Source organism: Pirellulales bacterium, assembly GCA_036499395.1.
Classification (GTDB): domain Bacteria; phylum Planctomycetota; class Planctomycetia; order Pirellulales; family JACPPG01; genus JACPPG01.
This window is the reverse complement of record DASYDW010000010.1, coordinates 57,672-173,014: the sequence shown is the minus strand read 5'-3', so window position 1 is coordinate 173,014 and position 115,343 is coordinate 57,672. Positions and strand designations below refer to the sequence as shown.

Genomic DNA, 115,343 nt, shown 5'->3' with positions numbered 1-115,343 from the left:
TGGGCTCACCCATCTCGACGCCGACAGGCATTTTGAACTTTTGAAACGGGGTGCCGTCGTAAAGCTTCGTATTCAGACCCAGCGCCGTGAACTGTTCGGCCAGATAGTCGGCCGCCTTGTCGATGCCGTCCGTGCCGACGCCACGCCCCTCGAGCGCGTCGTCCGAAAGGAATCGAGTGCTATCGGCCAGCCGTTTTTCGGCCGATGCCGTGGCCTCGGCCTCGACGGCCCCCGTCGGCCGCGCCGAAAACACGGCCACGAACAACAAGGCGGCGATAACTATCGCGTTCCAACCTCGGCGGGTCATTCGCGCGCATGACAAAAAATCCAGCGAAAAACGCGGATTGCTGGTTCCCTGTTTCGACGGTTCGAGCATCGAGGATCTCATTCCTGAAAATTTGAGAAATGGCAAAAGGGGGCGCCGCCGCAGCGGGTCTGCCCCAATTATCTCATGAAATTCTCAAGGGTTGCGCAGATCACGTCAAGCGCGGCCTCACGACGCGTGCCAGGCAACCGACGCCGCGAAAACCGTCTCAGAAAATCGCTTTTGACACGCCACCGCCCCCTCGCTATGCTTCCGACCCTTCTCGAACGTTACCGTCCTGTAAGGGCCATCGGGAGTTGCCGTCAGCTCCTCGGGTGGCGAGCGTAAGAACGAGGCGTTCGGGGTCGGGGGGGTCAGTGGTTGCCGACGGCGGTGACCAAGAGTGCGGGTTCCCACCATACCTAGCCTGCACGCCGACACGGAGAGGCTCCTTGGTCCCTCGCTATAGCGTGTTGATCGTCGATCCCTTGGAAGAGACCCACGAGGTGCTGCGCTCGGCGCTCGAACCGCGGGGGGTACGCGTATTGGCCACCGGCGAGCCGGTTCAAGGCCTCGCCCTGGCGCGCAAGCATATTCTCCACCTGATCGTGCTCGACGTCGAACATCTAGCCGCCGCGGCGACCGACGTCACCGACGATTTTGCCGCGCAATCACGCGAAAGGGCCACGCCGCTATTATTGATCGGCGGTCGCGGACGCCGGGCCGAGGGGACACCCCCCGGAGAGTTCGTTCGCAAACCCTACCACTACGGTCCTTTGATTCGTAAAATCGAAGAGCTGCTGGCTAGCTACCAGCAGCCGGTCGCTCGAGCCGCCTGAAATCATTCTCAGGCGCAAGACCGCGGATCGTCGACGCCAGGGATCGCCGTGACGTGCCGCGTTTTTCATTTGGCACGCGCTGGCGCCGCCGCGGAATCTCCCTCGCTTCTCGGCACTCCGCGAGTTCTTGTCCGCGGCCGCGTGATTAGGGGTCAACTGTGCCAGTAGACCGGCCCAGACCAGGCGGTCATGGAGTCGCGCCGTGCCTTCGCTGTTCGTGTTTCGAGGCAACGACCAGGGGTTGCGCTTCGAGCTTGCCGCCGATACGCTCGGCGTCGGCCGCGACACGGCCAATGGCGTCCAAATTCACGATACCGAGGTCTCGCGCCGTCATGCCGAACTGCGTCGCAACGGACTGGGCTACTTGCTGGTCGATCTAGGCAGCTCGAATGGCACCTATGTCAACGGTCGTAAGATCACGACCCACGCCCTGACCAGTGGCGACCAGGTGCAGGTCGGTAGCACGCAACTGCTATACACCGCCACCCCTGCCGGCGCTGAAAGCGACATCGGGCAAAAGATCGACATTATTGCCCGGCAGCAGGTCGACGACCGCTCGCGCATCGTCCGCTCGATGAGCCACGAGGCCGGCAGCCGGCTCTATGACCCCGAGTTCGACATCCCGGCCAGCATGCGTCTGGCCCACGGTGGTAACCACCTGCAGGTGATCTACCGCACGGCGCTCGCGGTGAGCCACACGCTCGATATCGATCAACTGCTGGATCGCATCATGCGATTGATCTTCGATTGGGTCGAAGCGGACCGCGGCTGCATGATGCTGGCCGATCCGACCACCAAAGAGCTCGCTCCCCGCGTACGGCACAATCGCAAAAACTCGACGGGCAACGATCGTCTCTCGATCAGCCAGACCATCCTCGACTATTGCATGCAGCGCAACGAGGGGGTGCTTACTAGCGACGCCCGCGAGGACGAACGCTGGAATCCCGCGGCCAGCATCGTGCGGGCCGGCGTGCGCGAGGCAATCTGCGTCCCCATGGCAGGCCGGTATGGCGTCGTGGGCGTCATTTACATCGACACGCTCTCCAGCCCCCAACAACTCAGCCTGCGGTCGGGCGCCAATAAGTTCAACGACGACCACTTGAAGCTGATGATCGCGATCGCGCATCAGGCGGCGTTAGCGGTCGAAGACACGCAATACTATTCCGCGATGGTGCAGGCCGAGCGGTTGGCCGCCGTTGGCCAGACCGTGGCGGCGCTGTCGCACGATATCAAGAACATTCTGCAAGGTATTCGCGCCGCCAGCTTCTTGATCAAAGACGGCCTGGCGCGCGCCGACGAAAATATGGTCCGCAAGGGCTGGGAATTCGTCGAGCGCAACCAGGAAAAGATTTCGAACCTGGTCATGGACATGCTCACCTTCAGTAAGGAGCGCGAGCCTGACTTGGTGCCGGGTGATCTTAACCTAGTCGTCGGCGATGTCGTCGAATTGGTCAAAGCCCGGGCGCATGAGAAGCACGTCGAGCTACTGTGGCAGCCGGCCGACGAGTTTCCCACGCTCACGTTCGATCCGGACGGGATCCACCGTTCGGTCTTGAATATCGCCACCAACGCCATCGACGCCTGCGCCGAGGCGGCTGACAGTTTCGATGAATCGAGCGATGATGATGCGACCTTGGAAACAGTAGCCGACACGATCCCACGCGCGCCGGGACGGGTCGTCGTTTCCACCTCGTACAGTGCGAACGAGAACCTGGCCCGCGTCACGGTCGAAGACAATGGCATCGGCATTCCGCCCGAAGAATTGCGAAACATCTTTTCGCTCTTCGTGTCACATAAAGGGAGCCGCGGTACAGGGCTGGGCTTGCCCGTCAGCGAAAAGATCGTGAAGGAACACGGCGGCCGGATCACGGTCGAAAGCCAGGTCGGCCGCGGCAGCCGCTTCACGGTGGAGCTGCCGGCGCTGCAACCGGACTCCCCGCGCCCGACGGCCGAGTTGCAAATCCATCCGCCAGCGAAGTAACGTTCCCATTCGGCGTCTTAGCGCCCGCAATCACCCGTACCCGCCGATATCGCGCCCGCGCTTTCCTGCATCGCGTCCCACGAACGGATTCCCGGCGTGCTCTTGCGCAACGGTCGTTGCCGGTCCGTGTCCGGGGAAGACGATCGTGTCGCCCGGCAGCGTGAACAGGATGCGGTGAATTCCCTCGGCCAGGGCGTCGAAGCTGCCACCGGGGAAGTCGGTTCGTCCGATGCTGCCGGCGAATAGCACGTCGCCGCCGAAGACGATCTTCGGCTGCAAGTGGTGCGCGATGAAGACCATGTGTCCCGAGGAGTGCCCCGGGATGGTTCGCGCTTCGAATTCGAAGCCGGCGATTTTGTACACCTCGCCTTCGTCGAGCAAGATGTCGGCAGGGGGACTGACCAGCGGCGCGCCGAAGCCGGCCGATAGGTTGAGTTCGGCGCTGGTCAACTTCGGCGCCTCCTCGCGACCGATCACGATCGGAACCTTCGGCCAGCGCTCTTTCATCGCCACGTTGCCCACGATGTGGTCCGCGTGCCCATGCGTGATCAAGAACGCCGCCGGTGCTAGCTGTTGCTCGTCAATGTAGTCGAAGATTTTCTCCGGCTCGAAACCGGGATCGATGACTACGCAATCGTCGCGTCCTTCAAAATGCGCGATGTACGAGTTCTCGGCGAAGGGAGCTGAGACAATGGTGGCGATAGCCGGTTTCGATCGATGCACTCGGTATTCCTCGTTTGTTCCTGGCAACGTATAGTTTGCCCAAAGATCAGCTGCGCAACCGTGCAAGGCTTGCTAGCACCGCGCAGGCCGATCGACCGTGTCGATCGGCTCAGCCATTGTAAATTCCGTACCAGCGATTGGCGATAACTACCCATGACAGCACCCCCGCATCGCCCGCCGCTGTTGCGCACGAATTGTCGCGAATCCGCTCTAAGATAGTGACTTAAGGCCAGACCGACACCGTACAATCCACTTCCGACTGCGCGGCGGCATGCCACTTGCTCGCGTAGGTCTGAACTTGCGGCGCTTGGTGCGAGGGGCGCACGGTAAAAAAATAATCTCAGGCGCGGCGCCGCAGCAATTCGCCACCGCGACCGAAAGGAGTCGGTTTGATGGCCTTCAGGATGAACGGCTGGAAGTCGTGGGCGGCAAGCATTGTCACCGCGATGGCCGCCCGCACCGCCGAAGCGCAGGTGTACAGTCAACCGCCGGCGCAAATGGTCCCCCCGACCAATCAGCAGCCGGGCGCGTACCCGCAATATCCGAATCAACAATTGCCGGCGCAGTCTTACCAAGCGCCGCGCAACGCTCCGCCGCAATACCCTGCGCCGGGCGCGCGCATGTCGGGTCCGCCGTCGTATCAGGCTCCTCCGTCGGCCCGCTTTCAAAGCCCGCAGGGACAATACACGCCTCCCGCGGCGCAGGGCGCGACGATGAACGCGCAAACGCAGTTCCAAATTCCGGCCGGCTCGAATCAGCAAGTCCCCGGCCAGCAATACCCCAATCAGCAGTATCAAAATCAGGCGGCCACGAACCCGCAGTACCCAAATCAAGCTGGCGCGGTTCCGCAGTATCAATCGCAGCCGAACGCGTATGGCGCGCAGCCTGCAAATCAGCAGCAGGCCGGCGGCGTAATGCCGAATCGCTTCAATAACGCTCCGGCGACGCAAGCGCCGGGCGTGGCGTCGTACCCCGAGAGGAATCGTGCTCCGGTCGCGGGGCGCGGTGGCGTTCGTCCGGCCCAGTTCGAGCAGCCCATCGATCAACAGCAGCAGCCTGCCGCGGCGCCGTCTGCGCCCACCGATCCGCCGGGCTTCCGTGCGACGGAAGTTTCGACGGCTGCGTCGATCCCCGGAACGGTCCCTGCGGCCGTCACGAGCGAGCAGACTCCGCAAGAGCATCCCTTGATGCCTGCCCTGCGCTGGGCCAAGCAAGGTCTTGGTGAATTCACCAAGATTCAGGATTACTCCTGTACGTTAGTCAAGCGCGAGCGCATCGACGGGACGCTGGGAGAGCACGAATACATCTTCGTAAAGGTGCGTCACCAGCCGTTCAGCGTTTACACCTACTTCCTGGGCCCTGCTCGCGTCAAAGGGCAAGAGGCCATCTTCGTGGACGGCGCCAACGACGGCAGCTTGCTCGCGCACGGAAACGGCATCAAGCATCGCTTGATCGGCACCGTGTCGCTCAAGCCGACCAGCACCCTGGCCATGAGCGGCAATCGTTACCCGATCACCGAGATGGGCATGCGTCGCTTGTTGGAACGCCTGCTCGAGATCGGCTCGAACGACGTGAAGTACGGCGAATGCACGGTGAATTGGATCCAAGGCGCCAAGGTGAACAATCGCACCTGCACCTGCATCCAGGTAGTACACCCGGTACCGCGCCGCAACTTCCTGTTCCACCTGGCCCGCATCTATGTCGACGACGAGATGCAAATACCGATCCGCTACGAAGCCTACGATTGGCCGACTGCCGGCTCGAACCAGCCGCAGTTGAACGAGGAGTACACGTTCCTCAACGTGAAGGTCAACAACGGCTTCACCGACGCCGACTTCAGCACCGAGAACCCCAGCTACGGGTTCAAATAGTCGACCGCAGGCAGCACGCGCCGGCGCCGTGAAGCATCTGCGTGGGGTGCTCTGCGAGCACCAACACTACCACGGGCGAATGCGGCGCGGGCCATCTCGGCGCGATCCTACTTTCCAAAAATCGGCCGTAGGGCCGCGACCGACGGCGCACACCTATTCGGGCGCAAGCGGAATGCCGGCCTTGGTCAGATAGCCGTTCAAGACAGCTTCGGGCGCGGCCGTGGTTGTTTTCATGATCGTCGCGTCATCGTGGATCACCTGCAGTTGCAGGCACTGGAAGCTGATGACGTAAGCGCTGCTCTTGTCGTGCCGCATCGCCTGGATTCCGTACCGTGGCGAAAAACAGACAGGTGGCTTGCCATTGCTCTGCGCGATCCCCTGTTCCACGGCGGACATAATCGCTTTGCGATCGTCGGCGTCTTCGATGTCCAGCCAGCCGAGAACCGGATACCCTTGAAATCGCTGTTCGGTGACGGAGTTCCGCCGCTCTTCCCTGCCATCGATGGAGTAGAGGGTCAACTGCTCGGGCGTATCGTTCGACGACCGCCCACATCCCGCAGCACCGGCCAGCACAGCGATCACCAGCGATACGATTATCAGCCCGAACAGGTTCCAGCCGCCACTGTGACCTTTATTCATGGGCCCGAGTCTATCATCACGGGCCCACGGACGAAAAGTGTCGCGAAAAGCCGACCTCATTCACGGCACGTCGAAAGTGCCGATCAACGAGTCGCGATTTGCCTGTAATTTCGGGTCGTGATTTGCCGCGGTTGGGTGAATTTCTCTATCCGCACTGCCGCCGGGAACTCGAATATCGCGTCAGTTGATCGAAACCGCGATCGATCATGGAACTAAGCGGCGACGCTCAAACATTCCCCTCAAAGACTCGCGATCGAGCGTTCGCGGCATCTATGGCGCGCCCCCACTGCGACAAGACCCACCAGCCCGCATGCGGCGAGCAAAGACGTGCCTGGCTCGGGGACGCGAGTCACCGTCAACGAGAGCACGCCGGCGTCGATCTGCGTCGTATATGCGAAACCCGGATCAACTCCCGTGACGTCGATGTTCAGCCCATCGGTCGTCAGGGTTCCACCAGCCGAGACCAGGTTATAGATCTCTCCAACCGCGAGCGGCAGGACATTAACCGCCGCAAATTCGACTTCGATGGTGCCGCCGAGGAGGGCGTTGCCGGACAACCTTAGTTCCTCCGAAGTAACGACAGAACCACCTACGGCAGTAAGCAACAACCGTCCATCGGCAGTCTGGGTGTATGAACCCTGAATACTACCCGGCGGCGAGGCAATGTTCCCATTGTTAAGAACATCACCCAGTATCTTCCCGGCACCTTTCAGGGTGCCGCCGGCTTCGACCTGGAGAGTACCTGATGCGACGGTAGCTGGCGCGGCGAACTGACCGCCCTGGACCGGTAATGTACCAACGATTACCGATCCGCCTTGAGACAAGTTGATCGTACCATTGTTGGACAACGTTTGGTCCACGTGCGCCAATCCGCCCGAGGAGACAACGAGTTGACTTGAACCGGCGATGCTAAGTGAGTTGGACAGGTGCCAAATTGACCCAGCTCCGCTGATCGTGACCCTGTCTGATATGCCGTCATCTTCGAGATCAATAATCCCAGCAGCGCTTTGCACGAATCCTCCCCCGCTAATCGTCATGCTTCCCTGGCCATTCCCGCCAACGACCAGCGTGCCATTCTGCGTCCAACTTGACCCGGTTCCGGAAACGGTCACGCTGCTCGAGGTTGCGCCAGAATTCTCGGCGATGAAAGCGCTTTCGCCATTCAAATCGGTCCCCACGGCCGAGGACAGCGTTGCGCCGCCGGTAATGTTGAGGGTGCCCGGAGAATTGAGGCCAACCGTGAGTCGCCCGCCCGAAGTCCAACTCGATCCCAGGCCATCGACCGAGAGCGTGGCGGTCGCATGACTGTTTTCCCCCAAGATCGTGGTCATGCCAATGGTAGCCGTGGCACCGGCAGCGATCGAGACGTTGGCCGGTGCCGCGGCGCCGATCGATGCATAGTTCGCAATCGCGATTTGCGATCCAGATCCACTGATGGTGAGCGTGCCCGACGAGTTCTCGCCGACGTTTAACGAGGTGGCGCTCGCCGTCGCGGCATTGGTGATCGTCATGGTTCCTTGGGTTCCGCCGCCGATGCCAATACCTGCGGATTGCCAATGGGAACCCTCGCCATCCAGGTTGACCGTCCCTGGTCGATTGAATTCGCCAATAGCGGCACCGCTAGTGAACGAAACCGTGGCGCCCTGATTGACGGTTACTGAACCCTGGCTGCCGGTGGCGATATACGCCGTGCCCGTCACATTCAATTGGCTCCCTGCGCCGCTGACCAGCACGGAGTCATTGGATGTATTGCCGTAGGCGCCAAGTTCCAAGGTACCGACGTTGACCGTACCCGCTGCGTTGATTGTCAACAGCCCTTGGCCCCCAAAGAGCAAGCTCGAAGAATTGAGTTGCGATCCGGCACCCGTGACGGTCAGGCTGCCTTGCGCGCCGCCGCTCGCGACACTGGTACTGCCCGCGATCGAGGCAATGGCGCCGTTTTTCACAGTCATTGTGGCGTCGCCAGTATTACCTGCGTACAGCGTTGACGTTGAAAAGTTGCTGCCTGCTCCGTCGAGCGTGAGTTGAGCGCTGCTGCCGTTGTTGGATGCCAGATTTGTTGCGCCAGTAACGGCAACGCTCGCTCCCTTTTCGACAAGCATGTTCGCCGTCCCGGTCGTCGCCATGTTTAGTAAGTCTGTATTCAACTGCGATCCAGCCCCGGTGATGGTCATATTGCCGGTACCGCTCGAGTCGAGCGACGTGCTCCCGGTGACATTAAGCACGGCCCCGGTCTGAACGAGCGTTGTACTCGAACCGAAACCGAAGCCGAGGCCATCCGACGCCGTCCAACTCGTGCCGCTGCCACCAAGCGTGACATTGGTGGTGGAGGTGGAGTAACTTCCCAACGCGACGGGACTGGCGCTTTGAATCGCGCCGCCGGCCGAGACATTGATCGTCGTGTTTCCCGGCCCCACGTTAACGCCCGCTTGCAACAAAGATCCGGCACCTGAAATGTTCAGCGTCGCCTGACCACTCCCCGTATGGAGGGAGGAGTTACCGGTGACCCGTCCCCCGCCGGTGATATTCAGCGCCCCGGTTCCGCCGCCAAGCTGAAGAGTTTTCGAGACGTCCAATACCGAGCCGCTTCCGTCGACCGTGGCCGTCGCCTGCGAACCGGCGATCAAGGCAATGTTCAGGATCGGCAAATGAGCCACACCACCGGCGGTGATACCGAGCGTCGCGTTTCCGTCGTCGCCGAGCTGGAACGAGGTCGAGGCGTTCAACGCCGATCCGTTGCCATCGACCGTGGCCGTGGCGTGCGAACCGGCGATCGCGGCAAGATCCAGGGTTGTGAAATTCGCCACACCACCGGCGGTGATGCTGACGGTCCCCGTGCCCTTCGTGACTGACAAGGGACCGCTGTAGGTCGACGGGAGCATCGTCACGGGACTGACGCCGCTGATGTCGAGTTCACCAATTCCCGTCGAGGTTGCGCCGAGGATGTTCGCCTGCGCGGACATTGATCCGCCATTAACAATTCGCAGCGTGCCGGTGCCCGCATTACCGATCGTGGACTGCTTGGCCAGCCATGTAGCGCCCTGGCTGCCGTCGATGTTCACGGTCCCGGCGCTGCCGGCGCTGTCGCCGACGAGCGTCGTGGCGTTCACGGTACCGTCGATCAGCGTCAGATTCGCGACGTCACCTGAGTTGTTACCGATATGGGCCGCGAACGTGAATTCCGATTGCTGCGGATCGAGCGTGATCGTGTCATGATTTACGAGTAACTCGACGACCCCAACCGTCGGGGAATTGACTGGCAACGATACGGTATAGCCCGCCGAACCCAGGTCGAAGATCGCATGATCGACTGAGCCCGGCACCCCGCTCGGATTCCAATTCGTGGGATCGGTAAAGCTGCCCGAGACGGGGGCAATCCAGGAAAAATCGGTCGCTTCCACCCGACGCTCGGCAAGCGCCAGCCAACCAACGAACAGTGCCAGGGCGAAGCGGCATCGCAAACTCGCAAATCGCACAAGAATAATATGGCAAAACATGGGACGCTCCCCGTTTGACAAATAGGTATAGGAATGAATCAGGCGTCGTCACGGCCTGCGCCAATGCTGCGCGATGCGCAGGACACGGCGGCAGCGGCCGGCCAGGAACGAATGGCGAGAACCATTCAGGCACGATCGCGATCGGAACCTTGGCATCTAAGCCACGGCTGCCGCAGGCAATCGTTGTGCGTCCAACAAGACGACGGGAAGGGACAACGGACGGATGTAAAGGAAATAAGAGCTAACTTGCCCAGCCCCATCGAAGCTGACGAATGCGCGGATGGCGTCTCGCCGTTAGTAAGTTTTCGCCGACATTCTGAACTAGCATTCCCTCGGTCCCCACTATGGCAGCCAGCAGAATCTGCATGGGTGCTGCACGTCTTCCCATGGTGCGACCTGTCGAATCCTCCAAACCGTTGGCCCTGCTAAGGTGCTAAAAAACGCACCATAAGTACGGGCAACCGCAGTACTACTTACTGCTGAGCGAGATTCGTGCGATGCGATTGGCATCGCTGCCGCACAATTGTGAGCGTCGGCGTAGAAGTCTGCAGCCGCGTTACGGCCGCAAGCACCGACATGAGAAGAAGCCCACTAGCTTTGCTCCGCCCTGTTTGAATCCGTTTCCCGCCGGCATCCCGGGAGATGCCCCGCTCGGCAGGGAACTACAGCGAACTCGTCCCGCGAGTTCGCCGCTACCTCGGTAGCATAGAGGCCATCAAATCGGGTGGCAAGGAAAATCCTGGACATTTCGAAAAGGTGATCTTCCAGATCGAATTCTGACCGAGGCGCTTACCGCGGGAATTGCGATCCCGGGCGGGCCGTGATGTTGTCGGTCGAGTTCATCACGTCGTCCGGCAGCACGAGCTTTGTGCCGGGCGCTAAGTAATCATAATCGTTGCCGAGCTGCCCGCGATTCAGTTCGTAGATCTCGGACCAACGCGAAGCCTTGCCCAATTCATAACGGGCGATATCGAACAGCGTGTCCCCTTCGGCGACAACGTACACCCGGCCGCCGTAGCCCCCTTGCGAACTGGTGGGCATCGTCCGCGCGCCCGGCGGCGGCACCGCGCGGCGCTTGGGGCACAGCTGCGGATAACGCTGTTCGAGTTCCTCGACCGGCGGCACCAGGATCCGCTCGCCGATCTCGAGGCCATCGGCGTTGCTGCCCGGCTTGCGATTGTGCTTTTGAATCGCTTTGAAGTAGCCGCCGGTGCAGTAAACCTTTTGCGAGATCGTCCAGAAGCTGTCATTCGGTACCACGGCATATGTGCCGTCGGGCGTGGGAACGTGCGCCGGATGATGTTGATGCCGCGAGATGTCGTCCTGCGGCGCGGCGAATTCCGCGGCCGGCGCGTCGAGCTCGCTCATGCCGGCTGGCGGCGGTGTGTGCTGCGGCTGCCCGGTGTGGCCTGGCGTGCGTGCGTTTTGCAACTCACGCTCCAGCGGCGTGCTGTACGGGTCGTCGGCCGGGGCGGCGCCCGGCGAATTCCAGCGCTGTGCCAGCGGGTTGTGCAATGGCGTGTGTTCGACCGAAGGACTCGCGCGCAGGCTGTCTTCGGCCGGAACGCCCTGCATGTTCGAATGCGGCGGAGGCGCGTTGGCATAGCGATCGCGTGCGCCGGGTCGGCCGTAGGGTGCATTGCGCGGCTCGGCCAGCGTCGGTTGCTGTCCTGCCGCATGCTGAACGGCGCCGGCGTCGTGCGGCACCAATGGACCACCCTCGGCGGGAGCGTCGGCCGGCAACTCAGTCTCGGGCTGCATTTCGGCTGGCTCTTCAGCTTCGCGTGTGCGCTCCTCGGCGACCATGCGAGGCGCCGCGAACGCCGGCGCCTCGGACTCGGGGCCCTGTTGCGGAATGGCTTCTTCCGGCGTCGCTTCTGTCTCGGCCGAAACTTGATCGATCGGCCCTTGCGCGGCCGAATCGACGACGGCAAAAGGATTGAGCGCTGGCGCGGCAGGCATCTCGGCCGGCGGGATTTCATCGGCCGCCGGCGCTTGCTCACCGACGGCGAGAGGCGCGTCGGCCGGTGGTTGTGCCTCGCCGCGGCCGGCGTAGCGATCGTTCTCCCACAGCGGCTTCGTGCTCGATGTCTCTTCCTGCGCCGGCGTCGGCGGAGCAGACGGCATTTCGGGTTCAGCGGACGCTTGTGCGGGTTCTGTGGCGGGGGGCTCTCCGGCCGGCTCGCTGCCGTCGGCGGCCGCCACTTCGTGACGGGCCCACGGCAGTCCGGGCGTTCCCAATTTCACATACAGCGCCGCACCCAGCATGGCCAGCAGAAGTGCCAGCAGCGAGATTCCAAAACGAACTTCGCGACCGAGCGCCGCGTTCGTGGCGGGGTTGTCGCTGTCCGCATCGTCGACGATGTCCGCGTCATGCTGCTTCAAATCTTCGGTCATAGTGCCTCGTTCTCCATAACTTGGCAGGGGGCCGGTCGGACCGGCGATTTGTTTTGTTGATGGCCGAGCCTTTAAGCCCGGCGCGCTGCGATGCGCAGTTTTGCGCTCCGTGATCGTGGGTTGTCGGCGGCTTCTCGTTCGCTCGCGCGGAGCGGTTTCTTGGTCAATCGTTCCCAACGTTCGTCGCCGCGAAACGCCTCTTTCACGCGCCGATCTTCGAGCGAGTGAAAACTGATCACCGCCATTCGTCCTCCCGGCGCTAGGCAATCCGGCACGTCCGCCAGCGCCTGATCAAGCGCCCCCAGTTCGTCATTCACCGCGATGCGCAAGGCTTGAAACGTGCGCGTCGCCGGATCGATACGTCGCGTGTCGGCCGAACGTGGTACGCACCGTCGCACGATTTCGGCCAGTTCGCTTGCCGTTTCGATGCGCTGTTTCTGTCGCTGCTCTACGATGCGCCGCGCAATTCGTCGGCTGAATCGTTCTTCACCCAGTTGAAATATCAGGTCGGCCAGGGCCGTCTCTTTCAGTCGATTCACCAGCGAGCTTGCCGGCTCTCCCTCGCTTGTATCGAACCTCAGGTCGAGCTCTCCGTCAGCCTCGAAGCTGAAGCCTCGCAAGCGGTCCGCCAGTTGATCGCTCGACAATCCCACGTCCAACAGCACGCCGTTGACCTGCGAGACTTCCAGCTCGGCCAGCACCTGCTTAATGTCACGGTAATTCGCATGCACCACCCGCACCGGCAAGCCTGCCAGACTCTCGCGTCCCGCGTCGATGGCCGCGGGATCACGGTCGAACGACACGACCAGGCCTGTCGGCCCGACTCGCTCGGCAATCGCGCGCGTGTGGCCGCCGCCGCCCAGCGTGCCATCGACAAAGGTTTGTCCCGATTGCGGATCGAGCCCTTCGAGAACCTCGGCGAGCAAGACCGGCACATGTTCGGAGCGCGGAGGCATTACTTCGTTCCCATCCGGACCCCGACAAGGTCGCACACAATGACCGAGTTTGCGAGGCAGGTCAAGCTAGATCGCTGGTTGATGCTGGCGCGTTGGACGCACCAACGAGCTTTGTATAAAGCGACGCGTATGCTAGCACGCTCGCTTCGAGGGAAAAATGGTCGCGCGCCCGTGCCTGATTGCCGGCGCCTAGTTCGGCTGCTAGCTGCGGGTCTGCCAACAAGTGTGTCAGCTTCGCGCCCCAGTCGTTTGTATCTTCGAGATGCGCGATCTGCGGCCCCGCGGCCGATCCGAGCAGTTCACGCACTCCCTCGACGTCCGCGGCCAGCACAGATCGGCCCGCGGCCATCGCTTCGAGCACGACGTTCGGCATTCCCTCCCAGCGCGACGGCAACACCATCAGATCGCTTGCCCTGAGAATGCCCGGCACGTTGCTTTGCCAACCCACCAGATGCACACGCCCCGGGGGCGCGACGCGCGATATTAACTGAGTCAGTTCGGCTCGCTCGGCGCCATCACCGACCAATAACAAATCGTGCTGCGGATGCGCGGCGAACCAGGTAGGCGTTTGCTCGATAAGCCAGGCGAGCCCCTTCTGTCGATCGAGCCGTCCGATGTAAGTGATCCAACGCCGTCCGGCGGGCAGGCCCAATTCACTCGGTTCGACGGGATGTGCCGTCGCATAACGCGCGATATCAACACCGTTGGGAATGACCAACAGCTTCGCGGCAGACAGTCCGCCGATGGTGTGCGAGAAATCCGCCACGCTCTGGCTGACGCAAACGTGACGCTCGACCAGCCGATCCGTCCAGCGGTCGAGTTGCAATCGCCATCGGCCGCGCCGCTCGGCCACGCGAATGCCGGAAACCACATGCGGAACACGCGCACGCCACGCCGCCAGACGTCCCAGAATGTTTGCATGGAACAGAAACGTTTGCACGACGTCAGGCCGCCAGTCGCGCCAAGCATTTGCCAGTGCGCGTACGACTCGCGGCGCGGCGCGCAGGGTGTCGGCATCAAGAGTCTCGGCGGGAATATTCGCGGCCTGCAACACCGGCAACAGCGATCGCTCGTCATCTTCGGTCGCCGGCGAAATGCCCCACACGCGGACGTCGAAGACGCCGCGATCGAGTCGCGTCGCAAGTTCCACCAGCGCGCGTTCGGCCCCGCCGACCTCGAGATCGGTAATGACACAGGCCAATCGGATTCGGCCGTCAGGGCCGCTCTGCGACGAGCCGCGTGAGGGACTGGCGATCTTTTGCTTCACGGTGGACTCACGCCGGCGGTCTGTTGCGATTACTGCCTTCGAAAAGCATCCCGGCGTCGAACCCATCGACGATCGGGCTGCCGTTCGTATACTCGATTTTAGTTCGGGCCGGCGCGCCACGCAGGGGCCCAGTTAAATCGGCCGAGTATTTCGCGAATCAATCCAGGGCCGCGATCACCGCCGCTGTCGAGAGGTGGTTGGAGCAGTATGTCCGAGTTGTCTCGCTATGACTATGAGCTGCCGAGGGATTTGATCTCGCAGCGTCCTCTATCTCACCGTGCCGACGCACGATTGATGGTGGTTGATCGCGCGAACCAGTCGCTTACGCACTCGCATGTTCGCGATTTGCCGACATTGCTGGCGCCAAACGATTGCCTGGTGATCAACGAGACGCGCGTCGTCCCGGCCCGCCTGGTTGGTACGCGCGCCGCGACGGGGGGCGCCTGGGAAGGTCTGTTCCTCGATCAACAGCCGCCGAACTTGTGGCGATTGCTGGCCAAGACGCGCGGTAAGCCCGCGGTCGGCGAACGGATCATTCTTAACGATCGGTCGGCACATCCGGAAATCGCGCTCCGTCTCGTCGAGCGGTTGCCCGGTGGGGTGTGGATCGTGCAGGCTGAATCGGACGAGCCGACGTTCGGGCTTCTCGAGCGCGTGGGACGCGTGCCACTGCCGCATTACATTCGTGGCGGCAATATGACCGACGACGATCGGCAAACCTATCAAACAGTTTTCGCCCGTAAGGCAGGATCAGTGGCTGCGCCAACGGCAGGCCTGCATTTCAGCGAAGCGCTGCTTAGCCAGATCGAGGCCGCGGGTATCGGCATTTGCCGGCTGGTGCTGCACGTCGGACTGGATACGTTCCGCCCGATCGCGGTCGAATCGCTGGCCGAACACGCGATGCACACCGAGCGCGGCGCGATCGACGAATCGGCCGTCGCCAAGATTCGCGCCGCCCGCGCCGCGGGGGGGCGCGTGGTCGCGGTTGGCACGACCAGCACGCGCGTCCTGGAAACCGCAGCCCAATCGGGAGAGCTGCAACCGTGGAGCGGCGCGACCGATCTGTTTATCCGCCCGCCGTACAAGTTCCACGCGGTCGACGTTCTGATGACGAATTTCCATCTGCCGCGGACCACGCTATTGGTGCTGGTCCACACGTTTGGCGGGGCCGAGCTGCTAAAGCGCGCCTACGAGGAAGCGATTCGCGAGCGATATCGCTTTTACAGCTACGGCGACGCGATGCTGATCGTTTGAGACGGAAGAGAAGCACGAATCGTACAAATAACGCGAATTGAACAAGGGCTCATTTTCACCTTGCCCATCGTGCATTTTTCTTCCGACGCTTGTGATTCGCATCGTTCGTGGCAGCAAAGTCCTCGCACTCGTCAGCCGTGCTAGCAATCCCTATACTGTTTCCGGTCAGGTGGTCGTTCCTCAATCGGCAATGCAACTTGAAGGGAGTCAGCGATGGTCGAAGTTTCGACGGAGCACGTGTTGGTTGTGCCGACCGAGTTATTCCACCGTCTCGGCCACTTCCAGGGCTTTTCGCCTGACGCCCCGCGCTATCTGGTCGAACTTCTGAAGCCGGCCCATACCAGCTACCGGCCACGCGGCGAAATGGAAGAAGACCCCTCGTTCAAGCAGTTGATCCCTTACTGCATCTTTCGCCACAAGGGCGCGGACGGCCGAGATATGGTCTTCGCGTACACGCGCGGCAAGGGGCAAGGCGAAGGACGTCTGCGCAGCAAACGGAGCGTAGGAATCGGCGGCCACATCTCGTCGGACGACATTCACGCCGGCGACAATGTTTATCAAGAAGGGATGCGCCGCGAGTTGGCCGAAGAGGTATTCATCGACACCGAGTATACGGAACGCTGCGTCGGCCTTATCAATGACGACCAATCGCCAGTTGGTCAGGTTCACTTGGGCGTAGTCCATCTGTTCGACGTCGCGTCGCCCGACGTCCGTCCGCGCGAAAGCGAACTGATCGAGTGCGGATTCTGTCCGGTCGAAGAATTATTGGCCGACCTGAGCGGTTTCGAAACGTGGTCGCAGTATTGTCTGCAGGCGCTGTTCGGCACGCGTTAATCGTCACTCCGGCCGCGTGCGTTACGCTCGAATTCCTGGTCGTGTTCGTGGAAGTGCTCGTACGCACATTACCTCGCTCTGCGGCCGGCTCACGTCTGGCTGACGAAAAACACAGGAAATCGCACACTCCTGTGAAACCGCCTTACGGCGAGTTGGAACAGCGAACCTGACGAGACGATCTCCGGTCCAATCAATGCGCTGACAAGCGGCGCGGCGTTCAGCCTTCGGAATCGCGAGCCCGTATACCCGCGGCGGAGCCGCAGGGGTCGAAAACCGGCAAATCCGCGAGGATTTCGCGTTCCCGCAGTTCAATGGGGGTCGTACTGCGGACACCGCTCGATATCCTCGATCGCCTTTGCACCTACCGCCATGCCGGGTGCGTAAGAAGTAAGACCGCTTTCATCGAACGTTCTGGCGCGATGCGAAAAGCCCCGCCCGCCGAGGCTCGAATTCACCTGATAGGCGCCGCTTTTGGCGTAGGCCGCGTTCGACGCGACCCTTAAAATTGACGTAAACTTATCAGATTCAGCGCCGCGACAAGGCGCGACCTCGACGGGGAACAAATCGAGGTCGTAGTTACCTTGGTGCTGAATTGGGCGTTTGTCCGGCTTCGGTCCGGACCCAGCCTGGGATGACATCCTTGTCGGGGAAGCTGGGTAATCATGGTCTCTCGCGCACTCAAAAAACAAGCGCAGCGATTCAGCGGCCTGCTGTTGGCCGTCGCGATCGTCGTTGTTGGTTGGTTGGTCTTCGACCGCTGGTTAAAACCTACGCCGGCAGACGATAACGCGTCGCGCGAAACTGTCGCGGCCGATCGCGACTCGAACGGGGTTCCGACCTCGATCGAGATTCCGCGCCAGGTTGCCGAGCTGAATCACATGGCGATCGCCGTCGCGCAACGTCCGACGCGCGAGCGTGAATTAGAGTTGCGCGGTGAGCTGGCGATTGACTTCAATAAGCTGGTCCACGTTCATGCGCTGTTCCCGGGACGGATCGTCGACCTAGGCACGGTCGAAGACCCTGACAACCCTCGCTCCCGCGACGGCCAAGGAAAGCGGCCCATCGGCTTCATGGATCATGTCGCTAAGGATCAGCCAATGGCCGTCATGTGGAGCAAGGACTTCGGCGAGAAGAAGAGCGAGTTGGTCGACGCCTTGGCAAATTTGCGCCTCGACCAGGAAGCCTACGAACGGGTCAAGGCGCTCGACACCCGTGGCGCCACGTCCGAGACCGCGGTGCGCGAGGCTGAGCGAAACGTTGCCACGGGCGAGATCGCGGTCAAGAAGGCCGTGTTGACGCTGCGCTCCTGGCAGGTGCCCGAGGAAGTGATCGACCACGTCAAACAGGAAGTCGAGAGCATTCGCAATCATCAGGACACCGGCAAGAAGGAAGACGCCGAATGGGCCCGCGTCGAAATCAAGGCGCCGATCGAAGGGACCCTGGTCGAAAAGAATATCAACATCGGTGACATCGTCGACACGACGACCGATCTGTTCAAGATCGCGGACCTCAGCGTGCTGACGCTGTGGTTGCACGCGTACGAAGAGGACTTACCCTACCTGGAGCGATTGCCCAAACCGATCCCGGTCCGCATCCGCCTGCCGGCGAATCCGGAAGTGGGCGAGCTACCGGCCGGTATCGAGAGCATCGGGGACATTATCAACCCGCTCGAGCACATGGCGGTGCTGGTCGGGCATGTCGACAACACGGCGGGGGACCTGCGCGCGGGACAATTCGTGACGGCCCGCGTGTCGCTCGCCCCGGAAGAAGGAATCGTCGAGATTCCCACGCGGGCCCTGGTGCAAGACGGCACCGAGAGTGTCGTGTTCATCCAGGAAAACCCCAACGAGTACCGCTTTCAGCCGCGCCGCGTTTCGGTCGCGCGAAAATACAATGACGTGGTGTACATCCGCAGCCAGTTGAACGACGAGCAACGGGCAACCGGCGCCCGCGAGTTGCACGAAGGGGACCGCGTCGCGGCCAGTGAGACCGTGCAATTGCAGGCGGCGCTGCGTCAGCGGCAACTCACCGCCACCGAAGCGAAGCCGTCCGTCCATCCGACTGCGGCACGGCCGTAGTACGCTTGCCGCCCACCGGGCTCGCCTGAGTGATCCGCCATGATCGCCAAACTCATTCACTGGTCCGTCAACAACCCACTGATCGTGGTGCTGTTGACCGTGGCGCTAGCGGTAGCCGGCGGGTATGCGTTCAGCCGCGTCAATGTCGAGGCTTATCCTGACCCGGCCCCCGCGATCGTCGAGGTGATTGCGCAATACCACGGGCGCTCGGCCGAAGAGATGGAACGGCAGGTCACGATTCCGCTCGAAGTGGCCCTCTCCGGCATGCCCGGCTTGAAGTACATCCGCAGCAAATCGTTGTTCGGTCTGTCGTACATCAATACGCAGTTCGAATACGGCTTCGATTACAAGGCGGCCCGGCAGGAAGTCATCAACCGGATGCAGATCGCGGACCTGCCGCAAGAGGTAACGCCGCAAATCTCGCCCCGCTCGCCGATCGGCGAGATTTTGCGTTACGCGGTCGTCGGACCGAAGGACGCGCACGGCAACAGCATCTATTCGCTGAGCGACTTGCGCGCATTGCAGAACTGGACGTTAGAACGCGAGTTCCGCCGCATACCCGGCATTGCCGACGTCGTCAGCTCGGGCGGGCTGATCAAGCGCTACGAAGTCCAGCCCGACCCCGACCGTATGAAGCGGTACGGCATCACGCTGGAACAATTGCAAAACGCGATTGCCAAAAGCAACGATAACGTCAGCGGCGATTACTTGATCCAGGGGGAAACGGCAGCGGTCGTGCGCGGCTTGGGATTGATCGGTCGGGGTCGCGATCCGATGCAGCGCATCCTGACGATGAATAACGCCGAAGAGGCGGCCCGCTACCTGCGCGAGGAGGAGCAGCGTCGACTGCGGCAAATCCGCGAGATCGTGTTGGCATCGACGAATAACCTCCCCGTCCGAGTGGGGGACATCGTCGAAGGGGGACCGCTCAAGCCCGGCGAACGGGATTCGACGCAAGGCGTCGTCGTCAGCAATCAAACCCGCCTGGGCAAGGTCGCCCTCAGCCGTCCTGAGGAAGACGAGCACGGTCGAGTCCTGGACGCGCAGGGCAACACGATCTGGGACGACGAGGACGAAGTCGTGCAGGGCCTCGTCCTATTGCGAAAAGGGTCCGAGTCGTTGCCGGCGCTGGAACTGGTGCAGGCCAAAATCGACGAACTGAATACGACTCCTGGTCGATTGCCGCCGGGGGTCCGAATCGAACCATTTTACGATCGCGCGGACTTGATCAATGCCACGACCGAAACGGTCGAAGAGAATCTGATCGTCGGTATCTTGCTGGTCAGCGTGATCTTGCTAATGTTTCTCAGCAATGTCCGCAGCGCGCTGATCATCGCGTTGAATCTGCCACTCGCACTGCTGTTCGCTTTCGGAGCGTTGTACGCGCGGAACGAGTCGGCGAATCTGCTCTCGATCGGCGCTGTCGACTTCGGCATCATCGTCGACTCGACCGTTATCATGGTCGAGAATATCTATCGCGTCCTCAGCTCGGGCAAGTACGCCAATCTGCCTCTTAAAGATCGTATTGTTCGCGCGGCGCACGAGGTCGAACGGAGCTTACTCTTCTCGACCTTGATCATGGTTTGTGCTCTGCTTCCCTTGTTCACGATGAAAGGGGCCGAAGGGCAGCTCTTCCGGCCGATGGCGGAAACGTACGCCTTTGCTCTGGCGGGCGCATTGCTGTTGGCCGTCACCATCGCGCCGGTGCTGTGCTTGCTGTTGTTCAAGAACCTGAAGCCGGCCCGCGACAATTGGCTGGTTACGTTTCTTAAGCGTGGCTACCTGAAGCAACTGGAAAGGCTGTTGAACAACCGCGCCCTGGCTGTCGGCGGCTTTTCCGGATTGATCGTCCTCACGGCGCTTTTGCTGCCGAACCTGGGGCGCGAGTTTATTCCCCCGTTGGAAGAGGGGCACATCTGGATTCGCGGTATTTTCCCGGTCAGCATCTCGCTCGATCAGACCTCGGAGCAGGCACGCTTGGCACGGGCCATCCTGCGCCAGTATCCCGAGGTCAATTCAGTCGTTTGCCAATTAGGACGCCCTGATTCTGGCGTCGATCCCACAGGCTTCTACAGCGCCGAATTCTTCGTTCCGCTCAAGCCGCAGCCCGAGTGGCCCGCAGAAGTCAAACGCGAAGGCTGGCTGGCCGGCATGCGCAAACGTACCAAGCCCGAACTGGTCGCGGAAATCAGTGCCGAACTCAATGAAGCGATCCCCGGCGTGAACTGGAATTTCTCGCAAGTCATTCGCGACAACGTCTTGGAAGTCCTCTCGGGCGTGCAGGGCGAAAACTCGGTCAAGATCATCGGCAACGATCTCGACGAGCTCGAGGATATCGGCCATGAGGTGGTCTCGGCCCTCAGCGGTGTCCCGGGCGTGAAGGACGTCGGCCTGTATCGCATTCGCGGGCAGTGCAATATCGAGTTGCCCATCGATCGCCAAAAGTGCTCGCTGTGGAACATCAGCGTGGCCGACGTTCACAACGTGATTCAAACCGCGATCGGCGGCAAAACTGTCTCGCAGATGGTCGAAGGAGAAAAGTCCTTCGATATCACGATCCGCTGGCCTTTGCGGTTGCGCGAAGACGAGAGCGATATTCTCGACATCCCGGTCGATGTCACTAGTCACCAGGTGACTCTGAACACGCAGGGGGGCACGCAATCCACGCCGGTTTCGGGAGCCCAGGTCGGCATCGCGTCGAAGGGCTCGAGCACGTCGCTGCCAACACCCACGGGCAGCATCCGCGGTTCCACGTCGCTGGAATCGATGACCACGCCCCGTGAGCGGTTGGGCGATTTGATTACGCCGCTAGGCGAGACTGCCGACGATCGGCTCGATCCCGAGGGACAGTTCGTACGCCCGGGGGCTTCGACGATCGCCCGCGAAGAAGGAAGCCGGCTGGTGGCCGTGAAATTCGGTGTGCGCGGGCGCGACTTGGCCGGCGCGGTCGCTGACGCGCAGGCCAGGGTCAACCCGCTCATCCCCAAGGGCTATCGCGCCGAGTGGAGCGGTGAATTCCAGCAGATGCAAGAAGGCGAACACCGCTTGATGATCATTGCGCCGTTGTCTTTGGCGCTCGTGTTCCTCTTGCTGTACCTCGCCTTCCGGTCACTCCTCGATGCGTTGGTCGTGCTGGCGAATGTGCTGGCCCTGTCGCTCGGAGGTATTTGGGCCCTGTTTCTGACGGGTACGAATTTCAGTATCGCCGCGGCCGTCGGTTTCACGTCGATCTTCGGCGTCGCGATCATGGACGGCCTGCTGTTGGTCTCCAGCTTCAACCAGCTTCGTCACGAAGGACTGCCGCTGCGGGCAGCCATCATGCAGGGGGCCGAGCGCCGTGTGCGGCCGGTGATGATGACGGCGCTGACGGCCATTTTTGGACTGTTGCCAGCCGCCGTCTCGACGAAGATCGGCGCGCAATCGCAGAAACCATTGGCGATCGTCGTCGTCGGCAGCATGCTAGCGACGCTGCTGCTCACTCGCTATCTGATGCCCATCCTGTACAGCTTCTATGGGCATCGCGATCCGCCGGATACCGGAGGCGGTTTCTCGCACGAATAGTCGCCGCCGGGGCTACGCTGGTCCGCCCGGCCAGCGCAGGTTCACCGCGGGGTGAACTGACGGAAAAACCGGCTAATCTTGCCTCGTCGCTACCACCGATAGACTGCTTAGGAAGCGGTAGGCGCTTCCCAAACCGAAGGGTCGCAACCGGCACGTCGCGCGCTGGTAATGCGCGATCCTGCGCGATTCATGTCGCCTGTTGGCGTGGAAATCGCGCCCGGTTCGCCACCGATTGTGGGCAGTCTTCGCGGGAATATTGCGTGATTCTCAGCAGCCGTGCGCAACTTGTCAGTGCGATACGGCCGTGCGCTCCCCAGCGCTCGGTTGTGTGGTGCTGCGCATTGCTGCTGACGGTTTTCGGCGTATGTTCTCCCGCGCGGGCGCAAACGCCGCAGCCGAGACTCGCGCCTCCGCAGACATTCCAGGCCGCGCAGGGTGCTCTGGCACCGGGCGCGCACGTTGTGCGACGTTTGCCGCCGATCGAAACTCAGCAGCGTCCGAGGGACGCAGCGCCGGCTCCTTTCGCTTTTGGACCGTCCGGGGCGACGGCCGCGATACAGAATCCCCCGGTACGTAGCGCCACGCCTGCCGCTGCGCCGCCTAGCGGAGTGCCCGTCACGTATCAAGAAGAGATTCCACGTCCGGTCATGGGTGCCCTCGGCCCGCACGCGCCGTCGCTCACTGAGCGATTGCAGATTCCTGCGGAGTTGCCGGGCACCAACGTACCGCCGCTATGGTTGCCGCCGCTCGATCAACCCGAGCGCCGCTTGCAAGCCATCGATACTTTGTTCCCTGATCTTCCGCCGATGCCGCGGTTGGCGCTGCCGACAGATCCGCGTCAGCTGTATTCGCTGACGGATCTCGAACAGATGGCGATCGCCAACAATCCGCTGATCGCTCAGGCCGAGGCAAGCATCACCGTCGCGATGGGACAGGCCATTCAGGCGGGGGTCTATCCGAATCCGATCATCGGCTACGAAGCGGATACGGTCGGTTCGGCCGGTACGCGCAACTACCAAGGTGTTTTCGGCACCCAGGTCATCAAGACCGCCAACAAGCTGGGGCTGGCCCGCTCGGTGGCGAACGTTAATGTGACGAACGCGCAGCTGGCGTATCGGCGTGCGCGCATTGATCTGATGGCGCAGGTCAAATCGGCCTATTTCGCGGTCCTCGTCGCGCAAGAGAGCGTGATGATCAACGAGGCCCTGGTGCGATTTACCGGTGAGGTCTATCAGATCCAAGATGACAAACTCAAAGGGGGCGTTATTACCCCTTACGAACCGGCGCAACTGCGCAGCCTGGCCGTGCAAGCGCGCACTGCATTGGTGCAGGCGCAAATGAATTACGTCGCCGCGTGGAAATCACTGGCCGTCGTGCTGGGCATGCCAGGCATCCCGCTCGCGCGGCTCGAAGGCAGCGCCGAGATGCCGGTGCCGAAGCTCAGCTATGAAGCGGCCCTGGCACGAATGCTGAACGTGCATCCTGACTTGCAGGCCGCCCGGTTCACGCAAGGTCAGGCTCGCATCCAGCAGCGGCTCGAACGCGTTACGCCGATTCCTGATATCAACGTCTACGGCACGTTTCAGCGCGACTTTACCACTCCCAACGTGCCGCGCACGACATACAACGTGCAGTTCGGCGTCCCGTTGCCGTTGTGGGATCGCAATCGCGGTAACATCCTGTCGGCGCAGGGGAATATCATTCGCACCACCGAGGATATCCGTCGCGTCGAATACGACCTGACGGCGCAATTGGTCGATGCCTTCACGCGCTTCGAGACCAGCCGCATCTTCCTGCAATATAACCGCGAGCAAATTCTGCCCGACCTGACGCGCGCCTACCGTGGCGTGTACATCCGTTATCAGCAGGAAGGGGAAACGGCACGCGGCAAGGCGGGAGCGGTCGGCTTTGGCGACATCATCGTCGCCCAACAGAACCTTACCGGCGGCCTGGCGGCGTATGTGATCCTGTTGAACAACCAGTGGACGGCCGTGGCCGACCTGGCTCGCCTGCTGCAGGTCGAGTCGATCAGCGAATTGAATCTCGGGCTGGGCGACGCGCCCGCAGGCGCAAATCCCTCGGAGCAAGCGCCGAGGTAAACATGAACCATCTGATACTTATCTGCTGGATCGTCGCGGCAAGCCTACTGGGCCCGGGGTTGTTCTGCGCCCCTGCCTGGGGGCAAGTGCCGATCCCCGCGCCGGTCGTGAAGGGTCCGGCGCCGCCGCTGCCGAGCGCGCCGCTGCAGAACACTTCGCCACCACAGAATTTCGCTCCGCAAACCGGCTCGTCGTTGACGATGCCCGGTGCAAGCGGTGTAATGATGCCCCCGGCCGGGTCGCCACCAGGCACGCCGCCGCTGGCGGGACCGCCTGCGGATCCAAAGCCCGCCAACTGGGGTGATTACGCGCAGCCTGCGCCGCCGCCGATTGCCCCCCTGGTACTGGAATACTCGTTGGCGGCACCGCCGATGGGCATCTTCCAGCCCAATACTCCGTCGATCTACCGCGCGCCATTGGCTGATGCCGATTCGATTTTGATGCGCGACGCCACGATGAATCAGGCGATCGATCTGTGGCGCCCGGACGGCCTGGCACCGATCGGCGTGACACAGGACGCCACGCTGCGGACAGGCCAGTTCCTCTTCTCGTACCGCTTCAATTATCAGTCGTTCAACGATAACTTCGTGGGCTCGCACAAAGTGAGTGACGCCTCGGTGGCCGCCAATTATCCCTTCACTCCCACGCACCTGGAAACGAATCGTAGCTTGCTAATCGTGCAGTATGGCGTCACCGACGATCTGACGATCTTCGGCCAGTTGCCGTTCCAGCACTCGAATCTGGATTACACGCAATCTGGCGGCGCCGACTACCGCACAGGTTTCACCGAGCCGGGCGATATCACGATTTCGGGCATGTACGTTCTGTGGCGGGGCAACCGTCAACAGATCCACTCGAACTTCGGTATGAACTTCCCCGTCGGATTTCTCGATTCGCAGACCGATGTACCGTCCCCGACGCTGCCGAATCTGCCGTACGACATCCGCACGGGTTCGGGCACGTTTGATCTGTTGCCCGGCTTGACCTATCGCGGCCAAACCGACCGCTGGACCTGGGGGGCGCAGAGCATCGCCACCGCACGGATGGGGAGCAACCGGCTCGATTACCGCCTGGGCGATCGCGTCGACCTGACGGCCTGGTTCGCGCGCCGCTGGGGCGAGATGCTCAGCACATCGTTCCGCATCGACGGGCAATGGTGGGGCAACGTGCGGAATGCCGATCCGCGTTTGGATCAAGCACTCGCTCCGACCAACGACCCGAATTTGCAAGGGGGCACGCGGCTCGACCTGCTGTTTGGCGTGAATCTGTTCCTGCCGAACACGCGCTTGCCCGGGCAACGTATATCGATCGAAGCCGGCGCCCCGGCCTACCAATCGCTCAATGGCCCACAACTCGGCACTAGCTGGTTGATGACCGCCGGTTGGAATTGGATCTACTAGGCGGCTGCAGAAGCAGGCCTGTCATCGCGACGGTGTGCCGCCACGCATACCTTTGGCATTGCCGCATCGTGGGGCAATCGTGCCGGCACGCTACTCGGGCAACGGTCGGCCCTTCGTCTCCGGCGCAAATGGCAGCACGGCCAAGCCCAGCAGGAAGACGCAGCACATGACCACGCCCGCATATCGCATCGGCTCGCGCTCGTAGCCATGGGCTTTGGTGAACACTTCGCTGGTCAGCTTGGCGAGCATAAAGGGCCCCACGGCCGCGATGAATCGGCCGACGTTGTAACAGAACGATACGCCCGTGCTGCGCAGTCGCGTAGGAAACAGCTCGGGAAAATAGATCGCGTAGCCACCGAAGAGTGCCAACTGGCAGAAGCCCATCAGCGGCGTCATCCAGAACATGTCGCTCAGCCGGCCGACATACCAGAAGAAAAAGGCGGTGCTCAAAAGTGCCGCCACGAACGAAATCGCGAACGAAATGCGCCGGCCGATCCAATGGGTGACAATGCTGAAAACGTAGATGCCGAAGAAGCCGCCAATGTTCTGCATGACCGAGTTGATGCCGGTCCACAGAAACAGCTTGGCCTCGACCTCGGCGGGTGACAGTCCCTGCGATTGGAAATGTTGCGTGAACACGGACCGCACCAGGTCCGGCGCGAAGAAGCCGATTCCCCATAGCCCAACCACGCCCGAAAACGCCAGGCACAAACCAACTATCGCATTCTTGCGCCAGCGGGCGTCGCCGAATAATTGCCCGTATGACCCGAGTTGCTTAGCGGCCACACCTTCGACGGCCACGGCCTGCCAGCGTTCGGGCTCTTTCAATCGCCGGCGGATCACAAGCGCCAGTAAGGCGGGGACCGTGCCGACAACGAACATCAGCCGCCACGCGGTCAGCTTTGTGCCGAAGATCACGAGGTCTCCCAGCACGCCAGATTCCTGCAACTGGCCCAGCCCGATATTGATCAGCGCGGCTGTGATATTTCCCACGGCTGACAGCGCCTGCAACAATCCCAGCGCATAGGGGCGCGCCGTGTCGGGCATCACCTCCGCGACTAGCGCCACGCCGACGGCGAATTCTCCACCGACGCCGAGCCCTGTCAGGAAGCGATAGAAGGCAAAATCCCAGAAGCCACGTGAGAAGGCGCTCAGTCCCGTAAAGAGCGAGTAGATCAGAATCGTCAGCAGCATCGTCTTCGCGCGGCCGATTCGGTCGCCCAGCACGCCGAATGCGAGTCCGCCGCTGGCCCAGCCGATCAAGAAGATCGACGTCGCGTATCCGCCGTACTCGGCGACATCTTTTGCAAACTTCGCTTTCCGTGCCGTGGCCTGTTCGCTCGTTTCATCAGCCGGCGGATCCACGGCCAGCAGTTCTTGCATCGCGGGCTTGCGGGCCAGCGTAAACAACTGCTGGTCCATCGTGTCGAACAGCCAACCTAAGGCCGCCACGGTCAGCACAAACCAGTGATAACGGTTCAGCTCGCGATACCAGGGGGTCTTCGCAGATTGCATGAATCACTTTCCAACGCGGTAGGCGCGAGGCCAGGAAGGAGTGGGCGAGGTGGGAGCGAATGTCGCGATCTTACTGCAACACTCCGATAGTTTTCAAGGCTTGCACCACGGCCAGCACGAGGAAGAAGGTGCCAGCCAAGACCAGCGCCACGCGCATGAACCACCGTGGACGCAAGGCAGGGGGCAGCAGCAACGAATTCACGGCCAGGACATGGAAGCAACTGAAGCCCAGGGCGAAATTCAAGATGTTGCTGGCCACGATCAGCAATTGCACAGGCTTGCCCCAGGCCAGCATCGCCAAGCCGAAGACCGAGTAGCCGCTGAGGACGTAGAAATACAAGTTGCGAATTCGCTTGGTTTCCCATTGCCGCAGCCGGGCGCTCGACGTCCAGAAAACGTCGACCCAGCGCCGGACGATGCCGTCGATGGTCGAGGCCATGGTCGGCGCCAGCACCAAAAAGCCGCAGAACAGGGTCATATACCAGAAGGTGTTGCCATAGATCGGCCCCCAACTGCTGCTCGACACGTGATCGCGCACGCCGTCGGCGGTCATGCCGGCCGCGGCCCAATCGTCGGCGCGCGTTCCGCGCGCCAGGAATTGCACTGACAACATACTGGGTAGCGCTAGCCCTATAAAGCAGGCGGGCATCCACACGAACAACTGATCGCGCATTAAATGCCGGTACCAGCGCCGCCAGCGCGGCATAGACTCGGGGGTCACATCGAAGACCATGCCCACGTGCGAGAGGGAAATATTTCGCCCCCCGATGACGCTGGGAATCGCGCCGACGTGGTAGCCCATCCCCCAGCCTTGATCGCGCGTGTAATTGCTCAACGGCGTGTTCGATAATCCGCCTTGCCCGGCGATCGCGGCAAAGGCGGCCAGCAGTCCGATCGTGCCCAGGTCGATGGCCGGAAAACCATCGCCGCGCAACAGCGACAGAAAGATGTTATCGACCGAATCGGCACTGCCGCCATGCACCGGCACCGTGCCAAAGCGTAGAAAGCCTAGGCCGATTTCGCGCCATGTCGACGCCGTGGAAAAGAACAACGCGATGAACGCCAGAAACCCAAAGACCGTGACGATCTTGAACGTCATCACGGCCTTTAGCGCGTTGTAGATCTTGCCACCGAAGATCAGCGGCAACAGCGACATCAAGAAAATTGCGTACGCCAGGCCTTGCATCAAGGTCGCCTGGGTCAGCGTGACCTCTCCCCCGAAAAAGTGCAGCGTCGTCCAGGGGTCGGCCGCCACGGGTATCTGGCCCAGTATCACGGCCGCAAGGGGCACGGCCGCGTTGGCCGCCAAATAGGGAAACACGGCGCCGAAGTCCAACAGCAGGTAGGCAAACAGCCAGAACCGTGGGCCAGGCAGCGTGCGGAACTTGCCGGTGAAAATCGGCTCGCCCGAGTAGAGCGTGTAGCGGCTGATCTCGAGGTTGTAGACCACCTGGCCGAGAATGCTGAGCGTGGCCAGCCACATCAGCGCGCCGCCGTAGCGCGCGGTGACGGCCGGTCCCATCAACCACTCTCCACCACCGATCGCGGCGCCCCCCATCAACAGGCCAGGGCCGAGCATTGCGAACCAGTTGCGCCAGGTGAAATGGGGCGCATCGACCAGGGGGCCGACGTTCCAACGCGGCATATCGTGCGAGCCAGGCCACGGCGCCTGCTCGGCATGTTGTGCGTGTACCGGCTGCGCTGCGGGTGTCGTTAACGTATCCGCCATGAACGACCTCGGGAGGGACCGGCTTGCCAAGCGCGGTGGGTGGGTGTGCGAGCGCGTCCGTGCCTCACCCTGGCCGGTTCCGCGCCTGGGGTACGATGATCGCAGCAAAAGCTCCCTCAAGCAAGCTTTTGACAGAGAATCGTGCGAGCTGGTTTTGCCAAGGCGCTGGCAGCGTCGAACCGCTGCATTGGTGCGGGCCTGTCCCTGTGGGCTGGGGGCCCTGCAAACTCCCTTATCGTTACGGATGCGGGGGCGAAGTCGTGATCAGCACGTCCAGGCTTTCGTCCCCTGTGTTCTCGATGCCGTGCTCGCACCAAGGGGGCAGGTGGATAAACATGCCCGGCTCGACTTCGACGCGCTTTCCGGCCAGCGTCATCACGCCACGGCCCCGCAAAATGTAATAGCTCTCTTCGCTCTCGTGGCTGTTCGCCGGCAACACCACATGGGGCGGTACGAAGAACACGACCTGGCCGAAGTTCTGCGCGGGAGCGTCCGGATTCGAAGGATGCACGACGCGCACCCCGATTCCCTCGCAGCCGGGATATTTCACCGGACGCCCGTTCTTGACGGTCACGATATTCGGCTGCACCGGCGTGGCGGGCTTGGGGATTCGGCCACTATTGGGCGGATAACCTTGATAAAGTTTAATCTCGGCCATCATTCACCCGTGCTTCGAAAGAGGGGGTCTACCACTCGCGGTGATAACCGGCTGTCCAACCGCCGTCGACCGTCAGTACCGCACCGTTCACATAGCTCGCCTCGGGAGCGACCAGGAACAACACGGCATGCGCAATCTCTTCCGGTGTGCCGGGCCGGCCCACCGGAATATGCGAAACGAGGCTCGCCGCGCGCTCCGAATAGGCTCCGTCCGCGCCGTAGAACAGCGCGCGGGTTCCCTGCGTGAGTACCGAGCCGGGCGCGACGCAGTTAACCAGGATCCCCCGCGGCGCCAGTTCCAGCGCCATCGAGCGTGTCAGATTCACCACGCCCGCCTTGGCAGCGACGAACGCGCTCTGCAACCGTAGCGGCACCAAACCCGCGACCGAGGCGATATTCACGATCCGCCCGCCGCCGGCGGCAACCAATCGCGGAATAATCGCCTGCGAGACAACAAAGACGCCGGTCAGATCGACGCGTAGAATCTGGTCCCAATCCTCGCGGTGGTATTCGTCGAGCGGAACACGATCCTTGACCGTGTTGATGCCGGCGTTATTCACCAGGATGTCGATCCGTCCGAATTGCTGAACGACCTGCTCGGCGACGTCGCGCATCGCACGCTCATTCGAAACGTCTGCCACGAATGCTGCGGCACGACGCCCTTGCGACGATAATTCCGCGGCCGTGGCTTGCGCGGCATCGGCCGCCAGATCCACCAAGGCCACGGCGGCTCCGTTGGCCGTCAACTGTTCGACGATGGCGCGGCCAATTCCCTGGGCGCCGCCGGTGACGATCGCCACCTTACCGGCCAGATCAACTTGCATCTTGGGCTGCTCCAGCACGTGGCAGGCCGATCACTGCGACCGCTCCTGGCGATGCTTCCCCTGCACGGCCAACTCTTCGTCGATCCAGCTTTCCAATTCGTCCCAATCAACCGGCGGCAATCGGCACAGGTCCGGGCGCAAAACGCTCGCACCTTTGATGTACACGTGTACGACATCCGAGGCCGGCTTGGCCGTGTTCCAGTGCAGTAGCACGCGAATGCATTGACGCAACGAGCCGGGCACATCCAACTCGTGATTGCACAGCAGCGCCACGTCCAACCAGCCCAACTGCCGGGCCGCGAGCGCCGGAAACTCGGCATCCAGGTCGACCGTGGTTGTGAATATGGCGCTGGCCAAGTCCGCGGGCTCAATACCGTTCTGCCGGATCATCAGCGCCAGCAACTGCCGCGTTGCCTTCAGGATGTCTTCGCGCGTGTTGCCGTCGGCGGTCGTGGCGCCGCGCACTCCCCGGCATCGAACGGCTGGCGAATTCGAATCGGTCATAGATTGCGATGCGGTCTGACAAACATCGGTAGCCGTGGTCTGCGACCCCGGTCGTTGAGCAGCCTGTTAAGATCGGCCTAGACGCTCGACGTAAAAGCCTAGCAAATCGTGCGCGCTCAGGCCACGGTTGCCCGGCACGGATTGGTAAACTTGTTGCAGGCCGCCGGCTACTCTTCCGCCTCTTCCAGCCCCAACTGCACCAACCGGCGGTACAACCGAGGGCGTGTCATGCCCAGCAGACTGGCCGCCTTGGTCTTGTTCCCCTTGGCGCGGGTCATGGCGCGGCGGATCAATTCCTCTTCGATCCTCCCGAGGAATTCTTCCAGGACAATCTTTTCTTCCGCCCGGCGCGGCCGGGCCGCGGCGTCGAGCGAGTACTGAATCTTGGCTGGCAGGTCCGCCGCCATGATGCGCGGTCCCTCGGCCGTCCGATAGGCGGTGGCGATCACTTCGTCCAGCTCGTCCACGTTCCCCGGCCAGGAATAAAGTGCCAATCGATCGAGCGCCTCGGGCGCGAGCCCGGCGAGTTGCCTGGTGCCTTGCCGGTTTTGCTCCTCGACGAACATCTGCGCTAGAAGCGGCAGATCATCCCGACGTTCGGACAACGACGGAATGCGAATCTCGATGGTCGCCAGGGCACAGGCCAGATCCGCGCGAAACTTTCTCGCCTCCGCTAGCGCCGTGAGCGGCTCGCGCGAGATGGCAACAATGCGGAAAGGCGCGCCTGCTACCAGGTCGCGCGCTAGTTGCTCTTGGACGTCGTCGGCCAGATCTTCCACTTCGGACAGTAGCAGAGTCGCGTACCGGCCGGCAGCGGCGGTCGCACGCGACAACGCTCGCCAGGTGCTTTCCAAAAGGCTGACCGCCAATAGCGGACACGCGAGCGGGACCAGCGGACCGGCACCCAACGCGGCGCGACCATAATGAATGGCGCGAGCCACGTGCTGCCGCCCGCTGCCAGGCGGACCGACGATCGACACGCTGGCGGAACTGGCTGCGGCCAACTCGATCTGCTTGCGCACCTGTCGCAAGGCTGGCGAATCGCCGACTAATCGATCGGCGTGATACTGCCCCGCCAGCTTGCGACGCCATTCGGCCAACCGATGGTGAAGTTCGCGCGGTGTCGATTCGGCATTATTGGACTCGTCCTGCAGAGCGCGATCGCTTTCGACCTGGTGCGGCGAGGCAATGGCGATCACGCCGGCCAAGTCGAGTGCATCGCTGCCGAGTGGCAAGAATTCGACCTGCCGTGCGGCTACGGCGTTTTCCTCGCCGGGGGGCGAGACGACGGCCGTGGCTCGCTGACCGGTCCACACCTCGGGAGGCGGTGACAGGGCCGCCGCGATCGCGGCCGGGCCCGTTACTTCGGCGCTCGAGTGATAACGCGATTCATGTCCAACGAGTTCGCCGGCTGAACAGCCGACCCAAGCGGCACAAGCATCGTTGATAAACAGGATGCGTCGCGAGTCGTCCAACACATAGACCGGCCCGGCTGTCGCGTCGAGCAATCGAACCAGATCAGCGGCAACCGTGCGAAGTGCCATAGGCGAACGACGATACCTCGATCAATTCCTAATCATTCTGCTACCGCGAACACACGCACGCGATCTGCTTACGTCGAGCGTCTTACGGCTCGGTTCGCGTGGCGGTCAACGTCTGGTCGGGCGTGACGACCTCGACCGATACGCACCGGCCATCTACGACTTGAAATGTTAAGCGCACTTCCTCGTTGATCGACGAAGCAAACTTCAGATTTCCCTGGTACTTCAGGCGATCGACGACCAAGCGACCTGACTGCGCGTAAAGCTTCCCCTCGTCGATCGTGATTGTCCACTTGTTGCCATCAAACTCGTAAGTGCCGGCCAGCGGGCGTAGCAAGGCCTCGTCCGTTGGCAGGTCCTGGATCGGTTGTTCTTCAATTCCCAGCATAACCTTGGCGATACGACTTTCGATCCCTCCGGCCGGCGCGCCCGCCGTATTGGCCAGCACGATCACGGCCAGCCGGTCGTCCGGGTAACGGCCAATCATGGTCGAAAAGCCGTTGATGCCGCCACCGTGACTCAGCTTGCGATGCCCAGCCATGTCGGCGAGCCCCCACCCATAGCCGTACTTTTGTACCTTGCCGTCCGGCAACGTCGTGGGGCGATACATCGCCTCGTAAGACGCGGCGGAGATAAATTCTCCGGCCTCGAGCGCCTGATGCCATTTCAGCAGATCGAGGACATTCGAAACCAGTGCCCCGGCCGCGCCCGGCACGGTCATGCTGATCGGGTCGTCGTTAATCAGTTGGCCGCGTTCGCGCTTGTACGCCATGGCCCGACGAGGGATTACCGGGCGTGTGTCGCCATAGCGCGTGGCGTGCATGCCCAACGGTTTGAAGATGTGATCCGCCAGGTAGTCGCCGTATTTCTGGCCGCTCGCCTTTTCGATCACCATCCCCAGCAGGTAATAGCCGGAGTTGTTGTATTGCATCTTTTCGCCCGGAGAGAAATCGAACGGCTGCTCCTTGAACAGGGCGAGCATCTCGTCATGCGACAAATCCTGGCGCGCCGTGCGGAAGAAATTTGGTAGGCTCGTGTAGCTCTTGATTCCTGACGTGTGATTGAGCAAATGTTGGATTGTGACCTTGTGATCCTGCGCGGGATAGTCGGGCAGGAATTTCGTCAACTCGTCATCGACCGACAGCTTGCCCGCCTCGGCCAGTTGCATGATGGCCATCGAGGTGAACTGCTTGGTGATCGAGCCCAACCGATAGACGGTTTCGGCCGTGGCCGGCACGCCGTTCTCGACGTCGGCATAGCCGTAACCTCGAGCGAGCACCAGGCGGCCATCCTTCATCACGCCGACCGCGTAGGACGCGATCGTCTTGTCTAGCCCCTTCGCGACGATCGCGTCGATCTTGTCGATCGCGCCATCCGGCACGACCACGGCGCGAGCCGGCGTCGGCACAATCTCCAGCGACAAGAAAAGAATTGCGATGCAAAGCACGGTCGGGCGTCGAAGCATGGCAGATAGCTCCACAGCAGCGAGTTGATGCAAGCCCAGGGTCACTGGATTGGACCGTGACAATTCTACTACGTAGTGGCCGGTAGCTAGTAGTTAGTAGCCAGGGGGCAGTAGACGGAAGCGGCTGCAGAGTGATTTTCCAGGGAAATGAGTAGCCGCGACAAGCGAGTGTCGGCTTCTCACTCAGAACCAATGACCGATTACTAGCTAACGACTACTGGTTACTGCCCGCTCTTCTGGAGTGCTTCGCGCAGATGCGCTAGCGATGTATTGCCTCCCGAGCAGACGATGCCGATTTTCTTGCCGGCCAATTCCTGCCGCATCCGGTAAGCCGCGGCTAGCGGAGCGGCGCCGGCCCCTTCGGCCAGCGTATGGGCCCGCTCGATCATCCACACCATCGCCTGCCGAATCTCGTCATCTGAAACGAGCGTGAATTCCTGGAGCAGTTCCCAGAGGATCTTTTGCGGCAGCGCGAAGCCGGCGCCGGTTCCCAGCCCTTCGGCAAAGGTCAGATTCGGCGCTTCGGCCAGTTGGCGCTGCCGCCACGATTCGTACGCCGCGGGCGAACGCTCGGCCTGCACGCCGATCACGCGCAGTTGCGGACTCAGCTCGCGGGCGACAATTGCCGTGCCCGCGGCACCGCTGCCGCCGCCGATAGGAACGAAGATCGCCGCCAGGTCTGGCTGAGCCGTGAGCATTTCGAGCGCCTCGGTCGCCACGCCCGCGATCAATAGTGGCTCGTCCCCCGAATGCACGTATCGGTAGCCGTGCTCGCGCGTGAGCGCTTCGCAATGTGATCGCGCTTCGTCGAAGTTCGCGCCGTGGAAAATCACCTCGGCCCCCATCCCTTGCATGGCGGCGACCTTGCCGGGATTGGCGGCGCGAGGCACGACGATCCGCGCGCTCACGCCGAACAGCCTTGCCGCATAGGCGACGGATTGCCCGTGATTACCGCTCGAGACCGCGATCAGCCCGCGTCGCCGTTCGTCGTCTGACAATTGCGAGACGAGATTCACGCCACCGCGCACCTTGAACGCCCCGACCGGCTGGTAGTTCTCGTGCTTGATATAGACCGTGGCGCCGAGTAGTTCATCAAGCGCTGGATAAGAGTAGAACGGGGTCGGCGCCAGATACGGCCGTATCCGCTCTTGCGCGGCGAGCACATCTTGGAAGGTGGGCGGTTGCAGGGAAAGGACTCCTCGATCAATGAGCATGCGGACGGATACGTCTGAGTATAGCGGGGCCTTCGACGGCCTTCGCCGTTAGGGCCGTCCGTCGCCAATGCACGCGGCGCGCAACCACAAGATTGGCAAGAAGTCGATGCACGTCTCGCTCAGAGATTCCTGAGCCAAAGAGCGTCGTTGAGGTTCACTCGTGCGAGGGGACAGCGACGAATAGCCGCGCTACTCCGTGGCCGTAGCCGTCACGGCGACCTGTCCGTCTGCGGTTACGGCTGGCTTTTCGGCCACCGGGGCCGCAAACGGTACGCCCGGCAAACGGGCCGATTGTGCAGCGGCACTCGCGCCCACTTGCACCGGATTCGGTTGAATGCCAACCAGCACGACCAAACCCGCGCACAGTAGCATGGCAGCGCCAGCGCCCCAAGAGGCTTGTGCCTCCAGTTCACGCTGCGCCGGCCGGAAATACATCACCGCCACGATGCGCAGATAATAACCGGCCGAGATGGCCGCATTCAGCACGCCCACCACGGCCAGTAGCAAGAACCACTCGCGTGACATGCTCCCTTCGTGGACAGCCGGCAGGCGAATGCTCAAGGCACCAGCGAACAGGTTCAGCTTTCCCCAGAAGCCTGCCAGCGGCGGAATGCCGGTCAGGCTGAACATGAAGATGGCCATCGATAGGCCGGCCCAGGGATAGGTGCGGCCGACGCCGGCCAAATCATCGACGGTGTCGATCGGGCGCTCGTCGCGTCCCAAATAGACCAGCACGGCAAAGGCTCCTGACGTCGCCAGAGAATAGACGGCGATATAGAAGAGCATGCCACCGATGCCGTCGAAACCTGTCGCCGCGTCCGCGCCGCTGGCGGCGGCAAATGCCACGGCCAGGCCGATCAACATGTAACCGCCGTGGGCGATCGCTGAATAGGCGAGCAACCGGCGAACGTTGTCCTGCCACAATGCCACGACGTTCCCAAGCGTCATCGTGAGCAGTGCAAGCACGATGGCGATCTGCCAGGCATAGGTTTCAAAGCCTGGCATCGCCACGGCCACGATACGCACCAGCACGACCAGTCCGGCCAACTTCGGCAACACCGAAAGGACGGCCGCGTTTCCGGCGGTCGTCCCTTGATAGACATCCGGAGCGTAGAAATGAAACGGTACGGCCGTGACTTTGAAGCACAGGCCGGCAAAGATCAGCACCAGCGCCAACCGGCCAAACCACAGCATGCCCGACGTTTCGTCGATGCCGCCGATTGCCGTCTGGATTCGACTCAATTCCGTCGAGCCTGCCGCGCCGTACAAGAAGCTGAAGCCGTACAGCATGATGGCCGACGACAGAATGCTCAGATAGAAATACTTGGCCGTCGCTTCCTGTGATTCCACGCCGCGTCGTCCCAGGTAGAGCAATACGTACGTCGGAATCGAAATCAACTCCAAGCCTACGAACAACAGCACCAGCTCTTGCGCCGAAGCCACGATCATCGTTCCGGTGACGGCCAATAGCAGTGTGCCCAGATACTCTGGTACTTGCACGTCCGGCGCGAGCTGTAACGACATCAGCACGAGCACCAGGGCCACGACCAACGCCAACCAGCGAACATATTGGCTGAAAAGATCGACCTTAAGCGGCCCTGGCATGTCGACCGACAAAATCGGCTCGGCCGGATATTGCGGCGCAACGGTGTCTGGCGATTCGACCGTCTCGACCTCGGCGGCAACGGCATCACGTACCGGGTGCCCTCCGGCCCAAAACAATTGCGTATATTGCCCATACAACATCCAGCCGGACATCAACACTGCACCTAGGGCAATGCCCGACCAGATCGCGCGCCCCGGCACGAACACGCCCCCCACGTAGATCAACGTGGCGGCCATGATCAGAATCATCTCGGGCAGTAGGCAGTAGAGCGTTTCAGTCGACACGCGCTACCTCCTTCCCGCTGGTTTCGCGAGGATCGCGGGCCAGAAGCGGCTTACTCTCGTTCAAGTCTCGGCCTTCCATACGGGCGGCTATTTTGTCGGCCACCGGGTCGAGCGATTCGGCCATCGGCAGCAGGAAATGTTGCGGCACCAGGCCGATCCAGAAAACAAACACGACCAGCGGCAACAAAGCGCAAATCTCGCGACCGTTCAGGTCGTGAACTTCGTGGTGGCCGTCGCCGTGCGAAGGCTCTCGCAACGGTCCGAAGAAGACTCGCTGCACGAACCACAGCATGTACCACGCCCCCAGGATCACTCCTGACACGGCCATCACGGAAAAAATGCGTCCGGCCAGCGACCAGGCTACCGGCGCGTCGGTCCAGCCGCGCTGAAACGCACCGCTGAGTAGCAGGAATTCGCCCGAGAAGCCATTCATTCCGGGCACGCCAATGCTGGAGAACGTGAACAGCACCATGAAGAACGCCAGGATCGGCATCTTGCGCGCGATCCCGCTGTAGTCGCTGATTTCGCGGGTGTGATATCGCTCGTACAACATGCCGACCAAGGCGAACAGGCCGCCGGTCGATATGCCGTGGTTGATCATTTGCAACACGCCCCCCTGAACGCCCAGGCGGTTCAACGAGAAAACGCCCAGCATGCAAAAGCCCAAGTGGCTGACGCTGGAATAAGCGATCAAGCGTTTGAGATCGCTCTGGGCCAATGCCACGAGCGCGCCATACACAATGCCCACCGCGGACAGCCCCAACAGCCAAGGCATGCAGGCGATCGCCGCATCGGGGAGCATCGCCAGGTTGAAACGCACGAAACCGTACGAACCAACCTTCAGCAGGATGCCGGCCAACAACACACTGCCGGCCGTCGGCGCTTGCGTGTGCGCCAGCGGCAGCCAGGTGTGTACCGGGAATAGCGGCACCTTGACGGCGAAGCCCGCAAACAGGGCCAGGAATATCCACAATTGCAACGCGGGCGGGATCGGATCGGCCGCCAGCGCCGTCATCACGCCGTCGAACGAGAAGTCGAGCACCCCTTCGCTGCCATGATAGAAATTCCACAGCACGATCGACAGCAGCCCCAGAAAGGTCAGCAAACTGCCAGCCAGCGTGAACAAAAAGAACTTCGCCGCAGCGTAGCGCCGATCCTCGTGCCCCCAGATGCCGATCAGGAAAAAGAGCGGGATCAGCGTGAACTCGAAGAACACGTAGAACAAGATTACGTCGCGCGCCGCGAAGACGCCCATCATGCCGGTCGCGAGTAGAAGTAATAGTGCGTAGAACGTCGGCGCTCGATCCTCGATGGCTTCCCAACTGACCAGTACGCTGACCAGCACCAGCAAGGCGCTGAGTCCGAAGAGCCAAACACTGAGCCCGTCGAGAGCCAGGGAAAACCGCACCTCGACGCCGTAGGCATGAATCCACGGCCGATCGAACGACGGTGAACCGCGATCCACCGGGCCGGCCGCGTTGCCGCTGTCGGCAAAACTATCCGACATGTCGATCTGTGCGTTCGCCGTGGCATGGTGATGATCGACGTACGATTTCACGACGCCGGCCGCCATGAGCATTGTCACCAGACTGGTTATAAGCGCGATCGTGCGCGCCGGCCCGCGCGAGGACTCGCCGAACACCCAGATCAGGGCGATTCCTCCCAGGGGCATCAATACCGTGGCCAGCAACCAGTTCACGCGATCCTCACCCTGTCGGCCAAATGAACAATGTTCCGATCAATACCAGCGTCCCCAGCACCATCACCAGGGCGTAAAACTGCACCATGCCCGACTGCAGCGAGCGCAACACGGCGCCGCAAACGATCGGCACCTGGCCGCAAAGATTCACCAGTCCATCGATCACCCAGCGGTCGAACCAATAGCTGATCGTAGCCAGCAATCGCAGCGGCCCGACGATCAACAGGCCGTAGATGGCGTCGATGTAAAATTTTCCGGTCGAGAGTTGATATAGCTTCAGGCCGAACGGCGATTGCATCAGGCGGGTCAATTGCTCGATCTGTCGGCGGTCTCCCAAGTAGAAGAAGGCCGCGAGTCCAACGCCCGACAAAGCCACCACGGTGCTGAACAGCGCGAGCCCCAAGTGGCTAGCGTGTTCCGCTGCCCCATGCGCAACCATCGGTTGGACGCCCGCGTAAGCCAGCGACGGTGTGCTACCGAGAAAATGGGCGAACGTGTGATGCCATTCGAACACGGCTCCCACAGCGAGCGCACAAACGGCCAGCACCATCAGCGGAAAAGTCATTGCCGACGGCGACTCGTGCGCATGATGCCCAGCCTCGGGCGGGACTCGCTCGCGTCCGTAGAACGTCAGGAACAATCCGCGGAATGTGTAGAAAGCGGTCAGAAACGCGGTAAAGAGCGACGCCCAGAATAGCACGTTGTAAACGAGCGAATGCGCGCCCCGGTCGCCGACGGCGCCGATGATGGCGTCCTTACTCCAAAAGCCCGCGAACGGAAACACGCCCGAAAGGGCCAGCGCCCCGAACCAGAACGTCCAAAACGTCGTGGGCATCAGGAATCGCAAACCACTGAAGCGGCGCATGTCGATCACGCCCCCCATGGCATGCATGACGCTGCCGGCGGCCAAGAACAACAGCGCCTTGAAGAAGGCGTGCGTGAACAGGTGGAACATGCCGGCCGAGATGCCGGCCAATGTCCCGACGCCCAACCCCAAGAACATGTATCCCAGTTGGCTGATCGTGGAATAGGCGAGCACTCGCTTCAGATCGGTTTGCGTCACCGCAATCAGTGCGGCCAACAGTGCTGTGAAGCCGCCGATCACGGCCACAATCTCCTGCGACTCCGGCGCTGCGATGAACAGCGGCGTACAACGGGCGATCAAATAGACGCCGGCCGTCACCATGGTGGCAGCGTGAATCAAGGCGCTGACGGGAGTCGGGCCTTCCATCGCGTCCGGCAACCACACGTGCAGCGGAAATTGGGCACTCTTGCCGCATGCCCCGGTCAGAAGGCACAGGCAAATCGCCAGGCCGACACCTCCGCCGACGTACAGCGCTGGATCGGCCAGACGCGTTTGTCCGAGAATGCCTGCCACGGCAGCCACACCGTCCGTGGCCGGGGTATCGTGGAAGTTCAGCGTGCCGTAGGTGACCCATATCAAGAACAGTCCAATCGCGAAACCGAAGTCCCCCACGCGATTGACCAGAAACGCCTTCTTGCCGGCGGCCGCGGCGCTCGGCTTCTCGTACCAGAAGCCGACCAGCAAGTAGCTGCACACGCCGACCGCTTCCCAGAAGACATAGAGCAAGACGAAGTTGCTGACCGAAACCAGCATCGTCATCGAAAACACGAACAACGACACGTACGTGAAAAATCGCCAATAACCCCGATCGTCGTGCATGTAGCCGGCAGCGTAAATCGACACCAGCGACGAAACGAACAAGACCATCGACAGCATGATCGAAGTCAACGGGTCGGCCCGCAGAGTGACGTCGATCACGTAATTGAATTCATGGCCCGCCACGTCGGCCGGTGCGGGACCGCCGTCGACGTCGATGTCCGAGCGATGATACTCGTTGGGGATCGACGCCCAGGTCCACAGCGTGTGCCAGACTTCGACGCCGATCGCGGTCTGCTTGCCCGCCTCTTGAGCGGTATGCAGCTCGTTGACTCGCGTACGAACCTCGGCGAGTAAGAACAGGCTCAACACAAACGAAGTGACCAGAGCGAAGATGGTCGGCAAATGGGCCCGGGTACGCAGCACCGAGCGTCCCAGCGCGGCGGTGACCAGCGTCGACGCCAAAGGCATCGCCGGGATCAGCACCATCAGTGTCTTGATGTTGTCGCCTTCAAACATGACTTCGGTGTACCATTTGCTCGACAGGTTGAACGGGTTCGATTCCCGACGGCGCCAGGGCGGGCCACTGCGGCTCCTCGATTTCCGCCTCGGGCAGCTCGGTATCGACGAAGGCCGTCTGATTCGACTCGCGCAGATTCTGCCAGGCCGCGATATCCAGCCGGCCACTGCGGTAGAACAGCATCAGCACCAAGACCATCGCGATCGCGGCCTCGCACGCCGCCACGGTCAGAATGAAGATGACCAGGATCTGGCCTCCCCAATCATTGTGAAACCGGCTCCACGCCACCAGGCTGATCGACACGCCTTGCAGCATCATCTCGACGGCCAGAAACATGATGATCATGTTGCGACGCGTCAACATACCGACCAGACCGATCGAAAAGAGCATCGCCCCCACGACCAGATAGTTTTGCAATAGCTGCAGCTCACCCATGGCGCGCGCCTCCTGCCGACCGCGCGAGCGGCTTGCTTTGAATGGCAATCGAGACGGCGCCGACCAGGGCGGCCAAGAGCATCGTTCCCGCCACTTCGACCGCGATCAGGTGCCGGCTGAAAAGCTGCGTGCCGAGATGATCCATGTGTCGATCCGACAGGATCTCGTCGGTCCGTTGCGGTACTTCGCGCCCGGCGATCGGATCAACAATGCCATCGGTCAATGTGACATACTTTTCAGTCTCGTCGACCGTGAAAGACTTCGGCGCGAACGCATCGCCGATGACCATCGTCAGGATGCCGATCATCACGGCGCCGACGCAGGCCGAGACCAGCGCCTCCCAGCTCACGCGGTCGTAATAGGCATGCCCCTCTGGTTGTGCCAGCATCAGCACAAACAGGAACGTCACGAGAATCGCGCCGGCATAGACCACGATCGTGGCCACGCCTAGGAACTGCGCGCCTTGGAACAAGAACAAGCCGGATGTGCCCAAGAGCGTCATCGCGAACCAGATTGCGCAGTAGACGGGGCTTTTCAGCGTCACGGCGCACACCGCGGACATCACGGTCACGGCCGCCAGGAACCAAAAAATCACCTCGGCCGACGTCGACCCCAATCGTGGCAGACGGGACGCGAACAGCCCCAAGCTCGCAAGCGCGAGCAGAATGCCGAGCTTTCGGCCCCAGCCCTCGCCGCGCGGGAGCAAGAGCCACAGCCCCACGGCCGCCAGCAGCGTCGCCACTAACATTACGGATTGCGTCTGTGTCACAGCGTCCCTCCCACGGCGGCCGATTGCATCGGCTCGGTATCCTTGGTCTGGTCGAAGACGCTCAACAGCTTTTCTTTGTCGAAGATCATTTCCTCGCGGCTGCGGCCGGTCAGGTCGAACAAGCTGGTGAGCTCGATCGCGTCCACGGGGCAGGCCTCTTCGCACATGCCGCAATAAATGCAGCGGAGCTCGTCAATTGTGAAGCTTTCGGGATACTTCTCGCGATCGGGCCACGGACTGGGCGAGGCGACGATATCAATGCAATGCGCCGGGCAGGCCGTGGCGCACAAAAAGCAGGCCACGCACTTCACGCGGCCTTGCGCATCCTTGTTCAAGCGATGCACGCCGCGATAGATCAGTGGATTGCGAATCTTGGGCTTCACTTCTGGGAAGCTGACTGTGACTTTCGGCGAAAACAAGTGGCGCGTGGTGGTCGTCAGTCCCTGCAAGAACAGCGGCAAGTACATCTTGCCCGCCAGTCCGAGCTGCGGCTCTTCGACCCACTTCACGGCAGGATCATTTGGTTTCATCGCGAGGTTCCTCGCTGGGACGTGCGGCGAGCGTGCATCATATTCGGTCCACCGCCTCGAACCGTGGGCGATTGTCAGTCGATAGGGGGGCCACGATCCCCGCGATCAGCCACGCCAGGATCGCTAGCGCCCACAGCACAGCCACGAGAGCCGTGCGACTGCCCCCAAGCGCGGCCAGCACCTGCGGTTCGTACTCGGCCACCACCGCCACGATCACCAGATTGACCATGCCCAATGGCAACATCACCTTCCAGGCGAGCGACATCAATTGATCAAAGCGGAAACGCGGCCAGCTCCAGCGCACCAGCATAAAAAACAGAATGACGCCCATCACCTTCGACAACAACACAATCACGCGCAACAGGGCCGTAACCCAGGTCACGGGATCCTCAGCACTGCCTGTGATTCCCCACAGGTGCCAGCCGCCGAAGAACAGGATCGTAATCAAGAAGGACGCCGTCACCATGTGCAGGAATTCGGCGATCAAATATAGAAGCAAACGCAAGCCTGAATACTCGGTGTGATAGCCGCCGATCAATTCCTGTTCTGCCTCGGGCAGGTCGAATGGCAGCCGCGCACTTTCCGCGAACGAAGCGATCACGAACACGAGAAAACCGAGCGGCTGCATGACGATGTTCCACGTGCCGCTCGTGGCTTGCTGATCGATGATATCTTCCAACCGCAATGACCCAGCAGCCAGGACCACGCCCAGGATGCCCAGCCCCAGCGGCAACTCGTAAGCGATCAACTGGGCACTTGAGCGCAAACCGCCCAGGAAGCTGTATTTGTTATTGCTTGCCCACGCGCCCAGGATCACGCCGTAGACGGCCACACTCCCCATGGCGAAGACGAAGATCATGCCTACATCGATCTGCGGCGCCAGGATCAATTGCAAGGTGATCGGCTCGCCCCCCACGTTGAACGTGGGCAACATGCTGCCGAACGGGATCACGGCAAACGGCAGGATTGCCGCCACCAGGATCGAAATCGGCGCGAGCGTGTACAGGAACTTGTCGACATGCGCCGGCGTGTATTCTTCCTTGAAGATGAATTTCAAACCGTCGGCCAACGGCTGGCCAAGGCCGAACATCTTGATCTTGGTCAATGGAATACCGACGCGATTCGGCCCGATACGATCCTGCACCCAGGCCGCGATCCAGCGTTCCAACAGCACCAGATAGGCTGCCGCCGTCAACAGCCCAAACAAGATCAAGGCGATCTTGCCGAGCATGATCACGAATATTATGAGGTCGGCGTGGGACATTTGTGGCTAGTAACCAGTAGTCGGTAATCAGTAGTCGGTCGGGGGAAGTCAGGTCGTCGGGGCTGCGGCCAATTGGTTCAGCTTCAGATCGACGCCCGTGTCGGGTACTTCGTCGCCAGCGACGGCGAAGTAGGGAATTTCGGCCGCGACTTCGTCCAGCACTTTTCGCGAGTTGAACATGCCCGGCAGTTGCAGCAGGCGCCAGTAGAGCGGACCCTCGACCCAGGCGCCGGTTGGCGGACGAACGGCCCATTTGGCCGGCTGCAGCCTATCCCCATGATTAACGTAAGATCCGTCGCGCTCGGCGAACGATCCGCCAGGCACTTGGTAAGTAGCCAGATCCCACAGGGGCGAATCGAACAAATCCTGCACGATCAACACATCGAGATCGGCAAATCGCTCGGCCAGGGCCGCGTCATGCCAAGCCGATGGGTAACCGGCCGTGAGCCAAGCCGCGCGAATCTCACTCTTGTCGAGCTCGCCTAGGAAGTCATTGAAATTCAGGTGCCCGCCAAAATGTTTGATGATCGCTTCCACACCGCGTCGATTCGGCGCCTTTTCGGCGCGGATGGTGAAGCCGTTCTTGAACGTCTCGTCCTGGCCGACCACAGGAACCGGTCCGATCGAGAGCACCGCCGAGCTGTCGATGCCGCGGATGTATTTGGCCAGCAAGTAGGCTTCTTCAACCGTGAGGTGCGGCGAGATTACGGCCGCCAAACGTCCGGCCGCCACCAGGCTGGCCTGTAACTCGGCCGGCAATGTCGCCCATTCGATATTTGCGTGGACGCCGTTTTCACGCTTTCGCAGCCCGACCTGACGTTCGGGGCTGTGAACGTGGTGATAGCCGTATCGGCCATCGTCGCACATCCACCACTTATTAACGTGCGGGTTCTCGCGTGGCTTTAATCGCCACACGTGGTCCTGGTTTTCCTCGACCGTGATCGAGCACCCGGTCGAACAACCGGTGCAGACACCATTGTGCTGCTTGAGGAACCACACCCGCTGCCGATAGAGAAAGTCCTTGTCGCCCAACGCACCGACGGGGCAGAGATCAACGACATTGCCCGACAGTTTGTTATCGAGCGGAAACCCGGCCAGCACGTCGATCTCTTCGTGGCTGCCGCGGTTGATGACCATCAACTCGCTCGTGCCGCTGATCTCGCGCGTGAAACGCACACACCGGGTACACATCACGCAACGGTCGACGAACAGGGTGACGGTATCACCCATGTCGCGACGCCGGCTGGTGAAGGGGCGGATATCGGCCCGTCGCTCGTTCTGGCCATGTTCGAAGTGATAATCCTGCAGTCGGCACTCGCCCGCCTTGTCGCAAATAGGACAGTCGATCGGGTGATCGATCAGCAAGTCCTCTTCGACCATGGCCCGGGCTTTGCGTACGTTTTCGCTATCGGTGACGAAGACCGTGCCGTCCTTGGCCGGCGTCTGACAGGCTGGCACCAGCTTCGGCATCATCGAGATGGCGCCGGTCTCGGCATTGCGCGTGCCGCTTTCGACCAGGCACATCCGGCAACTGGCCACGACCGTCAGCCCGGCATGCCAACAGTAGTGCGGAATCTCGACGCCGGCGCGCTCAGCGGCTTGAATGCCGTTCAAGCGCTCTTTGTCGCCGACTTCGACTTCGCGACCGTTGATGAGGACGATACCCATGGCAAATTTGCTGAAGGTTGTTGGACTGTTGTGCCTGAGAACTAATGACTTGCCAAAACCGGCAAAGCTTTCACCGCGTGCGTGACCGCGTAGCCTTGGGGATTCGTGCGCTTGATGTAGTCTTCGAACTCGCCGCGGAATTTGCGAATCGCGTTTTTGATCGGCCAGGCAGCACCGTCGGCGAGGCCGCAGATCGTCGTGCCGGGAATAATGCCGATCGAGTCACCGATTTCGAGCAGCAGGTCCAGGTCGCGCAACCGTCCCTTGCCCGCCTTGATCCGCTCGAGCATTTCCAGCGACCAGCGAGTTCCTTCGCGACAGGGAGTGCATTGGCCGCAGCTTTCGTGTTGAAAGAAGCGGCAACTGTTGTGCAGAAAATCGACCATGCTGACCGTCTCGTCCAACACGACCACCGCCGCGGTGCCAAGACCCAAGCAGCCCACGCGGCCGGGGCCGGAAAAATCGAGCGGCGTATCGAATTCTTTTTCCGTCAGCAGGCCCATGCTGATCCCGCCCGGGATCGCCGCTTTTCCCTTGCGCCCTTTCCAGACGCCGCCGCCGTATTCATCGATCAACTGACGGCAGGTGATCCCCAGCGGCGCTTCGTAGCAGCCTGGCTTGTTGACGTGTCCGCTCAGACAGTACAGCTTCGGCCCATAGCTACCGGGATCGCGCGGATTGTTGGGATCGGCGGGCACGCCGATCGATTTGAACCATTCCACACCGCGATTCACGATGTGCGTAACGCAGGCCACGGTTTCGATATTGTTAACGACCGTCGGCTTGTGAAACACACCTTCCACAGCCGGGAACGGCGGCTTAATCCGTGGCCAGGCACGCTTTCCTTCCAGGCTTTCGATCAAACCGGTCTCTTCGCCGCAGATGTACGCCGCGGCGCCGCGATGCAAGAAGATGTCGAGCGAGAACTCGCTTCCCAGGATATTCTTTCCCAGGTAGCCAGCGGCGTAGCATTCGTCGATCGCGCGCTGCAAACGCTCGAGGCACAGCGGATACTCGTATCGCACGTACAGGTATGCCGTCTTGGCCTTGGTCGCATAGCAGCTGAGGATGATCCCCTCGATGACCTGGTGGGGATCTTCCTCCATCAAGATGCGATTATTAAAGGTGCCTGGCTCGCTCTCGTCGGCATTGATGCACATGTAGATCGGGCCGGGATGATCCTTCGGCAGGAAGGTCCATTTCAGGCCCGTCGGAAATCCCGCGCCACCGCGGCCGCGCAGGTTGCTATTCTTCACGAGTTCGATCAGCGCCGGCGGCTGCATCTCGGCCAGCACTTTTCGCAGCGCACCATAACCACCGGCCGACTCGTAGACAGCGCGCGTATGGCTGTCCGGCTTGTTGATGTTGGCGAGCAATACTGGTTCGAACTGCAGCACGTCTTATTCCTTGGCAGCTATCGGCCGGCGCCGGCATCTTAAATTACCGACGACGCTGGCAGCCGCATCTCGTTCATTCAAACGTTTTCAAAATCTCGTCGGCCTTAGCGGGCGTCAGGTCTTTGTGCAATGTCTTGCCGGCCAGCATGCAGGGAGCGAAATCGCAGGCGCCCAGGCACTCGCCGAATTCGAGCGTCAGGCGTCCATCCGCGGTCGTCTCACCCGGCTTGATGCCCAGTGAGTGGCACATATGTTCGAGCACTTCTTCGCCGCCGCGTAGGGCGCAACTGATTGAGCGGCAGACCCAAGCCCGTGTCCGGCCATGCGGCGCGTCTTGCTTGAAAAAGCCGTAGAAGCTCAATGTGTCTTGCACTTCGGCGGGAGCCAGTTCGAGCAACTGTGCGATTTCGACCACGGCCGCGATCGGCACGCAACGCAAGCGCTCGTTGACGATATGCAAAGCCGGCAACGTCACAGCCTGCCGCGTGGGATAGCGCGGGAAGTAGGCCTTGATCGCCTCGACCATCTCGTCAGTGAGTACGCGTTCTGGCGTTGCCATCGTGTGCTTCGATTAGTTCCTTACCATCGCTGGTGCTTCGGGCTGGTGTCGCTGGCTTTCTGCTTCGTATTGTTATCGATCCAACTCGGCGGCAATGATGTTCAAGCTGCCGAGCACAGCAACGACGTCCGACAGCGTGTGACCGCGAATCAAATGCGGAAACACCGCGAAGTGGATGTACGACGGCGGCCTGCAGCGGGCGCGGTAAGCGACTTCACTGCCGTCCCCCACGATGTAAAAGCCTAATTCGCCGTTGGGGCTTTCGATCGCGGCATAGCTTTCTTCGCTGGGCACCTCGAAGCCGCGATTGCTCATCGTCAACTCGAAGTGCGAAATGCAACCTTCGATGGTCGAGTAAACTTCACGCTTGGTCGGTATCGCGGTCCGCTCGCCGATGTCGACATTCACGGGGCCTGACGGCAGATTCTCGATCGCTTGCGATACGATCTTCAGACTTTCCCGCATCTCGGCCATGCGCACCAGATAGCGGGCGTAGCAATCTCCAGCCGGGGCACAGCACATCTGAAAATCGAAGTCTTTATACGCCAAGTAAGGCTCGTCCTTGCGCAGGTCGCGCGTCACTCCGCTGCCGCGGGCCACGGGCCCCGAGCAACTGCGGTTAATCGCCTCTTCCTTCGTCAGGACGCCAACCCCCTTGGTGCGGTCGATAAAGATGCGATTGCGATCCAGCAACCGGTCCATATCGTCGAGCGTCTTGGGGAAGGTTCGCACGAATTCACGCACCAGATCGACGAACAGAGGTGTTGCGTCGTGCATCACACCGCCGACGCGCGTGTAGCTGTTCGTAAAGCGGGCCCCGCACAGCGTCTCGAAGATGTCGTACAGATCCTCGCGGCGATTGAACGCATACAAGAAGTACGTGAACGCCCCTACGTCCAAACCCACGGCGCCATTACACAACAAGTGATCACTGATTCGCGCCAACTCGCACAAGATCGTGCGGATGTACTTGCAGCGCGGCGGGATTTCGAGTCCCAGCAGGCGCTCGACCGCGTTGTGCCAGGCCACGTTGTTGGCCATCGGCGAGATATAGTTCATCCGGTCAGTGACCGTGACGTACTGGTTGTAATTCAGGCTCTCGCCGATCTTCTCGAAGCCGGAGTGCAGGTAGCCGATATCCGGCACCGCGTCGACAACACGTTCGCCGTCCAGCTTCAACACGATGCGCAGCGTCGTGTGCGTCGCCGGATGCTGCGGACCGAAGTTGAGCGTCCAGATAAAGTCCTGGGCTTCGTCACGGGTCGGCTCGGCAGTGAGTGTCGCAGGCGCTAGCGGCATATCAGCTCCGATCCCTCGTCAGCACCGGGAAATTGTGCCGCTCGCCGCGACCTTGCAGCGGATAATCCTTGCGCAGCGGATACGCCTCGAACTCGTCGGGCAGCAAAATGCGCCGCAGGTCGGGATGACCAGCGAACGTGATGCCGAACATGTCATACACTTCGCGTTCCATCCAGTTGGCCCCTTCCCACAGGGGCACCACGGTCGGAACCGAAAGTTCAGGCTCGTTCAGAAACACGCGCACCGTCAAGCGGTCGTTCGTCGCGGTCGAGGCCAGCAGATAGACCAGCCCGAACCGGTCTTGCGCATCGCGATAATTCAGATAGTCGACGCACGTGACATCGACCAGCAGATCGAAGCCGGCCTGCTTCAGCCAGGTAAGCGTCGCCAGCATCGAATCTTTGGGCACTACCACCCGCGCTTGGCCCTGATATTCGCCGTGGGTCAACTGCGGAAAGGCGGCGGTCAGTTTGTCGAGCGTGGCGGACTGGATCATGCGGGCAGTCGCGGCGCCAAGGCCGCACAGGGGAGTCTGTCAGTGAAAACTACCGGTGCAAATGGTGCGGTAGACTCGGTAACACGGGAAGCTCAATCAATGCCCGCTTCTGACGCTGACGCGAAGGCAGGTTGAACTCGTCGCCATTGATTGTGCCTTCGGCCTGAATTTTGTCCTGCAGATCGATAATCGCTTGAATCAATTGCTCAGGACGCGGCGGGCAGCCGGGAACGTACATGTCGACCGGGATAAAGCGATCGATCCCCTGCACCACGGCATAGGTGTCGAACACTCCGCCGGTCGAGGCGCAAGCTCCCATTGAGATGCACCATTTCGGCTCGTTCATCTGCTGCCAGATGCGCTGCAGTACCGGCAACATCTTCATCACGACGCGCCCGGCCACGATCATCAGGTCGCACTGGCGAGGGCTGAAGCGAAATACCTCGGCACCGAAACGGGCCAGGTCGTGACGACTGGCGCCCGTGGCCATCAGTTCGATCCCGCAGCAGGCCGTGGCGAAGGGCATCGGCCACAAGCTGTTCTTGCGACACCAACTGGCCAGCTCGTCGAGCTTGCTGACGACGACATTTTCGGGGAGTTCTATCGCCATCGAAACACTCCCTTACGCCATGCGTAGACAAGCCCCACCGCGAGTAAGGCGATAAAGACCATAATCTCAGCGAACACGATGCCGCGTCCGTCGATTAAATGCAGCTCGACCGCCCGATCAATGCCGTGCGCTGCCTCGCCCGCCGCGGTCCGCTTACTGGAAACGGCCCACGGATAGAGAAATAGCAACTCGACGTCGAACACCAAAAAGGCGACCGCGATCAGGTGAAAACGAACGTCAAAGCGGCGACGGGCGTCATGAATCGGATTCATGCCGCTCTCGTACGGCATCCGCTTCACCGCCCCCTCGCGCCGCGGACCGATCAGTAGGCCGGCCGTGACCAGGCCCACGGACAATCCGGTGGCGGCCAGCACTAGCAAGAACAGCGGCAGCATGACGTTCTGCATAGGCCGAACTACAGTCCGACGAAGGGTTTGCCAGCTTCAGCCCTCGACTTTGTGAATCGTTTCACAAAGCAGGACCAAAGAAAAGCCCGGCTGTTGGGCCGAGCATGCACCGGCAATGTATCGCTTGCCCGGTGGGGGGTCAAGCCGGCGCCGCGCGCTGCCGATTCTCGGCGAACCTTGATGCCGGTTTGCGATCCGATTTTGGCCGAGGCTGTCGCCCTAATGGATCGAGGCGACGGATCAGGACGACTCTCCGCGCGGCAACCTCTTGGAACGTCGCCGGACAGAAATGGCGACCAGGCCGATCCCCATGCCAAACAGGGCGACGGTCGAAGGCTCGGGCGCTGCCGAGTAACCGACGTAGGTGTAGCCATCGCCGCCGTTAAACACGTTGTAGGCGAGGGGGTTACCCGAGACCGTGATCAGGCCTGAACTAATGAGCCCGTCGATCGCTGCCACACGGTCTCCGCTGCCGGGGTTGGCCCAGCGAAATACCCAATCCAGGCCGGGCACGACCGAACTGTCGAAGTCGAGATGCAACACGCTGGTGTCCAGAATGCTGAGCGAACTGCCTCCCAGCGTCAGACCCGTCAGACCTCCAATGGCCTGTTGAATCGTTAACGACGACGCCAGGTCGAGTTGCAGATTTCCTTTCACCTGATCGTTACCGCCGTGCAGGGTCACGGTGCTGCTATCGATCGACAGATCGCTGTTTACCGTCACGGCACCGTCATTGAGGAGTTGCCCCGCGGTGCCAAAGCGCCCGATGAACATATTGTTCGCCGTTATGTCGTGACCGGCGGCGTCAACCGTGCCCGGCGAGGCGCCGGTACCGCGGATATCCAGGTCCTGCGACAGCGTCATATTGGCGCCCAGAGTCAGTTGGCTGCTGGCGTCTTGTATGAGGACGCCTTGGCTGACATTGCCTGCGGCCGCGGTCGTGACCTGACCGCCGCTTTGGATCTGAATATTGTTAAGCGCCGTCGCCGCATTGAGATTAACGATGGCACCGTTACTGGCGCCCAGCGTCGAGGCCGAATCACTGGCGTTGAAGTTAAAGTTCGAACGATCGACGAACAACCCGGCGGCGGCCGTGATCGTGCCACGATTCAGAATCTGGCCCGACGTGTTGAAACGGCCGATGTAGATGTTATTCGCCGAGATGTTGTGCCCGGCGGCGTCAACCGTGCCCGGCGAGGCCCCCGTTCCGCGGATATCCAGGTCCTGCGACAGTGTCATATTCGCGCCCAGCGTCAGTTGGCTGCCGGCGTCTTGTATGAGGACGCCTTGGCTGACGTTACCTGCGGCCGCGGTCGTGACCTGACCGCCGCTTTGGATCTGAATGTTGTTGGCTGCCGTCGCCGCGTTGAGATTGACGATGGCACCATCGGCGGCGCCGACGGTCGAAGCTGAATCGCCGGCGTTGAAGTTGAAATTCGAACGATCGACGAACAACCCTGCGGCTGCCGTGATCGTGCCGCGATTCAGAATCTGGCCCGACGTGTTGAACCGGCCGATGTAAATGTTGTTGGCCGAGATGTTGTGCCCGGCGGCGTCGACCGTGGCCGGCGAGGCCCCCGTTCCGCGGATATCCAGATCCTGCGACAGCGTCATGTTGGCGCCCAGCGTTAGCTGGCTGCCAGCGTCGAACACCGTTACGCCTTGGCTGACATTGCCTGCGGCAACGGTCGTGAGCTGACCGCCGCTTTGGATCTGTATGTTGTTGGCTGCCGTCGCCGCATTGAGATTGACGATGGCACCGTCGGCGGCGCCGACGGTCGAAGCCGAGTCCCCGGCATTGAACGTGAAATTTGAACGATCAACGAATAGTCCAGCGGCAGCCGTGATCGTGCCACGATTCAGAATCTGGCCCGACGTGTTGAACCGGCCGATGTAAATGTTGTTGGCCGAAATGTTGTGCCCGGCGGCGTCGACCGTGGCCGGCGTGGCGCCCGTACCGCGCATATCCAGATCTTGCGAGAGCGACAGATTTGCGCCGAGCGTCAATTGGCTGCCGGCGTCGAAGACAGCGACGCCCTGCGAGATGTTTGTCGATGCGGCTGTCGAAAGGTGGGCACCTGACAAAACTTGCGCGGTTGCGGAAATGGTATCGCCGGATTGCAAAATCAAAGCGTTACCGTTTTGAACTGCCAAACTTGCTGTGGAAAACGTGCCACCCCCGGTGCGCGTGATGACTCCGGTGCCACCAAATTGCCCGATTGTGATTGTATTGCCGACCGAGAGATTGAACCCGTTCAAATCGAGCGTCCCGATGCCCGCCCCGTCGCGCCCCAGGTTGAGATTTGCAACCGACTGATCGGCGGTCAGGTTCACTGTGGCCGTCGATAACGTCCCCGCGGGAAAGGAACCGCCGATGTAGGCATTGTCCGCCGCACCAGGAGGGCCACCGGCGGGAGTCCACGTCGCGGCGTTGGTCCACGGACCACTCACAACTGCCGCGCCATAATCATCGGCGAAGCCGTCGTTGGTCAGACCGCCGAGTATGACGAGTGCGATCGCAATTAACGGTTGTGGTACGGTTCGAAACCGTGCGTATCGAATCATGATGTGCCCTCTTTGATGCTTCTTCAATTGTCGTCGAGCGAATATTGCTACAGGCGGCCCCGTGACCATTGCGGCCTTTGCGCGCAGGGAACCGCCATTCCATCGGCGAATCATGCGAAAACTCGAATCGCGCGCAAGCAAACCATCGCGCACGAACCGAGAGAATCTTGGAAGAAAGCCAAGCCCTGGGTGCATCAAACGAGCGCCCTGCGGCGCATGATGCGGGCGGCTTTAGAGAACGGTCACTAGCGTGCCCCGGGAAGACCTAATCGCTGCTGCAAATCATTAGCTAGTGCGGCTCTGTCTAGACGACTGCCACGTGAATGAATGCAGATCGTAGTGCAGGAATTCGAGCAATTCAACCAAAAACCAGAAATAGTTCGGACTGGACGAAAACCAGCCAAGTCGCCAGGAAGCCGTCGTGCGGCAAAAACGCGAGCGCCAGGAGCTAGGATTGCGGCTCGTTGCTGGGCGAACTCCGGCGAATCTCGTCGCGCAGTTGGGCGGCCTCTTCGAAGCGCTCGTCGCGTACGGCCTCAGCCAGCTTTCGCCGCAGGCCTGACAGTTCGTCGCTGGGCGAACTTAACAGCGGCGCGGGAGTTTTGGCTGCCAGCTCATCGCGCCAGCGCACCAGTTGCACCAACTCCGCGCACTCGTCGGCCTTTTCGGATTGGCCGTATTCTTCGAGGAAGTCTCGAATATCGCGGATCCCCGCGTCGATCGCCGTCACGGCGGTCGGAAAATCGCCGAGTTCGACGAACGGCGTGGCCACAGCACGCGAGTGCATCATGGTCACGTACGGTCGCCACTGGTCGAAACGGAGTCGATCGCGCTCGTTCTTGGCATGATCGCGCACGAACTTGAAGAGGATCAAGTTCCGTCGCGTGTCGCGCGCGCACAATTCGTAACGCTCGAGGTGCCAGAAGCTGAGGTAGCGGTGGTAGTACTGCACCCCCTCGCGCAACAACTGTTCGCAATCCGCGTCCGAAAGCGTGAACGGGGCCAAGTCGGGGTTGGCCTTGTCGTGGGCCTGTTGAGCCTGCCGATAGAAGTCGAGCCAGGAATCGCGCCCCTCGGGACGTTGACCATCGGGACGGCCGTCGATCTCCATTTGCAGCAGGCCCAGGTCCAGCCGCAACTGGATCTTCTCCCGGCCGTCTTCGCCCGTAACGAGGCGCACGGACACCCGCTCGGGGTCGAAGTCCCACCCATTCAAGATGTTAGAGATATCTCGTGACACGTCGTTTTCGAGGTTGAACTGGGGCGAGTTCGGCCGGGGCAAATTCCGATCGCCAGGCGGCCGTTGTAGGGTAATGCCGCGACGGATTTTCCTGCCGCAAGCGAGCGAATTGTATACCGCGGCTCGCGACAAAAAGACGGGATACCGACGGGCTGAAGTCGTCGTTGCCGACACCTACAAAGATAGCCCACAGCCCTGCTACAGGGATAGGGGCCGGGCACCGGCAAACCCGCTGGCGCAAGCGGCCGGCTGCCAGTAGCTGGAACCTGGCTACAATCGGCCAGCGAAAGGGCCGCGCGAACAACGCGCGCCCCGAGCCTCGCGAGCGAAAATCGACAGACAATTCGCCAGCTTGCCTGGCTAGTCGTTCGCGTCGCGAACCAACGGTTCCATCGTTTTGGTATTGCGCTCGACGGCCAAAACCACGGTACGCTGCTCGAGACCGTTGGCGCTGCTGGCCACGGCCGGAATCACTTGCCGACAGTTCGGCAAGCTGAATCGGACCGTGAACGTGCCATCGGGGCGGAGCCGCACGGGATCGCCTTGCAGCGTCACGTGAGCGTCAGGCTCGGTGGCGCCGAAAACGATCAACTCGGCGTCGAGCTCGAAGTGAAACTCACGCTTCTTGCCCAGCGCTTCGGCCCCCGGTCCAAACCGGGTCGACATGGGCGAACCCATCGGGCGACGCAGCCGCTCTTCGAAGAGTTCCTGCAACTCCAGGTTCGGTCCTTCGGCGGAATACCCACCACTGAGAGCATAGACCTTCTCGAAGTCCTCGGCCACGGCCGCCCAATTGCCGTCGATCGCATCACTGGTGCCGGGCACCGGGGTGCTGACAACGTTGCTGCGGCAGAGTACGAAAAATTTGCCCTCGGCCGACAAGTAGCCGATGTCCAGCCGATAGCTCTTCGGTGGGTCAACGACGTCGATGTACCAGTTGTTAACGCCGCCATGGATTTCAATGGTGCGCCACAGACGCTCGGCAGTCGTCGTCGATCCGCCACCGCCTGAGACCTCGAACACACGCAGCACTGGCCGTGCGCCGTGCCATTCGCGTCCCATCGCCGCCTCGGCCCGTTCTACGCCGGTGCGTGTCAGTTCCCAGTAGGCGTGCAGCCAGAACGAGTCGCGGACCATCGCCACGAGCCGGTCCTTCACTTCCCCCTGCGATTTGTCCGGGGATTGGAAAGCCAGGTTTTTCCAGCGATTTAGCTTCTCTTTTGCGATCTGCAGACGTTTGACGACGGCCGGATCCTTGGGCTTCTCCACAATGCGCGGTTGCGGCTTACGAACCGGTCGGACAGGTGTGCTGGCCAACGAGCCATTCGTTCCATTGGACAATGAGCTCTTGGAAAGTGTGCCATTCGCCAGTGAGCTCTTTGAGAGCGAACCACTAGAACCGGCGCTTTTCGCAAGCGACCCGTTGGACAGCGAGCTCTTAGAAAGTGAGCCGTTCGATACTGAGCCCTTCGAGGGCGATCCAATCGATACAGCACCATTTGACTTACGCGTGGCAGCCACGGCGACAGTCGTTGGGCGAACTCCTGTGGGCCGAGCGGTAGCCGGACGGGAAGTCGTCGGCCGCGGCGCCGCCGTGCGAGATTTCGCAGGGGCCTTGGCCAGCCGGGACAAAGCCTTGACGAGTTGATCCTTACGCATCGAATGCCAGCCGCGCACGCCGCGCTTCTTGGCCATCTCCGCCAGATCTTTACACGAACGACTGTTGAGCGCGGCTACGTTAATCAACGGACTGTCTCCGGGATGCGTCGAGCGGCGGCCTGAGGCGCCGTGGGGTTTCTTGAGCCATCCCTGACCGGTTCACACACTGCGCCCGTTTGGCAGTCCGTACCCAAGGGCGATGCCCGCTGCTACCGATGCGCCGCTCGTTCGAGCGAAGCTCCGGACAGCGAGTTCAACTCCGACAGAAAACTAAAAAGGGGGTTCCACGGCCGTTAGGCAGGCCGCTTGCGTCATTCTCGAGAGGCCGCTTTCCCCTGCAATACTCACCTTTGACGTTCGATCACGTTCTCCAATACGCGATGCGACCCGCCTCCCCGGCTATCCCCCCTTCATGCGGAGCGAGGGCCGGCATATCGCAGAACTGTAATGTAATCAACGGCCGCTTATATTGCAACTAGTTTGCCCCTTGGAAGGCCTTTCTGATGACAGCACCTCAACCATCGATAGGTTGTTCTCGCACTTGGACTTAGATGCTGGCAATGAAGGCTGAATTGCGACCCCACGAATGAGGGTTAGGGAGCGCGTTTCCGAGTGTCGAAATCCATCCAATTTCGGCGAACCATTGGCGACAGGGCCCCCGTCGCGGCACCCCCAATGGTACCGGGGCTCGGCCGAGAGGCGCTGACCGAAAACGCCTAATGGAAAGGATTTGTGGCCCGTTCCAAGACTTTGTGAAAAAAAACACGAATTCCGATCGCCAGCCCGTTGACACTCTGAAAACAGCGGATTACAGTCCCGTTAAGTTCGATTGCAGCCGGCATTTTGGGTCGTTGCCAGCTCTTGCCCGGAGTCCGCTCCGTGGCACTTCTTTGGGGGTCCTTGCTGGGCCCGGGGTTTTTGGACAAGCAAATACGTTTTGGGTGTTTATTTAGGCGTTTTCACAGCATCTTTGCAAAACTCCGTCGGCGGATCTGGGCGTGCCCACGAAGCCTCCTCCTGACCAATCGCCAATCGTCATCGCGTCGCAATGGGCGACCCGCATCATGACGCTGGCGATCGAGATGGTGGTGCCCGGGCTGGCCGGTATCTGGCTGGATGGCCGACTGGGAACAAAGGCGCTGTTTACACTTTTGGGATTTGCCCTGGGCGGTTCATTCGCCATGTGGCAATTGTTGCGAATCACGCGGTCGCCACAGCGACCGAGATCAGGTTCCAACGACGATCGGGAACAACGCGGACCGTGAACGGCCACGATACCTCGACGAGCAGCGACTGCCTGGTGAGCTGGGTTCGCCATGCTCGCGCCGTCGCGCTCTGGATGACCGCCAGCTACCTGGTCGTGGCGCCGCTTGTGTTTGCCTTGCAAGGTCAGGACGGGCTCGTTGCCGCAGGCATTGCGGCGCTGGTCTGTGCCGCGGCGACTATTAGTGCTCAGTTCACCGCCATCTGGCTCGCAGGGGCCGGTCAACCGTTTCACGCCACGCTGATCGCGATGTTGCTGCGAATGGCGCCGCCGCTGGTCTTCTGCATGGCGATCGGCTTTCGCCGCGGGCCGCTGACGGACGCCGGTGCGGTTTTCTATGTGATCGGCTTTTACATGGTCACGCTGGCTGTCGACACCTGGTTGTCGGTCGGACGGATTTCGCTGGCCTCGTTGTCGAGGAAGGGATAGTCATGGCTAGTGACGTATTCGATCCGGGGCATCTGTTTGGCCACGTCCAGGATGCCGATCATATCGAGGTTTCGACGAGTGTCGTTCCCAGCGGAAAGATCATCCTCCCGCAACCCTTGCGGATGGACCAACCTCTGTGGAGCGGCAAGACCGGGGTTTTGTCGGTCGACAAGATCAACATCTTCGAGCCGATTGAGCTGAAGTTTACGAAGTTCATGCTGCTCGAATTGATCGTGGCGTTAGTCGTCGCCGTCGTGTTTATCCGGCTGGCGAACAAGATGTCCGCCGGTGATCGCCCCAAGGGGCGGGCGTGGAACCTGCTCGAGGCGATGCTCCTGTACATTCGCGATGACGTCGCGCGCCCCGCCATTGGCGACCACGACGCGGATCGCTTTCTGCCGTTTTTGTGGACGTTGTTCTTCTTCGTGCTGGGCTGCAACTTGCTAGGGCTGGTCCCCTGGGCCGGCTCGGCCACCGGATCGCTGGCCACGACCGGCGCCTTGGCATTTATCACCTTCGCCACGGTTGTCGGCTCGGGCATGAAGCAATCCGGCTTTGTCGGTTTCTTCAAGTCGCAGGTGCCGCACATGGATCTTCCTGGTCCGCTGGCGGTCCTATTGGTGCCGATGATCTTCGCCATCGAAATGCTGGGTCTGGTCATTAAGCATTTCGTGTTGGCCGTGCGTCTTCTGGCCAACATGATGGCCGGCCACTTGGTGTTGGCCGTGATCGTAGCGTTCATCGCCGCGAGCGCTGGCTCGGCGGCGTTTTGGGGTGTTATGCCCGCCAGCGTGCTGGGGGCGACTGCCTTGAATCTGTTGGAGTTGTTTGTCGCCTTCTTGCAGGCGTACATTTTTACGTTCTTGTCGGCCCTGTTTATCGGCGCTGCGGTGCATCCGCACTAATCGCCGCGACTGCGGCGTCGGAAACTTTTTGGGCAAGGTCTTTCCCGCGAAAAGGAGATTAGAGCAGTGAACAAGTTGATTGCAATTTTCGGTGTCGCGATGCTGTTCGCGTGCTACGCTAACCTGGCGACCGCCCAGACCCCGGAAGATCAGTTGAAGATCGAGCAGCAGGCCCAGGACATCGCTGCCAAGCGTGGTCCTTTCGCCTTCTATTTCGGTGGTGCCTTCGGCGCCGGCCTGGTGATCATCGGTGCCGGCTTGGGCATCAGCCGTATCGGCGCCTCGGCCGTCGAGAGCATGTCGCGTCAGCCGGAAGTGGCCGGCAACATCCAGACCGCCATGATTATCGCGGCCGCTCTGATCGAAGGTGCAACGTTCTTCGGTCTGATCGTTTGTATGTTGTTCAATAATTAGGTTCTGCGTCGGTTATGCCGGCGCAGCGCGGCGAATATCGACGCGCTGCGCCTGAACATGGATGAGGGCGCCCCTTGCGCCCCGGATTGAGGAAAGCTTGTCATGAGCATGTCGCGAATCCTGGCTTCTGGCCTGCTGGGCTTGGCTGTATCCGTGTACATCGGTGGCGGTGCATTACGCGCCGAAGGCGAGGGAACCGCCAAGCAAGACGCCCATGCAGCGCATGGAGCCGAAGGGCATGCGGGCGATGGCCACGGTGGCGATGCTCATGGAGGCCACGGCGGCGAACACGAAGCTCCCAGTCCCCTGAAGGTCGACTTCGATCTGGCCATCTTCACGGTGCTGATCTTCGTCATCCTGTTGGTCGTGCTGGGCAAGTTTGCCTGGGGGCCAATCGCTTCGGCTCTCGATCTTCGCGAGAGGAAGATCTCGGATAACATCGCCGCGGCTGAGCAACTCAATCAAGAGGCCAAGCGTCTCTTGGGCGAGTACGAGGCCAAGCTCTCGGCAGCTCGCGAGGAAGTGCGCGGCATTCTCGACGAAGCGCGTCGCGACGCCGAGCATGCGGGCCAAGAGATCGTGGCCAAGGCACGCACGGATGCCCAGGCCGAAACGCAACGCGGCAAGGCCGAGATCGAAACCGCGACGGCGCAAGCGCTCAACGAGCTGGCCCGCTCCAGTGCCAACTTGGCGGTGGATCTGGCCGGTCGCATTGTGGGCGCCAAGCTCACGGCCGGCGACCATGCGAAGTTGATCGAAGATGCCCTGGCTACCTTCCCGCAAGGGGACCATCGCCAGAATTAGTCTGCCCGTGACGGCGACGTTTTGATTCCGTTCCGACTTACCGGCAAGTGAGCTATGTCTCAAAGTCCTGCGAAACCTGATGCTGCCGAGCGAGCCACCGATCCCGGTGCGCAGCGCGTCGCCGAGGTCTATGCCAAGGCGTTCATCGCTGCGGCCGAGAAGGCGGGCGCAACGGCAGCGGCACTCGAAGAGCTCACCGCCATTGAGAGTGAAGTGCTGGAGCGCTTTCCCCGGTTGCGCAGCTTGCTGTCCTCGGGCTTCATCAGCGCCGCGGACAAGGTCCAGATCGTCGACCGCACTTTCAATGGGCGCGTTTCGTCGCTGGTCTTGAACTTTCTGCGCGTGCTGGCCGAGCACGAGCGACTGGAAGTGCTGCGCGACGTCATTCGCGCCGCGCGTGCCCAGTTCGACCAGATGCGCGGACTGCTGCGCGTCGAGGTGACCACGGCCAGCCCGCTAACAGATGAATTGGCGGCCAAAATTCAACAACAATTACGTGGCATGTTTGGGGGCGAGCCAGTGCTCGTTCCCAAGATCAAGCCCGAGCTGATCGGCGGCGTCGTGCTGCGCGTGGGCGACGCCGTTTATGACGGTTCGGTCGCGGCGCGGCTGGCGCAAATGCGTAGCCGCATCATCAACAGGAGTGTCCATGAAATTCAAAGCCGACGAGATCGCTTCAGTAATCCAGCAGGAAATTGAGCAGTACGAATCGCAGGTCGACGTCCGCGAAGTAGGACGCGTTCTCGAAGTCGGCGACGGTATTGCGCGCGTGTACGGCCTCTCCGGCGTCATGGCCGGCGAAATGGTCGAGTTTCCCAATGGCGTCACGGGCCTGGCCTTCAACCTCGAAGAGCACTCGGTCGGCGTGATCATTCTGGGTGACTACCTGACGATCGAGGAAGGGGATGAGGTCAAGAGCACGGGCCGACTGCTCAGCGTTCCGGTTGGTGACGCCGTGATCGGCCGCGTGGTCGATCCGCTTGGCAACCCGCTCGATGGCAAAGGACCGATCGTCACGGCCGAGCGCCGTCCGGTCGAATTCATGGCCCCCGGCATCGCCCAGCGGCAACCGGTTCGCGAGCCGTTGCAGACCGGCATCAAGGCCATCGACGCCATGACCCCCATCGGTCGCGGTCAGCGCGAGTTGATCATCGGCGACCGCAAGACGGGTAAGACCGCCATCGGTATCGACGCCATCATCAATCAGCGCAATAGCGGCGTGAAATGCTTCTATGTCGCGGTCGGTCAAAAGGAATCCACGGTTGCCGGTGTCGTCGAGGCGCTTCGCAAGAACGGCGCCATGGACTACACGACGGTCATTCTGTCGGGAGCCAGCGCGCCTGCACCGCTGCAATACGTTGCTCCCTATGCCGGTACGGCGATGGCCGAGCACTTCATGTACAACGGTGGCCACGCGTTGATCGTTTACGACGATCTTTCGAAGCAAGCCGTGGCTTATCGCCAGCTCTCGTTGTTGATGCGTCGTCCGCCCGGTCGCGAGGCTTATCCGGGCGACGTGTTCTACGCCCACAGCCGCCTGCTGGAGCGTTCGGCCAAGCTGAGCGCGGAGCTAGGGGGCGGTTCACTCACGTCGCTGCCGATCATCGAGACGCTGGAAGGCGAGGTCTCGGCCTACATTCCAACGAACGTGATTTCGATTACCGACGGACAGATTTATTTGCAGCCGGACTTGTTCTTCGCCGGCCAGCGGCCTGCCATGAACGCCGGTATCTCGGTTTCGCGCGTCGGTGGTGCCGCCCAGATTCCGGCCATGAAGAAGGTGGCCGGTGGTTTGCGGCTCGACCTGGCCGCGTTCCGTGAACTCGAAGCGTTCGCTCAGCTCGGTACCGACCTGGATGCCGCCACGCAATCGCGGTTGGATCGCGGCTACCGCATGATCGAGCTATTGAAGCAGGGGCAGTACCAGCCGATGGACGTGATCGACGAGGTGCTCAGCATCTACGCCGGCACCCGAGGTCACTTGGATAAGGTCCCCCGCTCCGAGGTCGCCGCCTGGGAACAGGATTTCCTCCGTTTCATGCGCGAGCAAAAGTTCGAGATTCGCAACAAGATCGTCGAGACCCAGAAACTCGACGACGACACGGCCGCGGCGTTGGAAAAGGCGATTGTCGAGTTCCAGGCGCAATACACCACGAAGAAGAAGTAGACGTATCAGGCTTCGCCACAGAGTTCACAGAGAACACCGAGGAAATGATGAATGACGGATGCAGAATGAAGAATACGAAGACCTAATGCCCGCAACGGCGACGCTTCTTCGATTCATCATTCATCATTCTGAATTCTGCATTTAGACAAATGGCCAAGGCACGAGCACTCGATAAACGCCGCAAGAGCATCAAGAACATCCGCAAGATCACGCGGACGATGGAGCTCATTGCCACGGCGCGCTTCAAGAAGGCGATGGACCGTGCGAGCGCCGCCACGGCCTACACGAAGCGAATTACGGCGCTCGTCGCCGAATTGGCCACCAGTGGTCTCAAGGTCAGCCATCCGCTTCTCGAGGCTCGCAGCGAGATCAAAACGGCGTCGCTGCTGGTGCTAACCGGCAATCGCGGTTTGTGCGGCGGGTACAACTCGAACGTCAACCGCGCCGCCGTCGCCCGCTGGAAGGAATTGCAAGCCACGGTCCCCAAGACGTTGCTCGAAGTATCAGGCAAGCGCGGCATCGCGGCCTTCAAGTTTCGCGAGATCGCCACGCACCGCGCGTTCACGCAGTTCGAGGACAAAGTCAGCTACACCGAAATCGACGAGCTGGCCAACGGCTATCTCGAGGATTACATAACCGGCCGGCTGGATCGTTTGGACGTCGCGTACACTCGCTTCGACAGCATCGCTCGGCAGGTCGCCGTGGTCGAGACACTGTTGCCGCTGGGAGCCATTGCCGGCGCCGATGCCACGAGCGCGCCAGCCGCGAAGGCCGGTCCGCAGTACGAATTTCTGCCGTCGGCGAAAAGCATTCTGGAAGAGGTGGTGCCGACCAGCTTCAAAGTGAAGCTCTTCAAATGCTTTCTCGACGCGGCTGTTAGCGAGCAGGTAGCCCGCATGGTGGCAATGAAAGCCGCCACCGAGAATGCCGACAAGATCATCAAGCACCTGACAATGACCTACAACCGCGCTCGCCAATCGCAGATCACGGGCGAGATCATGGAAGTCCTCGGCGGCGTCGAGGCGCTGAAGGGATAAGAAATGCAGAATGCAAAATGATAAATGATGAATCAAGGCGTGTGTTCACGCTGATGTCATTCATGGTTCTGCATTCGCCGTTCAAAACAAGTTCGCACGCAAAACACTAACGACAGACGAATAACCAACCAACTACTCGCAGGTTCCCATGGCCACCATCACGCAAGGCAATGCCCACAAGCCCGAGCACGCGGCCCTGAACGTCGGGCACGTCACTCAAGTGATCGGCTCGACGTTCGACGTCGAGTACGAAGAGAACAAGCTGCCCGCCATCTATAACGCCGTTCGCATCGAAACCGAGCAAAAGGGCGTAAAGGTTCGCCTGGTGGGCGAAGTGCAGCAGCACCTGGGCGGCGGTCGCGTACGTTGCGTCGCGCTAGGCAGCACCGATGGCATGGTCCGTGGACAGGACTGCGTTGATACCGGACACCCGGTCCGCGTACCGGTCGGCAAGGCCACGCTCGGTCGCGTTTTCAATCTGATTGGCGAGCCGATCGACGAGCGCGGCCCGGTCAACGCCGACGACTATTGGTCGATCCATCGCGACGCGCCGCCGATCACGGACCTTTCGACCAAGACCGAGCTGTTCGAAACCGGCATCAAGGTTATCGACCTGCTCACCCCGTTCGTCCGCGGTGGTAAGGCCGGTTTGTTCGGTGGTGCCGGTCTGGGTAAGACCGTGATTCTCACCGAGCTGATTGCTCGTATCGCCAGTGCGCACGGCGGTTACTCGGTGTTCGCCGGCGTGGGAGAGCGAACCCGCGAAGGAACCGATCTGTGGCTGGAAATGCAAGAAGCCAAGATCGGCGATACCGGCCGCAGCGTTATCGAGCAGACCTGCATGGTCTTCGGCCAGATGAACGAGCCGCCAGGCGCCCGCCTGCGTGTTGCTCTATCGGCATTGACGATGGCCGAGTATTTCCGCGATACAACCGGCGCCGACACGCTACTGTTCGTCGATAACATCTTCCGCTTCTCGCAGGCCGGTAGCGAGGTGTCCGCGCTATTGGGTCGTATGCCGTCTGCCGTGGGTTATCAGCCGACGCTGGCCACGGAAATGGGCGCCCTGCAAGAGCGTATCGCCTCGACGTCGAAGGGGGCCATCACCTCGGTGCAAGCCGTGTACGTGCCGGCCGACGATCCGACCGACCCCGCGCCGGCCACGGCGTTCGGTCAGTTGGACGCGTTCTTGTACCTGGAGCGATCGATCAGCGAAAAGGGTATTTATCCGGCGGTCGATCCGCTGGCTTCGAGCAGCCGCATTCTCGATCCGCAGTACGTGGGCGACCGCCATTACGCCATCGCCCGCCGCGTACAACGCACCTTGCAGCGTTATCGCGAACTGCAAGACATCATCGCGATTCTCGGCGTCGACGAGCTCAGCGAAGAGGACAAGCTGGTCGTGCATCGTGCCCGCCGCATGGAACGCTTCCTGTCGCAGCCGTTCCTCGTGGCCGAAGTCTTCACCGGCAAGCCGGGCGAAATCACGTCGCTGGCGGATACGATTCGCAGCTTCGAGGAAATCGCCGATGGCAAGTGGGACCACCTGCCGGAAAGCGCATTCATGTACGTCGGTCCGATCGAGCAGGCCGAAGAACAAGCCAAGAAGATGGCGAAGAAATAGTTGCTGGTAGCCGGTAGTCAGTAATCGGTAGTTGGTTGTCAGTATTTCGACGCCTTCTCCGGCCACTGACTTTCCAGCCGACATCAAGGTTGCGGATCGTCTGCATTACTTACCAACTACTAGCTACCGACGACTGACCACCACATGGCCCATTCAGAAGCACACGCGGGCGTTCACTTGAGTGTCCCCGGAGAATCTCAAATGAGCGGCGTTCGCATCCTGACGGTCATCGTCGTGACGCCCGAGACGACGGTACGCGAATCGCCAGCGCAATTCGTCGTCGTGCCGCTGTATGACGGAGAGTTGGGCGTCGCGCCGGGGCACAGCGCCATGATCGGCCGCTTGGGCTATGGCGAAATGCGGATCGTCGAGGGAGACCGCACCGATCGGTACTACGTCGACGGTGGCTTTGTGCAGGTGTCCGGCAACGTGGTATCGGTGCTGACCAATCGCGCCGTGCCCGCCACGCAGGTCGATGCCGCGGCCGCGGCCGAGCAATTGCAGGCGGCCCGCCACCGCCCGGCCCATACGCCCGAACTGCTGGCCATTCGCGAGCGCGTCGAGTTGCAAGCCCGGGCCCAGATTCGCGTCGCGGCGCACGCCGGCAAGCCGACTTCATCGCACGCCGGATCCGGCCACTAATCGGTGCGATCATTCAGTGGGCGGCTCGAACTCCGCCGACTTCGGGTTCTCGACCTCGAGCGGTTGTTTGTCGCCCACGGTCTGTTGCCAATCTTGCAGAAGCGTCGTCATGCGCGCAAGCTGCTCGGCCTGTGCTGGCTCATCAGCCAGGTTCCGCAGTTCTTCGGGATCGTTCTCTAAATCGAATAGTTGCGTCCGATCGACTTGCGGATAGCGGATCAGCTTCCAGCGATCGTCGCGAATGGCCCGCTGCACGTCGCGGTAGGCCATTCCCAGCGTGCTTCGCACTCTGGTTTGTTCACCGCGAAGGATCGGTACCAGGCTCATGCCGTCGATGTCCCGTGGTGCATTAGCTCCGGCCAAATCGCACAACGTAGGCATAAGATCAACCAAGTAGACCAGGGCGTCAGACGACCCTCGCTCGATGCCGTGCCCGGTGAATACGAGCGGTACGCGCATTGAATGCTCGTATAGATTTTGCTTGCCGAACAGGCCGTGACTTCCCATGGCCAGGCCATGATCCGAGGTGAACACGACGATCGTCTCGCCGGTCAGTTTTCGATCGGCAAGCGTCTGCAAGAGGCGGCCGATATGAAAGTCGAGCCCGCTGATCACGGCATAGTATTCATGCAACTGCCGGCGCACCTCCTGCGGCGTGCGCGGCCAGGGAGCTAACCGCTCGTCGCGGACGGTCATCTCGCCATTGTCGAACGGATGAACCGGCAGATAGTTGCGTGGCAGTGGAATCTCGTCTGGCCGGTAGAGGTCCAGGAATCGCTTGTCGGCGACGCGTGGATCGTGCGGCGCCTCGAACTCGAGCGTCATCAGCCAGGGAGCGCTTTCCCGATACGAGTCGAGAAACGCGACCGCGCTGTCGACGATCGTATGTCCCGGCTCGCCGCTGGTGCGTTCTCGTTCGTCGTCATCCAGATACAGGTTGCGATCGAATCGCGTGTGAATCGCGCGAGCGACGTTACCGCGCTTGCCGTGGTGATACGTGAAATAGCCGGCCGCCTTCAGGGCGTCGGGCAGGTTCGGCCCGTCACCGGGGGCCAGGCCCTTCGGCCAGTTGCGGAAATACGTCTGGCCCGACAGCAGCATGTTCCGGCTGGGCGAGCAGACGGCCGGTTGATTGCTACCCAGGCAGTAGGCATTTCGAAATGTGAATCCCTCGTGGAACAAACGGTCGAGATGGGGCGTTTTGACGGTCGTATTACCCAGCGCCGCGATAGCGTCCGCCCGTAAATCGTCAGCCACGAGCAGCAGAATGTTCGGGTGACGAGGGGACGATTCCGCCGCGTCAGCTGGCAGCAGCGTGCCGCAAAAAGTCAGTGCAATCAGAATGAGCGGCAGTGGGAGGAGGGTTCGAGAAGACATGTTCTGTATGCCTAACGGCAGGGTGTGAAGGTCATGGCTGACGAGATTGTAAGCTCAGCCGCATTCGATGTAAAAACTCAGAAACTGATTAGCTTCTTGCGCACCGATTTGCGATAATTCCGGCAGCGGCCGCGATCATGAACGATGAACTCGCGGGGGGCTACCTCCGCTTTGTCGCGATGACGCGCCGCGCCGCTACGGAACAAACGCCGGACGTTTTGGCGGAGGAGCGATTCTTATGCGGTTGTCGCGCATGGTGCGGCATGGCGCCGCGTTTTCTCTTCTGGTTGTAGCTCTGTCTGCACTCGCGCGCGGCGCGGATCGCGCGCAATCATCCGCTGCAAAAACGGACGACTCAACATCCCCCGCTGCGAAGCTGGTCCGTGAAGCGCTCGAAGCCGAGACAGTCGGCGACGCTGAACGGCGCGCGGCGTACCTTGCCGATGCGCTGAAGGCAGATCCCGATTACGCGCCGGCTCATTGGCACTCGGGCGAAGTACGTGTGGGCAAAGCTTGGCAAACGGTTGAAGCGTCGGCGGACGCAGCGACCCGCGCAGGCAAGGTCGCGCAATACCGAGTGAAACGCGACCATGTTGCAAATACAGCACTGGGGCAGATAGCCCTGGCGCAATGGTGTGCGTCCACTGGGCTTAATGACGAAGAACGCACACATCTGATTTTTGCGACGCAATTGCAGCCGACAAAAAAGCAGTCGAACGAGATAATACGCAAGTTGGGTCTCGTGCGTCGTAACGGTGTGTTGATGACCGCAGCGGAATCCGAAAACATCGCCGCGGAGCAGGTATGTTCGCACCACGATTTTAATCAATGGAAAAAGCGGTTCTCGGATTTGCAAAACGAATTGAACTTTCGCAAGTCGTCCCGGGCGGACGCACTAGTGAGGCTTCGCAGTATTCGCGATCCAGAGGCGATCCCTGCATTAGAGGCCGCGTTCGCTACGAGCGATGAAGAAGTCGGTGGTGCAGTGATCGACGCCCTCGCTGCGATGCAGGAGCAGAAGGCAGCGGAGTCGCTCATTAGATTCGCGGTTTTCGCCGGCCAAGACTCTGTTCGTCAAGCTGCCGCCACTGCTTTAGGGCAACGGTCGCCGTACGCGTACGTCCCGACGTTAATTGCAACGCTCGAGGCGCCAGTTCAAGTTGAGTTCCAAACGGACTTTTCCAGGGGTTTCGCGTGGCATCGGCTTGTCCTCTTCCAGGAGGGCCCTCTCGTTGATCAAAGATTCGTGCGCATCGATGCAGCGCACGAGGAAATCGTCTATTCTCGCAATCGCCAGAGCTTTATGCGTTCTCAAATCGTCGACGATAAGACCGTTCATGACGATGCGGCGCGCGCGGAAGCGGAACTAACGGCGAACGCGGATCGCAATCGCCTAAATATTTCGATTACGACCGCCTTAAGAACCGCCACCGGCAAAGAGCTTGGCGATGATTTCAAGCTATGGTGGGATTGGTGGTTGAATGAAAACGAGATTTACCAATCGCCGTACAAGCAGGTTTACGAAAAAACTTCTATTGATACATCCCCGGTGCGAATCAAATATGTCTCCTGCTTCCCCGCCGGCACACCGGTCGAGACGTCAACCGGTTCTTTGCCGATCGAGCAAATCAAGCCGGGGGATTGCGTGCTGACGCAGGAGCCTGACACAGGCGAGCTTGCCTACAAACCGGTAATGGCCGTCACACTGCGACCGGCCAGTCCGCTCATCGAAGTGCGCACGGCCAAAGAGACCATTCGCGCCACGCGTGGGCATCCGTTCTGGGTTTCCGGCATCGGCTGGCAAATGGCCAAAGAGCTAAAGGCCGGCCAATGGCTGCATACCACGGCCGGTCCCGTGCAAATAGAAAGTGCCGAGCAGCAAGGCGAAGCCGAGTGCCACAACCTGGTCGTGGCCGACTTCAATTCTTACTTTGTCGGCCAGCAGCGGATATTGGTTCATGACAACAATCTGCGACAGGTCACAACCGCTTCGGTGCCGGGACTGGTGAGCGACTGATCGTGAAGACTGCGAACCCACGCGCGTGTTTGATTCAACAAAGCGATAGGGAACAAGAACAAGAGAGCTGGAGCGGAACATGAAAAATCGACGAGACGTAAAGCATCGATTCCTCGGCCTCGCGGCCATCGTTGTTGCTTCCACCGCCTGGCTGCCCTCGGTGCAGGGAAAAGAGCCAGCTGCAAAGGGCGTTGCGGAAAAAAGCCCCCGAGAATCCGAGGCCGCCGCACTCGTCGAGAAGGCGCTAACGGCCGAAGCCGCCGGCGATACCGACGCGCGTGCAAACTACCTGCAACAGGCTCTGGCGGCTGACCCGGAATACGCGCCGGCCCATTGGCAATTGGGCGAAATCAAGGTTGAAAACCAATGGCTGTCGGCGGACAGCACGGCCGCGACCAGCGCCTGGTCGTCGAAAATCAACGAATATCGCCAGCTTCGCGCACGCACGGGCCGCACGGTCGACGGACAGTTGGTCCTGGCTCGCTGGTGCGAAAACGCCGGGCTCGACGACCAGGCAAAGATGCACTTGCAGATGGCGCTCTACTCGCGTCCGACGCACGCCCAGCAAAAAGAAATCACCGAGAAGCTGGGCCTCGTGCGCTTTCAAAAGCAGCTAATGCCGGCGGCCAAGGCCGACATGATTAAGAAGCACGATAAAGAGCTGGAAGCCGTGACGAAGAAGTGGAGGCCCATCGTCACGCGCTGGCGCAACGATTTGGACAGTCGTGATACCGGGCGGCAGGCCGAGGCGGCCCGACAATTGAAAGAGATCAAAGACATCGCCGTCATCCCGGTGCTGGAAACCGTGTTCGGCAAGGCCGGCCCAACCGCCGGCAAAGCCGTGACCTCGACCATTGATGCGATGCCACAACCGAAGGCGTCCGAATCGCTCGTGCGGTTCGCTGTCCTGGCCGAGAATGAGCAAGTGCGCAAAGCGGCGGCCCAGGCGCTGAAGACTCGCGACATGTTCAGTTTTGTCCCGATGCTGCTCTCGGGCTTGAGCAATCCGATCGAGATCAGCTTCCAGACCTTCGCGGGCGAAGGGGGCATTTTCGGCGATCGTTTGACACTTTATCGCGAGGGCCAGAACGCCAACATGGCGTACACCTCGGGCCTGACCGCGATGCCAAATTTCATGTTTCAGCCGGGCGCGGTCGTGATCCCTCAGACCGCAGTGGCCGAAGCGCGCGTTGCCAACCAGACAGCGACTGACGTCGCGACCGCGCAGGCGGCGATGGCCGAGAACGCCCGCACCGAGTTCACGAATGAACGGATTTGTGCCACGCTGCGGATCGCCACCGACGCGGACATTCTGAACGATGACGCCAAAGACTGGTGGGCTTGGTGGAACGAATACAACGACACGCATTACTCCGGCGACCGGGAAACCTACGCGATCAATCGCTCGGCCTACACCTATTACTCGGCCGAAATCTACCGTCCCGTTCAACCTGCGGTAACACAACTAACGGGATCAACTGCACAAACATATCAGCCAAAGCAACAAACTCCGCCTACACAGCCAACCTTGCCGGCGGCGTCGGCAAATCGGCAATACTTGGGTCTCGACACCAGATTCCATTTTGACAGTGGGAAAATCGCCTGCTTCGTTCCCGGTACCATCGTGTGGACCGCGACGGGCAAGATGCCGATCGAGGAGGTACACGTGGGCGACCTGGTTCTGGCGCAAGACGTGGAGTCGGGCGAGCTTGGTTATAAGCCCGTCGCCAAAGTCACGAAGGGCCCCGTGCTTCCGCTCGTTGAAATGCACGCCGGTGAAGAGACGATCCGCTGCACACTCGGCCACTTGTTCTGGGTCTCAGGCACGGGCTGGCGGATGGCCAAGGAATTGAAAGTCGGCGACCGCCTGCACACCACCAAGGGGACGCTCGCGATCGACAGCGTCGTAAAGACGGGCGAAGCGTCGTGCCACAACCTGGTCGTGCCCGACTTCAACACCTACTTCGTCACCGACCAGCAGATCCTGGTCCACGACATCGACGTCCGCGGACCGACGACAGTCACGGTGCCAGGACTGGCCAGTCCTTGATTGTGACCCGACAGCAAGAGAGCGACCTTCGTCGAAGCAGAGCCAGAATCGGAGCAGGGGAACCCGGCAGGCCACGGGAAATTGGCCGAGGGACAGACAATGAGAAGGCAAGTAGCGACACTCTTTATCGTCGCGTGGATTATCTGTGCAGCGTCCTCGTCGAGCTTCGTCTTTGCCGCCGACGCAACCAAGAAAACCAGTGCCGGCAAGCAAGCATCGCCTGCGGGTCAGAAATCCGACGACGCGGCGGCACTCGTGAAACAGGCACTTCTTGCCGAGGCGGCGGGGGATGACGCGGCGCGCTCCGACTATTTGCGCCAGGCACTGGCTACCGACCCGGACTACGCCCCCGCGCATTGGCAACTCGGCGAAGTACGGGTGAACGATCGCTGGCTCAACAGCGAGGATGCGGCCCATGAAAACGAATGGTCGGGCCGATTCGTCAAATATCGCGAACTGCGCGATCAGGCACCTGCCACGGTCGACGGTCAGTTGCAGCTAGCTCGTTGGTGCAAGGAGCAAGGGCTCGCGGATCAAGAAAAACTGCACCTACAAAATGCTTTGCAATTGCAGCCCACGAAGGCAAAGCGCGCTGAAGTCGTGAACAAGCTCGGGCTGGTCCGCTATCGGCATCAGCTCATGCCGGCAGCCACGGCCGAAGCTCTGAAAAAGCAAGCCAAGGAAACCGAGTCGGCGCTCGAAAAGTGGAAGCCCGTTTTGACGCGCTTGCGCGGCGATCTGGAAAGCCGTGATACCGGGCGGCAAAAGACGGCTGCCCAACAGTTGAAAGAAACCCGCGACGTCGCGGCGATTCCGGCATTGGAAATTGTTTTCGCCAAGGCCACTCCGGCCGCCGGATGTGCCGCGATCTCGGCGCTGGCCGAAATGCCGCAGCAAGCGGCCACCGATTCGCTGGTGCGATTTGCCATTTTTGCGAAACATGAGGACGTTCGCTCAGCTGCCGGCAAGGCCCTGGCGGCGCGCGACATATTCTCGTACGCGCCGCAGCTGCTCTCGGCAATGCAAACGCTAATCGAAGTCAACTTCCAAATAGGAATGACCGAGGGGGGCGCCTTCCAAGAGCGGCTTAAGCTCTTTCAGGAAGGAGCGCTGTGGAATCGTTCTTATGCTTCCACGGCGGAGACGCTTCCACGAGTTCCTCTCATGCCCAATTACCAGCAGGGACGATCGCTCCCAGGGTCACCGGGATCAACAGCTACGGTTGTCGTGCCGGACGCAACGCCAAGTATCAATGCGACGCTACGACAGGCTGAAGTCGATGCGAATCTGGCTCAGGCGGCGCTCAATGCAAATGCACAACAGCAAGCGCTCAACGCGCGCATCGCGGCGGCCCTTCGATTTGCCACGGGTAATCCCGATTTCGATGACGATCCTAAAGGATGGTGGGATTGGTGGACGGCGTACAACGAAAGCCATTACGGGCCAAAAGAAACATACGAGCAAGTTCGCTACAGCTTTACGCAACCCGCGATGGCCTACAGCGTGACTACGCCGCTCGCTCCTCCGGCTCCACGGAGTTCCTGTGACGGCTGTTTCGTCCCCGGCACGCTCGTTTGGACCGTCACGGGAACCGTGCCGATCGAGAAAGTCCGAATCGGCGATTGGGTACTTGCCCAGGACGTCGACTCGGGCGAGCTAACCTATAAGCCGGTCCAGGCCATAACGCACGGCACACCGCTACCGCTGGTTGAGACGCACGTCGGCCAGCAGACCATCCGCTCGACGCTCGGACATCTATTCTGGGTTTCCGGCACGGGCTGGCGCATGGCCAAGGAGTTGAAAGTCGGCGACCGTTTGCACACGACCAAAGGCACGCTCATGATCGATAGCGTCGAAAGGACGGGCGAGGCTGCGTGCCACAACCTGATCATTCCGGACTTCAACACTTACTTCATTACCGACGAGTTGATCCTGGTCCACGACATTGATATTCGCGCGGCAACGACGGTCACAGTGCCGGGCTTGGTCGAAAAATAGGGGTGTCTGAAGTGTTGCGGTCGGATTAAGCCGTTGCCGGACGATGGCGCCAAGAGAATTGTGCGCCGGGAACACGCTCGATAACGTTTTTTCCGAGCGCCCGCGACGGCGTGGAAAAACCTGTCGGCAGTGTGCCGGCTAGTGCTGCCTCGACGAACATGAGCGAGGTCACGACCGTCAACGGATAGCCCCCCAGGGTAACGAGGGTCGCCTCGGCGTATTGGCCGGCCGTATCTTCGACACGCCCCCAGAATGACGAGCGAGTCTTCACCAGCTCTTGGGCATTGGGGCCCGGCACGGTGCGCTCGATACGTCGACGCGCCATGCGCTGGATCGGTGGAAGCGCCGCCAGTGGCAGCAACCAGCGCGTCCATTGCAACTGCCGTATCTGACCGGGGGGCATGGCCACGTAGACTTCGATATTCTTGATGCCGGTCGAATGATAAGCACTCGCCACGTCCCCCCAGGGAATCGTGGCTGTCATCAGCCGGCGCCCGGGGAAGTCGACTTCGCGTGTTTTCCAGGCCGTCGGAACGCGCACGATTTGACCGTTCACACGCACGCGCCCCCCGTGCGGCAGGCTTTCGAGCGATGTCTTGGCCGTGCCGGGGCTAAGGCTGCCCGTCGATTCGAACGCCAGCAACAATCTTTCGGCTGTCGGTAACGCCGCGGCCAGTTGCGCCGCCAGGCAATCGCTCGGTACAACGTCGAAACCGACTGCCGGAATTACGGCCACCTCAGCCCGCTGCGCCGCATCGTGACGGCTGGCCGCTAATTCGATAACGTCGATCTCACCGGTGATATCCAGATAAGACGTACGCGCTTTCAGGCAGGCGTCGATCATCGGCCGGGCCGTGGCTGAAAACGGTCCTGCACAGTGCAGCACGACACGCATGCTGGAAAGCTGCTCAGCGGCCGCACCATCGAGCGAGAACACACGATGCGGGCAGCCCAGCTTCGTGGCCAGCGGCACGATTGCGTCGGCCGAACGGCCAGCCAGCACGGGCCGCATCCCGCGGCGCGCCGCTTCTTCGGCGATCAAGCGCCCCGTATAACCGTTGGCGCCATAGATCATCCACTCCGCGGCGCTCATCGGACGCTTCGCGCTACGGCCACGATACGTCGTCGTCCGCAAGCAAGTAGGCCTAGGACCGCCATTACAGCCAACACAGCGCTCGCCGGCTCGGGCGTCGGCAGAATCACGAACGGTTGCACGTTGAAGTACGTCGGGTCCGTGTTCGGCGGGTTCGTGATCGGCGTGAAGCCAGCATTTCGCACGATCTGCTGATCGCTGATGATCGGCAACGATTGATGGAAGTATTGGTTGTAGGCCGTGTCGACCATGTTCGCCAGCAAGCCCTGCAGGAACACAGCGGGATGAAAATCGTCGGGTGCAAAGGCTGTGGTGAAGGTGTGCCCACCCAACGTCAAGGGAATCAACGGTGTGATTTGCTGACTGGCCGAGTACAAGTCGACCACCGGCACGCCGTGTGACAAGGCATAGGCATCGGCCTGCGCATTGGCTTGACCAATCGCCAGGCTCACTAAATGCAACTGTGCCAGCGTGATGCCATTTTCCGCGGCCACTTCCTGCACGGCGGGCGTAACGGTCACATCCGGCATATTGCCAAAGACCTGATGCACGTTTGGATTCGCCGCGGCGATCGAATTGATCACGTTCTTGATATTACCGACGTAGTCATTGATGAAGGCCGTGGGATCACCGCCCCCGGCAATATTGAGCGCGGCCGCGACCGCGTCGTTGCCGCCAATGATCAACGTCGAATCGTCGATCGAGCCGTTATGAGCCAGCGTGACGACGGAACTGAGCTGCCCGCTGACGACGGTGTCCGAAGTGGCGCCGCCCACGGCTTTATCGGTGAACGTGATGCCGCCGGCCGTTTTCAACTGAGCGACCCAATTGGGCGATCCGCCCGAGACGCCGCTACCGGCGCTAATGCTGTCTCCGAGGACAGCCATACGGATACTCGCGGCCGAGATGACTTCGACATGGGCCGTGATCAGAAGGCCCAGCACACCAAGCGGCAGCCAAGCGGAAAAGAGTTTCTTGGATCGGTTCCAGATCATTAGCGAGCTTCCCACGATGTGATTCGACAGGTGCAGAACTACGTGGGGCCGCCTTCCCCAGGCAGCGCCAGAATAGCTGCCGCCTGCAACGGCCGCAACGACGGACCGGATTTGGGCTTGCTCGCCCCCCAAGGCAACTAGGAAAGCGTGGCATACGATGGTCGAAGTCTTCGCGGCGCGGTCGCAAACGATCCGTGCGCTACGAGATGATCTGCCGCTTGCGGCTGACGTAGTCCCACACCACGTACCGGTCCAAGTCGCGGCCGGCGGTGAAGAAAACGCGTCCCTTGGTCGACTCGGCCAGCCGATAAGCGAACTGCACGTCTTCGCGCGATTGCGACCAACTGGAAAGCAGGAAGATGTTGATCGTGATGCCGTCGCGCTGACATAACTTGGCTTCCCGCATCGTTGCTTTTTCCGTGCGTTCGTCAGGCGGATAGCAAAGGTAAAGCTGCTCGCCTTCGAAATGCGCCGTCGGCAGCCCGTCGGTGATCAAGATCACCTGCCGATTGGGGGTCGGCTGCAGCGCCAGGAACTTGCGCGACATGGAAAGCGCGTGCTGAATGTTGGTGAAATGCTGCGGGACCTGGGCCTCGGTAATATCGTCGCGGCTCATATCGACGCGATGCCGCACCCAGGGATCGTTGATCGTCACCATTTTCGGCAGTAGCGACGCGATCTCGCTCACGTGCCGCGGTTTGGCGAAGGTGTACATCTCGACGAACTGCAGGAAATCGCCGGGAAACTCGCGGCGGATCAGCCCATCCAAGGCTATCCCCATCCGCTTTACGTTGATGTACAGCCCGCCATAGCGCATCGAACCGCTCATATCCATCAGCACCACCGTGGCGCATTTGGGCGTATTGCGCGTGCGGTGAATTTCGATATCTTCGGAGCGCAAACGGATAGGCAGCGTGGCGCCCGAGCGGATCATGGCGTTGGTGAGCGTGGCCGGAATGTCCATCTGCGCGACCGAATCACCGAACTCGTATGGCTTCGTCTGCTGCAGTTCGACCGCCCCCTCGCCGACGATCGGCCCTTGGTGCCGGCCGGTGCGCGACGGCTCGAGTTCGCTGAAGATTCGCTCCAGCAGCTTGCCCTGAAATAACCGGTAGGCTTTTGGAGTGAGTCGAAAGCCGCGTTTCGTTTTTTCCAGTCCCTGCTGCTCGGCCAGATCGCGCAGATAATCCTGGATTTGCTGGTGCAGCGCGTTCAACTGTTCGATGTCGCCGGGATTCGCGAACTCCGACAGCTCCTCCATATCGATCACACCGATCTGCGCGGTGCGTGCCGCCTCGTCAAGCTGCTTGAGAAGCTCGTCGATCTTCTCCAATTCTTCCTTAATCTCAAGGGCCTGCGGAATCGTCATGCGCGTGTGGCCGGTGAACTCGTACTTGCCGGCCATTTCGTCGATCTGGTACTTGTCCCCCAGCCGTTCGGCCAGTCGCAGTAGATCGTTGGCGAAATCGCTGCGCTCGCCACCGGCCAAATACCACAGTTGTTCAATTTCGCGCAACTGCTCGTCGCGAAACGCCCGCTCGACCGCTTTGCGCAGCTTCTTGGGGGGGCGCATCTCGCGCCCTTCGCTCTGATAGCGATCGGCGGCGTCCTTCTGCACCCGCTTCGTTTCATACGTGGAAAGGATCTTTTCCTTCCGCGCCAGCAGCATTTCACGGATGGCATCCAGGCTGGGCCCCAGTCCGGCAATCATGCTGGGGTCTAGATGGACGGCCCGGGCCAGTTCGTCATCTGTAAGTTCGCGCATGCTGCCGTACATCAGCATGTGCTCGAACGCGGACGACACCATGTCCGGCGGCGGCTGCGTAGGGCTGGGAAAATGCTTCGGATCGAACTTCTGATAAGTGTGGATCACTCCGCCCAGCGGTTTCTTGGCAGCCATTCGCGTTAACTCTTGCACGGGCTAGAGGGATGAATCCACAACCGTAGCGTGCTCCGTAGGCCACTGTTTCAGCGGCGCATGCGGAGCGTACCTTGGCGAATTGTTGCCCGCCGACCCTCGTCCGGCAAGCTGCGCCTCTAGCGATCGTCGTCCCTCGACCGAGCCAAATGACTAAGCCCCCTAGCGGACGGCCACTCTCGTCGGCGGCTTATCGGCCGAGCCTTTAGCGCGGGCCGGCTTTCCTTCGAGAAACAGCGTGCAGCCACCGTTGCCCGAGATGCGCAAACGAAATTCCTGCAAGCTCTCCTCGATGCAGACGCCCACCGAGTGACCACTGGCCTTGGCGCTGGGCTCGATTTGCCACCATTTGCAGTCTTTGCACAATCCCCATTGGCTGTCATCAGAATGGCTGTGGTGCGACATGGCAGTTGATCTCCACTGTTTGCCTGGAACCCCGGCGCTCTAAAGCGCGCGAACGACGGACGTTCTACAGTTGCACGCGGCGTGCCAAATTGCAGGGAGCAGTCAGTCCAGCAGGCGCGAGACCTTGGCTTTCCAACCGCCAGGATTAAAGCGACTCAAGCGCATCCCACAGCCAGGGTTGCGTCCAGGGATTCCAGGTCGGGTAGGCGACCGACATGACGGAAATCGCCAAGAGCACAGCCGCCACGATCTGCGACCACCGATTCCGACTGGCCCAATCGGCGGCAGGCTGCATCGCGACGAGCCACAGCGGGGCCATCCAGAAGGCCCAGCGAAAGCCGCTGGTCATACCACCGTAATTTCGGTCATCGAGCGGCCGCAAAATATAAAAGGCCATGCACACGATGGACACCGCCGCGATTGCCAAACCCCACTCGCGCCACCGCGGGTCACGGCTGGCACATAACATCACCAATCCGACGACGCTCAGCAGCCAAATCGGCGAGAGAGAAAAGACGCCGTGATGGCCCACGAGCACGTGCAGGGCATATCGTTTGACGGATTCTTCGCCCTGGTCGATCGGGCTGCGGCCCGCGCGGTTGGCCCAGTAGCTTTCGCGGACCTTGCCGTCCTTTACATACTTGAAGTCGTACCAGTTGTCGCCGCTTTCGCGATGGGCATAGGGAATGGCCCAGGTGTGATGCGCCAGGTAATTCGTCCCGAACGCCGCCGCCGCGACCAGGACGGCCGCCGGCAGGAAACCGAGCAGCGTTTGCCGTGGCGCGTGCCAGCCGACCAGGGCAACAGTGACACCTAACAGCGAAAGCGCCGGCAACTCGTTCGTGGCCGTGAATGCGGCCAAGAAACCTGCCAGCGCGAAATACCAAAGCCGTCGCTCGCCATCGACCGTGATCCGTATCGCCAGGTAAACCGTGGCCAGCGCCGTCACCGCGGCAGGCAAATGATTGTTGATCACCACGGCGAATGTCGACAGGAACGTGCCGAATGTGGCGCAGGCCATCGTGAAGATGCGTCCCCAATCGGTCGTCCCCAATCGATCGGCCAGTCGCCCCCACAGCACGAAGTAGATTATCAAAGGGATCAGGTTGATCGTCACCAGCATGAAGCGCCCGATGGCGAACGGATTCGTGGCCAGCGTCTTGCCCGTCAGCTTGGCGATCAACCAATACTCGCCCGCCATCAGCGTGGGAAACAGCGGTGGTTTGCTGGAATAAAGATGCCCCTCGCCGGCCTCGGGCGCGGCATGCCCCTGATCGCCATGCTTCACCATGTCGATCGTATCCCAGTTGGGCTGCGACACGACGTCGTCGATTGCATAGGTGCCGTATTCGACCAAGGCGCGAACCGTGGCCCAGCGGCTGCGATCATTCGCGCTCAGAAAGGGACGTTGCATTCGCCCTTCTCGCTTCAGGTGCTTCTCGAGCCGGACGTAGTCGACCGAGTTCACGGCCAGCATTCGTCCCAGAATGCCCCCGGAAGCGATTACGATCAGCAGCCAGTACACGCCCCAGCGCAGCCGAGCCGCGCCGTCATCAGGCTGAGCGTTCATGCAGGTTCTTTCCAGCAGGACGCTCGGGCGCGGGCGTTTCTTCGGCCACGGAATACGTGTCGGCATCGCGGCCATGATAGGCCGTGATCAACTCGGCCAGAAAACCGATGGACATCAACTGACCTCCCAGCAGCAGGGCGCCGAGCGAATACAGCATCGCCGGCCGCTGATGCAGCGGCAGCAATCCCCAGTCGGGATAGATACGCGCCGCGAGCCAATAAATGCTCAGGTAACTCAGTCCCAAACCGCCGAGCAGGAAGCAGACCAGTCCCAACGTGCCGAGCAAATGCTGCGGACGCTGGCCGAAGCCGGTCAGAAACTTCACGGTCAGCAGATCGAGGAAGCCTTTGACGATCCGATGCATGCCGTATTTGGATTTTCCGAATCGCCGCGGCCGATGATGGACCACCAATTCGCTGACTTTAAAGCCGCGCGCGAAGGCCAGGACCGGCACGAAGCGGTGCAGTTCGCCGTACAACCGAACTTCGTCGAAGATCTCTCGTCGGTACGACTTCATTCCGCAATTGTGGTCGTGCAAATGGACGCCGGTCATCGAGCTGACCATCCAGTTGAACACGCGCGAGGGAAGCACTTTGTGCCAGGGATCGTGACGCACCTGCTTCCAACCACTGACCACATCGAACCCGACGTCCATGTGGTTCAAGAAGTGAGGAATCTCGCGCGGATCGTCCTGCAGGTCGGCATCCATCGTTACAATCCGTTCGCCGCGTGCCGCGCGAAAACCGGCACTCAGCGCCGCGGCCTTGCCGAAGTTGCGCCGAAAGCGAATACCGTGTACGCGCGGATCGGCGCCGGCCAGGCGTGTAATCACTTCCCAAGAGCCGTCCGACGAACCGTCGTCGACGAAGATGATCTCGACGTCCAGCTTTTCGGCCGCGGCCACTTCGCTGATTTCGCGGTGCAGCGTCGCCAGGCTGTCGACCTCGTTGAATACCGGAATGACGGCCGACAACATGCTGAAAAGCTCGGTTCGTGTTTCAGGCGGGACCGGACCAGTGGCGGCGGCGAGTCGCTGATGAACAATTCGCGCCGGCGGGCGAGGTTTGGCAGGCATGCCGCGATGGCCTAGGGGGCCTCGGGCGTGGCGTCCGGCGGTCTCCTGCCTACAGGATATAGGATAATCGAAATCCCTACTTCCGACAGTAGCCAAACCAGGCGTGCCACGAGCGCACAGACCAGGGCCGGGCCTTTTCCCACGGCCGGGGCCAGTAATTCCAGCAGCACCGCGTCACGCACCACCAGCCCACCGGGGATGAGGGAGACAAACCCTGCTACGACCGACATGGCACCGGCCGCGATCGATAGCGCGATCTCGCGCGGATTCGCATGCGACGCTTCGCCGTCGATGGCGCACAGCGTCGCCCAAATACTAAGCCCGATCAGGCACCAGCCGACCGCGAGTTCCAACCACGCGCGGGCGATGCCGCGCAGTTTCAATTGGTCGAGCCGGTCGATCGCCGCTGGCGCCGCGCGTTCGATTCCAGCCAGACGAGCTAGGCGTTTGAAGACCCACGGAATGGTAGGCGCACCAGCGGCTAGCATCATGCCGGCCGAGAGCACTACCAGTTCCCACCGGTCGTGCATCATCACCAGCAGGATCGCCCCCGCAACGAAGGCCCCCACGGCCATCGTGGTCAAGGTCTCGTAGAAGATCGTGGCGGTCGAAACCGCGATCCCCACGCCGTCGCGACGCAACAGCGCCGTGCGCAGCACGACCACGGTCGCCTTGCCAGGGACATACTTTCCTAGACTACCGATATACCACGCGCGAACCGCTCTCCCGCGCGCTGCCGGCTGACCAAATAGCTCCAACAGGCGATGCCAGAAAAGTGACGAGGGGAGTAACCCGGCCAGGTACGCCACGCTCGACAGGATCAACCAACCGGGACGCAGCGTGGCGGCACTCCACTCGTGTTGGTCGAGGTCCGCAAGCGCCGCGCGGATCGTGCGCTGCATCCCCCACAACACGGCAGCGACAATCGCGACCTTGAGAGCGGCGACGGCGTATTTCTTGGCGCGGCCGCGGCCGGTCGTCATCGGCACTCCCAAGTTATTATCGCTGCAAGGTTTTTCATGATGTGAACGATAATTGCCTCATCTTCTGTGGCTGGCCTCTTCGAGGCCGGAACCGCTCTGTGCCGCTGCGGGGTCACCGACCCCGGCCACAGACACTTTGCCCTTCTCCTGTACGTTGCGGGCCGTGGCATGTGATCTTTGTGCCGCTTTTGTACAATACGCCTGCTTGATCCGCCAAGATGGCGCAGGGAGGCCGCTTGCATGTCGCGTATTGTCTCGTTCGTGGTGCTGTTGACCATTGCGATCCTGGTCGGCGCGCTATCGTTCATGGTCATGTCGAGCTTTTTGCTCCCCATGTTCCTGGCGCTGGTGCTGGCCGTGATTTTCCGCCCGCTGCACAAATGGTTCATCGCGCGCGCAGCAGGGCATGACCGCATCGCCGCCGGCGTAACCACGTCGGCCATCCTGCTGATCGTGCTGATTCCGACTTTGCTGATCCTCACCCGGGCCGCGGGCGAAGCGGTCGAGATCGCCACCGAAATCAAACCGCAAGTCGTCGGCGACCGGCTCAGCCAGTTGCGGCGCGAGTTTCACCTCGAGATGCCTCCGGAAGACGTGCAGTTGACCCTGCAATCGATCGGCCTCGAAGTGGACGAGATTGCCGACGGCGTGCATTTGCACAGCCGCACGCTCGACGAATTGCACGGCCTGGCCGGCCGGCTTGATCGCGACCTGGACCAGATTCACGCACAACTCGCCCTGGAAAATCCGGAAGCCGAGGACGAAAGTTTCAATCATGAAGCCCGGCAACATATTGCCGCGTCGTGGCAGAGATTTGACGAACAGGTAGTGCGTCTCACCGAGGGATCGCCGGATTTGCCGGCGTTCACGGCTGCGCTTCCCGATCTCGAAGCAGCCTACACCACGTTTCGCGAATCGCTATTGGGGTCGCCGACGATTGCGTGGCTGCGCCGCCAGATGAATCCCAGCGATGAACAGATTCGTAGCTTTTTGGAATCGTTGCAGCGCTGGGCTATGCCGTTTTTGTTCGGCACCGGTCAGGCTGTGGGGGGATTTCTGGGGAGTGTCGTCGTGGGGCTGGGGGTGATGATTCTCTCGCTCTATTACTTCCTGGCTGACGGTCCGTCGATGATTCGGGCATTGATGCATCTCTCCCCTTTGGATGATCGTTACGAAGAAGAATTGCTCAACGAGTTTTCCACGATCAGCCGCGCCGTAGTGCTGGCCACACTTCTATCGGCTTTCGCACAAGGATTATTGGCGAGCATCGGCTATTTCTTCGCCGGCTTCGAGAGCGTGTTCCTGCTGACCGTCGTTACGATGCTGCTGGCGATGATTCCGTTCGTCGGCGCGGCGGCCGTGTGGGGCGCGTGCAGTCTGTGGATGCTGTTTTACGAGCAGCGCGCTATGCCGGCCTTGGCCCTAGCACTTTACGGGGCGCTCGTCGTTTCGATGATCGATAACCTGATCAAACCGATGGTGTTGCACGGGCAATCGAAGTTGCATCCGCTCCTGGCGCTCTTGAGCATCCTGGGAGGGATGAAAGCGCTGGGGCCAATCGGTATTTTTGTCGGTCCGATGGGCATGGCGTTCTTGCAGGCGCTATTGCACATGCTGCATGCGGAATTGATAGCGCTCGGCGAGCCTGCGCAGGCACAGATTGCCAGGCCGGCCCTACCGGCAGAATAAGCAATCGCCACGGTGAACCGCGGCCCGCTGACGGATGCCAACTGTCCGCAAGCACTGGGGCGCCAAATCCGGCCGCATTGCCCCGTGGGCGGGCCCGGTTATTCACTCCGCTGCTAGTCGGCAGAATCGTCCCACGGTAGTCTTAGAGGTTCAGAGTTGTTCACAATCGGACCAGGCGACGCGACGTGGGTAGCTCACTCGATCGCCTGAATCAAATCAACGCGCGTCGATCGCACCGCGGCGATCGAAAACCTGTGACCAGTTAGATGCGAGGAATGGGCCGATGAATGGCATTTTGGCACTCGTGGCCGCGAGCGTTGTCGCGATCGACGTCGGTTGGCAGCCGCTCCCCGACGGAGGCTTCGAATACATCATTCAGCTCGAACCGCAAACGCTCGAGAGCTTGAAAGATGGGCAGGATCTGTCGAGCCAGCTTCCGCCGTCCCTGCAGGGCATTCGCACCTATCGCATCACGGTTGGGAACGGACCGTTGCCTCATGAGGGCGAGCCCCCGCCCGTTACCGCCAGTACTTCGGCAGTGGCGAAGGTGCCCGCCAATGGGAGCCCGCCGCCGTCACCATTCCAGATACCAATTCCGCCGGGCGAAACCCCTGTGGGTCCGCCGCCGGCGTATACCCCGCCGTCGTACCCTCCACCGGCGTACAATTCTCCGGCAGGCAGTGCGCCGCCAAATGCTGCGCCGCCGAATAATCCTCCGCCGTACACGCCGCCTGGAAATTTTGCGCCAGGCCCGGCGCCGACGGGCGCGAGCCAGCCTGGATTTTCGACTGGCGCTGCGCCGGCTGGCAGCGGGTCGCCTGGGACGTTGCCCAACTTGCCGCCACCTCCGGCCGACAATACCGTACCGCCGATCGATACCGATCCCGAACGCCCGGCGGCAGCCTCGTCCTCGCCCTATGATCCCCCCTCGACAACACGGCCATCACTCGAAACCGATCCGCGGGGCGCAGCTCCCAATGCGCCAACTTACCTTGGCAATCCGCCCCCGACCGGTCAGGAAGCTGCACCGAACTCGTCGAACGTCGATTTCTCCTATCCCGGAGCATCGCCGTCGATACGTAAGCCTCCGAGGGCCGAGCCCCCGGCCGACGTAAGACTAAATGCTCCGCCACCGGCCGAGACGAGGTCATCGACGACCGGCGAGAACGCCGCCGTTGGCACCGGCGCGAGCGCTGCGAATGGTCGTGGCGCGCGCCCCGCCACCGGTAATAGCGACGAGGGCAAAGAGGCCAAGGGGAAAAATGATGAACCGCCGCCGAGCGAGTCCGGCACCAAGGCCGAGCCGAAGCCGTGGCTACCGCTCGTCGGGTCGATGCTCGCGCTGTTTGCATCGCTCGGTGCGAATTTATACTTGGGCATGAACACGTTGTCGCTGCGTAACCAATATCGTTCGCTGCTGACACAACTGCATGCCGGCTGAGTGGTAGCGCTGAGCCGGTGACTGCCCACCAAGCTCTGGTCGCGTCAGACCGCGCCTTGCAAAAGCTCTCGCGCCGCTGCGATGGCGGACTCTCGGCCGGCGACGGCCAGCACGTCCCCCTCGGCCAATCGCTCATGCCCGGATGGCACCGGCACCACGAGTTCGCCGCGCCGAATCGCCAGCACGGTGGCCCCCGTCACGCCCCGCAGATCGATATCCGCTAGCGTCTTGCCAACCACGGGGCTGGTGGCGGCCAGTCGGACGGGAATTGGCGAGCCCAACCCAGCCAGCACGCGATCCACATCTTCGCTGCGCGTCGTGTCGGCGACGGCTTGCGCGTTTTGCGTCTCTTGCACCAAAGCCTCGGCCAGGGCCTGTGCCACGGCCCGGGTATGCCCCTGGAAGTTTGTTGCTTGCCGCCACAGCCTGAAGGCCAAAAGCACCAGCAACAACAAGAGAACCACCGCGCCCTGCAGTCGGGGCAAGAAGGGTTGCGTTATCGCCACGACCGGCAATCCGACTAGAACGACAATCGCCATTTGCAGCGTCACGACCAGCATCCGCCGCGAGGCGTCAGCCATGTCGACCTTCCCCTGGCCAGATGCGGGAAAGGCGCGCATCGCCAGATCGAAGCCGAGCGCTCGGGACATGCGCATCATGCCCAGCCAGAACGGCGCCGAGAGAGCCGCTGCGCCGGCGATCACCATCAGGGCCGCCACGCGCGGTGCGATGTTGAACGATTGCTCGAGATAGTCGGAAAACTCGCCCAACTCGATCGAGGCACCGATCACGATCGCGGTAAAGACCGCCGCATCAGCGACCAGCCAGCGTGCGAGCCGCTGGACGCGCGACGTCTCCTTGGCCGCGCTCGTGGCGCGCAACTTTTCGAACCATGATCCGTATAGCGCCGCGAAAGTTTGCAGCCGGTGCGGCAGTTTGCGATCCACCGCGGCCGCCGTCGACGCGGCCGAGCGAATCAACGCAGGAGTCAGCATCGTCGTCAACGCCGAGACAGCCACGGCAATCGAATACAGCACGTGATCCGTGGCCTGGGTCGTAATCCCGATCCCGGCGATGATGAAAGAGAATTCCCCGATTTGCGCCAGGCTCATGCCCGACTTGAGCGAGGTCTGAATGCTTTGTCCCGTTAGAAACGCGCTGAGCGTCACGGCGACCACCTTGCCAACGACCACGGCAGCGAAGAACACGGTCACCGCCACCCAATGCGCCGCGATATCGGCCGGATCGATCAGCATGCCGACCGACACGAAGAACACCGCGGCAAGCACGTCACGCACCGGCTGAACGAGGTGTTCAATGGTCCGCTCGACTCCGGATTCCGAAACCAGGCTGCCCGCCAGAAATGCGCCCAGTGCCACCGAATAGCCAAACGTCGACGCCAACAGTGAGAAGCCGAACGCCAGCCCCACCGCGGCCACGACCGTGGTCTCGCGGCGCTGCAAACGGACGATCGCGCGCATCGCACGGGGCACGGTTAATAGTCCAACTACTGTCAGCACGAGCAGAAACAGCGCCAGCCGGCCTCCCTGCACGGCCAATTCAATTGGCCCCAGGCTCTTCCCGGACGATAGCGCCGTAAGGATGGCGATCAACAGAATCGCGATCATGTCTTCGACGATCAGGACGCCAAAGACGATTTGCGTAAAGTCTCCCTTGATGCGCTGCTCTTCGAACGCCTTGACGATGATTGTGGTACTGGAAATCGAAATCACGGCGCCAGCGTACAGGCTTGCCAGCCAGCTCCAGCCGAACGCCTGACCGATCAGATAGCCCAGCCAGATCATCAGGCTGCATTGCACGATCGCTACGAATCCGGCCGTGGCACCCACCCGCGCGAGCTTGCGCAAGCTGAACTCGATACCCAGCGAAAACATCAGCAAGATCACGCCCAACTCGGCCAAGGCGCTAACGATGTGGCTATCAGCCACCAGCGGCACGGGGATGTGCGGCCCCACGACCATGCCGGCCAGCATGTAGCCCAGGATCACGGGCTGGCGCAGCCACTGGAAAACGACGGTGGTGACCGCCGCTACACAGAGAACCAGTGTCAGCGTTTGAAGGAATTCTTGGGCTTCGTGCATCAGGCGATTCGACTTGAGAACTCACGGCGCCTGGCTGGCGTTCGGATCCAAAAAGCATACTACGCGCGGCAGCGCGGGCGAGCGACGGCGAACTCACCTCTGGCACCCCGGCCGGCATGAGTCAACCAGCTTCGCTCGTGTGCCGCAAGAGACATCGAGCGATGACGGCCCGCAGTAGTTCGCCTTTGCTCGACAAAAAGCTTGGCGCGGCAGGGAATCGTGCGCGCCGAGGGCCCACATTCGAGCCTGTCAAAGTCGGACTGTCAAACGCCGGCGCTGGATTCGGCGCGGGCCAGCAGCGCCGCGACTTCGGTGTACAGATGGCGCGGAATGGGCTCCTGCGCCTCAACGCTGTCGAAAAGTGCCTGGGCAAGCTGTGGACGGCTTACGATGTTCAACCCCCGTTGCCTGGCCGTGGCCGCGAGCCGCTCGCCGCGCACGCCGGACTCTTTCGCAACAACAATCGGTGCGGCCATCGTGTCCGCGTCGTACTGGATCGCGACGGCGCGCCCCTCGGCATCGGTCACGACCAGATCGGCCGCGCCAGGATTGCCGGCACCGGCAGATTTGGCGAACTGTTGCCGCAGCGCCCGGCGACGATTGGCCATTTGCGGATCGCCGTTCAGATTGCGCAGCTCGGCACGCATCTCTTGCGGCGTCATGCGCAGATCGCGCTCATGTCGTAAGCGCTGGTACGCGTAGTCCAACCCGGCAATCGCGAACAACGCTATACCGATCTTTAGACCGGTCCAGATAATCAGCTCGGTCATGAATTGGGCCAGCTCCGGCAAAGGCAACTGACCGCAATTGAAAATCTTGCCTCCCTGACCTGCCAGGCTGTACCAGGCGACTCCCGCGACAACGACCAGTTTCAGCAGGCCAAACCCCAACCGTGTCACGTTGGCCCAGGAAAACAATCGCCCGATCCCTTTCAAGGGATCGATGCGCGAGACGTCCGGCAGGGCTTTGCCTGGCAGAAATATCCATCCCACTTGAACTACATTGCCCACGATCGCCAGCAGCATCATCAACGCCAGAATGGGCAACAGTGCCACGGCAAGCGAGGTCATCAGCCCTTGCCAGACGCGTGTTACGAAGGAAACATCGGCGGCCAGCCATGGTTCGCCACCCAGTTGTCGGACCATCAGATGGCCCAAAAAATCAACCAAAGGCCGGCCCAGCCAAAGTAAAACACCGATCGCGCCGCACAATAAAATCGCCGAGCCGACATCCTGGCTGCGCGCCACCTGCCCCTGCTCGCGCGCCTGCTGGCGGCGATGCGGCGTGGGGTCGAGCGACTTATCGTCATCCAACTCAGCCATGCAGTTACCCGCTCACGAAGCGGTCAATGGTTTCCCGAGACAGCCGCTGATGACGGGCCTACGGCGTCCAGCAATCGTGAGATCGCTGGTTGAAATTCGTCTTCGAACAGATAGGCGGCGCTGCCCAACGATATCGCGAGTGCCCCGAACGCGACGAGCGCGTTCAGCCCGAACCCCAGCGACATGACGTTTAATTGCGTCATCGTCCGACTCAGTAAGCCCAGAATGATAGTCGCCAGCAAGAGCGCGACAATCGCCGGCACGGCAACCCTAATTCCCAGGGAGAAACCTTCGGTCATTATCGAGACGAGCGTGTGGCTTACTTCCGCGGGCAGATGTCCCCCTCCCGGCGGAAGGGCCCGAAACGATTCGAGTAGTCCGGCCAGCAGCCAACGATGACCGCCGATCAATAAATACACGGCCACGCTGAACAGACCGAGCAATTGCGAGAACAGTGGCACCGTGGCGCCCAGGTTCGGATCGAACACTTCGGCCAGCGATAAACCGCTGAGCTGCGCGATCAGCTGCCCGGCCAATTGTGCGCCACCCACCAGGATCGCGGTTCCCAACCCGAGCGCTAGTCCCAGCAATAACTCAACCGCTAGCGCCAGCACCCAGTCGATCGACGTCGTGGGCGCTGCGATTGCAATGTGAGTTTGCGTTGGCGCGATCAATAAGGCTAGCGCGAAGCCCATCACCCCGCGCACGTTTTTTGGAACCGCCAGCGCCGAAAACATGGGGGCCGTGATGACCAGGCCACCCACGCGGGCCAGCACCAGCGTGAACAGGTACAGATGCGTCGTCAGGAGTTCAGCAATTGCGGGCATGAATCGTTTGACGATTGAAGGACGAGCGCGGATCGGCACTCACAACGAAGCCGGAATATTCTCGACCAGATCGCGAAAATATTCGACCATCCGCGACACCACCCACGGCATGCTCACCGTGACCACGGTGAGCGCCGCGACGAGCTTGGGAACAAACGACAGCGTTTGCTCTTGAATCTGCGTGACCGCCTGCAGTAGCCCCACGACCAGTCCGACCCCCATGCCCACGATCAATACCGGCGCACTGACGATGAGCGTCATCATGATCGCTTCGCGAACCAGGTCGATTGCGGTTTGAGGATCCATCCGTGATTCCCGCTTCAATAATTCGCTAGCGGCGATGCAAATTGCTGGGCAGCCTATCGCCTGGGCGATCTTGCCAAGGCGACGATCGCTTCCTGACCGCTACCCATAAGCCTGAAAGCTGGACAGCAGCATTTCGACAACCAGGTGCCAGCCATCCACCAGCACGAACAACATCAACTTGAACGGCAGCGAGATCAGTACCGGCGGCAGCATCATCATGCCCATCGACACCAGCACGCTCGAGATCACCATATCGAGAATCAGAAAGGGCAGGTAGATCTGAAAGCCAATCAAGAATGCAGTCTTCAACTCGCTGAGCATGAACGCGGGCAGAATCGCCGTGATCGGCACGTCCTCGTAGTATTGGTAGTCATGCGCAGCCGTGTTCGGCAGATAGTCCAGGAACAGTCGGACGTCGTCGCCGTTGCCGGTCTTTTCGATCTGCATGGTCATGAAACGCCGGACCGGTTTGCTGCCGGCGTTCCACGCTTCTTCCAAATTGATCTGTCGGCTGGTGTAAGGAACCACGGCCTGGTCGTAAACATCCTTCCAGACAGGCGCCATTACCAGCAATGTCAAGAATAACGATATCGACGTCATTACTTGATTGGGCGGTAACTGCTGCGCTCCGATCGCCTGCCGCAGCAAGCTGAGCACGACGACGATTCGTACGAAACACGTCGTCATCAATAGCACCGCCGGTGCCAAGCTCATCACTGACATGACGAGCATCACCTGGATCGTGGAACTCAATCCTTCGGGGCTCGTCCATTCCTCGGGTCCGGCCAGCAAACTGGCAGGCAGTTGTAAACTGCCCGGAGCATTGGCCCCTTCCTCGGCGAGAACCGCGCGTGCTGAGAATGCACAAGCCACGGCGACGACCGCCAGCAGCCACGGCCGCGCAGCACACCAGCCACGGTGCGTTGTTTTGACGAAGCGTTCATGGCTTCCGAATGGATCAGCCATCGCTCCCCTCCGCGCTCTTTAGAATCGTCCCACCGAGGGAGCGTGTCTTTGTCGTAGTCGAAGCCAACGGGCCAGGTGGAAGCGAAGTGGGTGCGCGAAACTGCTGAAACACATCGCGGAAGCTGGGCGCCGCACTACGCGCGGTGGACTTGCGGCACAGCGAGGTCAGGCGCTCGACTTCGGCCGAGTCTGTCACCTCGGCCAAGGTTTCGGCTCCGTTCGGGGTCACGCTCAGCAGTAGCAATCGTCCGCCCAGCCGGAGCAGTTGCACATGCTGCCGATGCCCCAGGGTGGCCTGGCCCAACACGTCGACCACTTCGTTGGGGAGGCGCTGTTGTTGCGTTTTCGGCATGCCGCGGCGCATCGCCCAAACGACGACAGCAAATAGCCCCAGGACGAGGGCCAGGCTGGCGATGGTCGATAGCAGATGTTTTGATTCGCGCGGCGCGGTCAAATTGGCGCGACGGTCCCCCTCGCTCGAAAGCCGAGTTTTTTCCTCGGCTGGTGGCTGCGCGGGACGCGCCGCCGGTTGCGCACGCTGGGCGTCTGGATGTGGAACGCTCGTAAACGCCCGATCGGCCGGTAAAGTCGCCGTGTGCGTTGCCTGCTTGACGGGCCGACGTGGATCCGCGGACATCGGTGCGACATTGTCTGCTGGCGGCGCCGCCATCAGCGAAGATGTCGCGAGAACAACCCAGCCAAGAACGACGAAAACGGCAAGCCGTTGGCAGTAGATCTCACGGCGTTTTGACGTGCGGACATTCATGAATTCAATTCGACTTCGCAATCTCATAATTACGCGGCGTCCGCCACCGAATCTTGGATTGCCAGTGCCGTGATGCGTACGCAAAAATCGCCGTCAATCACCACGACTTCGCCGCGTGCGACGACCGTGCCATGGGCGACGACGTCGACCGGTTCATTGAGCGCCTTGTCGAGCGATACGACCGAACCGCGTCGTAGCTCGGCCAGGTCATCGCCGCACACCTGGGTGCGGCCCAGTTCGATCCTTAACTCCAACTCGCTCGCTTCCGCCATTGCCGCGCCGGCCCCCGATGATGCCGCATTGCTCTCGGCAAAATCGCGAAACGCGAATCGCTCGGCGCGCTGCGCAGGTGTTGCCGGCGGTGGCTCGATAGCTGCAATCGCGTGCTCGGTTTCGGCAAGCAGTTGATCGATCGTCGGACCGCGCTCGGACGAAACGCGTGCAGCGTGGGCAGCTTGTCCGTGCGGTAGAGGGTTCGCGGCGGTCATGCCGAACAACATCCTTCGTTATGGCGACGCTACGGAATGGCTCGTGCTGGCGCCGACGTGCGCGCGTCAACATGGAAGCGCAATGCAAGACCGCTAGCAGTCGTTGCGGGCAGCGGGCGGGTAGTTGTCCCGCAATTCATGGCTTCGATCAAGGCCAACCACGCGGCCGCAACGCCGATCGAGAGCGTCTGTCGACACTCACGTGAAAGTGCCCCTTACCGTTAGCCGCCTGGAACGATAGCTGCTAGCACATGCAGGAAAGACAGCCCGATAAACTTAGACTTCGCGCAGCGAAACGGGGGCACGTGCCGCAACCTCGTCCAACTCGCGTTGTTCGCGGCGGCGCTGGTCGGCGGCAAACGCCTCTTGCTGCTGCTCGCGCAGCTTCTCCAAGGAGCGAACATCCCGGTCCGCGGTCAAGAGTTCCTGGCGTTTGAGCGTGATTTTCGCGTCCAGTTCGATTGCTGCTTGTTCTACTTGCTTACGGTCGGCGCGGAGGATCATCGCATATCGATCGACATCCAGCCGATGCGCGAGGTCAATCGCCCCATTCCAATTGGCCAGTTCCGCGGAAAGCACGTGCAGTTCGCCGTCGAGTTCCGCCAGCCGATCTTGCAACGATTGCTCGCTCGCAAGCAGCCCGGCCATTTCCTGCCGGCGCTGGTCGCGCTGGGCTGCGCGTACTTGTAAGACCGACTGCAGACGAAATACGAAGTTCGGCATACTGCCATCCCGCCGCCGCCGTCAGTGCACCACGACACACGTGAGTCGCGGCAACTTGTAAACCTATTGCCGGGCCTGCGAATCCTTGCCGGTTGCTTGAGCGCGCTCAAGCGCCGCTCGCCACAAGGCAATCAATGCCTCGCGTGATTCGTCGGCCGTGCAAGGATCATCGACGGCCTGGCGCAGAAAGTGCTGAATCGGTTCCAGCATGTCGATCGCCGCATCGACCGTGCGATTGCTGCCGCGCCGGTAGGCGCCGATCGAGATCAAATCTTCATGGTCGCGGTAGGCTGCCAACAGTTCGCGCACAAACTGCGCCGCTTGCCGATGCTCAGCCGTCGTAATCTCGGACATCAATCGGCTCAGGCTCGCCAATACATCGACAGCGGGAAACTGGCCGCGGCTGGCCAGCTTTCGCGACAACCAGGTATGGCCATCGAGCAATCCCCGCAGGGTGTCGCTGATCGGTTCATTGGGATCATCGGCTTCGACCAGTACCGAATAAAAAGCCGTGATCCCGCCCTGCGGGCTCAACCCGGCCCGTTCGACCAGCTTCGGTAGTGCCGCAAAAACCGAGGGCGGATATCCGCGCGTCGCCGGCGGTTCGCCTGCTGCTAGACCGATTTCGCGCTGCGCCAGCGCGAAGCGAGTCAGCGAATCGACCAGCAGCAACACCTGCGCGCCGGTGTCTCGAAAGTGTTCCGCGATCGCCGTCGCGACGTGCGCGGCGCGCGTCCGCAGCGGTGCAGGCTCGTCGCTGGTTGCCACGACGACCACGCTTCTCGCCAGGCCGGCGGCTTGTAAGTCGCGCTCGATGAACTCGTTGACTTCGCGGCCGCGTTCGCCAATCAGCGCGATCACGTTGACGTCGGCCGTGGAGTTGCGCGCCATCATGCCCAACAGCACGCTCTTTCCGACTCCGGCGCCGGCGAAGATTCCCATTCGCTGCCCTTGGCCGCAGGTCAGCAGCGCGTCGATCGCGCGGACGCCGGTTTGCAAAGGCCGACTGATCCGCGGACGCGTGACCGCGCCCGGCGCCTGGCCGTCGAGGGGGACGCGATCCGTCAGGGCCGGCGCGGCCCGGCCATCGATCGGCATGCCGTGCGCGTTGACGACACGTCCCAGCAATCCCCGGCCGACGCGCAGCCAGTTGCGCGTCTGACGCAAGCGAACCGTGCTCCCATGATGAACGCCTTGCAGATCTCCCAGAGGAGCCACGAGCGTCAGATCATCACGAAATCCGATCACCTCGGCCGTCACAGGCGGACCACCGGTACGCTCGATTTCGACCGTTGCGCCCAGCGGCGCCCGGAATCCCGTCACCGCGGCGGCGGTACCGATGCTACGCACCAGCCGGCCTGTCATGGCCGTGGGAATGATCTCGGCGAGTTGTTCGTGCATGTCGCGCATTAATGCTGCCGATTGCAAGAGTCGGTTAAGTCAATTCCTCGGCAATGCGCGCCAGTTGCGCTTCGAATTGCTGATCGATCGCGCCGTGCTCGGTTTCCACGCGACAGCCACCGCGACTGATCGAGGCATCCGCTATCAACCGGACCGGCGTCATCGCGGAATGCTCGTCGAGCACTTTCTGAATTTCCCCCGCCAAGGCACCGACATCCGCGGGATTCATTAGCAGCCGCATCTGTGTTGAACCGGTGGCCAGTTGCAGCGCCTCGCGCACCAGTGCCAAGGGAATGTCTGGCTGAGCAGAAAGCTCGCGGCGAATCAGTCGCCGCGCGATGGCGGCTGCCAGTTTTACAAGCTCCTGCTCCCAACGCGCTTGCCACTCGCACTGCGTACGCTCGATCGCATCACGGGCGTCGGTCAGAGCGCCTCGGATCAGATCAAATCGCTGCCCGACCCGTTCTTCGACTAGTCGTTCGAGTTCTTCCACCGCCGCTTGCTGCGCGTCGGCAAATGCCTGGTCGCGCAACTGGACCACCTGCTCTTCGGCCTCGGCCAGAATGCGTGCCGCCTCGGCACGTGCCTGGGACACGCAGGCCGCGGCTTGGGCCGTCACATCGTCGAAGTTGAAGTGGGTTGCCTGCCCGCGGTCAATGGCTCGGATGATCTTCGACATGACTGCGGCCGCCTGGAGTTTTGCGCTTCGTTATTTGGTTTGACGAGCGAGGAATGATGACGACGAACGATCGCATGGCGACATATTAATTGGCAACGCTCAGCGGCAGTGGCGAGGCCACGGCTTGCCCATCGTGCAACAGCCTTTCGGCGATCCGCGCCAATTCACTCTGCGCTCTTTCGATATCAGCCAGCCAAGTCAGCCCCAGTGTATTGATTGAGCGGTTAAGCTCTCTTGCCTGGTTTGCTGGCAACTGCCGGGCAATGCGCTCGGCGAACGATTCCGTCGCGCCGGCCAGCGCCAAAACCAGCGTTTGCGGCTGCGCCGCGTCCAACAACGCGGCCAGTCCGTCGTCGTCAAGATACTCCAGATCTTCGAAGGCCAGTCGTGGCACGCTGAGCGCCTGAGCCGCCGTCGCGTCGTATCGGGCCAGGCTCGCCAGTAGCTTCTTCCGCATCTCTGGCGCCGCCACTTGCACGATGCTGGTCACTTGCGCTAGACCAGATGCGTTGCGGCTCACCGTGCCGAATTGTTGTTTGAAACGGCCGCGCAGTTCTTGCTCGATTTCGCCGATCAGTTCCGGATCCGCCACGTCGAGACTGATCCAGCGACTAAGTACTTCGCAACGCAGAGCATCGGGCAATGACGCCAGTACCTCCAGCGCGCGCGCTTCGGACAAACGCGATATGACCAGCGCAATCGTTTGCGGACGTTCGACGGCCAGCAGCTGCGCGAGTCGTTCCGACGGCGCGTCTTCCAAAAAGGGGCGTGTGTTGGGCGAGTTTGTTTGCCTGATCGCAGCGACGTCCGGCAACGGCTCGTAGCGCAGCACGTCGAGCGCGTCGGCCGCTTCGGAAAGTACCAACTCGACGTCCGCGGCCTCTTCCGCGATCTGCGGCGCCGCGTCGCCCCCCATGAATTGCGAAATTACGGCCAACTCCTCGGCCGCATCGACGTCCGATAATTCCATCATCACCCGGCGCACTTCGGCCGCGTCCTCGGCGGACATTTGCTCGAGCAGCCGATCCGCGCTCGCCGTGTCCAAGGTGGCCACGAGAATCGCCGCGCGTCGCAGTAGGTCGGACGGAGTCGTCATGGAGAGTTCGCGCTTCCGATCCAGGTTCGCAGAATGTTTGCCGCCGCCGCCGGATCCTCGCGCACAAGATCAGCCACTTCGTCGCGGACCGACCGGCCCGAGGCCAGCCGCTGTTCCATTTCAGCACGAAAGCGGGCTGATGGCGAAGGCACCTGTGGCCGTTGTTCGACTTCGTTAGCAGGGCTCTCGGACGTACCCTTCGCTAAAGTGGACGACGCCACGCGGATCGTCGAGCGCAGGGTCAGTAGTCCAACGAGCGCGATTCCCAACGTGGCCAGGGTCTTCCAGGAGCTGGAGAACCACGCGAGCGCCGACAAGGCAAATGGTTGTTCAGGCGCCTCGGTCGCGGGGATCGACAGAAACGGCGTCACAGTTACCGCCGAACTCGCCCCGGCGCTGGGGTCGGAAGGGGGAATCAAACCGGCCACGTGCTGACGAATGCGCGAAATCTCGTCGGCCTGAACCTGTGCCAATTCGCCCACCGGTATTTCAGATCCTGCCGCGCCGACGGTGTTCGGGTGGTATTGCCGGTAGACCATTTCGAAATAGCTGGTCGGCACGCCGACCGAGATCGAAACCCGCTTGGGCGTCAAACCGGCCATCTCGGTTCGTGTTTGATTCTGTGACGGTACCAGGTTCTCGGATCGGACCGGTGTCTCGAGCGTGGTCGGCGACAGCGGCGCCTGAATGTGCAAATTCGCGGGTTGGTTCGCCGAGCCTTGCGTTGCGATCAGTAGGCGGCCTTGCGCATCGCGTCGTTCGATCTCGACGCGATTCTCTTCGCGACGCAACTCACGATCGAGTTCTACGTCCGCGCTGACGGTGATGCCAGGCACATAGCCGAGCGCTCGGCGGACCGTCTCTTCGTAATCGGCCTGATACTTGCGCTTCAGATCGCGATACAGGTCGTCGCCAGGGCCGTTCGCGGCATGTCCGCCGAAGACGACATGATTCATGGTGTCGGCAACCGTGACATCATGCGGAGACATCAGCAAGGCGGCCGCCACGGTGCGTTGAAAGAACGCGGCGCGATCCTCTTTCAGTATCTCGCCTGCCTGCAGCTTTAGGAAAACGACCGCCGTGGCGATCCGATCACGGCGCAGGCCGCGCGGTTCTTCCTTATCGAAGTCGACATCGGCGCTTTCCACGCCGTGCATACTGCGCAGCATCAGGGCCAGACCCTTTTTCTTGGCGATGCGGGCCTGATCCAATTGTTGCGGTCGTGACGTGAACCAATTGCTTTTGTCCGAGGCCTCGGCAAAGACGTCGGTCAGCGTTTGCGGTAAGGCGTTTCCTTCGGCCAGCGCCGCCAGATAGGCCGCTTGCTTGGCACGGGGAACACGGATGTGATTTCCGTCAACCACGAAATCGTTGAGCTTCGCCTTGCCGAGCGCTCCTTGCATGCCCGTGATCTCTGCGGGGGCCAGTTCCTGGTCACCGAGCAGGTAAATGGTGTCGCCATGGAACTCGCGGCGGCCTAGATAGGCAAAGCTGGCCAGCACTAGGATTGCCGTTAGCGCAGCCACCAGGCGAGCTCGGGGCGTCATGGCGCGCACCAGCTCTAAGAACTGTCCGTAGATTCGATTGACGAGATCCATTCCTACTTCCTTCGGCTGCGATGAACCGAAGTCACCCTGATACGTTCCGCTCGACCCAGTGCGTCTGACCGACGCCGAAGTGAAAGTCGAAAGCGCTGTCTATTTCCAATGTTCGATTGTCAAAAGGGGCTTTAACCGTGACGACGAATTTGATTTGCTAAGGTCGGCGGCAGTTGCGTGTCGCGTTTGGTATTTATCGCGGTCGCTGTCAACATCGAAGCCGGCGGCGTGGCCATATACAGCCTGGGAATCATGCGGCGGCCTCCATCGCGCGGCGTGGAATGCGCAAGGTAACCGCGGCGCCGCCTTCGGCGCAATTCGTGGCGGTCACGGTGCCACCGTGGGCGGCCAGCAATCGCTGTACGACGGTCAGTCCCAGCCCCGCTCCGTCGTGTGTGCTGAAAAACGGTTCGAAAGCCCGATATCGCGCATCCTCTGATAGCCCCACGCCGCTATCGGCAATTTCCAGTTCGACGGCGCCTGCACCCGTGTACGAAGTGATGACCAACTCGCCCCCGGAGGGCATGGCGTCTAGCGCGTTGAGCGTGACGTTATGGACCGCCTGGCGCAGCATGTCATAGTCTGCCAGCGCCGTGGCATGCTGTGGGATATCGACCGACGTCGAAACGCCCAGCGATAACAAGCGAGGGCGCAGGTTCGTATGCACGTCCTCGACCAGGGCACGCAGATTGACGGGTCGTAGCATCGGTGGGAGCTCCGAGGTCAGGTGCAATAAATCGTCGATGCGCGCGTCGGCCGTTGCGCAACTGCGCTCGGCCTTGTGCAGTAAATCAAGCCCTTGCGGATCGTCCAGCATGCGACGTCGCAATAGATTCAGAAACAAGGAAACCGGCGCCAGGCTGCTGCGAACGCCGCGTGCCACTCGGGCGGAGGTCGTGGCGACGTCGTCGGAGCGCGCCATGCGCGGTAGCTTGTGCTGTTGCGACTCGAGCGCTGCGGTTAAACGGCGCACCTCGGCTTGCAACTGCTCTTGCACCTGTTCTGCGCGAACGGTGGCGTCATGCCAGGCGGTTAGCACGGTTTGCAAATCGGCGTCGACTCGCAACCGTGCATGTTCGTCCGATCCCATCGGTCGACTGGTTCCTTGTTCGATGAGACTTGCCTGCCCGGTGATGTGCTAGACGGGGCAGGCCGTTTCTCGCAAGACACTTCCTTGTGCTCGCGACGATCCGCGCGCTCGAGCGACCGTGAACGTGTCCGGCATTCCGATGAGAAGGCCGCCCCGAAAACGGCGGAACGAGACGTGAGAATCGGACGGCTTGTACTCGAAAAGAAGCGAAAGTGTCAATGCGGCTTGCTATCGAGAACTCGATCGCGTCGGCATCCTGGGGGGCGACACGCGCACGCAGTCATGCGCGCAAGAGAAGCGGTACGGGAGAACGAATGCAATCGCAGAGCCAGAAAAAGGCAGATAGCCGCGCCGCGTGCGTCAGCAATTCACGCGCAAACGTGGTGGAATACCGATCCGCGAACGCAGCCTATGAGATTGGGCGAAACTTAGCCTTCGCCGGCGCTGCTGCCATTGCTGCCCGACGCGCCGGTCACGATATCCATGATCCAGCGATCGACGTCAGAGAGCATCTGGGGCGAGATTTCGTGGCCGCCGGGATATTCACGCAACGTCAGGTCCATGCCGGCCGAATGCAGCAATTTCAGATTATCGCACACGATTGCGGAGGGGTAGCGCTGACTGTCACGGCCGCAGGCCAAAAACAGCGGCACGCGACGGGCCTCGGGCAAGCGTGACAACGGAGCACCACCGACCGGGAATTCGCCCGCCAAAGACAGCACCCCCGCGAACCAGCGCGGATGGGCCAAGGCCAGGCGAAGTGCCATTGTTCCACCACAATCGAAGCCGGCCAGGAAGACCCGCCGCGACGAAACGTTGAAGCGGCCCTGGATGAAGTTGATAGCGTCCAGCACGCGCTGCTCGGCGAGGGCCGTGTGCGGCTGCGATTGGGCCCAAGCGAAACCAGTGCGACCGCTGGCCGTCGAACACGTAGTCGTACCGCGGACGGCCACGCCGACGTAGTTTCGCAAGCTCACCAGCGGCATGATCCGCTTCAACTGATGTTCGTTTTCCCCCGGTCCGTGCAGCCAAACGACCAGCGGATAAGCGTAGTTCGTCTCGTAATGCACCGGGGCGAAAATCGTGACCGGCTGATCGGTCGTTGTCTTGATGGTCGAGTACGAGGCGCTCTCGACGTGTCCAGACGAGGGCGCCGCGAACGACGATGCTGATGATGCACGTGGAACGCGGAGACGATTCATCATGACGTGCCCTGCTCGATCTAAGTGTGTAGGAAGTCCACGCAACAAGTCGGCTTACGAAACCAGTCCCAAAGGCCTGTGATCACCTTTGACCGGAAACGTCCGCCATCCTGGGCCCGACAATAGGCCGGCGCGGAAGCTGCCGACCAAGATTTGAAGTGGTGTGTATGTCAGCCGGCCGAACGTAGCCCCTGGGATCGGTCGCGAGTTGCCTCTGCGTTCGAGTGACAGTCCGCGACGCGATGACCTGGCGAGGAATGAACGGCCACTGTGCCAAAACGCCGATCATGAAAAGCTCGCTCGAGATCGTTGTCGGAAGCGTCTTACCTCTACCCGCATGCTCGGTCCTCAGATGCTTCCTTGCCTGTGGCGGCCCGCGAATGAACGCGAACCACCGGCATCGGACTCTACTGCAATTCGACCCGCGATGTCAACGTTGTCAGCTCGGCACGCTCGGAAAAACCTGTCATTCGAGGCGCCGAGGAATAGCGATCGCGCGGGCGATAGCGTTGCTGTCACGGTTGCCGAAAGCAAGTACTCTGACCTTGAACGCGGAAAAATCGTTGGCCAGTCGATAACCAAAGCATCCGCCGCAGGGGCGAATGCAACGGGCGTCATCAGCCCGTCAGCTTCGCCATGGCCGCGACCAATTCCTTGACGGCGTCGATGCTCTTCTGGAAGTTCGCACGCTCCTCAGAGGTCAGGTTCAGCTCGATGATCCGCTCGACGCCGCCGCTGCCCAGGATGACCGGCACGCCGACGTAATATCCGCCGACGCCATATTCCTTCTGGCAATATGCGGCGCACGGGATCAAGCGCTTTTTGTCGCGGACGATGGCTTCGCACATTTGTGTCGTCGCAGCCGCTGGGGCGTAATAAGCGCTGCCGGTCTTCAGCAACCCGACGATCTCGGCGCCGCCGTTGCGCGTGCGGACGACGATCTCCTCCAGGCGCTTCGGATCGATCAGTTGCGTGACGGGAATGCCGCCTACCGAAGTGCAACTCGGCACGGGAACCATCGTGTCGCCGTGGCCGCCCAGCAGAAGGGCCGAGATATCTTCGACGCTGACGCCCAACTCAAGCGCCAGAAATGCGCGATAGCGCGCCGTGTCGAGCACGCCCGCCTGGCCCACGACACGCTGTGGCGGAAATCCGGTCACGGCGAAGGCCCGCTGCACCATGGCGTCCAGCGGATTGCTAACGACGACCACGATCGCGTTCGGGCTGGTGCGTTTAACTTGCTCAGCGACGCTCCCGACGATCTTGGCATTAGTCGACAGCAAATCATCGCGGCTCATGCCTGGCTTGCGCGCGATGCCGGCCGTGATCACGACAACGTCGCTATCGGCGGTGTCTGCATAATCTGAGGTGCCGGTGATTTTCGCGTCGAAACCGACGATCGGCGAGGCTTGAAACAGATCGAGCGACTTGCCGCGTGCCACACCCTCGAGATCGGGGATGTCCAGCAGCACGATATCCCCCAATTCGGCCGCGGCGCACCAATGGGCTGTCGTCGCGCCTACGTTTCCCGCCCCTACGATGCTGATCTTGGCACGACGCATGAAACTGGTCCCTCGCTGAGGAATAATCGATCTGTTTTGATGCGGAACGAAATCGGCGGACCCTCGTGAGTATCGTGTCCATGCCCCTCAAGTCAAGGGCCGCGGCGTGGCGCGCGACAGGGCCCAAAGCATGCCTCGAACGCTTCAAGCCGTAAACGAATACTCGCCAAAAATGACCATTTATCCGGGGCGGCGGGGGCTGCTCCTTGCCGTCTTATGCGTCGCGGCAGATTACCTTTTGTTCAGCCGGCTTAACGTTCGCCTTGGTCGGTGGACCGCCAATTAGTCGGTAGCCAAGCGGATTGCGCCAATCGTAACGATTTCGCCTCGGCTTGCAGTCACAGTGGCGCGGTGCAATGGTCCGCCGATGCTTGCCTCGTTCTGAACCGGCCTATAACCTGGAATGTATACGGTGTGGGCATTATCGGGCGGTCCCGGAACCCGCTCGGCCTCGGACCGTTGTACGTGGTCACGCTGCTGCGCCCCCGGGCATGGCACGCTTCGAATCGGCGTGGCCCGACGGTGCGCGTGGGGACATTGTCCAATCTGTCGTCTCCCAGCTTTCTAGCGCCCCGAGTATTGGAACTGCGCGTATGAATGTGGTTCATCGGTACTGCCGGCACCTGGGGGGGCGATGTGCCGGCGTGTTCTTGGTCGTTCTTATACTCGCCACATCTCTACGGGCGGCCGAAGATCATGAGCGTTTCCTCGAATCGCTGCGCGACCGTGGCTATTACGACGTTGCGCTCGACTATCTGGCCCGACTGCGCAGCAACCCGAAGATTCTCGACGAGTTCAAACAGCGTATTCCCTATGAAGAGGGGGTAACGTCGATCGCCGCGGCAATCGCTGAGCGAGACGTGGACCAGAAGTCGCGCCACCTGAACGTGGCCCGTGAGAAGCTCAACGAATTCGTCAAGGGGCCAGGCGATAGCTCGCTGAAAGCCGACGCGGAAAGTCAGTTGGGCAACGTCCTGGTCGAGCGCGCGAAAATGTTGCTGCAACGCGCCAACTCGCCGCGTTACGCCTCGCAAAAGACGGCGCTCACCGAAGAGGCGCGCGGCCTGTTCACTGAATCGGAAAAAATGTTCACCTCGGCTGAGCAAAAATTCGCCGAGTACTTTAAGCAGCTTCCCAAGCCAGGCGAGAAAGGGGCTAGCTCGCAGACCGAAGTCCGTGAAGAGGCGCGCACCGAATTGCGCCGTGCTCGATTGTACGCCGCGCAGGCCATCTACGAAGCGTCCAAGGCTTACCCGGCCGATTCCTCGGAACGAAAGAAGCTGCTGGACAGCGCAGCCACGAAGTTCGGTGATTTGCGCGAAAAATACCGCAGGCTACTGCTTGGGCTGATCGCGACCACTTCGCAGGGGCGTTGCTACCTGGATCTCGGCGACACGAAGCGCGCCTTGGGCGCATTCACCGAGATTCTCTCTCAGCAAGACGAAACCGAAGAGCTGCGCCGGTTGAAGACACATGCGCTGCACCTGGCGATGCAAGCCTGGACGAGCGACGCCGAAAAGAGCTACGAGACCGCGGCACAAAAGGGATCCGAGTGGCTGGCCAAGCCGGCACGCGGCACGGACACACGCGCGGCCGATTGGCTGGCGGTGCGCTATTTCACGGCTGTCGCTTTGCGAAAGCATGCTGATTTGCTTGGCAAGAAAGAGGACTCGCAAAAGAAACAGGAGTTGCGCGACGCGCGCAAGCAAGCCAAAGAGGCTGCCGCCGTGCCCGGCGAATACCAGGAGCAGGCCAAGCAGTTGTACCAGGAGTTGGCTGGCGCTGCGGACTCGGACGACAAGGCGGCCAGCAATTTCGCCGAGGCATTCGAGCAGGCCAAGGATGCCCTCAACGAGATGCAGGCCAAGCTCACGCAGATCAAGATGGCGCCGAGCGTCAATGACCAGGCGAACATCGCCACCTATGAAAAGGAAAGTCATGACGCGCGCGACAAGGCGCGCGAGATGTTCCGTCTGGCGCTCGACCTGCGCGATCGGAATACGTCCTTGGATGACGTGAACAGTGCCCGCTATTACTTGTGCTATCTGGCGTATCAAGCCGGCGACTATCTCGACGCGGCCGTGCTGGGCGAGTTCCTGGCACGCCGCCATCCAACCAGCAGCGGGGCCCGACAGGGAGCCAAGATCGCGCTGCTTTCGCACCTGCAAGCGTATAACGCGGCCGCACCTGGTGATCGCGCCAGTGAAAAGCGGCGCATGGAAAGTCTGGCCGATTTCATCACACGTCGCTTCGCCGGCGAAGCCGAGGCGGACGAGGGGTGGATGACGCTGATGATCGTCGCTACGAACGAGCACGACGTGAAGCAGGTGCTGGCCTACCTGTCCAAGATCGCTGACCAGTCACCGCGCCGCGCCGAAGCCGAATTGAAGGCCGGCCAGGGCATCTGGATTGCATCCTTGGCGGCCACCCGCCAGCCGGACGAAAGCCGCCCGCCGCAAGAAGAAATCGACAAGATGCGCGCCCAAGCGCAAGAGACGCTGGCGCGCGGTGTCGAGCGAATCGCGAAGTCGGCCGACGCGGTCGGTGTGAATTTCACAATGGCCGCCGCGGCCTTGTCGCTTTCGCAGATCTATCTCGAGACGAACCACGCCGCGGATGCGGTGAAGCTGCTGGAAGATCCGAAGATCGGCCCACTCACATTGGTGCAGACGAACAGCCCCATCGCGGCCGAAGGAACGTTCGCCATCGAGACCTGCAAAGCGGCGCTGCGGGCCTTTGTCGCCACGCAGCAGCTCGAAAAAGCCGAGAAGGTGATGAACCTGCTAGAAACCCAAGTCACCAAGGGGGGCGACGCTCAAAGTAATCAGACCCTGATCGCGATTTATCGCGCGCTGGGGCAGGAGTTGGAAAATCATGTCGCGGCGCTGCGCAAGGAAAACCGCAAGGACGAGATGCAGGCCTTATCGCGCGGCTTCGATTTGTTCTTGGATCGCATCGCCAGCAAGGCTGAGGGGAACAATTTCAACTCGCTGAACTGGGTGGCCGAAACCTACTCGCGCCTCGGGAGCGGGCACGAAGGCGAAGACGACGCGATCTCGGCCGAAGCACGCACCTATTATGAAAAGGCTGCCGCCACGGACGCGAAGATTCTGGCCTCGATCAAGGCGGACCCTCAATTCGCGAGCCCCGAGCAGTCATTGGCGGTCGAAGTGCGCATGGCGAAGAGCCAGCGTCGCGGCGGCCACTTCAAGGAAGCGATCGATCTGTTGGCCGACGTGCTGAAGAAAAAGCCCATGCTCATCGATGCTCAGCGCGAGGCGGCGTACACCTACCAGGATTGGGGAAAAGACAACCTGGCTACTTATGCCCTGGCGATCGGTGGTGGGCGCAAAGAGAAGGACGCCCGTGGGCAGGAATACAACGTCCTGTGGGGATGGACGCGTTTGGCGGCACTAACGCGCCGCGATAAGAAGTTTCAAGAAGTCTTCCACGAAGCCAGCTATAACCAGGCGAAGTGCTACCTGCTGCAAGCGCAGCAGCAAAGCGGATCGGAAAAAGCCGCCTCGCTCAAGAAGGCTGAATCAGCCGTGATGTTGATTGCGCAGTTGCACCCCGATCTGGGCGGCGGTGACTGGCCGAAGAAATACGACAAGCTGCTGCGGCGGGTTCAAAAAGAATCAGGTCAGCCCGAGACAGGCATCCCCGCACGCAAGCCCACAGATACTCCGGCCGCCAAGCCTCAAACTGACGCTGCCGCGGCGGCCAAGTAATACACGAACTACCGATTGCCCTTTGCGCTGGACGAAGCAGGATTTGAATCTCATGGCGAAACATCCACTTTTTGCATCGGCGGCAATGGTGTTGTTCCTCGGATCGTTCGCGCATGGCGACGATACGATCCGGCTGCGTCCCAGCGGCACAGCCAAAGGAACGATCAGCCTGATGACGCCGACCGAAGTCTCGCTCGACATGGCCGCCGGCCAGAAGAAACAGATCGCGGTCAACGATATCGATTCGATCACCTACGAAGGCGAATCTCCGGAATTGAAGTTGGCACGCAGCGAGATCTCGAACGCCAACTACGAAGGAGCGCTCAAGTCGATCGACAAGATCGATCCGGCCAAGGTCACGCGCCCTGAAATCAAGCAAGACATTCAGTTTTACCGTGCTCTCTGCCATGCACGACTGGCGCTAGCGGGCTCGGGGGACGTGCCCAAGGCCGGTAGCGAGATGCGCGCCTTCGTCAAAGAGAATCCGACGAACTATCACATTCTGCTGGCGACCGAGACCCTAGGCGACTTGTTCGCGGCCATTGGCCGGCCCGAACTGGCGCTCGAGCAATATGCCACGATCGAGCGAGCGCCCTGGCCCGAGTACAAGATGCGTGGCGGCGTCGCCAAGGGACGCGTCCTGATCGCGCAGAAGAAATTCCCCGAGGCGCTCACCGCATTCGACAACGTGCTAAAGCTGGCTGGCGACGATAAGGGAGCGGCCAGTCTGCGGCTGGCCGCGCAACTTGGCAAGGCAAACTGCCTGGCAGCCACCGGCGAGTCCGCGGCCGCGATCGAGCAGGTGCAGACCGTGATCGATAATGCCGAGCCTGAGGATACCGACCTGAACGCTCGTGCCTATCTGACGCTGGGCAATTGTTATCGTCAAAAAGAGGGGGGCACGAAGGACGCCTTATTGGCATACCTGCACGTAGATCTGCTCTATCCTGGCAATCGCGAGGCGCATGCCGAGGCACTTTCGAACCTGGCGCGTCTTTGGAATGAATTAGGCAAGCCGGAACGCGCCTTGCAAGCCACGCAACTGCTGAAGGATCGCTACGCCAGCAGCGTATGGGCCAAGCAATAACCGTCGCACATGCAACACGCGCTGAGTTTTTAGGTCGCTTTGCTGCTGCTAGGCACGCGGATGGAATTGTCGATGCACGGCCTTCAGACGGGTCGGATCGACGTGCGTGTAGATCTGCGTCGTGGCGATGCTCGCATGACCGAGCATTTCTTGCACCTGCCGCAGGTCGGCGCCGCCAGCCAGAACGTGTGTGGCGAATGTATGCCGCAGCGTGTGCGGACTCACGGTTTCCGGAGCTCCGGCCGCCACGGCGTACCGCTTGACGAGTTCCCAGATGCGTTCGCGACGAAGCTGCTGACCGCGGCGCGAAAGCAATAGCCACGGTGGCGGCAGAATCGAGAGCGACGCCAACGTCGGGCGTTCGTGTTCCAGGTATTGTCGTACGGCTTCGATCGCACGACGCCCCAGCGGAACCAACCGCTGCTTGTCCCCCTTGCCATGGCACAGACAGTGCCCATCGTCCAGGTGCATGTCGCGCAATTGCATGCCGGACATTTCCGAGGCCCGACAGCCACTGGCGTAGAGTAGTTCGAGTAGCGCTCGATCGCGCCGCCAACACGGTTGCCCAGCGATCGGTCCTTCGAGCATCCGGTCGATGATAGTCGGTCCCAGAACTTCCGGGACGCGCTGCCATAACTTCTGGCTACCGAGAAGCTCGGCTAGGTTATCGGTCAGCGCTCCCTCTAGTTGCAGATAGCGAAAGAACAGCTTCAGCGACACTAGGTGCCGTGCCAGCGAAGCCGGCGCCAGTTGCCGGTCATGCAGCCAACCGGCGTATTCGGCCAGCTCCTTGATCGTGAGTTTGGGAATGGCTCGTTTGCCCAACCATTCGTAGAAGCGGCGCAAGTCGCGCCGATAAGCCATGACGGAATTGGCCGCCAAGTGGCACTCGCTCTGCAGGTAGCCGGTGAACGCATCGATCCAGGGATCGTCGAGCGGCGACGAACCGCGGGCGGCCGCTGCCAGCAGCTTTCGTTTCGACGGTGCCATTCCCACCTCCGGTGCCGTGCCCACGCTCCGTTGGTATGCGTGCGCAATTAAAGCCCAAACTGCCTAACACATCGGTGCCGTTTCAAGGCAGGATTGCGTCTCTCAATCGTTTCGGAATGCGTTTGCCACCGGCTGAACCTGGCGTCGATTCGCCGGCCTGATCGATTGGCAATTTGTTGTTGCCATTTGGCATAACCGGCGCAGATGCTACGCTTTGCCTGACAGGGCAGGTTTTGCCCGGTCGCCGGAGACTTTCCGGCATTTGCCCCGCAGTGAACGGTCCCGATTTCCTTCCCGAGGATGACGGCGTGAGGATACTAGTAACCGGAGGAGCCGGCTATATCGGCAGCCATGCGTGCCGTTTGCTATCGCGTGCCGGCCACGAAGTGTGGTGCTACGACAATCTTTCGCGCGGCCATCGGCAGGCGGCGCTGGCCGGGCGAGTGATCGAAGGCGAGGTGGCCGACCAGAACAAGGTCGAGGCCACGCTGCGCGAGCATCGCATTGACGCGGTAATGCATTTTGCCGCGTTCGCACTGGTGGGTGAATCGGTCGCCGAACCGCACAAGTATTACCAGAATAATGTCGTGGCCAGCCTGGCGCTGCTCGAAGCCATGCGCGCTGCCGACGTCAAACGCATCGTCTTCTCCAGCACGACGGCCACTTACGGCGTGCCGGACCGGGTTCCCATCACCGAGGATACCCCGCAACGCCCCATCAATCCCTATGGATTCAGCAAGCTGGTGATCGAGCGTGCGTTGCTCGATTATGCCCACGCCTATGATTTTGCGTTCGCGGCCTTGCGCTATTTCAACGCCGCCGGGGCCAGCCCCGATGGCGACCTGGGCGAGGTCGATCGGTCGCAGTCGCGATTAATCCCGCTGGTCTTACAAGTGGCGCTTGGGCAGCGCGAAGCGATCACGATCTTCGGCGACGATTATCCGACGCCGGACGGCACCTGCATCCGCGACTACATTCATGTCGACGACCTGGCCTCGGCCCATCTGCAAGCGCTCGAGCGATTGACTCCCGGCCGTGGATTGCTGCTGAACCTGGGGACCGGACGCGGCCACAGCGTGCGTCAGGTCGTCGATGTCTGCCGGCGCGTTTCCGGCCGCGAAATTCCGGTGCGTCTAGCGCCGCGTCGTCCCGGCGACCCGGCCGAACTCGTGGCCGACGCGTCCCTGGCGCGGCGCGTGCTCGATTGGCAGCCACGTTATCCGGAGCTCGAGCAAATCGTCGAGACGGCCTGGCGATGGCACAGCGCACATCCGCAGGGATTCAATTCGTCACGCTAAGTGGCACGTCGTGTCGTTCGTGTAATTGCGGTTGCGACGATTCACCAGCTAACGAGCAGCGCGCCTCGGTGAATTCGCGTGGTTTTTTCTTGACGCACGTTCCCGGCCGTCACAAAATGCGATGCTCTCGCGGCGGGCCCTAGGGTGTTCGGGCATGCGGTCGCCGCGTCGGGTTGCCACGCCGATTTCTCTTTTTGCTCGCTACGGCCGGGGGGCCGCGCAAATGAAACCACGCACCGGGCCTGTCTTCGCGCTTTGCGTTCTGTTCGCCATCAACATGATGAACTTCTTCGACCGCAACATTCTCGGCGCGGTCGGAGAGTTGGTTCGCAAAGAATGGGGGCTGAGCGACACGGCTCTCGGTTGGCTGGGAACAACGTTCCTGGTGCTGTACGCCGCGATTGGCGTCCCCTTGGGGCGATTGGCCGATCGTGGCAACCGGTCGATGATTCTCGCCGGCGGCGTTTTTGTGTGGAGCATACTCACGGCCGCCTCGGGCATGGCCCGAAGCTTTTGGCAGATGGCCGGACTGCGGCTGGCCGTCGGCGTCGGCGAGGCGACGTGCGCTCCGGCTTCTTCCTCGTTGATCGGTGACCTGTTTCCCGCCACGCATCGCGCCCGGGCGCTGGCGGTGTTCATGCTCGGCCTACCGCTGGGCACCGCGGCTTGTTACGCCGTGAGCGGCACCGTGGCCCAGAAGTTCGGTTGGCAATCGGCTTTCTACGTCGCGATTGTGCCCGGCATGCTGTGTGCGATCGGCGCGTTTTTCATCCGTGAGCCGCTGCGCGGCGCCAGCGAGAAGCACAACATCGGTACACGCAAACGTGAAGGGTCGCCTTACTGGCTGGTGTTATCGACGCCGACGATGCGCTGGATCATCGCCTCGGGCGCCTTGCACAACTTCAACATGTATATCATCGGCGGCTTTCTGACGATTTTCATGATGCGCTATCACGGTCGTAGCGTGGCCCAGGCCGGTCAAACCGTGATGCTCGTGTACGGTTTGGCGGGGGTGCCGGGCCTGTTTCTTGGAGGGTTCCTGGGGGACAAGTTGATTCACTCGCGCAAGAACGGACGTTTGTTGGTCGCGGCCGTGGCGCTCGCGTTCTCGGTGCCGCTATTGTTCTTTGCCTTCGGACGTCCGGCCGGGGACGTCCTGGGATTTAGCGCTTTGTTCTTTGGCGGCTGCGGCTTGATGTACACCTATTACTCGACGGTCTATTCCACGGTGCAGGATGTCATCGAGCCCTCGCTGCGTGGCACCGCGATGGCGCTCTATTTCGCTGCTATGTACGCACTGGGGGGAATGTTCGGTCCGCCCGTCTTTGGCGCCGTGAGCGATTACTGCACGCATCGGGCGGCGATCGAAGCAGGTGCCAATCTCGACGATTTGCGCGGACCGGAATTGCAGACAGCGCTCGAACCGTACAAGGCGGCCGGCGTTCGCGGCGCCATGTACCTGCTGCCGGCGGTGAATCTGGCCCTGGCGGCCGTGCTGTTTGCCGGCACGCGCACCGTGGCCGCGGATGCGCAGAAGCTGCAGGATTGGATGCGCGACGCCACGGCCGATGACGAGCCAGCGCCTTACGACGCTCGTCCGGGCAATGAAGTGTCGCGAGCGCGCTGAGGCGTCGGCGCGGATGCTAACGGTCAGATACTTGCGTGAGCTAGGATCGCCGCAGCGAAACTAGACCAGTCCCTTGCGCACCGCCCACACCGCGGCTTGCGTGCGATCCGAGACGCCGAGCTTGCGCAGGATGTGCTGCACGTGCTCCTTCACCGTCTCGTAGCTGATCTGCAACGATTGCGCGATCTCCTTGTTGGTCAGCCCATAGCTGAGCTGGCGGAGCACTTCGCTTTCGCGTTGCGTTAGCGGGACGTCGATGTCCGAAGCCAAGCGTGGCGTGGCCAGGGCGCCGGTCACGCGACGCAATTCGTCGCGCGTCCAGGCATTCTCCCCCTTGGCCACCGTGTGAATCGCGGTTAGCAAGTCATCTCGGCTGGCGCCTTTCGACACATAACCGTTCGCACCCAGCGCGACGGCCCGCGCGACGTACGTCGGATTGTCATAGGTCGAGAACACGAGAACCGGCAACTGCGGGCGGTCGAGCTTGAGACGGCTGAGCGCGTTCAAGCCATCGCCATCTGGCATGCGAATATCCAGCAGCACGACGTCAGGATTCAATTCCTGAGCCAGACGAATACATTCGCCGCCGGTGGAAGCTTCGCCAACTACTTCGATGTCTGTGGTAGCAACCAGGCTCTTGAGACCTGTACGGACGACAAGATGGTCGTCGGCAATGAGCAATCGAATAGACATGCGTTCCGTTCTGCGCGGGAGGAATCCAGAAGGAAAAGGCGGTAGTCGTCAATCAGCCGGAGCCGCCCGAACCGCTGGCTCACCCGACCGTCTGGGAGAGTGAGACCCCTCCATCCGGAAAGAGCAATCCGTCGCAAGCTGACCCGTTCAAGTATAGCACCGGGTGCCCCCCCTTTTGACCCCCCTCCGATTGCGGCTGGTCATTTTTCGCCCATGACCCTGCAGCAGATCAGCGCAAGTCTCGTAGAGGTAGCGGTTTACTTGCTCTCGCGACGAGGCCAAGAATTTTCTTACAAGCGATCCTGACACTTAGAAAGGAGCGTCAGCATTCAATCCGGGTTCGTTCCCCCCGCGAATGGCCATTGTCGGGATCGCGCACTCCAAATCAAGAAAACCACACCCCCCGCGGCCGTTACCAGCATGCCTAGCAGAGCCTCTTGCTTGTACCAAGGGTTACTGATTTGTCCGATTAATTTCGAGCCGAAGATGAACGACCAACCGGCAAACGCGATCCAGCACGGCACCGGATATAGCCACATGCGGAACGGCATTCGACCGGCGTGCGTGCGGCGGTAGTACATTAACCCGGCGTTCTGCCCGAGAAATTGCACCAGAATGCGACAGGCCAGGATGGCATTGATGACGTCTTCCAGCGTCCACAGGCTGGCAATCATCGTGATCACACCCACGACCAGCAACGAACGATCGGGGAATTTCTGTATGGGATGCAGATGATTGAAGAACGAAAAAAATGTTCCGTCGCGTGCCGCGGCATACGGAATGCGAGAATAGCCAAGGAACATAGCGAAGATCGACGCAAAGGCGGTGAGCGCGACGAAGATCGTGATCACGCTCGCAGCGCCCGGTCCGTACAGCTTCTCGACAAACGTCGTGGCCACGGTGTCACCCACCTCGCGCCAGGGAATGACGCCGATGAAGCTGATGTTCATTGTCATATAGATCGCGGCTACAGCAATCACCGAAATCATGATCGAGCGGGGAATATTGCGCTCGGGATGCTGCACTTCGTCGCCGATGTAGCAGACGTCGTAATAGCCGAGATAGTCGTACATGGCGATGCCCATCGCCGTGCCCAGCCCGAACAGAAACTTTCCGTCGACGTGAAAGGCATTCTCCGGAAAGGGAAAGATCAAGCTCTTGTCAAAGTGCATCAGCCCGCTGACGATCATGAACAGCACCGTGCCGAGCATAGCCACCCAGAGGAACAACGTCAGTCGTCCGATGGCCGAGATGCGCCGATAGAGAAGCGCCACCGCCAGCGCCGAAACGCCAAAGGCAATTGCACGTTCAGTGATGGCCTTGGTGGTCCACGGTTTGCTCGCCTGGCCCGCCGGTTGCACGTCCGGGTTGCCTTCGCCGGCAAGTTCCGACTCTCTGGCGGCCGGCGGATCACCGTCGATCCAGCCGAAGTGTACGAGCGGATAGGCCGCGTACTTACTCAAGCCGATCGCGCCGCTGGCGATTTCCAGAGGACCACTAAGCATGAATTGCCAGATGAACATGAAGGCCATGAAGCGGCCCCAGCGCTGCCGGCCGAAGCATTCGCGCAAGTAGAGATAGGTGCCCCCTGAGCCGGGCATGGCGGCCGAGAGCTCACTCCATACCATGCCATCGCAAATCGCGAGCAGAACGCCCACGATCCAGCCCAAGATCGCCTGTGGGCCCCCCATGGCGCCCAGGATCAGGTTCATCGTGATGAACGGCCCGATGCCGATCATGTTCGACATGTTGAGGGCCGTGGCCTTGGCCAGGCCGAAGTCGCGAATCATCTCCTCGGGGGGCGCTGCGTCGCTCGTCGGCAAACGATCCATGAATAGTCGTGTCCGAATCGCCTGACGACAGGCAGTGGGATGTTCTTCGCGAAATATCGAAATCAGGCCCACGCGGGCGTATTGAACAGTAACGAGCAGTCGGCGCGACCGCAAGCACGGCCATCCCGTTACCGGCGTGGCGGCAATGAGATCGTGGCAAAACAAAAAGCCGAAAGAAAATCACGAAATGAACGCTGCGGCGGCGAATGGCCGCAACGACATCCTAACGACCCGCGACGTTCGCCGTTTCCGGCATGGGACGCAGATAGGGGCTGATGCGTTCCAGCGTGCGCGGACCGATGCCGCGAACCCGGCGCAACTCCTGGTGGTCGGTGAATGGTCCTTCTTGCTCGCGCGATTCGACAATGCGTCGGGCCAGGGCTTCGCCAATGCCGGGAAGCTGCGAAAGTTCGGGCCAGCCCGCCGCGTTGACATCGACTTGAAATCGCGCCGTTTGCGCCGGCAGACGCTCGAATTCGACCAAACGGCCGCGCACGCCTCCCTGCGAAACCCACCACAGTCCCATGGCAACAAGCGCTACGCCGACAAGCCCTGCGACGGCCGCCTGATCGGCACGCCGTAATAGCCACTGGGGACCGGAGGGTTTTGCCTTAGGCGCCATGCGAAGTAGTCGTACTGCAAAGAAAGGGCGTGGTCGACGTTAGCGCGGCGCGCCGGCCTCGGCCATATCGCGCGCATAGCCATACTTATCGATATACGCGCGCCACCGTTTCGCGATCGCCTCGCGCAGCTCGGGCGCCAGCTCGCGATACTTGTTGGTCTCGTAGTTCTTGTTCGCGGCCGTGTATTGCTGCAAGGCTGGAAGAATTTCTTCGAATCCTCCCAAATCGAGTTTTTCGTAAACCTGCTTGATTCCGCCGATCGGGTCGGCCACAAGCTCTTCGTAGCGCATCTCGCAGAAGTTGCCGGAGGGGATCGACTCGCGATCGATCTCAAAGCGCTCGTACATGCGCGTGAAGTTCGCCAGCACGTATTCGTCCAGCCCCTCGAAGCGTGGCTTCTGCATCCCTTGCGTCGAATACAGTGTCTTCCACAGGTGTACGGTCGAGGGAAAGATCACGAACGGGTCGCGCACGATGTGGACGAACTTCGCGTTGGGAAACATCTCCAGCAGCACTTTTACGCGGCCGGTATGCGGGGGCGATTTCAGCACGATCCGCTGAGGCTGCGTCGTCCGTTTATCGATGTATTGCAGAAAACGTCGGAATATCTTCTTCCAGCGGTTCAGTGCCTCGGGCGGCACGTGCTCGAGCGTCCAGTATTCCTGGTCCTGCGGCGGCTCGTTCGGGAAGGCAATTGTCAGATAGGGGGACGGCAGCCCGAGATTGCACAGGGCGAACTCGTCTTCCTGAGGGCGATGCCAACCGGCGGCCATGTTGTCCATCGGCCGGCGCTCGGGAACCATATACGCTAGCAACTTCGTGCCGATCGATTCGGTAATGACGAAGTGGTTCGGCGCGAAACACTCGAACGTCGTCGGGTACGTATGACGCTTGTCGAGTACCAGCAACTCGTGCAACAACGTGGTGCCGGACCGCCAATGCCCCAAGATAAACAAGGGAGGGCAATTGAGATTTTTCTTGACGCTCCAGCCGACCAGGATCCATTGCCAAACTCGGTAAACCGAGTGAAACACGCTGAATGCGGTGACCATCGGCAGCATATACCACCACTGCCAGCCGAGTCGAAATCGATTTTTGAAAAGCAGCCGCATCCAGGCGGGGAAATTCATCCCATCCCAGAACATGGGCATCCATTCCCGCGCCTTTTTGGGTGGCTTGGCCGGCGCGGCATTGGTCGGGGGAACTTGCGTCATCATGTTTATGTTAGTGGCGCGAGCGGGGCGCGGCTGGCATATCCGGCGCGCCGCATTCTACGCGGGACGATGTTCGAGAAAGGCTTGGCAAATGCCCCCCCTATCGTAACGTTCACTGACCGAGATCGGCAAGCGTCTCGGATCGACGGAGTCGGCCTCTAAGGCAAATAAGGGTCGCCACTTAAGGCATTCCGCAGGGCATCGCAAAAGGTCGCAAATTCGATGAGGCCGATTGTTAAATCGCCCTAGACATTGGGGGGGCTTTTGTTTAATGTCCCCGCCCTTCACTTCTGCTTTTTTCAACCGTTTCCCAGAGACCCGCGAAAGCGGGTTGCATCTCGTGTCATCCCCTGGAACCAATCCAGGCACAGGCACCGACCGTGTGCTTGCGCGCCTGACCACATTGATCCTTCCGGCTGGCCTCGTTGCCAGTCTGTTGGTGATTCTCGTCCCGATGCCGCCGGCATTGATGGACCTGTTGCTGTCGGTGAACATCGCCGTGGCCGTGGTCATGCTGTTGACCACGGTATACGTCCGTTCGCCGCTTGAGTTCAGCGTTTTTCCGTCGTTATTGTTGGCAACGACTCTCGGTCGTCTGGTCCTGAATATCGCCACCACGCGCTTGATCCTGACCCGTGCCGATAGCTACGGCCTGGATGCGGCGGGGGGCGTGGTGCGATCGTTCGGCGAGTTCGTCGCCGGAGACCGGATTGCGGTCGGCCTGATCATCTTCTTGATCATCATCGTCATTCAGTTCGTGGTGATCACGAAGGGAGCGACTCGCATCAGCGAGGTTGCGGCGCGCTTCGCGCTCGACGGCATGCCAGGTCGCCAGATGGCGATCGACGCCGATCTGACCGCCGGCCTGATTGATCAGAAGCAAGCGCAGCGCCGTCGCGCCGATGTCGCGCGGCAGGCAGATTTCTTTGGCGCCATGGACGGTGCCAGCAAGTTCGTGCGCGGTGACGCCGTTGCCGGCATCGTGATCATTCTGGTCAACATCGTTGGCGGTCTTTTCGTTGGCGTCGTCGAGTCTGGCATGAATGTCGTCGAAGCCGCCTCGATTTTCAGCAAATTAACGATCGGCGATGGCCTGGTGACGCAGGTGCCGGCGCTATTGATCTCACTGGCCGCGGCTCTGCTAGTCACGCGCTCCAGCGAAGAGTCCGATTTGCCCGCCCAATTCGTGGGGCAACTGTTCTCGCGTCCCGAGGTGCTACTGGTTACGGCCGGGTTCCTGGGGTTGTTGACGTTCACGAGCTTGCCGTTTTTGCCGCTGTTGGCGATTGCCGGTGGTGCGTCAGCTTTGGCCTACGTGCTGACGCGTAATCGAAGGCGAGAGACCGAGGCCGCGGCCGTGCAGCAAGCCGCCGAGGTCAAGAAGGTGGAACCGCGTGTCGAGCAATACCTGGCGATCGACCCCCTGGAAATCGAAATCGGCATCGGCCTGATCCGGCTGGCCGACTCGAAACGAGGCGGCGATCTGCTACCGCGCGTGCAGCAAGTGCGACAACGCGTGGCCGCTGAGATCGGGATCGTGCTCCCCAAGGTAAGAATCCGTGACAATACGCGGCTCGATCAGAATCAATACCGCATCAAGCTGGCCGACATGGCCGTGGCCGACGGCCATATTCGCCCGACGCAACTTTTAGCGATCGAAACCGCGTCGGTGCTTGAACCAATCCCTGGCGCGGCCACACCAAGCACTGCTTTCGAGCGGCCAGGCGTCTGGATCGAGGCCGGACAACGCCGCCAGGCCGAGTCGCAGGGCTATGCCGTTCATGACCCGACCGGAGTGTTGACGGCACATCTCTCAGCGGTCGTTCACAAGCACGCCGAAGAACTGCTGACGCGCGACGCCACGCGTCATCTGCTGGATGAGCTGCGCGCGACTTCGCCGGCCGTGGTCGACGAGCTGGTACCGGGCGTTATGAAGCTGGCCGAGGTGCAACAAGTCCTGCACTTGCTGTTGCGAGAAGGACTACCGATTCGCAACCTGGGGTCGATTCTGGAATCGCTCGGCGATCATGCCTCGCGTACGTCCGATCCCCAAACTTTGGCCGAACATGCGCGGCAGAAGCTGTCCCGCACGATTTGCACCCGCTATCGCGACAGCGAACGCCGGCTGCACGTGCTGGCGCTCGACGCCGCGATCGAAGATCGCATTCGTGCCGCCTGTGAGAATACCGACGGCGGCCAGCTTATCCGCCTGTCGCCGGTCGCCGTCGAACGGCTGTGCCAGCAGATCGACGAACATCTTGAATCACTTACCCGCGAGCATCATCCGCCGGTGCTGCTGGTCAGCCCGCAGATTCGCGCGGCCGTCAAGGAAATCACGTCGGCCCGTTTACCGCACCTGGTCGTGCTGAGTTTCAACGAGATCACAACCGATACACGGGTCGATTGCGTTGCCGTCGTTGGTGATGCCGTCGCGGTCGCAGCTTAA

General features: G+C 61.2%; 89 protein-coding genes (1 of these 89 only partly in view). 29 read left to right on the top strand and 60 right to left on the bottom strand.

Annotation, left to right across the window (positions count from 1 at the left end):
• Positions 1 to 376, bottom strand: partial view of a M28 family peptidase gene (locus VGN12_02030; protein HEY4308204.1) — the beginning only. It extends 1,715 nt beyond the left edge of the window; the window shows 376 of its 2,091 coding nt (coding positions 1-376); the start codon lies at positions 374 to 376; its stop codon lies off the left edge, out of view.
• Positions 377 to 756: 380 nt separating this feature from the next.
• On the opposite strand from VGN12_02030, the gene VGN12_02025 reads away from it, so the two are divergent.
• Both VGN12_02025 and VGN12_02020 read left to right on the top strand, forming a co-directional pair.
• Positions 757 to 1,143 carry a hypothetical protein gene (locus tag VGN12_02025; GenBank protein HEY4308203.1) on the top strand — a complete coding sequence of 129 codons (387 nt, stop codon included), beginning with the start codon at positions 757 to 759 and terminating at the stop codon, positions 1,141 to 1,143.
• Between the two features lie 202 nt (positions 1,144 to 1,345).
• Complete coding sequence (locus VGN12_02020; GenBank protein ID HEY4308202.1) at positions 1,346 to 3,124, top strand: ATP-binding protein; 1,779 nt, start codon at positions 1,346 to 1,348, stop codon at positions 3,122 to 3,124.
• 30 nt (positions 3,125 to 3,154) lie between these two features.
• Here the strand turns inward: VGN12_02020 and VGN12_02015 are convergent, their stop codons facing one another.
• The gene (locus VGN12_02015) at positions 3,155 to 3,847 is read right to left on the bottom strand and encodes an MBL fold metallo-hydrolase (GenBank protein ID HEY4308201.1); all 693 of its coding nucleotides are present in this window, start codon (positions 3,845 to 3,847) and stop codon (positions 3,155 to 3,157) included.
• 392 nt (positions 3,848 to 4,239) lie between these two features.
• Here VGN12_02015 and VGN12_02010 point away from each other — a divergent pair, with 392 nt between their 5' ends.
• Positions 4,240 to 5,718: a DUF1571 domain-containing protein gene (locus tag VGN12_02010; GenBank protein ID HEY4308200.1), complete on the top strand. Its 1,479-nt coding sequence runs from the start codon at positions 4,240 to 4,242 to the stop codon at positions 5,716 to 5,718.
• 153 nt (positions 5,719 to 5,871) lie between these two features.
• On the opposite strand, the gene VGN12_02005 is transcribed toward VGN12_02010, so the two are convergent.
• The 5 genes from VGN12_02005 to VGN12_01985 all read right to left on the bottom strand — a co-directional run bounded on the left by VGN12_02005 (position 5,872) and on the right by VGN12_01985 (position 14,474).
• Positions 5,872 to 6,357 carry a hypothetical protein gene (locus VGN12_02005; protein HEY4308199.1) on the bottom strand — a complete coding sequence of 162 codons (486 nt, stop codon included), beginning with the start codon at positions 6,355 to 6,357 and terminating at the stop codon, positions 5,872 to 5,874.
• A 239-nt stretch (positions 6,358 to 6,596) separates the two neighbouring features.
• Positions 6,597 to 9,854 (bottom strand): hypothetical protein, encoded by a 3,258-nt coding sequence (locus VGN12_02000; protein HEY4308198.1) that lies wholly within the window; start codon positions 9,852 to 9,854, stop codon positions 6,597 to 6,599.
• 789 nt (positions 9,855 to 10,643) lie between these two features.
• A complete protein-coding gene (locus tag VGN12_01995) occupies positions 10,644 to 12,251 on the bottom strand; it encodes a LysM peptidoglycan-binding domain-containing protein (GenBank protein ID HEY4308197.1) in 1,608 nt (535 codons plus the stop codon).
• Positions 12,252 to 12,322: 71 nt separating this feature from the next.
• A complete protein-coding gene (gene rsmH, locus VGN12_01990; protein HEY4308196.1) occupies positions 12,323 to 13,207 on the bottom strand; it encodes a 16S rRNA (cytosine(1402)-N(4))-methyltransferase RsmH in 885 nt (294 codons plus the stop codon).
• A gap of 61 nt (positions 13,208 to 13,268) precedes the next feature.
• Positions 13,269 to 14,474, bottom strand: a complete 1,206-nt coding sequence (locus tag VGN12_01985; protein ID HEY4308195.1) for a glycosyltransferase family 4 protein — start codon at positions 14,472 to 14,474, stop codon at positions 13,269 to 13,271.
• Between the two features lie 207 nt (positions 14,475 to 14,681).
• Between VGN12_01985 and queA the strand changes: the two genes are divergently transcribed.
• The 6 genes from queA to VGN12_01955 all read left to right on the top strand — a co-directional run bounded on the left by queA (position 14,682) and on the right by VGN12_01955 (position 25,700).
• A complete protein-coding gene (gene queA / locus VGN12_01980; protein ID HEY4308194.1) occupies positions 14,682 to 15,728 on the top strand; it encodes a tRNA preQ1(34) S-adenosylmethionine ribosyltransferase-isomerase QueA in 1,047 nt (348 codons plus the stop codon).
• Between the two features lie 213 nt (positions 15,729 to 15,941).
• Positions 15,942 to 16,562, top strand: coding sequence for an NUDIX domain-containing protein (locus VGN12_01975; GenBank protein ID HEY4308193.1), 621 nt, complete (start codon positions 15,942 to 15,944; stop codon positions 16,560 to 16,562).
• Between the two features lie 662 nt (positions 16,563 to 17,224).
• Entirely contained in the window at positions 17,225 to 18,640 is a 1,416-nt protein-coding gene (locus VGN12_01970; protein ID HEY4308192.1) for an efflux RND transporter periplasmic adaptor subunit, read from the top strand.
• Positions 18,641 to 18,679: 39 nt separating this feature from the next.
• Positions 18,680 to 22,201 (top strand): efflux RND transporter permease subunit, encoded by a 3,522-nt coding sequence (locus tag VGN12_01965; protein ID HEY4308191.1) that lies wholly within the window; start codon positions 18,680 to 18,682, stop codon positions 22,199 to 22,201.
• Between the two features lie 260 nt (positions 22,202 to 22,461).
• A complete protein-coding gene (locus VGN12_01960) occupies positions 22,462 to 24,300 on the top strand; it encodes a TolC family protein (GenBank protein HEY4308190.1) in 1,839 nt (612 codons plus the stop codon).
• 2 nt (positions 24,301 to 24,302) lie between these two features.
• A complete protein-coding gene (locus tag VGN12_01955) occupies positions 24,303 to 25,700 on the top strand; it encodes a hypothetical protein (protein HEY4308189.1) in 1,398 nt (465 codons plus the stop codon).
• Positions 25,701 to 25,790: 90 nt separating this feature from the next.
• Here the strand turns inward: VGN12_01955 and VGN12_01950 are convergent, their stop codons facing one another.
• From VGN12_01950 to VGN12_01830, 25 genes are all read right to left on the bottom strand, one after another.
• Positions 25,791 to 27,215, bottom strand: a complete 1,425-nt coding sequence (locus tag VGN12_01950; protein HEY4308188.1) for an MFS transporter — start codon at positions 27,213 to 27,215, stop codon at positions 25,791 to 25,793.
• 70 nt (positions 27,216 to 27,285) lie between these two features.
• Positions 27,286 to 28,944, bottom strand: a complete 1,659-nt coding sequence (locus VGN12_01945) for an Nramp family divalent metal transporter (GenBank protein ID HEY4308187.1) — start codon at positions 28,942 to 28,944, stop codon at positions 27,286 to 27,288.
• Between the two features lie 238 nt (positions 28,945 to 29,182).
• Positions 29,183 to 29,605, bottom strand: coding sequence for a cupin domain-containing protein (locus tag VGN12_01940; GenBank protein ID HEY4308186.1), 423 nt, complete (start codon positions 29,603 to 29,605; stop codon positions 29,183 to 29,185).
• Between the two features lie 25 nt (positions 29,606 to 29,630).
• The gene (locus tag VGN12_01935) at positions 29,631 to 30,425 is read right to left on the bottom strand and encodes a 3-oxoacyl-ACP reductase family protein (protein ID HEY4308185.1); all 795 of its coding nucleotides are present in this window, start codon (positions 30,423 to 30,425) and stop codon (positions 29,631 to 29,633) included.
• A 30-nt stretch (positions 30,426 to 30,455) separates the two neighbouring features.
• The gene (aroH, locus tag VGN12_01930; protein HEY4308184.1) at positions 30,456 to 30,929 is read right to left on the bottom strand and encodes a chorismate mutase; all 474 of its coding nucleotides are present in this window, start codon (positions 30,927 to 30,929) and stop codon (positions 30,456 to 30,458) included.
• A gap of 167 nt (positions 30,930 to 31,096) precedes the next feature.
• Entirely contained in the window at positions 31,097 to 32,473 is a 1,377-nt protein-coding gene (locus tag VGN12_01925; GenBank protein HEY4308183.1) for a sigma 54-interacting transcriptional regulator, read from the bottom strand.
• A gap of 82 nt (positions 32,474 to 32,555) precedes the next feature.
• Complete coding sequence (locus VGN12_01920; protein HEY4308182.1) at positions 32,556 to 33,935, bottom strand: serine hydrolase domain-containing protein; 1,380 nt, start codon at positions 33,933 to 33,935, stop codon at positions 32,556 to 32,558.
• 221 nt (positions 33,936 to 34,156) lie between these two features.
• On the bottom strand, positions 34,157 to 35,149 hold the full coding sequence (locus VGN12_01915; protein ID HEY4308181.1) for a threonine/serine dehydratase: 993 nt from the start codon (positions 35,147 to 35,149) through the stop codon (positions 34,157 to 34,159).
• Between the two features lie 189 nt (positions 35,150 to 35,338).
• Positions 35,339 to 37,039 (bottom strand): NADH-quinone oxidoreductase subunit N, encoded by a 1,701-nt coding sequence (locus VGN12_01910; protein HEY4308180.1) that lies wholly within the window; start codon positions 37,037 to 37,039, stop codon positions 35,339 to 35,341.
• Positions 37,029 to 38,738, bottom strand: coding sequence for an NADH-quinone oxidoreductase subunit M (locus VGN12_01905; GenBank protein HEY4308179.1), 1,710 nt, complete (start codon positions 38,736 to 38,738; stop codon positions 37,029 to 37,031). Before VGN12_01905 ends, VGN12_01910 begins: the two co-directional genes overlap by 11 nt.
• A gap of 7 nt (positions 38,739 to 38,745) precedes the next feature.
• Complete coding sequence (gene nuoL, locus VGN12_01900) at positions 38,746 to 40,878, bottom strand: NADH-quinone oxidoreductase subunit L (GenBank protein HEY4308178.1); 2,133 nt, start codon at positions 40,876 to 40,878, stop codon at positions 38,746 to 38,748.
• On the bottom strand, positions 40,871 to 41,314 hold the full coding sequence (gene nuoK / locus VGN12_01895) for an NADH-quinone oxidoreductase subunit NuoK (protein HEY4308177.1): 444 nt from the start codon (positions 41,312 to 41,314) through the stop codon (positions 40,871 to 40,873). Before nuoK ends, nuoL begins: the two co-directional genes overlap by 8 nt.
• On the bottom strand, positions 41,307 to 42,083 hold the full coding sequence (locus VGN12_01890) for an NADH-quinone oxidoreductase subunit J (protein HEY4308176.1): 777 nt from the start codon (positions 42,081 to 42,083) through the stop codon (positions 41,307 to 41,309). Before VGN12_01890 ends, nuoK begins: the two co-directional genes overlap by 8 nt.
• Positions 42,080 to 42,613: an NADH-quinone oxidoreductase subunit I gene (locus tag VGN12_01885; GenBank protein ID HEY4308175.1), complete on the bottom strand. Its 534-nt coding sequence runs from the start codon at positions 42,611 to 42,613 to the stop codon at positions 42,080 to 42,082. The genes VGN12_01890 and VGN12_01885 overlap by 4 nt, the downstream gene beginning before the upstream one ends.
• Positions 42,614 to 42,650: 37 nt before the next feature.
• Positions 42,651 to 43,877 (bottom strand): NADH-quinone oxidoreductase subunit NuoH, encoded by a 1,227-nt coding sequence (gene nuoH / locus VGN12_01880; protein ID HEY4308174.1) that lies wholly within the window; start codon positions 43,875 to 43,877, stop codon positions 42,651 to 42,653.
• Positions 43,878 to 43,925: 48 nt separating this feature from the next.
• A complete protein-coding gene (locus tag VGN12_01875) occupies positions 43,926 to 45,545 on the bottom strand; it encodes a 2Fe-2S iron-sulfur cluster-binding protein (GenBank protein HEY4308173.1) in 1,620 nt (539 codons plus the stop codon).
• Between the two features lie 41 nt (positions 45,546 to 45,586).
• Entirely contained in the window at positions 45,587 to 46,942 is a 1,356-nt protein-coding gene (nuoF, locus tag VGN12_01870) for an NADH-quinone oxidoreductase subunit NuoF (protein ID HEY4308172.1), read from the bottom strand.
• A 73-nt stretch (positions 46,943 to 47,015) separates the two neighbouring features.
• Positions 47,016 to 47,501: an NAD(P)H-dependent oxidoreductase subunit E gene (locus VGN12_01865; GenBank protein ID HEY4308171.1), complete on the bottom strand. Its 486-nt coding sequence runs from the start codon at positions 47,499 to 47,501 to the stop codon at positions 47,016 to 47,018.
• Positions 47,502 to 47,573: 72 nt separating this feature from the next.
• The gene (gene nuoD, locus VGN12_01860) at positions 47,574 to 48,800 is read right to left on the bottom strand and encodes an NADH dehydrogenase (quinone) subunit D (GenBank protein ID HEY4308170.1); all 1,227 of its coding nucleotides are present in this window, start codon (positions 48,798 to 48,800) and stop codon (positions 47,574 to 47,576) included.
• A 1-nt stretch (position 48,801) separates the two neighbouring features.
• Complete coding sequence (locus VGN12_01855; GenBank protein ID HEY4308169.1) at positions 48,802 to 49,296, bottom strand: NADH-quinone oxidoreductase subunit C; 495 nt, start codon at positions 49,294 to 49,296, stop codon at positions 48,802 to 48,804.
• A 49-nt stretch (positions 49,297 to 49,345) separates the two neighbouring features.
• Positions 49,346 to 49,906: an NADH-quinone oxidoreductase subunit B family protein gene (locus VGN12_01850; GenBank protein ID HEY4308168.1), complete on the bottom strand. Its 561-nt coding sequence runs from the start codon at positions 49,904 to 49,906 to the stop codon at positions 49,346 to 49,348.
• The gene (ndhC, locus tag VGN12_01845; GenBank protein HEY4308167.1) at positions 49,897 to 50,313 is read right to left on the bottom strand and encodes an NADH-quinone oxidoreductase subunit A; all 417 of its coding nucleotides are present in this window, start codon (positions 50,311 to 50,313) and stop codon (positions 49,897 to 49,899) included. Before ndhC ends, VGN12_01850 begins: the two co-directional genes overlap by 10 nt.
• A 240-nt stretch (positions 50,314 to 50,553) precedes the next feature.
• Positions 50,554 to 52,878: a PEP-CTERM sorting domain-containing protein gene (locus VGN12_01840; GenBank protein ID HEY4308166.1), complete on the bottom strand. Its 2,325-nt coding sequence runs from the start codon at positions 52,876 to 52,878 to the stop codon at positions 50,554 to 50,556.
• A 448-nt stretch (positions 52,879 to 53,326) separates the two neighbouring features.
• Positions 53,327 to 54,118, bottom strand: coding sequence for a UvrB/UvrC motif-containing protein (locus tag VGN12_01835; GenBank protein HEY4308165.1), 792 nt, complete (start codon positions 54,116 to 54,118; stop codon positions 53,327 to 53,329).
• Positions 54,119 to 54,478: 360 nt separating this feature from the next.
• On the bottom strand, positions 54,479 to 55,435 hold the full coding sequence (locus VGN12_01830; protein HEY4308164.1) for a DUF4912 domain-containing protein: 957 nt from the start codon (positions 55,433 to 55,435) through the stop codon (positions 54,479 to 54,481).
• A gap of 1,340 nt (positions 55,436 to 56,775) precedes the next feature.
• On the opposite strand from VGN12_01830, the gene VGN12_01825 reads away from it, so the two are divergent.
• From VGN12_01825 to atpC, 10 genes are all read left to right on the top strand, one after another.
• Positions 56,776 to 57,042, top strand: a complete 267-nt coding sequence (locus VGN12_01825) for an AtpZ/AtpI family protein (protein ID HEY4308163.1) — start codon at positions 56,776 to 56,778, stop codon at positions 57,040 to 57,042.
• Positions 57,039 to 57,470: a hypothetical protein gene (locus VGN12_01820; GenBank protein ID HEY4308162.1), complete on the top strand. Its 432-nt coding sequence runs from the start codon at positions 57,039 to 57,041 to the stop codon at positions 57,468 to 57,470. The genes VGN12_01825 and VGN12_01820 overlap by 4 nt, the downstream gene beginning before the upstream one ends.
• Positions 57,471 to 57,472: 2 nt before the next feature.
• On the top strand, positions 57,473 to 58,375 hold the full coding sequence (gene atpB / locus VGN12_01815) for a F0F1 ATP synthase subunit A (GenBank protein ID HEY4308161.1): 903 nt from the start codon (positions 57,473 to 57,475) through the stop codon (positions 58,373 to 58,375).
• Between the two features lie 180 nt (positions 58,376 to 58,555).
• Positions 58,556 to 58,789: an ATP synthase F0 subunit C gene (gene atpE, locus VGN12_01810; GenBank protein ID HEY4308160.1), complete on the top strand. Its 234-nt coding sequence runs from the start codon at positions 58,556 to 58,558 to the stop codon at positions 58,787 to 58,789.
• A gap of 102 nt (positions 58,790 to 58,891) precedes the next feature.
• The gene (gene atpF, locus VGN12_01805) at positions 58,892 to 59,593 is read left to right on the top strand and encodes a F0F1 ATP synthase subunit B (GenBank protein HEY4308159.1); all 702 of its coding nucleotides are present in this window, start codon (positions 58,892 to 58,894) and stop codon (positions 59,591 to 59,593) included.
• A 54-nt stretch (positions 59,594 to 59,647) separates the two neighbouring features.
• Positions 59,648 to 60,292 (top strand): ATP synthase F1 subunit delta, encoded by a 645-nt coding sequence (atpH, locus tag VGN12_01800; protein ID HEY4308158.1) that lies wholly within the window; start codon positions 59,648 to 59,650, stop codon positions 60,290 to 60,292.
• Positions 60,243 to 61,760, top strand: a complete 1,518-nt coding sequence (gene atpA, locus VGN12_01795; protein HEY4308157.1) for a F0F1 ATP synthase subunit alpha — start codon at positions 60,243 to 60,245, stop codon at positions 61,758 to 61,760. Before atpH ends, atpA begins: the two co-directional genes overlap by 50 nt.
• A 149-nt stretch (positions 61,761 to 61,909) precedes the next feature.
• The gene (atpG, locus tag VGN12_01790; GenBank protein ID HEY4308156.1) at positions 61,910 to 62,797 is read left to right on the top strand and encodes an ATP synthase F1 subunit gamma; all 888 of its coding nucleotides are present in this window, start codon (positions 61,910 to 61,912) and stop codon (positions 62,795 to 62,797) included.
• A 148-nt stretch (positions 62,798 to 62,945) separates the two neighbouring features.
• Positions 62,946 to 64,421: a F0F1 ATP synthase subunit beta gene (gene atpD, locus VGN12_01785; GenBank protein HEY4308155.1), complete on the top strand. Its 1,476-nt coding sequence runs from the start codon at positions 62,946 to 62,948 to the stop codon at positions 64,419 to 64,421.
• 201 nt (positions 64,422 to 64,622) lie between these two features.
• The gene (gene atpC / locus VGN12_01780; protein ID HEY4308154.1) at positions 64,623 to 65,063 is read left to right on the top strand and encodes an ATP synthase F1 subunit epsilon; all 441 of its coding nucleotides are present in this window, start codon (positions 64,623 to 64,625) and stop codon (positions 65,061 to 65,063) included.
• A 9-nt stretch (positions 65,064 to 65,072) separates the two neighbouring features.
• On the opposite strand, the gene VGN12_01775 is transcribed toward atpC, so the two are convergent.
• A complete protein-coding gene (locus VGN12_01775) occupies positions 65,073 to 66,440 on the bottom strand; it encodes a sulfatase-like hydrolase/transferase (protein HEY4308153.1) in 1,368 nt (455 codons plus the stop codon).
• 238 nt (positions 66,441 to 66,678) lie between these two features.
• Between VGN12_01775 and VGN12_01770 the strand changes: the two genes are divergently transcribed.
• The 3 genes from VGN12_01770 to VGN12_01760 all read left to right on the top strand — a co-directional run bounded on the left by VGN12_01770 (position 66,679) and on the right by VGN12_01760 (position 72,505).
• Positions 66,679 to 68,457, top strand: coding sequence for a polymorphic toxin-type HINT domain-containing protein (locus VGN12_01770; GenBank protein ID HEY4308152.1), 1,779 nt, complete (start codon positions 66,679 to 66,681; stop codon positions 68,455 to 68,457).
• 79 nt (positions 68,458 to 68,536) lie between these two features.
• A complete protein-coding gene (locus tag VGN12_01765; protein ID HEY4308151.1) occupies positions 68,537 to 70,507 on the top strand; it encodes a polymorphic toxin-type HINT domain-containing protein in 1,971 nt (656 codons plus the stop codon).
• 99 nt (positions 70,508 to 70,606) lie between these two features.
• Complete coding sequence (locus VGN12_01760; protein HEY4308150.1) at positions 70,607 to 72,505, top strand: polymorphic toxin-type HINT domain-containing protein; 1,899 nt, start codon at positions 70,607 to 70,609, stop codon at positions 72,503 to 72,505.
• Between the two features lie 25 nt (positions 72,506 to 72,530).
• On the opposite strand, the gene VGN12_01755 is transcribed toward VGN12_01760, so the two are convergent.
• The 7 genes from VGN12_01755 to VGN12_01725 all read right to left on the bottom strand — a co-directional run bounded on the left by VGN12_01755 (position 72,531) and on the right by VGN12_01725 (position 80,544).
• Positions 72,531 to 73,598: a saccharopine dehydrogenase NADP-binding domain-containing protein gene (locus tag VGN12_01755; protein ID HEY4308149.1), complete on the bottom strand. Its 1,068-nt coding sequence runs from the start codon at positions 73,596 to 73,598 to the stop codon at positions 72,531 to 72,533.
• Entirely contained in the window at positions 73,595 to 74,593 is a 999-nt protein-coding gene (locus VGN12_01750; protein ID HEY4308148.1) for a GDSL-type esterase/lipase family protein, read from the bottom strand. Before VGN12_01750 ends, VGN12_01755 begins: the two co-directional genes overlap by 4 nt.
• 199 nt (positions 74,594 to 74,792) lie before the next feature.
• Positions 74,793 to 76,493, bottom strand: a complete 1,701-nt coding sequence (locus VGN12_01745; protein ID HEY4308147.1) for a hypothetical protein — start codon at positions 76,491 to 76,493, stop codon at positions 74,793 to 74,795.
• A 180-nt stretch (positions 76,494 to 76,673) separates the two neighbouring features.
• Complete coding sequence (locus tag VGN12_01740; protein ID HEY4308146.1) at positions 76,674 to 76,916, bottom strand: hypothetical protein; 243 nt, start codon at positions 76,914 to 76,916, stop codon at positions 76,674 to 76,676.
• Between the two features lie 145 nt (positions 76,917 to 77,061).
• On the bottom strand, positions 77,062 to 78,486 hold the full coding sequence (locus VGN12_01735; GenBank protein HEY4308145.1) for a hypothetical protein: 1,425 nt from the start codon (positions 78,484 to 78,486) through the stop codon (positions 77,062 to 77,064).
• Entirely contained in the window at positions 78,470 to 79,462 is a 993-nt protein-coding gene (locus VGN12_01730) for a glycosyltransferase family 2 protein (GenBank protein ID HEY4308144.1), read from the bottom strand. Before VGN12_01730 ends, VGN12_01735 begins: the two co-directional genes overlap by 17 nt.
• 110 nt (positions 79,463 to 79,572) lie before the next feature.
• Complete coding sequence (locus VGN12_01725; protein ID HEY4308143.1) at positions 79,573 to 80,544, bottom strand: lysylphosphatidylglycerol synthase transmembrane domain-containing protein; 972 nt, start codon at positions 80,542 to 80,544, stop codon at positions 79,573 to 79,575.
• A gap of 240 nt (positions 80,545 to 80,784) precedes the next feature.
• Here VGN12_01725 and VGN12_01720 point away from each other — a divergent pair, with 240 nt between their 5' ends.
• Together VGN12_01720 and VGN12_01715 are read left to right on the top strand one after the other, a co-directional pair.
• Positions 80,785 to 82,233, top strand: coding sequence for an AI-2E family transporter (locus tag VGN12_01720; GenBank protein HEY4308142.1), 1,449 nt, complete (start codon positions 80,785 to 80,787; stop codon positions 82,231 to 82,233).
• A 283-nt stretch (positions 82,234 to 82,516) separates the two neighbouring features.
• Entirely contained in the window at positions 82,517 to 83,674 is a 1,158-nt protein-coding gene (locus VGN12_01715; protein ID HEY4308141.1) for a hypothetical protein, read from the top strand.
• A gap of 44 nt (positions 83,675 to 83,718) precedes the next feature.
• On the opposite strand, the gene VGN12_01710 is transcribed toward VGN12_01715, so the two are convergent.
• The 15 genes from VGN12_01710 to mdh all read right to left on the bottom strand — a co-directional run bounded on the left by VGN12_01710 (position 83,719) and on the right by mdh (position 99,802).
• Positions 83,719 to 85,776: a cation:proton antiporter gene (locus tag VGN12_01710; GenBank protein HEY4308140.1), complete on the bottom strand. Its 2,058-nt coding sequence runs from the start codon at positions 85,774 to 85,776 to the stop codon at positions 83,719 to 83,721.
• Positions 85,777 to 86,039: 263 nt separating this feature from the next.
• Positions 86,040 to 87,098 (bottom strand): EscU/YscU/HrcU family type III secretion system export apparatus switch protein, encoded by a 1,059-nt coding sequence (locus VGN12_01705; protein ID HEY4308139.1) that lies wholly within the window; start codon positions 87,096 to 87,098, stop codon positions 86,040 to 86,042.
• 23 nt (positions 87,099 to 87,121) lie between these two features.
• Positions 87,122 to 87,925: a flagellar biosynthetic protein FliR gene (locus VGN12_01700; protein ID HEY4308138.1), complete on the bottom strand. Its 804-nt coding sequence runs from the start codon at positions 87,923 to 87,925 to the stop codon at positions 87,122 to 87,124.
• 39 nt (positions 87,926 to 87,964) lie between these two features.
• Positions 87,965 to 88,231, bottom strand: a complete 267-nt coding sequence (fliQ, locus tag VGN12_01695) for a flagellar biosynthesis protein FliQ (GenBank protein ID HEY4308137.1) — start codon at positions 88,229 to 88,231, stop codon at positions 87,965 to 87,967.
• 99 nt (positions 88,232 to 88,330) lie between these two features.
• Complete coding sequence (gene fliP / locus VGN12_01690; protein HEY4308136.1) at positions 88,331 to 89,197, bottom strand: flagellar type III secretion system pore protein FliP; 867 nt, start codon at positions 89,195 to 89,197, stop codon at positions 88,331 to 88,333.
• Positions 89,190 to 89,963 carry a flagellar biosynthetic protein FliO gene (locus VGN12_01685; GenBank protein HEY4308135.1) on the bottom strand — a complete coding sequence of 258 codons (774 nt, stop codon included), beginning with the start codon at positions 89,961 to 89,963 and terminating at the stop codon, positions 89,190 to 89,192. Before VGN12_01685 ends, fliP begins: the two co-directional genes overlap by 8 nt.
• A 29-nt stretch (positions 89,964 to 89,992) precedes the next feature.
• A complete protein-coding gene (locus VGN12_01680; protein ID HEY4308134.1) occupies positions 89,993 to 90,451 on the bottom strand; it encodes a FliM/FliN family flagellar motor switch protein in 459 nt (152 codons plus the stop codon).
• 276 nt (positions 90,452 to 90,727) lie between these two features.
• On the bottom strand, positions 90,728 to 91,174 hold the full coding sequence (fliJ, locus tag VGN12_01675) for a flagellar export protein FliJ (GenBank protein HEY4308133.1): 447 nt from the start codon (positions 91,172 to 91,174) through the stop codon (positions 90,728 to 90,730).
• A 63-nt stretch (positions 91,175 to 91,237) separates the two neighbouring features.
• Positions 91,238 to 92,575 carry a FliI/YscN family ATPase gene (locus VGN12_01670; GenBank protein ID HEY4308132.1) on the bottom strand — a complete coding sequence of 446 codons (1,338 nt, stop codon included), beginning with the start codon at positions 92,573 to 92,575 and terminating at the stop codon, positions 91,238 to 91,240.
• 34 nt (positions 92,576 to 92,609) lie between these two features.
• Positions 92,610 to 93,254 carry a FliH/SctL family protein gene (locus tag VGN12_01665; GenBank protein HEY4308131.1) on the bottom strand — a complete coding sequence of 215 codons (645 nt, stop codon included), beginning with the start codon at positions 93,252 to 93,254 and terminating at the stop codon, positions 92,610 to 92,612.
• Positions 93,255 to 93,339: 85 nt separating this feature from the next.
• The gene (locus tag VGN12_01660) at positions 93,340 to 94,350 is read right to left on the bottom strand and encodes a FliG C-terminal domain-containing protein (protein ID HEY4308130.1); all 1,011 of its coding nucleotides are present in this window, start codon (positions 94,348 to 94,350) and stop codon (positions 93,340 to 93,342) included.
• Positions 94,347 to 95,948 carry a hypothetical protein gene (locus VGN12_01655; GenBank protein ID HEY4308129.1) on the bottom strand — a complete coding sequence of 534 codons (1,602 nt, stop codon included), beginning with the start codon at positions 95,946 to 95,948 and terminating at the stop codon, positions 94,347 to 94,349. Before VGN12_01655 ends, VGN12_01660 begins: the two co-directional genes overlap by 4 nt.
• Positions 95,949 to 96,198: 250 nt before the next feature.
• Complete coding sequence (locus VGN12_01650; protein ID HEY4308128.1) at positions 96,199 to 97,038, bottom strand: HAMP domain-containing sensor histidine kinase; 840 nt, start codon at positions 97,036 to 97,038, stop codon at positions 96,199 to 96,201.
• A gap of 428 nt (positions 97,039 to 97,466) precedes the next feature.
• Complete coding sequence (locus tag VGN12_01645; protein HEY4308127.1) at positions 97,467 to 98,243, bottom strand: alpha/beta hydrolase-fold protein; 777 nt, start codon at positions 98,241 to 98,243, stop codon at positions 97,467 to 97,469.
• 614 nt (positions 98,244 to 98,857) lie between these two features.
• A complete protein-coding gene (gene mdh / locus VGN12_01640; protein ID HEY4308126.1) occupies positions 98,858 to 99,802 on the bottom strand; it encodes a malate dehydrogenase in 945 nt (314 codons plus the stop codon).
• Positions 99,803 to 100,395: 593 nt separating this feature from the next.
• On the opposite strand from mdh, the gene VGN12_01635 reads away from it, so the two are divergent.
• Positions 100,396 to 103,533: a hypothetical protein gene (locus tag VGN12_01635; GenBank protein HEY4308125.1), complete on the top strand. Its 3,138-nt coding sequence runs from the start codon at positions 100,396 to 100,398 to the stop codon at positions 103,531 to 103,533.
• A gap of 52 nt (positions 103,534 to 103,585) precedes the next feature.
• On the top strand, positions 103,586 to 104,620 hold the full coding sequence (locus tag VGN12_01630) for a tetratricopeptide repeat protein (protein ID HEY4308124.1): 1,035 nt from the start codon (positions 103,586 to 103,588) through the stop codon (positions 104,618 to 104,620).
• A gap of 48 nt (positions 104,621 to 104,668) precedes the next feature.
• On the opposite strand, the gene VGN12_01625 is transcribed toward VGN12_01630, so the two are convergent.
• Positions 104,669 to 105,610 carry a site-specific tyrosine recombinase gene (locus tag VGN12_01625; protein ID HEY4308123.1) on the bottom strand — a complete coding sequence of 314 codons (942 nt, stop codon included), beginning with the start codon at positions 105,608 to 105,610 and terminating at the stop codon, positions 104,669 to 104,671.
• Between the two features lie 308 nt (positions 105,611 to 105,918).
• Here VGN12_01625 and galE point away from each other — a divergent pair, with 308 nt between their 5' ends.
• Positions 105,919 to 106,908 (top strand): UDP-glucose 4-epimerase GalE, encoded by a 990-nt coding sequence (galE, locus tag VGN12_01620; GenBank protein ID HEY4308122.1) that lies wholly within the window; start codon positions 105,919 to 105,921, stop codon positions 106,906 to 106,908.
• A 223-nt stretch (positions 106,909 to 107,131) separates the two neighbouring features.
• Positions 107,132 to 108,535, top strand: a complete 1,404-nt coding sequence (locus tag VGN12_01615) for an MFS transporter (protein ID HEY4308121.1) — start codon at positions 107,132 to 107,134, stop codon at positions 108,533 to 108,535.
• A gap of 60 nt (positions 108,536 to 108,595) precedes the next feature.
• Here the strand turns inward: VGN12_01615 and VGN12_01610 are convergent, their stop codons facing one another.
• From VGN12_01610 to VGN12_01595, 4 genes are all read right to left on the bottom strand, one after another.
• Complete coding sequence (locus VGN12_01610; protein ID HEY4308120.1) at positions 108,596 to 109,228, bottom strand: response regulator transcription factor; 633 nt, start codon at positions 109,226 to 109,228, stop codon at positions 108,596 to 108,598.
• Between the two features lie 329 nt (positions 109,229 to 109,557).
• Positions 109,558 to 111,060 carry an APC family permease gene (locus tag VGN12_01605; GenBank protein ID HEY4308119.1) on the bottom strand — a complete coding sequence of 501 codons (1,503 nt, stop codon included), beginning with the start codon at positions 111,058 to 111,060 and terminating at the stop codon, positions 109,558 to 109,560.
• 223 nt (positions 111,061 to 111,283) lie between these two features.
• Entirely contained in the window at positions 111,284 to 111,682 is a 399-nt protein-coding gene (locus VGN12_01600) for a helix-hairpin-helix domain-containing protein (GenBank protein HEY4308118.1), read from the bottom strand.
• A 39-nt stretch (positions 111,683 to 111,721) separates the two neighbouring features.
• Positions 111,722 to 112,900 (bottom strand): sulfotransferase, encoded by a 1,179-nt coding sequence (locus VGN12_01595; protein HEY4308117.1) that lies wholly within the window; start codon positions 112,898 to 112,900, stop codon positions 111,722 to 111,724.
• 337 nt (positions 112,901 to 113,237) lie between these two features.
• Between VGN12_01595 and flhA the strand changes: the two genes are divergently transcribed.
• Entirely contained in the window at positions 113,238 to 115,343 is a 2,106-nt protein-coding gene (gene flhA / locus VGN12_01590) for a flagellar biosynthesis protein FlhA (protein HEY4308116.1), read from the top strand.

Coding starts and splice junctions, on each gene's coding strand:
- VGN12_02010 (HEY4308200.1), top strand. CDS start 4,240: ATGGCCTTCAGGATGAACGGCTGGAAGTCGTGGGCGGCAAGCATTGTC.
- VGN12_02005 (HEY4308199.1), bottom strand. CDS start 6,357: ATGAATAAAGGTCACAGTGGCGGCTGGAACCTGTTCGGGCTGATAATC.
- VGN12_02000 (HEY4308198.1), bottom strand. CDS start 9,854: ATGTTTTGCCATATTATTCTTGTGCGATTTGCGAGTTTGCGATGCCGC.
- VGN12_01995 (HEY4308197.1), bottom strand. CDS start 12,251: ATGACCGAAGATTTGAAGCAGCATGACGCGGACATCGTCGACGATGCG.
- rsmH (HEY4308196.1), bottom strand. CDS start 13,207: ATGCCTCCGCGCTCCGAACATGTGCCGGTCTTGCTCGCCGAGGTTCTC.
- queA (HEY4308194.1), top strand. CDS start 14,682: ATGTCCGAGTTGTCTCGCTATGACTATGAGCTGCCGAGGGATTTGATC.
- VGN12_01975 (HEY4308193.1), top strand. CDS start 15,942: ATGGTCGAAGTTTCGACGGAGCACGTGTTGGTTGTGCCGACCGAGTTA.
- VGN12_01970 (HEY4308192.1), top strand. CDS start 17,225: ATGGTCTCTCGCGCACTCAAAAAACAAGCGCAGCGATTCAGCGGCCTG.
- VGN12_01965 (HEY4308191.1), top strand. CDS start 18,680: ATGATCGCCAAACTCATTCACTGGTCCGTCAACAACCCACTGATCGTG.
- VGN12_01955 (HEY4308189.1), top strand. CDS start 24,303: ATGAACCATCTGATACTTATCTGCTGGATCGTCGCGGCAAGCCTACTG.
- VGN12_01950 (HEY4308188.1), bottom strand. CDS start 27,215: ATGCAATCTGCGAAGACCCCCTGGTATCGCGAGCTGAACCGTTATCAC.
- VGN12_01945 (HEY4308187.1), bottom strand. CDS start 28,944: ATGGCGGATACGTTAACGACACCCGCAGCGCAGCCGGTACACGCACAA.
- VGN12_01940 (HEY4308186.1), bottom strand. CDS start 29,605: ATGATGGCCGAGATTAAACTTTATCAAGGTTATCCGCCCAATAGTGGC.
- VGN12_01935 (HEY4308185.1), bottom strand. CDS start 30,425: ATGCAAGTTGATCTGGCCGGTAAGGTGGCGATCGTCACCGGCGGCGCC.
- aroH (HEY4308184.1), bottom strand. CDS start 30,929: ATGACCGATTCGAATTCGCCAGCCGTTCGATGCCGGGGAGTGCGCGGC.
- VGN12_01925 (HEY4308183.1), bottom strand. CDS start 32,473: ATGGCACTTCGCACGGTTGCCGCTGATCTGGTTCGATTGCTCGACGCG.
- VGN12_01920 (HEY4308182.1), bottom strand. CDS start 33,935: ATGCTTCGACGCCCGACCGTGCTTTGCATCGCAATTCTTTTCTTGTCG.
- VGN12_01915 (HEY4308181.1), bottom strand. CDS start 35,149: ATGCTCATTGATCGAGGAGTCCTTTCCCTGCAACCGCCCACCTTCCAA.
- nuoL (HEY4308178.1), bottom strand. CDS start 40,878: ATGTTTGAAGGCGACAACATCAAGACACTGATGGTGCTGATCCCGGCG.
- nuoK (HEY4308177.1), bottom strand. CDS start 41,314: ATGGGTGAGCTGCAGCTATTGCAAAACTATCTGGTCGTGGGGGCGATG.
- VGN12_01885 (HEY4308175.1), bottom strand. CDS start 42,613: ATGAAACCAAATGATCCTGCCGTGAAGTGGGTCGAAGAGCCGCAGCTC.
- nuoH (HEY4308174.1), bottom strand. CDS start 43,877: ATGTCCCACGCCGACCTCATAATATTCGTGATCATGCTCGGCAAGATC.
- VGN12_01875 (HEY4308173.1), bottom strand. CDS start 45,545: ATGGGTATCGTCCTCATCAACGGTCGCGAAGTCGAAGTCGGCGACAAA.
- VGN12_01865 (HEY4308171.1), bottom strand. CDS start 47,501: ATGGCAACGCCAGAACGCGTACTCACTGACGAGATGGTCGAGGCGATC.
- nuoD (HEY4308170.1), bottom strand. CDS start 48,800: ATGCCGCTAGCGCCTGCGACACTCACTGCCGAGCCGACCCGTGACGAA.
- VGN12_01855 (HEY4308169.1), bottom strand. CDS start 49,296: ATGATCCAGTCCGCCACGCTCGACAAACTGACCGCCGCCTTTCCGCAG.
- VGN12_01850 (HEY4308168.1), bottom strand. CDS start 49,906: ATGGCGATAGAACTCCCCGAAAATGTCGTCGTCAGCAAGCTCGACGAG.
- ndhC (HEY4308167.1), bottom strand. CDS start 50,313: ATGCAGAACGTCATGCTGCCGCTGTTCTTGCTAGTGCTGGCCGCCACC.
- VGN12_01840 (HEY4308166.1), bottom strand. CDS start 52,878: ATGATTCGATACGCACGGTTTCGAACCGTACCACAACCGTTAATTGCG.
- atpB (HEY4308161.1), top strand. CDS start 57,473: ATGGCTAGTGACGTATTCGATCCGGGGCATCTGTTTGGCCACGTCCAG.
- atpF (HEY4308159.1), top strand. CDS start 58,892: ATGAGCATGTCGCGAATCCTGGCTTCTGGCCTGCTGGGCTTGGCTGTA.
- atpH (HEY4308158.1), top strand. CDS start 59,648: ATGTCTCAAAGTCCTGCGAAACCTGATGCTGCCGAGCGAGCCACCGAT.
- atpA (HEY4308157.1), top strand. CDS start 60,243: ATGAAATTCAAAGCCGACGAGATCGCTTCAGTAATCCAGCAGGAAATT.
- atpG (HEY4308156.1), top strand. CDS start 61,910: ATGGCCAAGGCACGAGCACTCGATAAACGCCGCAAGAGCATCAAGAAC.
- atpD (HEY4308155.1), top strand. CDS start 62,946: ATGGCCACCATCACGCAAGGCAATGCCCACAAGCCCGAGCACGCGGCC.
- atpC (HEY4308154.1), top strand. CDS start 64,623: ATGAGCGGCGTTCGCATCCTGACGGTCATCGTCGTGACGCCCGAGACG.
- VGN12_01775 (HEY4308153.1), bottom strand. CDS start 66,440: ATGTCTTCTCGAACCCTCCTCCCACTGCCGCTCATTCTGATTGCACTG.
- VGN12_01770 (HEY4308152.1), top strand. CDS start 66,679: ATGCGGTTGTCGCGCATGGTGCGGCATGGCGCCGCGTTTTCTCTTCTG.
- VGN12_01765 (HEY4308151.1), top strand. CDS start 68,537: ATGAAAAATCGACGAGACGTAAAGCATCGATTCCTCGGCCTCGCGGCC.
- VGN12_01760 (HEY4308150.1), top strand. CDS start 70,607: ATGAGAAGGCAAGTAGCGACACTCTTTATCGTCGCGTGGATTATCTGT.
- VGN12_01755 (HEY4308149.1), bottom strand. CDS start 73,598: ATGAGCGCCGCGGAGTGGATGATCTATGGCGCCAACGGTTATACGGGG.
- VGN12_01750 (HEY4308148.1), bottom strand. CDS start 74,593: ATGATCTGGAACCGATCCAAGAAACTCTTTTCCGCTTGGCTGCCGCTT.
- VGN12_01745 (HEY4308147.1), bottom strand. CDS start 76,493: ATGGCTGCCAAGAAACCGCTGGGCGGAGTGATCCACACTTATCAGAAG.
- VGN12_01740 (HEY4308146.1), bottom strand. CDS start 76,916: ATGTCGCACCACAGCCATTCTGATGACAGCCAATGGGGATTGTGCAAA.
- VGN12_01735 (HEY4308145.1), bottom strand. CDS start 78,486: ATGAACGCTCAGCCTGATGACGGCGCGGCTCGGCTGCGCTGGGGCGTG.
- VGN12_01730 (HEY4308144.1), bottom strand. CDS start 79,462: ATGTTGTCGGCCGTCATTCCGGTATTCAACGAGGTCGACAGCCTGGCG.
- VGN12_01725 (HEY4308143.1), bottom strand. CDS start 80,544: ATGACGACCGGCCGCGGCCGCGCCAAGAAATACGCCGTCGCCGCTCTC.
- VGN12_01720 (HEY4308142.1), top strand. CDS start 80,785: ATGTCGCGTATTGTCTCGTTCGTGGTGCTGTTGACCATTGCGATCCTG.
- VGN12_01715 (HEY4308141.1), top strand. CDS start 82,517: ATGAATGGCATTTTGGCACTCGTGGCCGCGAGCGTTGTCGCGATCGAC.
- VGN12_01710 (HEY4308140.1), bottom strand. CDS start 85,776: ATGCACGAAGCCCAAGAATTCCTTCAAACGCTGACACTGGTTCTCTGT.
- VGN12_01705 (HEY4308139.1), bottom strand. CDS start 87,098: ATGGCTGAGTTGGATGACGATAAGTCGCTCGACCCCACGCCGCATCGC.
- VGN12_01700 (HEY4308138.1), bottom strand. CDS start 87,925: ATGCCCGCAATTGCTGAACTCCTGACGACGCATCTGTACCTGTTCACG.
- fliQ (HEY4308137.1), bottom strand. CDS start 88,231: ATGGATCCTCAAACCGCAATCGACCTGGTTCGCGAAGCGATCATGATG.
- fliP (HEY4308136.1), bottom strand. CDS start 89,197: ATGGCTGATCCATTCGGAAGCCATGAACGCTTCGTCAAAACAACGCAC.
- VGN12_01685 (HEY4308135.1), bottom strand. CDS start 89,963: ATGAATGTCCGCACGTCAAAACGCCGTGAGATCTACTGCCAACGGCTT.
- VGN12_01680 (HEY4308134.1), bottom strand. CDS start 90,451: ATGACCGCCGCGAACCCTCTACCGCACGGACAAGCTGCCCACGCTGCA.
- fliJ (HEY4308133.1), bottom strand. CDS start 91,174: ATGCCGAACTTCGTATTTCGTCTGCAGTCGGTCTTACAAGTACGCGCA.
- VGN12_01670 (HEY4308132.1), bottom strand. CDS start 92,575: ATGCACGAACAACTCGCCGAGATCATTCCCACGGCCATGACAGGCCGG.
- VGN12_01665 (HEY4308131.1), bottom strand. CDS start 93,254: ATGTCGAAGATCATCCGAGCCATTGACCGCGGGCAGGCAACCCACTTC.
- VGN12_01660 (HEY4308130.1), bottom strand. CDS start 94,350: ATGACGACTCCGTCCGACCTACTGCGACGCGCGGCGATTCTCGTGGCC.
- VGN12_01655 (HEY4308129.1), bottom strand. CDS start 95,948: ATGGATCTCGTCAATCGAATCTACGGACAGTTCTTAGAGCTGGTGCGC.
- VGN12_01650 (HEY4308128.1), bottom strand. CDS start 97,038: ATGGGATCGGACGAACATGCACGGTTGCGAGTCGACGCCGATTTGCAA.
- VGN12_01645 (HEY4308127.1), bottom strand. CDS start 98,243: ATGATGAATCGTCTCCGCGTTCCACGTGCATCATCAGCATCGTCGTTC.
- mdh (HEY4308126.1), bottom strand. CDS start 99,802: ATGCGTCGTGCCAAGATCAGCATCGTAGGGGCGGGAAACGTAGGCGCG.
- VGN12_01635 (HEY4308125.1), top strand. CDS start 100,396: ATGAATGTGGTTCATCGGTACTGCCGGCACCTGGGGGGGCGATGTGCC.
- VGN12_01630 (HEY4308124.1), top strand. CDS start 103,586: ATGGCGAAACATCCACTTTTTGCATCGGCGGCAATGGTGTTGTTCCTC.
- VGN12_01625 (HEY4308123.1), bottom strand. CDS start 105,610: ATGGCACCGTCGAAACGAAAGCTGCTGGCAGCGGCCGCCCGCGGTTCG.
- VGN12_01615 (HEY4308121.1), top strand. CDS start 107,132: ATGAAACCACGCACCGGGCCTGTCTTCGCGCTTTGCGTTCTGTTCGCC.
- VGN12_01610 (HEY4308120.1), bottom strand. CDS start 109,228: ATGTCTATTCGATTGCTCATTGCCGACGACCATCTTGTCGTCCGTACA.
- VGN12_01605 (HEY4308119.1), bottom strand. CDS start 111,060: ATGGATCGTTTGCCGACGAGCGACGCAGCGCCCCCCGAGGAGATGATT.
- VGN12_01600 (HEY4308118.1), bottom strand. CDS start 111,682: ATGGCGCCTAAGGCAAAACCCTCCGGTCCCCAGTGGCTATTACGGCGT.
- VGN12_01595 (HEY4308117.1), bottom strand. CDS start 112,900: ATGATGACGCAAGTTCCCCCGACCAATGCCGCGCCGGCCAAGCCACCC.